The sequence below is a fragment of the Achromobacter sp. 01N37 genome (assembly GCF_056399725.1).
This window is the reverse complement of sequence record NZ_JBFTRX010000002.1, coordinates 279,940-393,982: the sequence shown is the minus strand read 5'-3', so window position 1 is coordinate 393,982 and position 114,043 is coordinate 279,940. Positions and strand designations below refer to the sequence as shown.

At 64.8% G+C, this 114,043-nt stretch carries 102 protein-coding genes and 4 tRNA genes (1 of these 106 cut by a window edge); 61 read left to right on the top strand and 45 right to left on the bottom strand.

Going from position 1 to position 114,043, the window contains the following annotated elements:
• Positions 1–210 precede the first annotated feature (210 nt).
• The 11 genes from AC1DSJ_RS05030 to AC1DSJ_RS04980 all read left to right on the top strand — a co-directional run bounded on the left by AC1DSJ_RS05030 (position 211) and on the right by AC1DSJ_RS04980 (position 20,542).
• Entirely contained in the window at positions 211–882 is a 672-nt protein-coding gene (locus tag AC1DSJ_RS05030; protein ID WP_054426537.1) for a TetR/AcrR family transcriptional regulator, read from the top strand.
• Positions 883–954: 72 nt separating this feature from the next.
• On the top strand, positions 955–3,303 hold the full coding sequence (locus AC1DSJ_RS05025) for an acyl-CoA dehydrogenase (protein ID WP_441371504.1): 2,349 nt from the start codon (positions 955–957) through the stop codon (positions 3,301–3,303).
• Positions 3,304–3,315: 12 nt separating this feature from the next.
• Positions 3,316–4,611 (top strand): acetyl-CoA C-acetyltransferase, encoded by a 1,296-nt coding sequence (locus AC1DSJ_RS05020; RefSeq protein ID WP_441371503.1) that lies wholly within the window; start codon positions 3,316–3,318, stop codon positions 4,609–4,611.
• Positions 4,608–6,542, top strand: a complete 1,935-nt coding sequence (locus AC1DSJ_RS05015; RefSeq protein WP_441371502.1) for a 3-hydroxyacyl-CoA dehydrogenase NAD-binding domain-containing protein — start codon at positions 4,608–4,610, stop codon at positions 6,540–6,542. The genes AC1DSJ_RS05020 and AC1DSJ_RS05015 overlap by 4 nt, the downstream gene beginning before the upstream one ends.
• Positions 6,543–6,684: 142 nt before the next feature.
• Positions 6,685–8,007 (top strand): OmpP1/FadL family transporter, encoded by a 1,323-nt coding sequence (locus tag AC1DSJ_RS05010; protein ID WP_054426541.1) that lies wholly within the window; start codon positions 6,685–6,687, stop codon positions 8,005–8,007.
• A gap of 54 nt (positions 8,008–8,061) precedes the next feature.
• Positions 8,062–10,452, top strand: coding sequence for a 3-hydroxyacyl-CoA dehydrogenase/enoyl-CoA hydratase family protein (locus tag AC1DSJ_RS05005; RefSeq protein ID WP_441371501.1), 2,391 nt, complete (start codon positions 8,062–8,064; stop codon positions 10,450–10,452).
• A 10-nt stretch (positions 10,453–10,462) separates the two neighbouring features.
• Positions 10,463–11,662, top strand: coding sequence for an acetyl-CoA C-acyltransferase (locus tag AC1DSJ_RS05000; protein ID WP_054426543.1), 1,200 nt, complete (start codon positions 10,463–10,465; stop codon positions 11,660–11,662).
• Positions 11,663–11,712: 50 nt separating this feature from the next.
• Entirely contained in the window at positions 11,713–12,258 is a 546-nt protein-coding gene (locus AC1DSJ_RS04995; protein WP_441371500.1) for a DUF4442 domain-containing protein, read from the top strand.
• Entirely contained in the window at positions 12,222–12,812 is a 591-nt protein-coding gene (locus AC1DSJ_RS04990; protein WP_175171382.1) for a chalcone isomerase family protein, read from the top strand. Before AC1DSJ_RS04995 ends, AC1DSJ_RS04990 begins: the two co-directional genes overlap by 37 nt.
• A 16-nt stretch (positions 12,813–12,828) precedes the next feature.
• Positions 12,829–14,532 carry an AMP-binding protein gene (locus tag AC1DSJ_RS04985; RefSeq protein WP_441371499.1) on the top strand — a complete coding sequence of 568 codons (1,704 nt, stop codon included), beginning with the start codon at positions 12,829–12,831 and terminating at the stop codon, positions 14,530–14,532.
• Positions 14,533–14,587: 55 nt separating this feature from the next.
• Positions 14,588–20,542, top strand: a complete 5,955-nt coding sequence (locus AC1DSJ_RS04980; protein WP_441371498.1) for an autotransporter domain-containing protein — start codon at positions 14,588–14,590, stop codon at positions 20,540–20,542.
• A gap of 51 nt (positions 20,543–20,593) precedes the next feature.
• Here AC1DSJ_RS04980 and AC1DSJ_RS04975 read toward each other — a convergent pair whose 3' ends face one another.
• On the bottom strand, positions 20,594–22,162 hold the full coding sequence (locus AC1DSJ_RS04975) for a sulfatase-like hydrolase/transferase (protein WP_441371497.1): 1,569 nt from the start codon (positions 22,160–22,162) through the stop codon (positions 20,594–20,596).
• Positions 22,163–22,173: 11 nt separating this feature from the next.
• Positions 22,174–23,136 (bottom strand): Bug family tripartite tricarboxylate transporter substrate binding protein, encoded by a 963-nt coding sequence (locus AC1DSJ_RS04970; RefSeq protein ID WP_425286154.1) that lies wholly within the window; start codon positions 23,134–23,136, stop codon positions 22,174–22,176.
• A gap of 190 nt (positions 23,137–23,326) precedes the next feature.
• Here AC1DSJ_RS04970 and AC1DSJ_RS04965 point away from each other — a divergent pair, with 190 nt between their 5' ends.
• The 6 genes from AC1DSJ_RS04965 to AC1DSJ_RS04940 all read left to right on the top strand — a co-directional run bounded on the left by AC1DSJ_RS04965 (position 23,327) and on the right by AC1DSJ_RS04940 (position 30,574).
• Positions 23,327–23,863, top strand: coding sequence for a MarR family winged helix-turn-helix transcriptional regulator (locus tag AC1DSJ_RS04965; protein WP_441371496.1), 537 nt, complete (start codon positions 23,327–23,329; stop codon positions 23,861–23,863).
• 275 nt (positions 23,864–24,138) lie between these two features.
• Positions 24,139–26,223: a TonB-dependent siderophore receptor gene (locus AC1DSJ_RS04960; protein ID WP_441371578.1), complete on the top strand. Its 2,085-nt coding sequence runs from the start codon at positions 24,139–24,141 to the stop codon at positions 26,221–26,223.
• Between the two features lie 184 nt (positions 26,224–26,407).
• Entirely contained in the window at positions 26,408–27,397 is a 990-nt protein-coding gene (locus AC1DSJ_RS04955) for a 2-keto-3-deoxygluconate permease (RefSeq protein WP_054426746.1), read from the top strand.
• Complete coding sequence (dtnK, locus tag AC1DSJ_RS04950; RefSeq protein ID WP_476760270.1) at positions 27,394–28,611, top strand: D-threonate kinase; 1,218 nt, start codon at positions 27,394–27,396, stop codon at positions 28,609–28,611. Before AC1DSJ_RS04955 ends, dtnK begins: the two co-directional genes overlap by 4 nt.
• Entirely contained in the window at positions 28,608–29,660 is a 1,053-nt protein-coding gene (pdxA, locus tag AC1DSJ_RS04945; protein ID WP_054426552.1) for a 4-hydroxythreonine-4-phosphate dehydrogenase PdxA, read from the top strand. The genes dtnK and pdxA overlap by 4 nt, the downstream gene beginning before the upstream one ends.
• A 5-nt stretch (positions 29,661–29,665) precedes the next feature.
• Positions 29,666–30,574: a GntR family transcriptional regulator gene (locus AC1DSJ_RS04940; protein ID WP_441371494.1), complete on the top strand. Its 909-nt coding sequence runs from the start codon at positions 29,666–29,668 to the stop codon at positions 30,572–30,574.
• A gap of 10 nt (positions 30,575–30,584) precedes the next feature.
• Here the strand turns inward: AC1DSJ_RS04940 and AC1DSJ_RS04935 are convergent, their stop codons facing one another.
• From AC1DSJ_RS04935 to AC1DSJ_RS04915, 5 genes are read right to left on the bottom strand one after another with little or no spacing between them, the layout of a single operon-like run.
• Positions 30,585–32,177, bottom strand: coding sequence for a class I adenylate-forming enzyme family protein (locus AC1DSJ_RS04935; protein ID WP_441371493.1), 1,593 nt, complete (start codon positions 32,175–32,177; stop codon positions 30,585–30,587).
• A 9-nt stretch (positions 32,178–32,186) separates the two neighbouring features.
• Positions 32,187–32,921 carry a CoA-transferase subunit beta gene (locus AC1DSJ_RS04930; RefSeq protein WP_175171390.1) on the bottom strand — a complete coding sequence of 245 codons (735 nt, stop codon included), beginning with the start codon at positions 32,919–32,921 and terminating at the stop codon, positions 32,187–32,189.
• Positions 32,914–33,747 (bottom strand): CoA transferase subunit A, encoded by an 834-nt coding sequence (locus AC1DSJ_RS04925; RefSeq protein WP_054426556.1) that lies wholly within the window; start codon positions 33,745–33,747, stop codon positions 32,914–32,916. The genes AC1DSJ_RS04930 and AC1DSJ_RS04925 overlap by 8 nt, the downstream gene beginning before the upstream one ends.
• Positions 33,748–33,777: 30 nt before the next feature.
• Positions 33,778–34,500: an enoyl-CoA hydratase/isomerase family protein gene (locus AC1DSJ_RS04920; RefSeq protein WP_054426557.1), complete on the bottom strand. Its 723-nt coding sequence runs from the start codon at positions 34,498–34,500 to the stop codon at positions 33,778–33,780.
• Complete coding sequence (locus AC1DSJ_RS04915) at positions 34,497–35,666, bottom strand: CaiB/BaiF CoA transferase family protein (protein WP_441371492.1); 1,170 nt, start codon at positions 35,664–35,666, stop codon at positions 34,497–34,499. Before AC1DSJ_RS04915 ends, AC1DSJ_RS04920 begins: the two co-directional genes overlap by 4 nt.
• Before the next feature lie 312 nt (positions 35,667–35,978).
• Between AC1DSJ_RS04915 and AC1DSJ_RS04910 the strand changes: the two genes are divergently transcribed.
• Both AC1DSJ_RS04910 and AC1DSJ_RS04905 read left to right on the top strand, forming a co-directional pair.
• Positions 35,979–36,944 (top strand): Bug family tripartite tricarboxylate transporter substrate binding protein, encoded by a 966-nt coding sequence (locus AC1DSJ_RS04910; protein ID WP_054426559.1) that lies wholly within the window; start codon positions 35,979–35,981, stop codon positions 36,942–36,944.
• Positions 36,945–36,952: 8 nt separating this feature from the next.
• Positions 36,953–38,581: an FAD/NAD(P)-binding protein gene (locus tag AC1DSJ_RS04905; protein WP_441371491.1), complete on the top strand. Its 1,629-nt coding sequence runs from the start codon at positions 36,953–36,955 to the stop codon at positions 38,579–38,581.
• Here the strand turns inward: AC1DSJ_RS04905 and AC1DSJ_RS04900 are convergent.
• Positions 38,490–39,254: an IclR family transcriptional regulator gene (locus AC1DSJ_RS04900; protein WP_082387195.1), complete on the bottom strand. Its 765-nt coding sequence runs from the start codon at positions 39,252–39,254 to the stop codon at positions 38,490–38,492. The genes AC1DSJ_RS04905 and AC1DSJ_RS04900 overlap by 92 nt on opposite strands.
• A gap of 79 nt (positions 39,255–39,333) precedes the next feature.
• Positions 39,334–39,960 (bottom strand): cysteine dioxygenase family protein, encoded by a 627-nt coding sequence (locus tag AC1DSJ_RS04895; RefSeq protein WP_346550722.1) that lies wholly within the window; start codon positions 39,958–39,960, stop codon positions 39,334–39,336.
• Positions 39,961–40,149: 189 nt separating this feature from the next.
• On the opposite strand from AC1DSJ_RS04895, the gene AC1DSJ_RS04890 reads away from it, so the two are divergent.
• From AC1DSJ_RS04890 to AC1DSJ_RS04880, 3 genes are all read left to right on the top strand, one after another.
• Positions 40,150–40,929, top strand: a complete 780-nt coding sequence (locus tag AC1DSJ_RS04890; RefSeq protein WP_346550724.1) for an SIR2 family NAD-dependent protein deacylase — start codon at positions 40,150–40,152, stop codon at positions 40,927–40,929.
• A 109-nt stretch (positions 40,930–41,038) separates the two neighbouring features.
• On the top strand, positions 41,039–41,635 hold the full coding sequence (locus tag AC1DSJ_RS04885; RefSeq protein WP_175171394.1) for a helix-turn-helix domain-containing protein: 597 nt from the start codon (positions 41,039–41,041) through the stop codon (positions 41,633–41,635).
• A gap of 96 nt (positions 41,636–41,731) precedes the next feature.
• Entirely contained in the window at positions 41,732–41,980 is a 249-nt protein-coding gene (locus AC1DSJ_RS04880) for a hypothetical protein (RefSeq protein WP_175171395.1), read from the top strand.
• Between the two features lie 12 nt (positions 41,981–41,992).
• On the opposite strand, the gene AC1DSJ_RS04875 is transcribed toward AC1DSJ_RS04880, so the two are convergent.
• Positions 41,993–42,877: a LysR family transcriptional regulator gene (locus AC1DSJ_RS04875; RefSeq protein WP_054426565.1), complete on the bottom strand. Its 885-nt coding sequence runs from the start codon at positions 42,875–42,877 to the stop codon at positions 41,993–41,995.
• A gap of 136 nt (positions 42,878–43,013) precedes the next feature.
• Here AC1DSJ_RS04875 and AC1DSJ_RS04870 point away from each other — a divergent pair, with 136 nt between their 5' ends.
• A complete protein-coding gene (locus AC1DSJ_RS04870; RefSeq protein ID WP_427947677.1) occupies positions 43,014–43,610 on the top strand; it encodes a short chain dehydrogenase in 597 nt (198 codons plus the stop codon).
• Positions 43,611–43,772: 162 nt separating this feature from the next.
• On the opposite strand, the gene AC1DSJ_RS04865 is transcribed toward AC1DSJ_RS04870, so the two are convergent.
• From AC1DSJ_RS04865 to AC1DSJ_RS04855, 3 genes are all read right to left on the bottom strand, one after another.
• Positions 43,773–43,849, bottom strand: a tRNA-Arg gene (locus tag AC1DSJ_RS04865).
• A gap of 295 nt (positions 43,850–44,144) precedes the next feature.
• Positions 44,145–44,221, bottom strand: a tRNA-Arg gene (locus tag AC1DSJ_RS04860).
• Positions 44,222–44,357: 136 nt separating this feature from the next.
• Positions 44,358–44,434: transfer RNA gene (locus AC1DSJ_RS04855), tRNA-Arg, on the bottom strand.
• A gap of 306 nt (positions 44,435–44,740) precedes the next feature.
• On the opposite strand from AC1DSJ_RS04855, the gene acpA reads away from it, so the two are divergent.
• Entirely contained in the window at positions 44,741–46,483 is a 1,743-nt protein-coding gene (gene acpA / locus AC1DSJ_RS04850) for an acid phosphatase (protein WP_441371490.1), read from the top strand.
• Positions 46,484–46,530: 47 nt separating this feature from the next.
• Here the strand turns inward: acpA and AC1DSJ_RS04845 are convergent, their stop codons facing one another.
• Both AC1DSJ_RS04845 and AC1DSJ_RS04840 read right to left on the bottom strand, forming a co-directional pair.
• Positions 46,531–46,695: a hypothetical protein gene (locus AC1DSJ_RS04845; protein ID WP_346550729.1), complete on the bottom strand. Its 165-nt coding sequence runs from the start codon at positions 46,693–46,695 to the stop codon at positions 46,531–46,533.
• 15 nt (positions 46,696–46,710) lie between these two features.
• Positions 46,711–47,223 carry a DUF2199 domain-containing protein gene (locus AC1DSJ_RS04840; protein WP_441371489.1) on the bottom strand — a complete coding sequence of 171 codons (513 nt, stop codon included), beginning with the start codon at positions 47,221–47,223 and terminating at the stop codon, positions 46,711–46,713.
• An 87-nt stretch (positions 47,224–47,310) separates the two neighbouring features.
• On the opposite strand from AC1DSJ_RS04840, the gene mnmH reads away from it, so the two are divergent.
• On the top strand, positions 47,311–48,357 hold the full coding sequence (gene mnmH / locus AC1DSJ_RS04835) for a tRNA 2-selenouridine(34) synthase MnmH (protein WP_441371488.1): 1,047 nt from the start codon (positions 47,311–47,313) through the stop codon (positions 48,355–48,357).
• A 75-nt stretch (positions 48,358–48,432) separates the two neighbouring features.
• Here mnmH and AC1DSJ_RS04830 read toward each other — a convergent pair.
• From AC1DSJ_RS04830 to cysS, 6 genes are all read right to left on the bottom strand, one after another.
• Positions 48,433–48,525, bottom strand: a tRNA-Ser gene (locus tag AC1DSJ_RS04830).
• A 91-nt stretch (positions 48,526–48,616) separates the two neighbouring features.
• The gene (locus AC1DSJ_RS04825; protein WP_054426748.1) at positions 48,617–49,882 is read right to left on the bottom strand and encodes an aspartate kinase; all 1,266 of its coding nucleotides are present in this window, start codon (positions 49,880–49,882) and stop codon (positions 48,617–48,619) included.
• A gap of 147 nt (positions 49,883–50,029) precedes the next feature.
• Positions 50,030–51,004: a tRNA lysidine(34) synthetase TilS gene (gene tilS / locus AC1DSJ_RS04820; RefSeq protein ID WP_441371577.1), complete on the bottom strand. Its 975-nt coding sequence runs from the start codon at positions 51,002–51,004 to the stop codon at positions 50,030–50,032.
• A gap of 232 nt (positions 51,005–51,236) precedes the next feature.
• A complete protein-coding gene (locus AC1DSJ_RS04815) occupies positions 51,237–52,202 on the bottom strand; it encodes an acetyl-CoA carboxylase carboxyltransferase subunit alpha (RefSeq protein ID WP_054426570.1) in 966 nt (321 codons plus the stop codon).
• A 36-nt stretch (positions 52,203–52,238) separates the two neighbouring features.
• Positions 52,239–52,883, bottom strand: coding sequence for a DNA-3-methyladenine glycosylase family protein (locus AC1DSJ_RS04810; protein WP_054426750.1), 645 nt, complete (start codon positions 52,881–52,883; stop codon positions 52,239–52,241).
• A gap of 20 nt (positions 52,884–52,903) precedes the next feature.
• A complete protein-coding gene (gene cysS / locus AC1DSJ_RS04805; protein ID WP_346550734.1) occupies positions 52,904–54,358 on the bottom strand; it encodes a cysteine--tRNA ligase in 1,455 nt (484 codons plus the stop codon).
• Positions 54,359–54,674: 316 nt separating this feature from the next.
• On the opposite strand from cysS, the gene AC1DSJ_RS04800 reads away from it, so the two are divergent.
• The 3 genes from AC1DSJ_RS04800 (at position 54,675) to AC1DSJ_RS04790 (ending at position 56,768) form a co-directional block, all read left to right on the top strand.
• Positions 54,675–55,358: a tetratricopeptide repeat protein gene (locus AC1DSJ_RS04800; protein ID WP_054426572.1), complete on the top strand. Its 684-nt coding sequence runs from the start codon at positions 54,675–54,677 to the stop codon at positions 55,356–55,358.
• 134 nt (positions 55,359–55,492) lie between these two features.
• A complete protein-coding gene (locus AC1DSJ_RS04795) occupies positions 55,493–56,002 on the top strand; it encodes a peptidylprolyl isomerase (RefSeq protein WP_054426573.1) in 510 nt (169 codons plus the stop codon).
• Complete coding sequence (locus AC1DSJ_RS04790; protein ID WP_441371487.1) at positions 55,995–56,768, top strand: UDP-2,3-diacylglucosamine diphosphatase; 774 nt, start codon at positions 55,995–55,997, stop codon at positions 56,766–56,768. The genes AC1DSJ_RS04795 and AC1DSJ_RS04790 overlap by 8 nt, the downstream gene beginning before the upstream one ends.
• Positions 56,769–56,902: 134 nt before the next feature.
• Here the strand turns inward: AC1DSJ_RS04790 and AC1DSJ_RS04785 are convergent, their stop codons facing one another.
• The 3 genes from AC1DSJ_RS04785 to AC1DSJ_RS04775 form a co-directional block, all read right to left on the bottom strand.
• A complete protein-coding gene (locus AC1DSJ_RS04785; RefSeq protein WP_054426575.1) occupies positions 56,903–57,766 on the bottom strand; it encodes an undecaprenyl-diphosphate phosphatase in 864 nt (287 codons plus the stop codon).
• A 19-nt stretch (positions 57,767–57,785) separates the two neighbouring features.
• Positions 57,786–59,372 carry a TerC family protein gene (locus tag AC1DSJ_RS04780; protein ID WP_054426576.1) on the bottom strand — a complete coding sequence of 529 codons (1,587 nt, stop codon included), beginning with the start codon at positions 59,370–59,372 and terminating at the stop codon, positions 57,786–57,788.
• Between the two features lie 211 nt (positions 59,373–59,583).
• Positions 59,584–60,369, bottom strand: a complete 786-nt coding sequence (locus tag AC1DSJ_RS04775; protein WP_054426577.1) for an inositol monophosphatase family protein — start codon at positions 60,367–60,369, stop codon at positions 59,584–59,586.
• Between the two features lie 131 nt (positions 60,370–60,500).
• On the opposite strand from AC1DSJ_RS04775, the gene AC1DSJ_RS04770 reads away from it, so the two are divergent.
• Positions 60,501–61,292: an RNA methyltransferase gene (locus tag AC1DSJ_RS04770; RefSeq protein WP_175171765.1), complete on the top strand. Its 792-nt coding sequence runs from the start codon at positions 60,501–60,503 to the stop codon at positions 61,290–61,292.
• A 199-nt stretch (positions 61,293–61,491) separates the two neighbouring features.
• Here the strand turns inward: AC1DSJ_RS04770 and AC1DSJ_RS04765 are convergent, their stop codons facing one another.
• A complete protein-coding gene (locus AC1DSJ_RS04765; RefSeq protein ID WP_054426579.1) occupies positions 61,492–62,481 on the bottom strand; it encodes a Bug family tripartite tricarboxylate transporter substrate binding protein in 990 nt (329 codons plus the stop codon).
• A 160-nt stretch (positions 62,482–62,641) separates the two neighbouring features.
• On the opposite strand from AC1DSJ_RS04765, the gene AC1DSJ_RS04760 reads away from it, so the two are divergent.
• Complete coding sequence (locus AC1DSJ_RS04760; protein ID WP_054426580.1) at positions 62,642–63,403, top strand: IclR family transcriptional regulator; 762 nt, start codon at positions 62,642–62,644, stop codon at positions 63,401–63,403.
• Positions 63,404–63,523: 120 nt separating this feature from the next.
• Here the strand turns inward: AC1DSJ_RS04760 and AC1DSJ_RS04755 are convergent, their stop codons facing one another.
• From AC1DSJ_RS04755 to AC1DSJ_RS04735, 5 genes are all read right to left on the bottom strand, one after another.
• Positions 63,524–64,384 carry a mechanosensitive ion channel family protein gene (locus AC1DSJ_RS04755; RefSeq protein ID WP_054426581.1) on the bottom strand — a complete coding sequence of 287 codons (861 nt, stop codon included), beginning with the start codon at positions 64,382–64,384 and terminating at the stop codon, positions 63,524–63,526.
• 123 nt (positions 64,385–64,507) lie between these two features.
• Positions 64,508–65,620: a DUF1513 domain-containing protein gene (locus AC1DSJ_RS04750; protein WP_441371576.1), complete on the bottom strand. Its 1,113-nt coding sequence runs from the start codon at positions 65,618–65,620 to the stop codon at positions 64,508–64,510.
• Complete coding sequence (locus AC1DSJ_RS04745) at positions 65,610–66,698, bottom strand: imelysin family protein (RefSeq protein ID WP_441371486.1); 1,089 nt, start codon at positions 66,696–66,698, stop codon at positions 65,610–65,612. Before AC1DSJ_RS04745 ends, AC1DSJ_RS04750 begins: the two co-directional genes overlap by 11 nt.
• Positions 66,698–68,215, bottom strand: coding sequence for a di-heme oxidoreductase family protein (locus AC1DSJ_RS04740; protein ID WP_054426584.1), 1,518 nt, complete (start codon positions 68,213–68,215; stop codon positions 66,698–66,700). Before AC1DSJ_RS04740 ends, AC1DSJ_RS04745 begins: the two co-directional genes overlap by 1 nt.
• Positions 68,212–69,510 carry an imelysin family protein gene (locus AC1DSJ_RS04735; protein ID WP_054426585.1) on the bottom strand — a complete coding sequence of 433 codons (1,299 nt, stop codon included), beginning with the start codon at positions 69,508–69,510 and terminating at the stop codon, positions 68,212–68,214. The genes AC1DSJ_RS04740 and AC1DSJ_RS04735 overlap by 4 nt, the downstream gene beginning before the upstream one ends.
• 212 nt (positions 69,511–69,722) lie before the next feature.
• On the opposite strand from AC1DSJ_RS04735, the gene AC1DSJ_RS04730 reads away from it, so the two are divergent.
• The 4 genes from AC1DSJ_RS04730 to AC1DSJ_RS04715 all read left to right on the top strand — a co-directional run bounded on the left by AC1DSJ_RS04730 (position 69,723) and on the right by AC1DSJ_RS04715 (position 73,657).
• Positions 69,723–70,649, top strand: a complete 927-nt coding sequence (locus AC1DSJ_RS04730) for a LysR family transcriptional regulator (protein WP_054426751.1) — start codon at positions 69,723–69,725, stop codon at positions 70,647–70,649.
• 107 nt (positions 70,650–70,756) lie between these two features.
• The gene (locus AC1DSJ_RS04725; RefSeq protein ID WP_342067920.1) at positions 70,757–71,557 is read left to right on the top strand and encodes a class II aldolase/adducin family protein; all 801 of its coding nucleotides are present in this window, start codon (positions 70,757–70,759) and stop codon (positions 71,555–71,557) included.
• Between the two features lie 125 nt (positions 71,558–71,682).
• Positions 71,683–72,642, top strand: coding sequence for a Bug family tripartite tricarboxylate transporter substrate binding protein (locus AC1DSJ_RS04720; protein WP_054426587.1), 960 nt, complete (start codon positions 71,683–71,685; stop codon positions 72,640–72,642).
• A 25-nt stretch (positions 72,643–72,667) separates the two neighbouring features.
• Positions 72,668–73,657: a D-2-hydroxyacid dehydrogenase gene (locus tag AC1DSJ_RS04715; RefSeq protein ID WP_175171771.1), complete on the top strand. Its 990-nt coding sequence runs from the start codon at positions 72,668–72,670 to the stop codon at positions 73,655–73,657.
• Between the two features lie 93 nt (positions 73,658–73,750).
• On the opposite strand, the gene AC1DSJ_RS04710 is transcribed toward AC1DSJ_RS04715, so the two are convergent.
• The 3 genes from AC1DSJ_RS04710 to AC1DSJ_RS04700 form a co-directional block, all read right to left on the bottom strand.
• The gene (locus AC1DSJ_RS04710; RefSeq protein ID WP_175171773.1) at positions 73,751–75,073 is read right to left on the bottom strand and encodes an MFS transporter; all 1,323 of its coding nucleotides are present in this window, start codon (positions 75,071–75,073) and stop codon (positions 73,751–73,753) included.
• A gap of 28 nt (positions 75,074–75,101) precedes the next feature.
• Positions 75,102–75,773, bottom strand: coding sequence for a hypothetical protein (locus AC1DSJ_RS04705; RefSeq protein WP_346550746.1), 672 nt, complete (start codon positions 75,771–75,773; stop codon positions 75,102–75,104).
• Between the two features lie 125 nt (positions 75,774–75,898).
• Positions 75,899–76,810, bottom strand: a complete 912-nt coding sequence (locus tag AC1DSJ_RS04700) for a LysR family transcriptional regulator (protein ID WP_175171777.1) — start codon at positions 76,808–76,810, stop codon at positions 75,899–75,901.
• A 362-nt stretch (positions 76,811–77,172) separates the two neighbouring features.
• On the opposite strand from AC1DSJ_RS04700, the gene AC1DSJ_RS04695 reads away from it, so the two are divergent.
• The 6 genes from AC1DSJ_RS04695 (at position 77,173) to AC1DSJ_RS04670 (ending at position 82,289) form a co-directional block, all read left to right on the top strand.
• Positions 77,173–78,180, top strand: a complete 1,008-nt coding sequence (locus AC1DSJ_RS04695; RefSeq protein ID WP_054426592.1) for an ABC transporter substrate-binding protein — start codon at positions 77,173–77,175, stop codon at positions 78,178–78,180.
• Positions 78,181–78,273: 93 nt separating this feature from the next.
• Positions 78,274–79,080, top strand: coding sequence for an ABC transporter permease (locus AC1DSJ_RS04690; RefSeq protein ID WP_054426593.1), 807 nt, complete (start codon positions 78,274–78,276; stop codon positions 79,078–79,080).
• A complete protein-coding gene (locus AC1DSJ_RS04685; protein WP_054426594.1) occupies positions 79,081–79,902 on the top strand; it encodes an ABC transporter ATP-binding protein in 822 nt (273 codons plus the stop codon).
• Positions 79,903–79,959: 57 nt separating this feature from the next.
• Positions 79,960–80,142 carry a DUF4089 domain-containing protein gene (locus AC1DSJ_RS04680; RefSeq protein WP_054426595.1) on the top strand — a complete coding sequence of 61 codons (183 nt, stop codon included), beginning with the start codon at positions 79,960–79,962 and terminating at the stop codon, positions 80,140–80,142.
• Positions 80,139–81,527 carry an AtzE family amidohydrolase gene (locus tag AC1DSJ_RS04675; RefSeq protein ID WP_441371485.1) on the top strand — a complete coding sequence of 463 codons (1,389 nt, stop codon included), beginning with the start codon at positions 80,139–80,141 and terminating at the stop codon, positions 81,525–81,527. Before AC1DSJ_RS04680 ends, AC1DSJ_RS04675 begins: the two co-directional genes overlap by 4 nt.
• Positions 81,528–81,581: 54 nt before the next feature.
• Complete coding sequence (locus AC1DSJ_RS04670; protein WP_054426597.1) at positions 81,582–82,289, top strand: GntR family transcriptional regulator; 708 nt, start codon at positions 81,582–81,584, stop codon at positions 82,287–82,289.
• A 120-nt stretch (positions 82,290–82,409) separates the two neighbouring features.
• Here the strand turns inward: AC1DSJ_RS04670 and AC1DSJ_RS04665 are convergent, their stop codons facing one another.
• On the bottom strand, positions 82,410–82,952 hold the full coding sequence (locus tag AC1DSJ_RS04665) for an antibiotic biosynthesis monooxygenase (protein WP_054426598.1): 543 nt from the start codon (positions 82,950–82,952) through the stop codon (positions 82,410–82,412).
• Between the two features lie 290 nt (positions 82,953–83,242).
• Between AC1DSJ_RS04665 and hpxZ the strand changes: the two genes are divergently transcribed.
• The 3 genes from hpxZ to AC1DSJ_RS04650 all read left to right on the top strand — a co-directional run bounded on the left by hpxZ (position 83,243) and on the right by AC1DSJ_RS04650 (position 85,014).
• Positions 83,243–83,617 (top strand): oxalurate catabolism protein HpxZ, encoded by a 375-nt coding sequence (gene hpxZ, locus AC1DSJ_RS04660; RefSeq protein ID WP_054426599.1) that lies wholly within the window; start codon positions 83,243–83,245, stop codon positions 83,615–83,617.
• Positions 83,618–83,768: 151 nt separating this feature from the next.
• The gene (locus AC1DSJ_RS04655; protein WP_054426600.1) at positions 83,769–84,323 is read left to right on the top strand and encodes an NADPH-dependent FMN reductase; all 555 of its coding nucleotides are present in this window, start codon (positions 83,769–83,771) and stop codon (positions 84,321–84,323) included.
• A gap of 544 nt (positions 84,324–84,867) precedes the next feature.
• Positions 84,868–85,014, top strand: coding sequence for a hypothetical protein (locus AC1DSJ_RS04650; protein WP_156336903.1), 147 nt, complete (start codon positions 84,868–84,870; stop codon positions 85,012–85,014).
• 639 nt (positions 85,015–85,653) lie between these two features.
• On the opposite strand, the gene AC1DSJ_RS04645 is transcribed toward AC1DSJ_RS04650, so the two are convergent.
• A complete protein-coding gene (locus AC1DSJ_RS04645) occupies positions 85,654–85,869 on the bottom strand; it encodes a dodecin (protein ID WP_054426601.1) in 216 nt (71 codons plus the stop codon).
• A gap of 186 nt (positions 85,870–86,055) precedes the next feature.
• On the opposite strand from AC1DSJ_RS04645, the gene AC1DSJ_RS04640 reads away from it, so the two are divergent.
• On the top strand, positions 86,056–86,577 hold the full coding sequence (locus tag AC1DSJ_RS04640; protein ID WP_441371484.1) for a DUF6496 domain-containing protein: 522 nt from the start codon (positions 86,056–86,058) through the stop codon (positions 86,575–86,577).
• A 148-nt stretch (positions 86,578–86,725) separates the two neighbouring features.
• Here AC1DSJ_RS04640 and AC1DSJ_RS04635 read toward each other — a convergent pair whose 3' ends face one another.
• Positions 86,726–87,628, bottom strand: coding sequence for a LysR family transcriptional regulator (locus AC1DSJ_RS04635; protein WP_346550756.1), 903 nt, complete (start codon positions 87,626–87,628; stop codon positions 86,726–86,728).
• Positions 87,629–87,741: 113 nt separating this feature from the next.
• On the opposite strand from AC1DSJ_RS04635, the gene AC1DSJ_RS04630 reads away from it, so the two are divergent.
• From AC1DSJ_RS04630 to AC1DSJ_RS04615, 4 genes are all read left to right on the top strand, one after another.
• Positions 87,742–88,536, top strand: a complete 795-nt coding sequence (locus tag AC1DSJ_RS04630) for an SDR family NAD(P)-dependent oxidoreductase (RefSeq protein WP_441371483.1) — start codon at positions 87,742–87,744, stop codon at positions 88,534–88,536.
• A 36-nt stretch (positions 88,537–88,572) separates the two neighbouring features.
• On the top strand, positions 88,573–89,586 hold the full coding sequence (locus AC1DSJ_RS04625; RefSeq protein ID WP_175171784.1) for a zinc-binding alcohol dehydrogenase family protein: 1,014 nt from the start codon (positions 88,573–88,575) through the stop codon (positions 89,584–89,586).
• 249 nt (positions 89,587–89,835) lie between these two features.
• On the top strand, positions 89,836–90,081 hold the full coding sequence (locus AC1DSJ_RS04620) for a hypothetical protein (protein WP_054426605.1): 246 nt from the start codon (positions 89,836–89,838) through the stop codon (positions 90,079–90,081).
• A gap of 191 nt (positions 90,082–90,272) precedes the next feature.
• Positions 90,273–91,235: a tripartite tricarboxylate transporter substrate binding protein gene (locus AC1DSJ_RS04615; protein ID WP_054426606.1), complete on the top strand. Its 963-nt coding sequence runs from the start codon at positions 90,273–90,275 to the stop codon at positions 91,233–91,235.
• A gap of 79 nt (positions 91,236–91,314) precedes the next feature.
• On the opposite strand, the gene AC1DSJ_RS04610 is transcribed toward AC1DSJ_RS04615, so the two are convergent.
• Both AC1DSJ_RS04610 and AC1DSJ_RS04605 read right to left on the bottom strand, forming a co-directional pair.
• Positions 91,315–92,112, bottom strand: a complete 798-nt coding sequence (locus tag AC1DSJ_RS04610) for a flavin reductase family protein (protein WP_441371481.1) — start codon at positions 92,110–92,112, stop codon at positions 91,315–91,317.
• Between the two features lie 11 nt (positions 92,113–92,123).
• Positions 92,124–93,188 carry an LLM class flavin-dependent oxidoreductase gene (locus tag AC1DSJ_RS04605; protein WP_441371480.1) on the bottom strand — a complete coding sequence of 355 codons (1,065 nt, stop codon included), beginning with the start codon at positions 93,186–93,188 and terminating at the stop codon, positions 92,124–92,126.
• 107 nt (positions 93,189–93,295) lie between these two features.
• Between AC1DSJ_RS04605 and AC1DSJ_RS04600 the strand changes: the two genes are divergently transcribed.
• The gene (locus tag AC1DSJ_RS04600) at positions 93,296–94,243 is read left to right on the top strand and encodes a LysR family transcriptional regulator (protein WP_054426609.1); all 948 of its coding nucleotides are present in this window, start codon (positions 93,296–93,298) and stop codon (positions 94,241–94,243) included.
• 13 nt (positions 94,244–94,256) lie between these two features.
• Here AC1DSJ_RS04600 and AC1DSJ_RS04595 read toward each other — a convergent pair whose 3' ends face one another.
• The gene (locus AC1DSJ_RS04595; protein WP_441371479.1) at positions 94,257–95,135 is read right to left on the bottom strand and encodes an SMP-30/gluconolactonase/LRE family protein; all 879 of its coding nucleotides are present in this window, start codon (positions 95,133–95,135) and stop codon (positions 94,257–94,259) included.
• A gap of 290 nt (positions 95,136–95,425) precedes the next feature.
• Here AC1DSJ_RS04595 and AC1DSJ_RS04590 point away from each other — a divergent pair, with 290 nt between their 5' ends.
• The 7 genes from AC1DSJ_RS04590 to AC1DSJ_RS04560 are packed head-to-tail and all read left to right on the top strand — an operon-like array spanning position 95,426 to position 103,184.
• Positions 95,426–96,196: an enoyl-CoA hydratase/isomerase family protein gene (locus AC1DSJ_RS04590; RefSeq protein WP_427951360.1), complete on the top strand. Its 771-nt coding sequence runs from the start codon at positions 95,426–95,428 to the stop codon at positions 96,194–96,196.
• A gap of 1 nt (position 96,197) precedes the next feature.
• Positions 96,198–98,336, top strand: coding sequence for an acetate--CoA ligase family protein (locus AC1DSJ_RS04585; RefSeq protein WP_441371478.1), 2,139 nt, complete (start codon positions 96,198–96,200; stop codon positions 98,334–98,336).
• A gap of 9 nt (positions 98,337–98,345) precedes the next feature.
• Positions 98,346–99,551: an acyl-CoA dehydrogenase family protein gene (locus tag AC1DSJ_RS04580; RefSeq protein WP_441371477.1), complete on the top strand. Its 1,206-nt coding sequence runs from the start codon at positions 98,346–98,348 to the stop codon at positions 99,549–99,551.
• Complete coding sequence (locus AC1DSJ_RS04575) at positions 99,548–100,492, top strand: acyl-CoA dehydrogenase family protein (RefSeq protein WP_441371476.1); 945 nt, start codon at positions 99,548–99,550, stop codon at positions 100,490–100,492. Before AC1DSJ_RS04580 ends, AC1DSJ_RS04575 begins: the two co-directional genes overlap by 4 nt.
• 9 nt (positions 100,493–100,501) lie before the next feature.
• The gene (locus AC1DSJ_RS04570) at positions 100,502–101,260 is read left to right on the top strand and encodes an SDR family NAD(P)-dependent oxidoreductase (protein WP_441371475.1); all 759 of its coding nucleotides are present in this window, start codon (positions 100,502–100,504) and stop codon (positions 101,258–101,260) included.
• Entirely contained in the window at positions 101,260–102,444 is a 1,185-nt protein-coding gene (locus tag AC1DSJ_RS04565) for an SDR family NAD(P)-dependent oxidoreductase (RefSeq protein ID WP_441371474.1), read from the top strand. Before AC1DSJ_RS04570 ends, AC1DSJ_RS04565 begins: the two co-directional genes overlap by 1 nt.
• Positions 102,432–103,184: a carboxymuconolactone decarboxylase family protein gene (locus AC1DSJ_RS04560; RefSeq protein WP_441371473.1), complete on the top strand. Its 753-nt coding sequence runs from the start codon at positions 102,432–102,434 to the stop codon at positions 103,182–103,184. Before AC1DSJ_RS04565 ends, AC1DSJ_RS04560 begins: the two co-directional genes overlap by 13 nt.
• Before the next feature lie 4 nt (positions 103,185–103,188).
• On the opposite strand, the gene AC1DSJ_RS04555 is transcribed toward AC1DSJ_RS04560, so the two are convergent.
• Both AC1DSJ_RS04555 and AC1DSJ_RS04550 read right to left on the bottom strand, forming a co-directional pair.
• Entirely contained in the window at positions 103,189–103,545 is a 357-nt protein-coding gene (locus tag AC1DSJ_RS04555; RefSeq protein ID WP_054426618.1) for a hypothetical protein, read from the bottom strand.
• Positions 103,546–103,680: 135 nt separating this feature from the next.
• Entirely contained in the window at positions 103,681–104,586 is a 906-nt protein-coding gene (locus AC1DSJ_RS04550) for an aldose epimerase family protein (protein WP_175171799.1), read from the bottom strand.
• Positions 104,587–104,765: 179 nt separating this feature from the next.
• Between AC1DSJ_RS04550 and AC1DSJ_RS04545 the strand changes: the two genes are divergently transcribed.
• From AC1DSJ_RS04545 to AC1DSJ_RS04530, 4 genes are all read left to right on the top strand, one after another.
• Positions 104,766–105,539, top strand: coding sequence for a hypothetical protein (locus tag AC1DSJ_RS04545; protein WP_441371472.1), 774 nt, complete (start codon positions 104,766–104,768; stop codon positions 105,537–105,539).
• Between the two features lie 119 nt (positions 105,540–105,658).
• On the top strand, positions 105,659–108,313 hold the full coding sequence (mutS, locus tag AC1DSJ_RS04540; RefSeq protein WP_254600769.1) for a DNA mismatch repair protein MutS: 2,655 nt from the start codon (positions 105,659–105,661) through the stop codon (positions 108,311–108,313).
• On the top strand, positions 108,310–109,503 hold the full coding sequence (locus tag AC1DSJ_RS04535) for a ribosomal protein uL16 3-hydroxylase (protein ID WP_441371471.1): 1,194 nt from the start codon (positions 108,310–108,312) through the stop codon (positions 109,501–109,503). Before mutS ends, AC1DSJ_RS04535 begins: the two co-directional genes overlap by 4 nt.
• 217 nt (positions 109,504–109,720) lie before the next feature.
• On the top strand, positions 109,721–109,948 hold the full coding sequence (locus AC1DSJ_RS04530; protein ID WP_082387197.1) for an endopeptidase: 228 nt from the start codon (positions 109,721–109,723) through the stop codon (positions 109,946–109,948).
• A gap of 123 nt (positions 109,949–110,071) precedes the next feature.
• On the opposite strand, the gene bamC is transcribed toward AC1DSJ_RS04530, so the two are convergent.
• The 4 genes from bamC to AC1DSJ_RS04510 form a co-directional block, all read right to left on the bottom strand.
• Complete coding sequence (gene bamC, locus AC1DSJ_RS04525) at positions 110,072–111,196, bottom strand: outer membrane protein assembly factor BamC (RefSeq protein WP_054426624.1); 1,125 nt, start codon at positions 111,194–111,196, stop codon at positions 110,072–110,074.
• 17 nt (positions 111,197–111,213) lie between these two features.
• Entirely contained in the window at positions 111,214–112,119 is a 906-nt protein-coding gene (dapA, locus tag AC1DSJ_RS04520; RefSeq protein WP_175171806.1) for a 4-hydroxy-tetrahydrodipicolinate synthase, read from the bottom strand.
• A gap of 87 nt (positions 112,120–112,206) precedes the next feature.
• Positions 112,207–112,854 carry a site-2 protease family protein gene (locus AC1DSJ_RS04515; RefSeq protein WP_054426626.1) on the bottom strand — a complete coding sequence of 216 codons (648 nt, stop codon included), beginning with the start codon at positions 112,852–112,854 and terminating at the stop codon, positions 112,207–112,209.
• 72 nt (positions 112,855–112,926) lie between these two features.
• Entirely contained in the window at positions 112,927–113,553 is a 627-nt protein-coding gene (locus AC1DSJ_RS04510; RefSeq protein WP_054426627.1) for an L-threonylcarbamoyladenylate synthase, read from the bottom strand.
• Between the two features lie 86 nt (positions 113,554–113,639).
• On the opposite strand from AC1DSJ_RS04510, the gene ypfJ reads away from it, so the two are divergent.
• Positions 113,640–114,043: the start of a KPN_02809 family neutral zinc metallopeptidase gene (ypfJ, locus tag AC1DSJ_RS04505; protein ID WP_054426628.1), read on the top strand. The gene runs 451 nt beyond the window's last position; only the first 404 of its 855 coding nucleotides appear in the window; its start codon is at positions 113,640–113,642; its stop codon lies off the right edge, out of view.

The following is a 114,043-nucleotide window of genomic DNA, read 5'->3' as shown; positions in this document are numbered from 1 at the left end:
CCCCCCTGTGACCGACGTCCGGCTCGTCCGACCGCGCGAGCCGCCTCATCCATCTGAGCTAACTGTCCCGGTGCGTCAGTACCTGAAGGGTGCACATCGTGGAACCACGCAGGAACGTTAGGGGTAAACCCTATTGGGGATAGCCGAGGCTCGCGTCTCCTTCATCCCTCACGCATAATGATTTTTAAACGAACGTTTGAATTCAACCATATGCAAGAAATCAGAACACCCAACACTCGCGAAACCATCCTCGACACGGCCGAAGCCCTGTTTGCGCAACAAGGTCATGACGGCACGTCGATGCGTCAAATCACCGGCGCGGCAGGCGTCAACCTGGCTTCGGTGAACTACCACTTCGGCTCGAAGGAGTCACTCGTGCAGGCGGTGCTCAAACGCCGCCTGGAAGTCCTGAATCACGAGCGCCTGCGCCTGTTGGACGAACTTGAGGCGCAATCCGGCGGCAAGCCCTTGAAGCCGTCGCAAATCGTCGACGCCTTCTTCGGCACCCTCTTGCGCCTGGCCGCCGATCCAGCCCAGGCAGGCAGCACGTTCCTGCCCCTGCTGGAACGCACCATGACCGACCCGTCTGACTTCATCCGCGCGCTATTCGCCGAGGAATACGCGGATGTGCTCGAGCGCTACCGCAACGCCCTCTTTGCCGCGCTGCCCGATGTGCCCAAGGCGGAAATCATGTGGCGCTTTCAATTCATGTTGGGCGCGACGTCCTACGCCATCATCGGCACCGACCTGCTGCGCTCCGTAACGGGAATGACGGTTGATGAATCCGAACAGCCCAACAACCCCGAACTGCTGCTGCCGCGCCTGATGAGCTTCCTGCTGGGCGGCCTGCGCGCGCCGTTGCCGCCGGTGGCGGGCACCTAGCCACGCCGCCCGGGCGGCGGCAAGGACAGCGGCAAAGACAGAACAAGACAGAACCCCTACGGAGACAAAGAAATGAACGCAGTCATCCTCGCGCTGGTCGTCATCGCGCTCCTTGCCGTCATCGTGTTGGCCGTGCGGCCCGTGCGCCGCGCACTGCTGTCGGCGCCGATCTTCAATCTGTACCGCAAGGTGCTGCCGCAGATGTCCGACACCGAGCGCGATGCGCTGGAAGCCGGCACCGTGTGGTGGGAAGGGGAACTGTTCCGCGGCCGGCCCGACTGGAGCCGCCTGCTGGCCTATCCACGTCCGCAGCTGACTGCCGAAGAACAGCACTTTCTGGACAATCAGGCCGAAGAGGCCTGCCGCATGGTCAACGACTGGAGCGTCACGCAGGAACGCTACGATCTGCCGGCCGACGTCTGGAACTATCTGAAGACCCAGGGCTTTCTGGGCATGATCATCCCCAAGGAATACGGCGGCCTGGCGTTCTCGGCCTATGCCCACTCCGAAATCGTGACCAAGTTGTCCACGCGCTCGTCCGCGCTGGCCGTCTCGGTGATGGTGCCCAACTCGCTCGGCCCGGCCGAGCTGCTGCTGCACTACGGCACCGAAGAACAAAAGAACCACTACCTGCCGCGTCTGGCGCGCGGTGAAGACGTACCCGCCTTCGCGCTGACCAGCCCCTGGGCCGGGTCGGACGCCGCCGCCATTCCCGACAGCGGCATTATTTGCAAAGGCGAATGGCAAGGCCGCGAAGTGCTCGGCATGCGCGTCACCTGGGACAAGCGCTACATCACGCTGGCGCCCGTCTGCACGTTGCTGGGGCTGGCGTTTCGCCTGTACGACCCCGACGGCCTGTTGGGCGGCAAGAAAGACCTGGGCATCACGTGCGCGCTGGTGCCGCACGACCACCCTGGCGTGGACACCGGCCGCCGCCACTTCCCGCTGAACGCCATGTTCATGAACGGGCCGACCCGCGGCGATGACGTCTTCATGCCGCTGGACTTCATCATCGGCGGCCCCGCCATGGCCGGCCAAGGCTGGCGCATGCTGATGGAATGCCTGGCCGCCGGCCGCTCGATTTCGCTGCCCTCTTCCAACACCGGCATGTCCAAGCTGACGGCGCGCGCCGTGGGCGGCTACGCCCGCGTGCGCAGCCAGTTCCGCATGCCGGTTGGCAAGTTCGAAGGCGTGGAAGAAGCGCTGGCCCGCATCGGCGGCAACACCTACATGATGGACGCCGCGCGCAGCATGACGGCGGGCGCGGTGGACCTGGGCGAGAAGCCTTCGGTGGTATCGGCCATCGTCAAATATCACGTCACCGAACGCGCGCGCCAAGTCGTCAATGACGGCATGGACGTGATTGGCGGCAAGGGCATCTGCCTGGGCCCCAACAACTTCCTGGGCCGCGCGTATCAGCAGATTCCCATCGGCATCACGGTCGAAGGCGCAAACATCCTGACGCGCAGCCTGATCATCTTTGGCCAGGGCGCCATCCGCTGCCATCCGTACGTGCTGGCGGAAATGCGCGCCGCGCAATCGCCGGATCGCAAGCAAGGCCTGACCGATTTCGACATCGCCTTCTGGGGCCACGTGGGCTTTGTCGTGCGCAACAAGCTGCGCGCGTTGGGCACCGCACTGACCGGCGCGCGGTTCGTCACCGTGAACGCCGATGTCGCACCCGACATGAAGCGCTACTACCAACTGCTTAGCCGCTATTCCGCCGCGTTCGCGCTGCTGGCCGATACGTCGATGCTGGTGCTGGGCGGCAGCCTGAAGCGTCGCGAGCGGCTGTCGGCGCGCTTAGGCGACGTGCTGTCGCAGATGTACCTGGTGAGCGCCACGCTCAAGCGCTATGAAGATGAAGGCCGCCAAGCTGCCGATGCGCCGCTTGCGCACTGGTCCATTCAAGACGCGCTGTACAAGTTGCAGGAAGCCATTAATGGCGTGCTGGAAAACTATCCCAACCGATTCGTGGCCTGGGGCCTTGCCCGCATCATCTTCCCGTGGGGCCGTATACAGATGCTGCCTTCTGACCAGTTGGGCCAGGATGTGGCGCGGCTCTTGATCCACCCCTGCGACACGCGAGACCGCCTGACCGCCGGCTGCCATTTGCCCGCCACCGAAGACGAACCCGTGGGCGCGATCGAACAGGCGCTGGCCGCAACGCTGGACGCCGAACCCATCGAAGCCAAGATCCGCGAACTGGAAAAGCGAGGCGCGCTGGAAGGCAACCCCCAAGCCAACGTGCGCGATATTGCCGATGCCGCGTTCGCCATGGGCGGCATCACGGCGGAAGAATATACGGTTGTAAAACGCCGCAACCGCTTGCGCGATGCCGTCGTGAAAGTGGATGATTTCCCCTTTGATCTTGGCGCATCGGACGCAATCAAGCCTGCGGCCGAACGCAAGGTCGCTTAAGGGAGGGTACGGATGGCATTCAAACCGGTTTACGTCGTTGACGGCGCCCGCACTCCATTCCTGAAAGCCCGCACCGGGCCAGGGCCCTTTTCCGCCGGCGACCTGGCGGTGCAGGCGGGCCGCGGCCTGCTGCTGCGCCAGCCCTATGCGCCCACCGACCTGGACGAGGTCATCATCGGCTGCGCGGCCCCCTCGCCCGATGAAGTCAACATCGGCCGTGTGATCGCGCTGCGCCTGGGTTGCGGCAACAAAGTGCCCGGCTGGACGGTGATGCGCAACTGCGCGTCCGGCATGCAGGCATTGGACTCCGGCATCGCCAACATCCAGTCCGGCCGCTCGCAATTGGTGCTGGCCGGCGGCACCGACGCGCTGTCGCGTGCGCCGCTGTTGTTCTCAGACGACATGGTGCGCTGGCTCGCGGGCTGGTACGCGGCGCGCGGCATGGGCGCAAAATTGGCGGCGCTGCGCGGCTTCAGGTTGAAAAATCTGGCGCCCGTCATCGGTCTGCTCAAAGGCTTGACGGACCCCGTCGTAGGCCTGTCGATGGGGCAGACCGCCGAGAACGTCGCGACCCGCTTCGGCATCGACCGCGCCGCCATGGACGCCTACGCGGCCAGCAGCCACCGCCGTGCGCTGACCGCCCGCGCCGCCGGCGCCATGACCGAAATTACCCCGCTGATCGACACACAAGGCAAGCTCTACCCCGACGATGACGGCGTGCGCGAAGATTCAACGCCAGAAAAATTGGCCAAGCTCAAGCCCGTGTTCGACAAGCCCTGGGGCAACATCACCGCCGGCAACAGCTCGCAAGTGACCGACGGCGCAGCCATGCTCGTGCTGGCCTCCGAAGAAGCCGTCGCCAAATGGAACCTGCGCCCCATCGGCCGCATTGTCGACAGCCAGTGGGCCGGCCTGGACCCGGCGCAGATGGGGCTGGGCCCGGTGCATGCCGCCACGCCCATCCTGCAACGCCACGGCCTGGGCTTGAACGACCTGGACTTGTGGGAAATCAACGAGGCGTTCGCCGCCCAAGTGCTAGGCTGCCTGGCAGCATGGCAAGACGACGCCTATTGCCAAGAACACTTCGGTACGCCAGCATGGGGGCCACTCGACCCCGACAAACTCAACGTGGACGGCGGCGCCATTGCGATCGGGCACCCCGTGGGCGCCTCCGGCGCCCGCATCGTGCTGCACTTGCTTGACGCCCTGAAGCGCCGAGGCGCCAAGCGCGGCATGGCCGCCATCTGCATCGGCGGCGGACAAGGCGGTGCGATGCTGGTTGAAACCCTGGACGAGGACCGCCCATGACGACACTGGACACGCTTTCCCACTGGCGCCTGGACCGCGACCCTGACGGCCTGGCCTGGCTGACGTTTGACCGCGCGGGCAGCGCCGTCAACGCGCTGTCGGCCGACACCATGACCGAGCTTGGCATCGTGCTGGACGCGCTGGACGCCGCGCCGCCCCCGGGCCTGATCATTCAATCCGGCAAGTCCACGGGCTTCATCGTGGGCGCCGACGTCAACGAATTCGCCAGCCTGGATACCCCCGAACAAGCGCGCGCGCTGGTGGCTCGCGGCTGGAATCTGTTCAAGCGGCTGGCCGCCGTGCGCTACCCCACGCTGGCGCTGATCCAGGGCCACTGCCTAGGCGGCGGACTGGAACTGGCGCTGGCCTGCCGCTACCGGCTGGTGGCGGACCAACCCGGCACTTCCCTCGCGTTGCCCGAAGTGATGCTGGGCATCTTCCCCGGCTGGGGCGGCATGCTGCGGCTGCCGCAGGTGATTGGCGCGCCCGCCGCGCTGGACATGATGCTGACCGGCCGCGGTGCGGATGCGCGCCGCGCGGCCGCATTGGGCTTGGCCGATGCGCGCGTGCCGCCGCGTTTGCTGCTCGCGGCCGCCCGCCAGACGGTGCTGTCAAAAAAGCCGCCGCGCCGCGCACGCAGCTTCGGTGCGCTGGCCAATCTCTGGCCGTTGAAATTGCTCGTCGCCAACCGCGCCCGCAAGCAGATTGCCGCCAAGGACCCCTTGGGCCACTACCCCGCCGCGCCCGCCATCGTGACGCTGTGGGAAAAGCATGGCGGCAATGCGCTGCAAGCACCGGAACTTATCGACGGCATCATCTCGTCCGACACCGCCCGCAATCTGCTGCGCGTGTTCCGCCTCCAAGAACGCCTGAAGGCGAACGGCAAACAACCGGGCGTGACGCCTGCACGGCACGTGCATGTGGTGGGCGCGGGCGTGATGGGCGGCGACATCGCTGCGTGGTGCGCGCTCAAGGGCATGACCGTCACGTTGCAAGACCAGGACATGGCGCGCATTGCGCCCGCCATCAAGCGCGCGGCCACGCTGTATGCGCGCCGGTTGAAAGACCCGCGTCTGGCGCGCGCCGCGTTTGACCGGCTGATCCCCGACCCTGCTGGCGGCGGCGTGCCGCTGGCCGACATCATCATCGAAGCCATCAGCGAACAGCCCGAAGCCAAGCGCGCGCTGTACGCCTCGCTGGAACCGCGCATGAAGGCCGGCGCGCTGCTGGCCACCAACACGTCCAGCCTGTCACTCGAAACGCTGCGCACGGGACTCACCCGCCCCGAGCGTCTGGTCGGCATTCATTTCTTCAACCCGGTGGCGAAGATGCCGTTGGTGGAAGTCGTGCATGCCGAGGGCGATGCCGGCGACGCCACGGCACGTGCCTGCGCGTTCGTCGGCCAGATCGACAAGCTTGCGCTGCCCGTCAAGAGCGCGCCCGGCTTTCTGGTCAACGCGGTGCTGGCGCCCTACATGCTGCAAGCCATGCGCAGCGTGGATGAAGGCATCGCGCCCGAAACCATCGACGCCGCCATGGTGGCCTTTGGCATGCCGATGGGGCCATTGGAATTGGCCGACACGGTGGGCCTGGACATCGCGCGCGCCGCAGGCGAAGAACTGGCCGGCGGCGCCGAACCTCCGCGATGCCTGGCCGAACGGCTGGCGCGCGGCGATCTCGGCAAAAAAAGCGGCAAGGGCTTCTACACATGGCGCGACGGCAAGCCGGTCAAGCAAGGCGGAGCCAGCCCCGCCGCCGCGCCCGCAGGTTTGGCGGAGCGCCTGATTCAGCCCCTGGTGGACGCCACCCGTCAGCGCGTGCAAGCCGGCGTCGTCGCCGATGCCGATCTGGCCGACGCCGGTGTGATTTTCGGAACAGGGTTCGCGCCATTCACGGGCGGCCCCTTGCATTACCAAGGCAGCAATGCGTAGTACCACGGCAAAACCCGCGGCAAAAGCCCACGGCAGAATCCGCGGCAAAAACCCGCAGCAAAACGGCTCACGCCGATTAGACCGGCCAGCATGCAGACCGGCAGTGGAATAGAGACATCATCCAACTCGAGGAGGCAGTACCATGCGCAGACGTTCATTGTCCCTGAGCACCTTGTCGGCCCTAGTGGTCGGCCTGGGCGCATCCGCAACGTCCTACGCTGCCGGCTTTCAGCTTTTAGAGCAGAACGCCAGTGGACTGGGCAACGCTTATGCAGGCTCGGCGGCAAATCCGGAAAACGCCAGCATCATCTACTACAACCCGGCAGGCATGACGTACTTGCCCGGCGTGAACTTTTCGGGCGGGGTCAACCTGATCAAACCGTCCTTCAAGTTCAAGGACAACGGCGACAGCCGCAACCCCAGCGTGCCCGGCCTGCCCGGCTCGGGCCTGAACGGCTCGGTTCCCACGGGCGGCAATGGCGGTGACGCGGGCAACCTGGGCGTGGTTCCGAACCTGTACGCCTCCTGGCAGTTGAACGAACAGTGGTATCTGGGCCTGGGCGTGGGCGCTCCCTTCGGCCTGATGACCGAATACGACGATGGCTGGGTCGGCCAATACCATTCCAACAAATTCGAGATCAAGACGATCAACGTCAACCCGTCGATCGCCTACAAGGTCAACGAAAAGTTCTCGATGGGCTTCGGCGTGAACTGGCAGCACATCGACGCCAACTACAAGAAGAAAACGGTGGTGCCGATTGCCGGCCTGCCGGTCGCCACCAACGGCGACGCCGACTTGAATCTGAAGGGCGACGCCTGGGGCTGGAACGTCGGCTTCATGCTGCAACCCACGGAAGACACGCGCATCGGCCTGTCGTACCGCTCGAAGATCAAGCACACCGCCAAGGGCGACACCGAGATCACCAGCATCGGCCCCACCAAGCAGTCGGTGTCGTTTGACGCCAAGGCCTCGGTGGACCTGCCCGACACGCTGATTCTCAGTGCCGCGCACCAGCTGAACGAACGCTGGGAACTGCTGGGCGACGTATCGTGGACGGGCTGGAGCAGCATTCCCGACCTGAAGATCCGCAACTCCGGCGCAGGCGCGCGCGATGACGACCTGCCGCTGAACTTCCGCGACACGTGGCGCGTGGCAGTGGGCGCGAACTACAAGTTCGCCCCGGACTGGAAGTGGAAGTTCGGTCTGGCCTACGACCAATCACCCGTCCACAAGGAAGCCGACCGCCCGACCTCGCTGCCCGACAACGACCGCTATTGGTTCTCGACGGGCGTGCAGTGGCAAGCCACCAAGAGCACCACGCTGGACCTGGGCTACACCTATCTGTACCTGCGCAAGACGGACATCGACACGACGTCCGGCAATCAGCTGACCAAGGGCCGCGTGGCGGGCACCTATGACAGCAGCGGCCACATTCTCGGCCTGCAACTGTCGTCCCGCTTCTAGCCTATGCGCGGGCGGCCGGCCACGCGCCGCCGCCCGCTTTTTCAGGAGAATCCCTTGAGCAAGTTCGTCGTCAAACACGTTGCCGTGCTGGGTGCCGGCGTCATGGGCGCGCAGATCGCCGCCCACCTGGCCAATGCCGGCGTGCCCGTCACGCTGTTCGATCTGGCCGCGGCCGAAGGCGACCGCAACGGCATCGTCAACAAGGCGCTGGCCGGCCTGAAAAAGCTGGAACCCGCGCCGCTGGCGGGCGCCGCCCGCATCGCGCTGATCACCCCCGCCAATTACGACGACCATCTGGACGCGCTACGCGGCTGCGATCTGGTCATCGAGGCCATTGCCGAACGCATGGACTGGAAGACGGCGCTGTATGAGCGCATCGCCCCGCATGTGTCGCCCGGCGCCATCATTGCGTCGAACACGTCCGGCCTGTCGATCGACGCGCTGGCCAACGCGCTGCCGGCAAGCCTGCGCAACCGCTTCTGCGGCATCCACTTTTTTAATCCGCCCCGCTACATGCGGCTGGTGGAAATCATCGCCACGTCGCACACGCAGCCGGCCGTGCTGGATCAGTTGGAAACCTGGCTGACGTCCACGCTGGGCAAAGGCGTGATCCGCGCACTGGACACGCCCAACTTCGTGGCCAACCGCATCGGCGTGTTCTCCATTCTGGCCGCCATGCACCATACCGCGCGCCTGGGTTTGGGCTTTGACGAAGTCGACGCGCTGACCGGCCCGAAGATCGGCCGCCCCAAGAGCGCCACGTATCGCACGGCGGATGTGGTCGGCCTGGACACGCTGGCCCATGTGGTTGGCACGATGGAAAAGAATCTGCCGAACGACCCGTGGCACCGCCACTTCGCGCTGCCTGCGTGGTTGTCTGCACTGATCCAAAAAGGCGCGCTGGGCCAGAAGACGGGCGCAGGCGTCTACCGCAAGCAAGGCCGCGACATCCTGGTGCTGGACCTGAAGGCGCAAGACTACGTGCCCAGCGCCGGCAAGCTGGCTGACGAAGTCGCCGCACTGCTGAAAGAACGCAACCCCGCCAAGCGGTTCGCCGCCTTGCGCGCAAGCGAACACCCGCAGGCCCAGTTCCTGTGGAGCCTGTTCCGCGACATCTTCCACTACAGCGCCGTGCAGCTTGAGCACGTGGCCGATAACGCCCGCGACCTGGACCTGGCCATGCGCTGGGGCTTTGGCTGGTCGCAAGGCCCGTTCGAAACCTGGCAGGCTGCGGGCTGGCAAGACATCGCCGCTGCGGTGGCCGAGGACATCGCAGCAGGCCGCGCCATGAGCGATGCGCCGCTGCCCGCCTGGGTTCAGGAGCCCGATCGCCAGGGCGTGCACACGCCCGAAGGCTCGTATTCTGCGCGCACCGGCACGCTGCACCCGCGTTCGTCGCTGCCGGTCTACCAGCGCCAGCTGTTTCCGGAACGCGTCTTTGGCGAAGGCGCCGACGACCGTGGCGTCACCGTCTGGGAAAACGAAGGCGTGCGCCTGTGGAACCTGCCCGACGTGGATGCCGGCATCGCCATTCTGTCGGTCACGTCGAAGAACCACACGCTGGGCGGCGAAGTGCTGGAAGGCGTGCTGCAAGCCGTGGCCCGTGCGGAACGCGAATTCGATGGCCTGGTCATCTGGCACGAACCGCCGTTTGCCGTGGGCGCCAACTTGCAGCAAGTGGTCGAAGCCTGCGCCGCCGGCCAGTTCGACATGCTGGAAGCCATGGTCGAAAAATTCCAGCGCGCATCCCAGTCGTTCAAGTACGCGCAGATTCCTACCGTAGCCGCCGTGCAGGGCATGGCGCTGGGCGGTGGCTGCGAATTCCTGATGCACGCCTCGCACCGCGTCCTGGCGCTGGAAAGCTATATCGGCTTGGTCGAAGCGGGCGTCGGCCTGATTCCAGCGGGCGGCGGCAGCAAGGAATTTGCGGGCCGCGCCGCTGCATTGGCGGCCAAAACCGCAACCCCCGGCGAAGTCTTCCCCTATCTGCAACCCGTGTTCCAGACCATCGCCATGGCGCAGGTGGCCAAGAGCGGCCTGGAAGCCATCGACGCCGGCTTTGCACGCGAGCACGACATCGTGCTGTTCCATCCCGACGAGCTGCTCTTTGTGGCCATCGGCCAGGCGCGCGCCGCCGCCCAGGCCGGTTACACGCCGCCCCCGCGCCTGTCGAACGTGCCGGTCGCAGGCCGCAACGGCATCGCCAACTTTGAAATGGTGCTGGTCAATATGCGCGAAGGCGGCATGATCAGCGCGCACGACTACCGCGTGGCCCGCAGCGCCGCCGTGGCGTTGTGCGGTGGCGAAATCGAAACCGGCACCAAGGTGGACGAGGAATGGCTGCTGGCCGTGGAACGAAAGGAATTCGTTGCGCTCTTGCGCACGCCTGAAACCCAGGCCCGCATTCGCCACACGCTGGAAACCGGCAAGCCCTTGCGCAACTGAGGAAACGATCATGACGAAGCAGATTCAAGACGCCTACATCGTCGCCGCCACGCGCTTGCCGGTGGGCAAGCGCAACGGCGCCTACATCACCACCCGCCCCGACGACATGCTGGCCGCCGCGCTGAACGGCGCGCTGGCGCAAGTGCCAGGGCTGGACACCGCGCGCATCGAAGACGTCATCGCCGGCTGCGCCATGCCGGAAGCCGAGCAAGGCATGAACGTGGCGCGCATCGGCCTGCTGCTGGCGGGCCTGCCGCAAAGCGTGGCGGGCGTGACCGTCAACCGCTTCTGCGCATCGGGCCTGCAAGCGGTGGCGGACGCCGCCGCCCGCATCCGCACGGGCGAAGCCGACATCATGATCGGCGCAGGCACCGAGTCCATGAGCGCCATGCCGCAGATCATGGGCAACAAGGTGTCGATGAACCCCGCCATCTTCGCGCACGAGGAAAACATTGGCATGGCGTTCGGCATGGGCCTGACCGGTGAAAAGGTGGCCGAGCGCTGGAAGGTCTCGCGCGAAGATCAGGACGCCTTTGCGCTCGCCTCGCACCAGAAGGCCTGCGCCGCCATTGCTGCGGGCCATTTCCGCGCCGAGACCACGCCGTTTGAAGTGGTGCAACATCTGCCTGACGGCGCAAGCGGCGCGGTGCGCGTCGTGCGCCGGCTGGTGGAAGTGGACGAAGGCCCGCGCCCGGACAGCAGCGCCGAAGCGCTGGCCCGCCTGCGCCCCGTGTTCTCGACGCGCGGCAGCGTCACCGCCGGCAACAGCTCGCAGATGTCCGACGGCGCGGCCGCCATCGTGCTCGTGTCCGACCGCATCCTGCGCGAATTCAACCTGAGCCCGCTGGCGCGCTTCGTCAGTTTCGCGGTGGCCGGCGTGCCGCCCGAAGTGATGGGCATCGGCCCGGTGGCCGCCATTCCCAAGGTCCTGGAACGCGCGGGCATCACGCAAGACGCGCTGGACTGGATCGAACTGAACGAGGCGTTCGCCGCGCAATCGCTTGCTGTGATCCGGGAGCTGAAGCTGGACCCCGCCAAGGTCAACCCGCTGGGCGGCGCCATCGCGTTGGGCCACCCGCTGGGCGCCACCGGCGCCATCCGCACCGCCACCATCACGCACGGCTTGCGCCGCACGGGGGGCAAGTATGGTCTGGTCACCATGTGCATTGGCACGGGCATGGGCGCGGCCGGCTTGTTCGAAGCCTTGTGATTCCGGCCCCGTGATCCCCGCCCCATGATGCTCACCCAAACGGACCCCGCGTGAAGCCTTATTGGTTCAAGAACCTGTCGCCAGAATGGCGCGCGCGCCTGATGCGGGTGGGCTTCAACCTGCATCCCGCGTTTCGCGCCACCGGCGGCCGGGTGTTGCACGTGTCGCCGGACTTTCAGCACATCCGCATCAAGCTGCCGCTCTTGCGGCGCACGCGCAATATTGTTGGGTCGATGTACGGCGGGTCGTTGTTTGCGGTGACGGACGGCGCCCATCCCACAATGCTGATGTCCGCGTTGGGCGCGGATCACATCGTGTGGGACAAGGCGGCGTCCATCCGCTACCGCAAGCCCGCCTACACGACGTTGTATGTCGACTTCCGGTTGCCGCCCGGAGAAATCGCGGCCATCCGCGAGATCCTTGCGCGCGACCATGAAACCACCCGCACGTACTCGGTGGAATTGAAGGACAAGGACGGCGTGGTGTATGCCGTCGTGGAACGCACGATCTATATCGCAGACAAGAAGTTCTACAAGCGAAAAAACACTGGAGGAGACACATGCAACGCATCTCTGGAGGGCGATCCGCCGCCCTGAGCCTCATCCTTGCCGCCAGCCTGGCGGCCGCCCCCGCGTTCGCCGCCGACATCGAGGTTGCCGGCAAACGCGTCCCCGAACAATTGTCCGACGGCAGCCATGCGCTGGTATTGAATGGCGCGGGCGTGCGCACCAAATTCGTCGTGAAGGTCTACGTGGCCGCCTTGTACGTCACCGCTAAAAGCAGTGACGCAGCCACCGTGATCAACAGCACCGAGCCCCGCCGCATCCGGCTGCAATTGCTGCGCGAGGTCGATAGCCAGAGCCTGAACGAAGCGCTGCAGGAAGGTTTGCGCGACAATACGCCCAAGCAGGAACTGGCCGCGCTGAAGGCGGCTGCGGATCGTTTGTCGCAAATGATGGCCGAGATCGGCAACGCCAAAGAGGGCGATGTGGTCGATCTGGACTTTGACGCCCGCGGCGTCACGTTCACCGGCAACGGCAAGCAACGGGGCCGCATCGACAACCCTGCATTCGCGCGCGCCTTGCTGCGCGTCTGGCTGGGCGACAAGCCGGCACAGACCTCCCTGAAGAAAGCCCTCTTGGGCAACTAGGCGGAACCTCACCACGATGGAACGAATCTGGCATAAGAGCTATCCCTCTGGCGTCCCCGCAGAGATCGCGATGGACGGCGTCACCACGCTGGTCTCGGTTGTGCGGGACAGCTGCCGCCGCTACGCCGACAAGACGGCGTACATCAGCATGGGCAAGTCCATCCGCTACGCCGAGCTGGACGCGCTGACCCGCGACTTCGCCGCCTGGTTGCACGCCAATGGGCTGGGCAAGGGCGACCGCATCGCGCTCATGATGCCCAACCTGCTGCAATACCCCGTCTGCCTGTTCGGCGCGCTGCGCGCCGGCTGCATCGTGGTCAATTGCAACCCGCTCTACACCGCGCACGAGCTTGAACATCAATTGGCTGATTCCGGCGCGCGCGCCATCGTCGTCGCCGACAACTTCGCCGCCACGCTGCAAAAGGCCTTGCCGAAGACGGCAGTCGAACACGTGCTGGTAACGTCCATCGGTGAAATGCTCGGCCCCGTCAAAGGCCGGCTGGTGGACTTCGTGATTCGCCGCGTCAAGCGCATGGTGCCGGCGTGGTCGCTGCCACGCGCCATTCGCTTGGGCGACGCGCTGCGCGAGGGGCGCAAAGCGCCTTTCACCGAAGTGCCGCTGGACCAGCGCGACCTGGCCTGCCTGCAATACACGGGCGGCACCACGGGCGTGGCCAAGGCTGCAATGCTGTCGCACGGCAATCTGGTGGCCAACCTGAGCCAGGCGCATGCGTGGATCAAACCACTGGTGAAAGAAGGCGAAGAATGCGTCGTGACGGCGCTGCCGCTGTATCACATCTTCGCGCTCACAGCGAACTGCCTGACCTTTATGAAGATCGGCGCCAGCAACCTGCTGATCATCAACCCGCGCGACATTCCCGGCCTGATCAAGGAAATGAGCAAGGTGCCGTTCTCGGCGTTCACGGGCGTGAACACGCTGTTCAACGCGCTCCTCAACCATCCCGATTTCGCCAAGCTGGATTTCTCGCGCCTGCGCTTGACCATGGGCGGCGGCATGGCGGTGCAACGCGCGGTTGCCGACCGCTGGCGCGCCGTCACCGGCAAGTCGCTGGCGCAGGCCTACGGGCTGACCGAGACCTCGCCCGCCGTTACCGTCAACCCGCTGGACGTCAAGGTGTTCACGGGCTCGATCGGGCTGCCGGTGCCATCTACCGAGATCTCCATCCGCAACGATGACGGCGAAGAACAAGGCATCGGCGAAAGCGGAGAAATCTGCGTGCGCGGGCCACAGGTCACGCAAGGCTACTGGAACCGCCCCGACGAAACCGCGCTGGTCATGTACCCCGACGGCTTTCTGCGCACGGGCGACATCGGCTACGTGGACCAGGATGGCTACGTGTTCCTGATCGACCGCAAGAAAGACATGATTCTGGTGTCGGGCTTCAACGTGTATCCCAACGAGGTCGAAGACGCCGCCGCGCTGCATCCCGGCGTGCGCGAAGTGGCGGCCGTCGGCGTGCCAGACGAACGCTCGGGCGAAGCGGTAAAGCTGTACGTGATCCGCAAAGACCCGGGGCTGGATGCCGAAACGCTGATCGCCCACTGCCGCACGCAACTGACGGGGTACAAGGTGCCGCGGTACGTGGAGTTTCGCGATGATCTGCCGCGCACCAACGTGGGCAAGATTCTGCGTCGGGAGTTGAAGCCGGAAGCGCAAGACGCGGCCCTGGAAAAAGCCGAGGCACGGTTTACAACTTAACACATATAGTATTTACTCCCCCCTTTTCGACTCACGCGAATTCGGAAAGGGAAGAATGAAAAATAAGAATCTAGAGACTCGCAATCGCGGAAACGGGCCGCGATTGCACCCCCTGGCTGCAGCGTTGATTGCAGCGTTTTCCGCGCTGCATGTGGCAGCGCCTGCTCAAGCGCAATCGATTGTGGTGACGGGCGACGTCTCGCCGGGAATGCCCAGCCCTACAGCAACGAATTGGGTCGTGGACGGCGGTCTGTCCGTCGGCATGAACGGCGTCGGCACCATGCGCATCTCGAATGGCGCTACGGTATCCAGCGACAGTGGACATCTTGGTTCTTTTCCATCCGGTAATGCGACAGTAGACGTGTCAGGAATAGGTTCGACCTGGGCGAACGCTGGTGTTCTTTCAGTTGGGGTGATGGGGACGGCATCGCTCACCGTACAGGACGGCGGAACGGTTTCCGCCAGATCGGTCCTTGTCGGAGGAGCCACGCCGGGTTACCAGAGCAGCGGGGCATTGCGGGTGTCAGGGAGCGGATCGCAACTCCTTAGCGGCGGCATATACATTGGTGGAGACCTGCCCGCCAACATACGCATAGAAGATGGCGGCGCCGTCAACAGTGCCTCCAGCACTCTGGGCTCCTCGCGCAACGAGGTTGGTATCGCCACAGTCACCGGTGAGAACTCTAGATGGTCACTGTCCGGAACCCTCCATGTAGGCCTATCTGGTGCCGGCACCCTGATCCTGGAAAAAGGCGGTAGGGTCGACGCGAACAGTATTTCCCTAGCTTCGAACAACAGCGCGGCTGGAACGCTTAATTTGTTCGGCGACGCCTTGCACGGACGTGGAGTCCTTGCCACAGGGCAACTCATGAAGGGATCTGGCCTTGCCTCCCTGAATCTAAACGGTGGCATCCTCGAAGCCACCGAGCAACAGCACAATTATTTCTACGGTTTCGACTCCCTAGCGGTCGGTGCTGAAGGCGCTTGGTTCAACACCAACGGTCATGACATCGCCTTTGGCACCCGCTTGTCATCCGCCACGCAAAGCAGCTTGAACAAGCTTGGGGCGGGGACGCTGAGCCTGCGCGGCGACAGCTCGGGTTTCCTGGGCGATACGAACGTGGAAGCGGGTACGCTCCTGCTCGCAGGAGGCAAGTTCGCCAGCGTCAACGGCTACATCGGCACGCGCAGCGGGAAGTCGGGTTCTGTGATGATCGTCGACCCGACATCGAGTTGGATTAACACAGGGGAACTTGTCGTCGGGCAAGAGACAGGCAGCGAGGGCGCCGTCACGCTTAGGAACAGGGGCAGTCTTACGGTGGGCGGTGGCGCCGGCACGGTGACCTTGGCGCGTGCGGCAAACTCCGTGGCGAACCTCAATATCGGCGCGGACGCCACGCAAGCCAACGCCGCTACGGGCGCAGGCAGACTCGAGGCTGCCAACGTCGTGTTCGGTGCGGGCCGCGGTTCAGTGAATTTCAACCACGAGGACCTGAATTTCGATTTCGGAGCATCGCTGAGCAGTCTGGGCTCGGGCACTCACCAATTGAATCAATACGCAGGCCATAGCCGGTTGACGGGTGATAGCTCGGCCTTCCAAGGGCTAACGTCGGTCCATGGCGGCGTCTTGACCGTGTCCAGCGCGCTAGGCGGGTCCGCAGCCGTCATGGGGGGCCGCATGCAAGTGGACGGTCGGTTCAACGGCCCCGTTTCTGTCGCACAAAGCGGCTTGCTAACGGGGCACGGCACGATCTCCGGCAATGTCGATCTAATCGGCGGCGAATTATCCGGCGTGCAGGGACAGACGTTGAAAATCGCCGGCGATTTGGTCATGGATCCCTCCAGCCGCGTCAACGTCCAGCTCGGCGGGACGGCGGCCAACACGCTTTTCGATGTCCAAGGCAACCTGGCCTTGAATGGAACGCTCAACCTGGAAAGTCCCGGCGGATTTGGCTCCGGTGTGTACCGCCTGTTCAACTACGGCGGCACACTCAGCGGCAATGGATTGACGATTGGCAACGTTCCCTTTGGACTAGACGCTCGGAAGCTCTCGGTCCAGACGGCAATCGGCGGCCAAGTCAACCTTGCCTCGACTAACGACGCTAATGTCGTCTACTGGGACGGCGGGGATACGTCCAAGCACGACAACGGCGTGATCGATGGGGGCTCTGGTAGCTGGGGGCTCGGTGGCCGAAACTGGACCAACGCCGATGGCACGGTAAACGGTTTCTTGCCTTCAGACCCCGTATTTGTGGTGTTCCAGGGCGCTGCCGGATACGTATGGAGCAACAGCTTCGACGACGACTTCGGCATGGCTGGCATGCAGATCGCCACTGATGGCTATCACATCCAGGGTATCCCTATTGCCCTAAAGGGCAAGGGAGGCGAAACGATTATTCGCGTTGGCACTGGACTGGCCGACAGTGGAAATACAACGGGTACCATCAGCGCGACGCTGATCGGCGCCAGCAAACTGGTCAAATCGGATTTCGGCACGCTGGTGCTGACGGCGTACAACCGCTACACCGGCGACACGGAAATTCGCGGCGGCGTATTGTCCGTGAACCTGGACGCCAATCTGGGCGAAGGCGGTGGAATCATATTGAATGGCGGCACGCTGCGAACAACAGAGAGCATCCAAAGCAACCGCAGCGTCATCGTGGCCAAAGCAAGCAGCATTGATGTCCCAGATCTTTACGACTGGACGGTCTTCAGGGGCAACGTTTCCGGCCCTGCAGATCTGACCAAACTCGGAGCGGGAACGCTCGAGCTGGCCGGGACAAACAGCTATGGCAACACACGCGTGGAGGCCGGCACGCTGATTGGCAATACGGCGTCAATTCGTGGGAACGTGCTGAACAACAGCATGGTCCGCTTCGATCAACTCGTCGACGCCAGCTTTGCCGGCCAGATCACAGGCATGGGCACGATGACCAAGCAGGGCATAGGGACGCTGACACTCAATGGAGCCAGCAGCCCGCGTTGGGATGTGCTTGCGGGCACGCTGGTGAGCAGCGCGAATCGCTATGCAAGCGATTCATTCATCAACGGGAACAGCACATTGCGACTGGACGACGCATCAAGCGCAACCTACGCAGGGCTGATGTGGGGAGCCGGCACCTTCGTCAAAACAGGCGCGGGCCGTCTGCAACTGACCAATGATAATCCTGCCTTTTTCGGCAAGACGCTGGTCAATGAGGGCACGCTTTGGATTTCCGGCACACATGGCGGCGATATCATTGCGACCCACGCCAACCTGCAAGTTGACGGTCTGCATGAAAGCTCCGCGACCATTCTCGGTGGCACGTTGTCCGGATCAGGCAAGATCGCAGGGCCCACCCAGATCCAAGGCGGTATTCTCGCTGGCGAACAAGGGCAGACGCTGAAACTGAGCGGCGGATTGACTTTGGACAGCGCCAGCCAGGTCAATGTCGCGTTAGGCAAAGCGCCGACAGCCGCCCTTTTCGATGTTGGAAGCAACCTGACCCTGAACGGCACGCTCAACATCAAGGACCAGGGCGGCTTTGGCGTTGGTATTTACCGGCTGTTCGATTACCAGGGGATGTTGACCGGCAACGGACTAACAATAGGAACCACGCCGTCCGGCATCGCTTCCGCCGATCTTTCCATCCAGACCGCAGTCCCCGGCCAGGTCAATCTGGCCTCGACGGGCGGTGCGACCCTGGCCTTCTGGGATGGCGGCAATGTCTTGCTGCACGACAACGGACAGGTCAACGGCGGCGTTGGCGTATGGAGCGTCGGCGGCCGCAACTGGACGGATGCCAATGGCGCCGTCAACGGTCCCTTGCAGCCGGCTCCCACCTTCGCCGTGTTCCAAGGCGCCGCAGGCACGGTCACCGTCGATGACTCTGCCGGCCCAATCGGCGTGACCGGCATGCAGATCGCCAGCAACGGCTACCGCATCCAGGGCGCCCCCATCGCGCTGCAAGGCGCGGGCGGTGAAAGCATCATCCGCGTGGGCACAGGTGCAGCGGACAGCGCCGGCATAACCGGCACCATCGCGTCAACGTTGACCGGCGCGGGCAAATTGGTGAAAGCGGACTATGGCACGCTGGTACTGGCCGGCGACAACCGCTACAACGGCGGCACCGAAATCCGGTCGGGCATCTTGTCGATATCGTCCGATGCAAATCTGGGCGCGGCCGGGGGTGGCCTGGAATTGAACGGCGGCACCCTGGCCACTATCGCAAGCTTCGTCACGGGCCGCGCCATCAACGTCACCCAGGACAGCAGTATCGACGTGTCGGCCGCCACGTCGCTCGGACTGACCGGCAGCCTTTCGGGCAACGCCAGCCTGACCAAGCGTGGAGCAGGTACGTTGGTGTTTTCGGGCGACGGCAGCGCCTATACCGGACGCACCGTGGTCCAGTCGGGCGCGCTGAACGTCGCTGCGCAGAGCGTGCTTGCTGGCCCCGTCACCGTCGCCAATGGCGCCGTGCTGCAAGGCGCGGGGCAGGTGGGAACGACCACGTTGGAAAGCGGCGCAATACTTGCCCCAGGCCACATCAACGGCGCGCTGCGCGTCGCGGGTGACCTGGCGTTCATGCCTGGCTCGCTGTTTCAGGTGTCGGCCAACCCGGACTCGTCCTCCAGCGCGCGTGTCACGGTCAGCGGCACGGCCAGCCTGGCGGGATCTGTGGTGCACGTCGGCCCCGACGGCGGTTTCGGCACCACGCGCCAATACACCATCCTGACCGCCGATTCGGTGCAGGGGCAATTCAGCTCGGTCAGCTCCAACTATGCCTATGTGACTCCCGAGCTACGCTACGGCACCCAAGATGTCACGCTGCAACTGGAACGCAAGCAAGCGTCCGTCGACCCGGGCGTCCCGACACGTCCTATCTCGTTTGCCGACAAGGCCCAAAATTCCAACCAGCGCGCCGTGGCCAACGCTTTGGACAGCCTGCCAGCCGGCAATGCATTGCACGAGTACATTCTGACCCTGCCAGAAGGCACGCCCCCGGACGCGTTTAACAGTCTGTCGGGCGAAGCGCATGCCAGCGTAACGTCGGGCCTGGTCAACGCCGGGGCCACAACACGCACGCTGCCCCTGTCGCATCTGCGTGCCAATCTGGGCGCTGGAATGCGCCCTGGCGCGCCCACTGCGCAGGCTGGCGGCGATCTGCTTGCCTCGTCCTTGCCCACTTCCAATGCCCAGCCTGCATGGGCCGAACTGGTGGGCAACTGGCAGACCCAGCAAGGCAATGGCAACGCGGCCCAGGTCAAGCAACACACCGGTGGCGTTTTCGTCGGCGCAGACCATGCCGTGGGCGGCGGCTGGCGTCTGGGCGGCGCGTTGGGCTACACCGACGGCAAGATCCGCGTCGATGACCGCTCATCCAAGGCGGATGTCTCCAGCTACAGCGCCGCGCTCTATGGCGGAAAATCGTTCCAGGCTGGCGCAGGCAAGCTGAACCTGATGGCGGGTGCGTCCTACACCTGGCACGACATCGGCACCGAGCGCCGTGTCGCCATCGCAGGCACGCAGCAGGAGCTGACCGCTGATTACGGAGCCAGCACGACGCAGCTGTTCACGGAACTGGGTTACGCGATGCCGCTATCGGAACGCGCCAGCATCGAGCCCTTTGCGGGCCTGGCCTGGAGCGATTTGCGCAGCCGCGCCTTTGCGGAGTCGGGCGGCCTGGCTGCACTGCGCGGCCAAAGCAGCAGCGACAAACAGACCAGCAGCACCTTGGGCGTACGCGCGCAAACGGACTTCACGCTCGGCCAAGCCGAAGGCCGTCTGCAAGCCACCCTGGGATGGCGCCATGCCTTTGGGGATGTCGTCCCGCAGTCGACGATGGCGTTTGACGGCGGGCAGGCCTTTACCGTCACCGGCACGCCCATCGCTCGCAACGCGGCACTGGCCGAACTGGGCGTGGATGTCGCTGTATCGCGCTCGGCCACGCTGGGCCTGAACTACAGCGGCCAGTATGGCGGCGGCAATCGTGAGCACGCGGGCGCGCTCAGCGTGCGCTGGCGCTACTGATCCAGCGACACGAAGCGGCGGCTCCGGATTTCTCTTGAGCCGCCCCCGCCCCTACCACTGCCCGAAAAACACCCCCGCCCGCTTGTGCGCGTTCGTGGCTTTTTCAATGGCTTCGTCGCTGATGGTGGTTCGGCGTTTGCCGCGCAGCATCCAGTCCAGCAGGCGTTCGCGCAATGCTGCGCGGACGTCTGCATGCGCGGTGCTTCTGCCCAGGTCCTGGAACTCATCGGGGTCGGCGTGCAAATCAAAAAGCTGCTCGGGTTCGTCCAGCCAATGCACGTAGCGCCAGCGGTCGGTGCGCACTGACCATGCGCGTGCGTTCTGCGGCGTTTTGCCGCGCAGGATGCGCGCTTGGCGGAAGCTGTAGTCAAGTTCCGAAAACACGCAGTCGCGCCAGGGCGTGGCGGCATCCCGGCCGTGCAGCAGCGTTTGCAGTTCGCGGCCTTCCAGCCGATGCGCAGGCCCCGGTGTGCCTAATGCGCGCAGCACGGTTGGCACGACGTCCACGCTTTCGACCATATCGTCCAGCGCCCGGCCGCGCGTGGCGTTGGCGGCGGCGGACGGGTCCATCACGATGAACGGCACGCGTTGCACGGTGTCGTAGAACAGTTCCTTTTCGCCCAGCCAGTGGTCGCCCAGGAAGTCGCCGTGATCGGCCGTGAAGACGATCAGCGTGTTCTGCATCAGGCCCGCGCCTTCCATGTAGTCGAACAGACGGCCAAGGTGATCGTCCAGTTGCCGGATCAAGCCTTGATACGCAGGGCGCACGACGCGCACGCATTCGTCCGTGGAAAAGCTGATGCTTTCTTCCTGCTGCCGATAGGCGGCCACAACGGGATGCGCGTCGCGCAGCTCTTCCTGGTTGCGGCGCACCGGCAGGCATTGATCGGCGGTATAGCGCTGGTGGTAGGGCGCAGGCGCCATGTAAGGCCAGTGCGGCTTCACGTAGCTTAAGTGCAGCACCCAGGGCTGGCTGCCGCGGCGCTTCATGAAATCCAGCGCCTGGTCCGTCATGTAGGCGGTTTCGGAATGCGGCTCGGCCACGCGGGACGGCAGATGCACGTTGCGCATGTTCCAGCCGCTGACGACCTGGCCGCTGGCGTCCACGCCCGCGATGACGTAGTCGGTCCAGGGGTCTGCGCTGTCGTAACCGTGGCGGCGCAGGAAGGCGGGGTAGCCGCTTTCCTGACCGGGGGTGTGGTGGCCGTCGTAGCGGTCCAGTTCGGTGAAGCCGCCCTGGCTGAGCAAAACGCCCAATTCCGACGCGCCATCGATGGCCAGGCGTTCCATGCCGGCGCGGTCAGGGATGATGTGGGTTTTGCCAGCCAGGGCCAATTCCCGCCCCTGCCCCGCCAGATATTCGCCCAGCGTGATCTCGTTGACGGACAGCGGCACGCGGTTCCACGTTGCGCCATGACGCGACGGATAGCGGCCGGTGTAGTAGCTCATGCGTGACGGCCCGCACACGCCGGAATTCACGAAGGCGCGATCAAAGCGCACGCCGCGCGCGGCCAGCGCGTCCAGGCTGGGGGTCTGCAAGTACGGATGGCCATAACAGCTGAGGTGGTCGGCACGCAGCTGGTCGGCCATGATGAACAACACATTTTGTACAGTGCTCATTGCGGCGCCCCTTATTGTGTGGCCGTGAAGCCGGAGGCCCGCACCACGGGTTCCCACTGCTTGCGGTAGGCGGCCAGCGCGTCAGCCGTGGCGGCGGCGTCCAACGACACCGGCTCCAGGAACACGCCGCGCACGGCCTCCTGCATGGCGGGTTCGCGCAAGATGGCGGCAATGTCGGCGCCCAAGCGGTCGATCTTTGCTTGCGGCATTGCTGCCGGGGCGAAGAAGGCGTTCCAGCCGTCGGCGGCCAAATCCACGCCGCTTTCCTTGAAGGTGGGCACGTCTTTCAGATCAGCGTCGCGCGTGTCGCCGGAGGTTGCCAGGATGCGGATCTTGCCCGCGCGGTGTTGCGGCAGCAGCGTGTCCAGCGTGTCGATGCCTTGCGGCAGGATGCCGCCGATCAGTTCCGAGATCAGCGGGGCCGAGCCGCGGTAGCCAATCACTTCCGGCTCCTGCTTGATTTCACGGCCCAGCATCAGCGCGAAAAAGTGCGGCAAGCTGCCGGTGGCCGGCACGCCGACGGTGAACTGTTTGGGGTTGGCGCGCAGCCACTGGCGCAGTGCCGGCACATCTTGAATCGGCGAACTGGCCGGCACAGCCAAGGCGAACTTGTAGCGGCTGGCCAGCGACACGGGTTTGAAGTCCTGTTGAGCGTCGTACCCCGGTTGTGCATACACCAGCGGCGCCACCACCATGACCGCCGGGTTGGCCAGCATCAGCACATTCTGATTGGCGGGCGCGGCGTGCAGGCCCTGCGCCGCGATGCGGCCGCCCGCGCCCGTCTTGTTCTCGACCACGACGGGCACGCCGACCCGGTCTTTCAGACGGTCAGCAACCAGCCGCGCAATGCGGTCGGAACTGCCGCCCGGCGGATAGCCAACCACAATCGTCAGCGCGCCGTCCAGCGCCGGTTGCTGCGCACCGGCCAGCGGCGCCAGCCCCGTCAACGCGGTCGCCGCCAGGGCGCTCGCCATCCATTTCCGCATCGTCTTCTCCTGGAGACAGTGGCCTGCTGTCGGTTATGGTTATTGATGCCTGGCCGATACCCAAATAAGCAAATTGAATGTAGCAACGGGGCCATTGCTTGATCTAATCCAGCACTATCCATAACGATATGAAGAACGCGATGCGCGCTACACGCCATCCGACCCGGAAAGAGACGCCATGCCTGAATTGCCCGCCCCCGCCCCCGCGCCCGACCCCCGCCATCTGGCCGACATGCTGATGTACCGGCTGTACCAGGCCTGGTCGCAGTCCAATCCTGTTTTCGTGCGGCTGTGCGAAGGGCGCTTTGGCATCACGCGGCGCGAATGGCGCATCCTGGCCTGTGCCGTGGAAGGCGGCATCATGAATTCGGCCGAACTGGCCGCGGCCGCCAAGCTGGACCTGGCCCGCACCTCGCGCACCTTGGGCGCGCTGTGCGAAAAAGGCTGGCTGCGCCGCTTGCACGACAGCGCTGACCGGCGCGTGGTGCGCGTCGAAGCCACCGCCGAAGGCCTGGCCCGCTATCACGCCCTGCTGCCGGAAGTTGCGGGCTTGAATGACCTGCTGGTGCAAGACCTGAGCGATAGCGAAATCGCGGTCTTGCGTGACCTGTTGGGCCGCATCGAACAACGCGGCCGCCGCATGGCGGAAGACAACATCGTGTCGGAAAAAGCCAGCCGCCGCGAAGGCGGCACGCGGCGGGCGCAGTACGCCTGAGGCGATGGTTGTCGCGTGCGGCCAACAACGCGATCATTGGCCCATCGCCACAAAGAACTGCGCCAAACCCCTGAAAAATAGGCCTATTTTTCTATCTGCCCTGCCCGCCAACGTGGCTTGCAGGGCTTTTTTACATCTGCGTTGGGCGCAAATCCCGGTGATCCCATAAACATTAATTAATAATAATTATCGTTGCTATTCCTATATGTAATCGGCGGCCGACGGGCCGCGAGGGGACTCTCTTGAAACGCCACCTAGTCCATGCCGCCCACCGCGTGCGGCCTCAACCGCTATTGCCCATCGCCGCCGCGCTGGCGGCTTGCTTAAGCGCCGCCACGCATGCCCAGACGGCCGAACCCACCACCGTCCTGCCCGCGGTGCAGGTGACCGGCACGGGTGAAACCGCGACGGGGCCGGTTGATGGCTACGTCGCCACGCGCAGCGCCACCGGCACCAAGACCGATACGCCGTTATCGGAAACGCCGCAGGCCATCACCGTGATTCCGCGTGGCCAGATCGTGGACCAGGGTTCGCAGAACGTGCAGGACGCCATGAACTACGCGGCCGGCGTGCGCCCCAACGCGTATGGCGTGGACAACCGCGGCGACTATGTGCGCATCCGTGGCGTGGAGCCCGCCCAGTACCTGGACGGCCTGCGCCAGTACTTCAACTACAACAACCCGCGCACCGAGATCTACGGCATGGAACGCGTGGAAGTGCTGCGCGGCCCGTCGTCCATGCTGTACGGACAGGGCAGCACCGGCGGCATCGTGAACCTGGTCAGCAAGCGCCCGCAGGCCGAAGCCCAACGCGAGATCGGCGTGGTGCTGGGCAACGATCACCGCCGCGAAATCCAGGCCGACCTGACCGGCCCGGTGACGGAAGACGGCCAATGGCTGTACCGCGTGGTGGCGGTGGGCCGGGACAGCGACACGCAGGTGCAGCACGCCCCCGACGACCGCCTGATGCTGGCGCCGTCCCTGACCTGGCGACCCAGCGCCGCCACGTCGCTGACGTTGCAGGCCTTGTGGCAAAAGGACAAGGCCGGCACGACGCAATCGTTCCTGCCCTGGAGCGGGTCGGTGCAAGAGAACCCCAATGGCCGCATTCCCACCCGCCGCTTCGTCAGCGAACCGGGTTGGGACGCCTACGACACTGAACAGTTCAGTGTGGGCTGGCTGTTCGAACACCAGTTCAACGACACCTGGAAATTCCGCCAGAACTTCCGCAACACGGTCAGCCGCGTCGACTATCAATCGCTGTACCCGAACGTGTATGGCGAGCGCCGCGGCAATTCCTACATCGACCCGGACCAAACCACCACCGACCGCTTCTTCTACGTCAACAAGCCGCGCATGCGCACGCTGCTGGCCGACCAGAACATCGAAGGCAAACTGAACTGGGGCCGCACCGAACACACCGTGATCGTCGGCATGGACTATTCGCATTACCGCGAAACCAGCCAGACGGCCAGCGGCCTGGGCGCGCCGCTGAACCTGTACCACCCCGTGTACGGCAACATCCCGGAATACGAGCTGTCAGACACCCCCAAGCAAAAGCAGCAGCAACTGGGCTTTTACGCGCAGGACCAGATCAAGTTCGACAAGAACTGGATCTTCCTGGCGGGCATCCGCCGCGACCGCGCCGACAACCGCATCGATGGCCAGGACAAGGAAACCGATTACGCCACCACCAAGCGCTTCGGCCTGATGTACGCGGCCGACAACGGCTGGTCGCCGTACCTGAGCTACAGCGAATCATTCACGCCGATCGCCGGATCGAACTTCTACAACGAGCGCTACAAGCCGATGCGCGGCAAGCAGGTCGAGGCCGGCATCAAGTACATGCCGAAGGACGCCGACATCGAATTCACCGCCGCCGCCTACGACCTGCGGGAAAAGAACCGGCAGACGAACGACCCCGAAAACCCCAACAACCAGCTCCAGGCCGGCAAGACGCGCACGCGCGGGGTGGAACTGGAACTGCGCGGCCGCGCCACCAAAGACGTGGACGTGATCGCCAACTACATCTACACCGACCCGGACCCGCAGCTGGAAGGCCTGCCCAAACACATGGCGTCGTTGTGGGGCAAGTACCGCTTCGCGCTGGCCGGCCAGCCCGGCTTTGCCGTGGGCGCGGGCGTGCGCTACCTGAGCGCATTCCGCGATGGCGGCGCGCCGCAAACGCCCGCCGTCACCTTGTTTGACGCCATGGTCAGCTACGACAACGGGCCGTGGCGCTATGCGCTGAACGTCAACAACATTGCCGACCGCACGTATGAAGTGGTTTGCCTGGATCGGGGCGACTGCTTCTACGGCGCGCGCCGCACGGTGATGCTGAGCGGGGCCTACCGCTTCTAGGCGGCATCGCGCACTCCAGGACGGGTTAACCTGTACGTACAGCTAGTACGTACAGGTGTACACTACGCGTTTTCAACCCCCATTGACAGACGCGTCAACGAACGTCTGCAACCCACCAGAACCGTCCTGGAGACTTACGCAAGTGTCGACCGCTGCCTCTTCCCGTTCGCCTTTTTTTGGCACCATGCAGAAAATCCCTGGTGGATTGATGCTTGTGCCGCTGATCCTGGGTTCCCTGATCGGCACCTTCGCCCCTGATGCGCTGGCCATCGGCGGCTTCACCACCGCCCTCTTCAAGAACAGCGCCCTGCCACTGATTGCCCTGCTGATCTTCGCGACCGGCACGCAAGTCAACACCCGCACCGGCGGCCCCATCCTGGCTACCGCCGGCACCATTCTGTTGATGAAGACGCTGGTACCCGCCACGCTGATCATCATTCTGGGCAGCTACGTCGGCCTGGACGGCGTGCTGGGCGTGTCGATCCTGGCCATGCTGGCCGCGTTCGACAACAGCAACGGCGGCCTGTGGCTGGCCTATACCGGCCAGTACGGCGACGCCCGCGACCGTGGCGCCTATGTCGCCAGCGCGGTCAACGATGGCCCCTTCTTCAGCCTGCTGTTCCTGGGCGCGTCGGGCCTGGCCGATATTCCGATGATTGCCCTGGTGGCGGCCCTGGTGCCGTTCCTGTTGGGCGTCGTGGTCGGCAACCTGGACCCGAAGTGGCGCGACGTGCTCAAGCCCGTGCCGAACATCGTCATCCCGTTCTTCGCCTTTGCGCTGGGCACCGGCATCAACCTGGGCGCGGTCGTCAGCGGCGGCATGAGCGGCCTGATCCTGGGCCTGATCATCAGCCCCATCACCGGCGGCCTGGTCTACCTGGGCTATCGTATGATCCTGCGCCGTGGCGGCAAGAGCGGCCTGGGTTTTGCAGCGGGCACGACGGCCGGTAACGCCATCGCCACGCCCGCCGTGGTGGCGGCAGCCGACCCGAACTTCCAGCAGTACGTCGCGACCGCCACCGCGCAGGTCGCCGCGTGCGTGCTGATCAGCTCGATCCTGGCGCCGATTTTGGCTTCGTACTTCCTGAAGCGCGCGGGTGAACTCAAGTCCGAAGATGCGGACACAACCAGCGGCACGCCCACCTTGGGCGAGGCGCGCGGAGAGGCGCTTTGACTCCCACCATCGCCATCGTCGCTGATGATCTGACCGGTTCCGGTGACACCGCGGTGCAGTTTGTGCGCGCCGGCTGGAGCACGCACCTGTCCATCGGCGACGCCGACGAAGCGTTGTCCGGCCCCGCTACAGCCGGCGTCGAAGTGCTGGCCGTCACCACCAACAGCCGTGCCCTGCCCGCCGCCGACGCCGCCCGCGTCATCCAGCAAAACGTGCAGCAGCTGCGCGCGGCCGGCGTGTCGCGCCTGTACAAGAAGGTGGACTCCACCTTGCGCGGCGCGTTCAAGGCCGAGATCGATGCGGCGCGCGAGGCCTGGGGCCCGAACACGGTGGCGGTGATCTGCCCCGCGTTCCCGGCCACCGGCCGCACCGTCGAGCAAGGCATTCTCTACGTGAACGRCAAGCCGGTCACCGAGACCTCGGCTGCAACCGACCCCGTCACGCCCGTGACCGAAAGCCATATCCCCACGCTGCTGGGCTGCGCCCACGTGGCCGCGCAAGACGGCGATACGCCGGAAACGCTGGCCCAGCGCATCCGCCAGGCCGGCAACACCGTGGTGGTGGACGCCGCCTCGGACGCTGACCTGGAGCGTCTGGCGCGCGCCATCGGCCTGCTGGGCGAACACGCGCTGCCCGTAGGCGCGGGCGGCCTGGCCGTGCCGCTGGCCCGCGTGTGGGCGGGTGCGGATCAGACGGCGCCCGTCGTGGTCGTCGTTACGTCGCAGCACAGCGCGGCGCGTGCACAAGCGGCCGCGCTGCAAGCGTCGGGCGCCGACACCTGGACGCCGTCGCTGGCGCAACTGGCCGACGACGCCGCGTGGCAGGCCTGGAGCCAGCCGCTGCTGCAATCGCACGCGCAAGCCCCCGCCGAGGCGGGCACGGTGCTGCTGCTGGCGCCCGAAGGCCAACTCGACGGCCTGGATTCTGAAAAAGTCGCTGACAGGCTGGGCAGCCTGGCGGCGCAATTGATCACCACCTCGCGAGCCGCGGGCGTGGTCGCCACCGGTGGCGACGGCGCACGCAGCGTGCTGGTGGCGCTGGCCGCGCGCGGCATTGCGCTGGTGGATGAAGTGATGGGCGGCGTGCCTTTGGGCACGCTGACCGGGGGCACGGCCGCGGGCCTGCCCGTGGTGACCAAGGCCGGCGGCTTTGGCACCGAAGACGTACTGGTTCGCGCAGTGCGCGCGATCCGCGACAGGAGATTCAAGCGATGACACAACCCCAACCCAACAAGCTGCCTTTGCTGGCCGTCACCCTGGGCGACGTGGCGGGCATCGGGCCGGAAATCACGGCCAAGATGCTGATGGGCCACGACGAACTGCGCCAGAAGGCCCGCCTGCTGGTGGTCGGCGACGTGGACGTCATGGTCAACGCCGTGCGCAGCCTGGGCGGCGACCCCGCCATTGTGAAGAAGCTGGACCGTCCGGCTGACTGCACCAACACGCCCGGCACGATTGAAGTGCTGCAAGCCGGCCCGTCGCTGGCCCACGTCAAGCTGGGTGAAATCAGCGCCGATGCAGGCGACGGCTCGGTCCGTTTCGTGACCACGGCTTGCGCCCTGGCCCGCGCCGGTGAAGTCGACGGCATCGTCACCGCGCCGCTGAACAAGGCGGCCATGCACGCCGCTGGCCACAAGTGGCCCGGCCATACCGAACTGCTGGCCCACGAGTTCGGCGTCAAGACCTTCTCGCTGGTGCTGTCGGCCGGCGACCTCTACATCTTCCACGCCACCACCCACGTGTCGCTGCGCCAGGCCATCGAAGACCTGACGCCCGTGCGCATGCGCGCGGTGCTGCGCCTGGCGGGTTCGTTCGCCAAGGCGCTGGGCCGTGGCGACCAGCCGGTTGCCGTGTCGGGCCTGAACCCGCACGCCGGCGAAAACGGCATCTTCGGCAGCGAAGACGCCGACATCCTGGCGCCCGCTGTGGCCGAAGCCAACGCGGCCGGCATCCTGGCCGCCGGCCCCATTCCGGCCGACGCGCTGTTCCCGCAAGCCGTGCGCGGCAAATGGCAGTTCGTGATCGCCTGTTACCACGACCAAGGCCACGCGCCCTTCAAGGCCGTGTACGGCGACGACGGCGTCAACATCACGGTCGGCCTGCCGGTTGTGCGCGTGTCCGTGGACCACGGCACCGCCTTCGACATCGCCGGCAAGGGCATCGCCCGAGAAGACAGTCTGATCCTGGCCGCCGAGCGCGCCGCGCATCTGGCCCCGGGCTGGACGCATGTGTGGGAAACTGCGCGGGCACAAACCGGAGGTTGATTTCCATGGCGCCCGCCACGCACGACGCATTGCCCGTTCTTGATCGCTCCGGCGATATCCCGCTGCACGCGCAGGTGGCCACCCTGCTGCGCGGCGTCATCCGAACGAACAAGCTCGCGGCGGGCGCCGTGCTGCCCAGCGAAGCCGCGCTGTGCGAACGCTTTGGCGTGGCGCGCAGCGTGGTGCGCCAGGCCCTGGCGGCGCTGGCCGCCGAAGGCCTGATCCAGCGCGAAACCGGCCGCCCCGCCACCGTGGCGGCGCCGCAAGAGCATCGCCGTCTGGTGCAGCGGTCTACCGGCCTGTACGAACAATTCGCCCAATCGGGCGTGGCCCTGCAAACCCGCGTGCTGGCCTTTGCACGCGCCGAGCCGCCCGCAGACGTGGCGGCATTCTTCGGCACGAATAAGTTATTGATGCTGGAACGGCTGCGCCATGTGGCCGAAGCGCCCTTGGCCTACGTGCGCACCTGGCTGCCCGCTGATGCGGTGCCGGGCCTGCGCGCCGATGATCTGGCGGATGCGTCGCTGCATGGTGTGCTGACCCGCCGTTTTGGTCTGCGCCCTGGGGCGGGCCGCAATCAGATTCGCGCCGTGGCCGCTGACGCCACGCTGGCGGAATTGCTGGATACCCAAACCGGCACGCCCTTACTGATGCTGCAAGGCCAGGGCATGGACCAGCACGACCGGCCGCTGGAATGGTTCACGACCTGGCACCGCGCCGAACAGCTGGTGTTCGATGTGGACGTCAGCATGGGCCACGAAAGCGTGCATCCGCGCTTGCAGGATGCGCCTGCCGCCACTTCGGAAACATCCGCCGTAGCGGCACCGGATGCCGACGCAGACCCGTTGGCCCGCGCCGAAGCGCTGGTGGCGGAACTGTCAGCCGAACTGGCCCGGCTGCGGCGCGCCTCCTGATTCGCTTTGCTCATGCGCTGGCCGCCGCCTTCACCTGCTGCGCCAGCGCCTTGCGGTCCACTTTGCCCACGGCATTCTCCGGCAAGCGTTCAACCCACAGCACATCGCGCGGCACATAGATGCGGCCTAGTCCGGCCAGCACACTGGCCTGGATCTGCGCGCCTTCTTCATCCCGGCCCGCAGCGCCCCCCGTCGCGCCTTCTGATGCATCGCCCTTGCGCTGCACGAAGATCACCGGCACTTCGCCCAAGTCTTCGTCGGGCGCCCCCACTACGCAGCATGCGGCGACAAAGGGCAACCCGGTGACTACGCCTTCGATCAGCGCGGGCGACAGGTTCTCGCCGCCCCGGATGATCACGTCCTTGATGCGGCCGGTGATGCTCAGGTATCCGTCATCGTCAAAGCGCCCAAGGTCGCCCGTGCGCAGCAATTGCAGCGCGCCATCCTCACCGTTGTCTACGCCCAGATAGCCCAGCATCAGGCTGTCGCCCGCGATGCAGATTTCGCCTTCGCCACCGCGCGCGGCTTCGGTGCCATCGGGCAGGCGCAGCGTGACGCTTTGCCCCGCCAGCACCGTCCCCACCGTCCCGACACGGCGCGCCGCAGGCGGGTTCATGGTTGACGTGCATGTCGCTTCCGACAAGCCGTAGGACACCACCAGCGGGCAACCCAGAAAGGCTTCGATGCGCCGATGCAGCGCCTCGGTGATGGGCGCAGACCCGCAGCGGGCAAAGCGCAGGCCCGACAAGCTTTGCGCATCGAACGCCAATTCCAGCATGCGCGCATACATGGTCGGCACGCCGGTGATGATGGTGGGCGCAAACGCGCGCAGCAGCCCTGGCATGTCGTCGGCGCGAAAGCGCCCCGCCAACGCCACGCTTGCGCCCGCCAGCAGCGGCGCGAAAATTTGATTGTTCAGCGCATTGGTGTGATGCAGCGGCATCACGTGCAGCAAGCGGTCGGCAGGCGTCAGGGCCGTATGCGCCAGCACGCCACGCGCATTGTTCGCCAGGCCCCGATGGCTCAGCAACACGCCCTTGGGGTTGCCCGTGCTGCCGGAGGTAAACAGCAGCAGACCCGGGGCGTCAGGGGCCAGTTCCGCACCCGGTTCCGCACCCCGTTCTACACCCAGTTCCGCACCCAAACCCGCACCCGACTCCCACCCCATCCCCGCTTCGCCATCGACGCGCTCCTGCGCCACGCGTGCCGCATCAAGCAGCCGTGCCGAAGCCATTCCGCTCGCCTGCGCCGTGGCCGTGTTGGCGTCGTCGTGCACCATCCACGTCAGCCCCACCGCCGTCACCCGGCGCGCGGTTTCTTCAACCGATAGCCGGGGCTCCAACGGGCAGGGGCACGCCCCCGCCACCATCACGCCCAGAATCGTCAGCACCTGATCGAGCGACCGCTCCATCGCAATCGCCACGTAGCTGCCGGGCGCAACGCCCGCGGCGCGCAAGCCCGCGGCGATTTGCCCGACCCGGCGGTGCAGGCCGGCATACGTCAGCGTCTCGTCCGCCGTCACGATGGCGGGGCGCGCCGCCCATTCGGGCTGACGCCATGCGCGCGAAAACGCCGCCACTAGCGTGGCATCGGCAATCGTCATGGCGGTCTCCTAGCGCAGCGCGACAGCGGCGTCGCGTTCGAACTGCCCGTCCGCGTCCAGCTCGCGCAACGCGCGGGCTTCGGCAGCGGTGGGCGGTTCCGATGGCGCGGCGCCCGTGGCGTCGAACTCAAAGCCCGTGCGCTCGCGCACTTCCGACAGGCTGGACTCCGGATGCCACGATTGCAGCGCCAAGCGCCCGTCGCGCTTCACGAACACGGCGATCGGCGTCACCACCCCGTGGAACCCGCCCCACGACGTCATGAAGTCCAGCTTCGGCACGAAGGTGCGGCGCGAATGTTCCGTGCGCCACGTGCAGGCGCGACGGGCGGTGGGCAGCATCACCGCGCCGCCACCGCCGCCCGGCAAGCGCACCTTGGGTGCATGCCAGTCGCCAATGCAGGAGTTGTTCGCGCAGCCCGCGCCGTCGATCTGCGCCGCGCCCAGAAAGGTCAGGTCCATGCGGCCGCGCGTGCACAGGTCGTAGAAGTCCTCGTTAGAAAAGATCGACGCGGTGTGCTCGGCCAGCACCGGATCAGAGCTTGAAATGGGAATGTGCGATGGGCGCGGGTTCACGCCGCCCGCCACGTTGATGTAGACGAAGTCCCAGTCGTAGGCGCGCTTGGCCAGCAGGCACGCCAACATCGGCATGGTGGAATTCACGCCGCTGAAGGTGATTTCATCCGGGCGGATGAAGCGCGCCAGGTTCGTGACGATGTACGAAAAAGCCGACCATTGCTCAGCCATGATTGCCCCCTTGCGCTTCCGGTGCGGCCGCCAGATGCGCCGCCAGATCGCTGTTCTTGTCCATGTAGGATTCCACCGCCGGATAGTCGATGGCGTAATCGGGCCAGCATGAACCCGGCCACGCACTGCCCGGCGCCACCGCGTAGGCCTGCACCATGAAGTACGGCACCAGCGTGGACTCCGGTTGCGCTTCGAACACGGCGCTGTCCACCACCTTCTCGGCCACCACCAGCACGCTGCCCGCCGCGCGCGACATGATGCGGTCCCAATGCGCCGTGCCGTGCACGCGCACATTGCCCAGCGCATCCACTTCGGACGCCTGGATCACGGCGAAGTCCGGGCGGATGGCCGGCACCACATACGTCTTTTGCCCACTGCCATACGGGTCGTCCAGGCACGCCCAGCCATTCAATTCCGGCAAGCCGCTGCCGTGCAGGCCGCCGCAAGGCTGAAACGGCACGCCGAAGGCCGCCGCCCGCAGCCCCGCCGTCAGGCTGGCGCAGGCGTGTTCTTCCAGTTCGATTTCATGGCGTTCCACGGCGCGCCGATACCACGGCGCCAAACCGAAGTTGCCTTCCATGGCGACGATGCCTGCGCGCACGCGGCGCAACACGCCCGCGCGGCACAGGATGTCTACGTCGTAACCCGGCGATTGCTTGATCAATTCCAGATCGCGCTTGCCCTGGCGAATCAGTTCACGCACGAACGCGAACGGCCCGCGATGCAGAAAGCTGCCGCCCAGCGCAATCGAGGCGCCGTTGGGCACCAACGCCGCCAGTTCCGCCACCGAGCACTGCTTGTTCTTTTGATTGAAACCCGAAGCCATTGTCTTCCTCCCTGCTGTTTGTTCTTGGCGTTAGCGCGCTTGCAGATAGGCGGCCACGCGGTCTTTCAAACCGGGCGCGGCAGCGGACCGCACCAGCCGCGCCAGATCGGCGTCCGGCGATTCCTGCGACAGCGCCGCGTACAACTGCGCACGGCTGGCGTCCGTCAACGCGGCCGCGGTGTCGGCCGCCTGCTGCTCGATCTCCGCCCATTCCTGCGCCACGGCCAGCCGCGTGGCGAAGCCGTCGCGCAAAGCTTCTTCCGCGCTAAAGGTCGCCGCTTGCTCCAGCACCGCGCGCGCGCGCTCGGCGCCCACCAGCGCGGCAAAGCGGCGCGTGCCCAGCACCAATCCGAACTTCAGGCCCGGCATGCGGAACGTAGCGTCCGGTGCGCTGACGCGCCATTTGCAGGCGCCAAACAGATCCACGCCTGCGCCAAAATTACGGCCATGCGCCAGCGCCACCGTCAGGCAGGGTGAGCCCGCCAGACGTTGCAGCAACGTCTCGATGCGCACAAAGCGCAACAGCAAATCGCCTTCGCTTTGCGTTTGCCAGTCGCCAAAATCAAACCCCGCGCTGAAGTTCTTGCCTTCGCCCTTCAGCACGATCAGCTTGGCGCCTTGCGCTTCGGCATCGTCCAGCGCCGAGATCAGCGCTTCCACCAAATCGGCAGACAGCGCGTTCATTTTTTCAGCGCGCGTCAGGGTCAGCACATGGCGCGCGTCTTGCTTGTCGATACGCAGAACGGCGCTCATGCCTGGCCTCCCTGCTTGGCGGCGCGCAATGCGCCCAGCACTTCGTCGTTGTGCTCGCCCAGCGCAGGCGGACGCAGCCGCAGCGCCGTCGTCTGGCCGTCAAAGCGCACGGGCAGGCCGAAGGTGCGGGTCTGCACGCCGTTGGGCAATTCCACCGGCTGCACCCAGCCCATGTGTTCGACTTGCGGGTCGGCCAGCACTTCGGAATACGTGTTGATGGGCGCGCACGGCACGCCTGCCGCGCGAAAGCGCGACAACCAGGTCTGGGCATCATCGCCGGCGAAGATCGCTTCCAGAATTTCCCGCAGCGCTGTCTGGTTGCGCGCACGTGCGCTGGTGTCGGTAAAGCGCGGGTCAGCCAGCAGGTCTTCACGGCCCACCGTGACGCACACGGCCTTCCACAAGGCCTGATTGCCCGCGGCCATGCCGAAGTAACCGCCCTGGCAGCGAAACGCCTGATACGGCGCATTGCGCGGATGCGCGGAACCCAGCTTGACGGGGTCTTTGCCGCTGCCGAAGAACTCTGACGTTTGCAACGCGGCGATGCCCAGCGTGGCGCCCAACATCGGCACGTCGATATGCGTGCCCTGCCCGCTGGCCTGCGCCGCGCGCAAGGCCGAGGCAATGGCGAACGCGCCATACAGGCCCGCTGAAAAATCCGCCACCGGCACGCCGCATTTGACGGGTTCACCGCCGGCTTCGCCCGTCACGCTCATGATGCCGCTCATGGCCTGGATGGTCAGGTCGAAACCGCCTTCCTGCGAGCGCGGGCCGGATTGGCCGTACGCCGAGATCGAGCAGTACACGAGCTTGGGATTGGCTTCGCGCAATTGCGCATAGCCCAGGCCCAGACGGTCCATCACGCCGGGGCGGTTGTTTTCGATCAGCACGTCCACGGTTTGCGCCAGCTCGCGCGCCAGCGCCAGGTCGGCCGGGTCTTTCAGGTTCAGCGTCACCGACTTCTTGTTGCGGTTCAGCGACGCGAAGTTCTCGCTATAGCCATCGGAAATGGGCGGCCAGCTACGCAGCGTGTCGCCGCCTTCCGGGTTTTCAACCTTGATCACGTCGGCGCCCATATCCGCCAACAACATGCCGCAAAACGGTCCCGCCGCGACATTGCAAATTTCCAGCACGGTGATGCCGGTAAGTGCCGAACTGGGTGTCATGTCTGACCTCTCGTTATGAAAATTCAATATTTGGGATGCGAAAAATATTATAAGAGCGCGGCTTTCAGGATGGCATCATGCCCGGCGAGCGGTGGGCCGCCGTGTCTTGCACCGCGTGAATCCTAGTGCAATCCCTAGGTGCCGCGCTTAATTGTTGACCAGCATATCACCGTGTGGAATTCTAGGTAAACCATTTATTGGAATTCGAGTCCTATATTTTAGGATTTATAAAAACGGACCGCAGCCAAGCAAACGCCCGCCAACGCGGCGCCGGCTCGCGCATGACGGCCCGATCACACCAAGGAGACTTTCATGAAGCAGACGTGGCGCATTGCCCTCGCGGGCGCCGTCCTGGCGCTGGCCGCCGGACCCGTATCGGCGCAAGCCTGGCCCGCCAAACCCGTACGCATGGTGGTGCCGTTCCCGCCGGGCGGGGCCACGGATGCCGCGGCCCGCATCTACGCGCAACACCTGGGCGACTTCCTGGGCCAAGGCGTTGTCGTTGAAAACAAGGCGGGCGCGGGCGGTGAGATCGGCGCCGAATACGTGGCCAAGTCTGCGCCCGACGGCTACACGCTGTTGATGGGCGCGGTGGGCAGCCATGCCATCCACGCCGCCATGCCAGACAAGCCCGGCTACGACTTCGCCACCGCGTTCGTGGGCGTGTCCATGGCCACCAGCATGCCCATGGCCGTGGCCGTCAACAGCAAGGTGCCGGCCAACAACGTGCAGGAACTGATTGCGCTGGCCAAGAGCAAACCCGGCACGATCACGTTCGGGTCTGCCGGCCCCGGCACCTCGCAACACATGGCGGGCGAGCTGTTCCAGGTGGTGACGGGCACCAAGCTCATGCACGTGCCGTATCGCGGCAGCGGCCCTGCCATCACCGACTTGCTGGGCGGCCAGATCGACATGGTGATCGAGACCCTGCCCGCGCTGCTGCCGCAAGTGGCCAGCGGCAAGATCCGGCTGCTGGGCGTCACCACCGCCACCCGCGCCACGGCGCTGCCTGATCTGCCCACGCTGATGGAGCAAGGCGTGAAAGACTATTCCGTCGCCACCGCCTACGCGCTGCTGGCACCGGCCGGCACGCCGCCCGCGGTGGTCGACAAATTGTCGGCCGGCATGCAGAAGGCCGCCGCGATGGCGTCGGTGCAGCAGGCCGCGCTGAAGCTGGGCGCGGATGCCGTGGCCACCTCCCCCGCTGACACCAGCCGGGTGCTGAAGCAGGAAGTGGCGCGCTGGGGCGATGTGGTGCGGATGTCGGCTGCGAAATGACGACCGGCATGATGCAACACGCAGACCTAGCCATCGTGGGAGGCGGCTCCGTGGCCGTCAGCTTTCTGTACCAGTTTCTGCTGTCGACGGAATCGGCGGACGCGCGCCGTCCGCTGACGATCGCGCTGTTCGAACCGCAAGCCGAGCCTGGCCCGGGCGGCGCGTATCAAGATGACCTGCCCAGCAATCTGCTCAACATCCCGGCCGGCAATATGTCGGCGCGGGCAGACCAGCGGATGGACTTCGTCGAGTGGCTGCGCGGGCAGGATGCCGAGTGGCTGCGTGGCTATGGCGTTGAAGCCATTGCGCCGTCGGACTTTCTGCCGCGCCCCCTGTTCGGCGCGTACTTGCGCGATGTGTACGCGCGCTGCCAAACGCTGGCGCGGGCGCTGGGCGTGTCGCTTGCGCATGTGCCACAGCGGGTGCAACGCGTGTCGCCCTTGCCTGATGGCTGGATGCGTATCGAGCCGGATCAAGGCGCGCCTTGGCAGGCCCGCTACGCGGTGCTGTGCAACGGCAACCTGCCCTCGCAAGCGTTTCCCCACTTGCAGGATGCGCCGGGGTATTTCAACAGCCCCTATCCCGTCGCGGAATTGGCGCGCGGCATCCAGCCGGATGCCTCCGTGTGCATCGTTGGCACCAGCCTTAGCGCGGTGGACGCCATCGCGGCGTTGACGCGCTCGGGCCATCGTGGCCCGATCCTGTGCGTGTCGCGCAATGGGCGGCTGCCGTCGGTGCGCAGTCCGCACAATCAGCCGCCGGCCGCACTGCGCCACCTAAGCCGCGACGGCGCACGGCAACTGGCGGCAGACCATGGCGGCGCGCTATCGGTGGAAGTGATTTTGCGCGCGTTGCAAGATGAAGTGCGCGCCATGAACGGCGCGCTGGATGCGGACGACGTGTTGGGCTTGGCCGCTGATGCGCACACCGCGCTGGACGACGAGATACGCCGATCATCAGGCGCCGCGCGCCCCTGGCAAGCCGTGGCGGCCGCCACCAACGCGGCGGTGGATCAGATCTGGCATCTGATGCCGGACGCCGAGCGTCATCTGTTCCATTCGCGTTTTCGGTCATTGTGGATGGCGCGGCGCGCTACCTTCCCGATGCGCAACGCGCTCACCCTGCAAGCCTTGTTCAAGAGCGGCCAGCTGCAAGTGCGTGCAGGCTATCGGGATACGCGTTACGACCCGGCCGACGGCCAGTTCCATACGCGGCTGCGTGAGGCGCAAGCAGACACCACCACGCGCAGCCCTTATCTGATCAACGCCACCAGCTTCTCGGTGGATGCCGCGCGCACCGGCGACCCGCTGATCTCCGCCTTGCTGCGCGAGGGCCACGCACGCGCCGACCCATTTGGCGGCATGGCATTGGACTACGACACGGGTTGCGTGAAAACGGCGCATGGCGCCGTGCTGCGTCAGCTATCGGTGCTGGGCAGCCTGGCGGGCGGCACGTACTTCTGGACCACGTCCATGGATGTGAACGCGCGGCTGGCGCAAGATCAGGCGCAGCGCATCGCTGCCGCACTGACGCAGCCCGTGCCGCTTATTGATCCAGATAGCCGCGCCGATATCCCATCCCCTGAGAGATGGACTGCGCACAGGCCGATACATCCGGCGCCAGCTGCTTCATCCTAGCGGCGCTCAGGCGGTCAAGCGGGCCAGAGATGCCCACGGCCGCCACGGGCTGGTCCAGGCTGTTGAACAGCGTCACGGCCAGCCCGCCCACGCCCTCGCGCCATTCGCCGCGATTCACGGCGTAACCGGCGCGGGCAATCTTGCGCAGTTCATCTTTCAGCAAGGGCATGGAAACGATCGTGGACGGCGTGTGGCGCACCAGCTGCTCGGCGTAACGCTCGACATAGCCTTCAGGCTGATAGGCCAGCAGCGCCTTGCCGGTGGCCACCGCATACGCCGGCGCGCGCCCGCCCACCATCGAGTACGCGCGGATGGGCTGCGGGCTGTCGATCTTGTCCACGTAGACCACATCAAACCCATCCAGCACTGACAAGTGCACGGTCTCGCCCGTTTGATCGGCCAGCGTGCGCATGAAGGGCGCGGCCAGCTTGCGCACGTCCAGCTGCGCCAACTGGCGGGCGGCCAATTCAAACAGACGCACCGCGCCGCGATAGCCGCCGCCGTCGTCGTCTTTGATGACGTAGCCCGCGTGGATCAGCGTCTGCAACGTGCGATGCGTGTTGCTGCGCGTGAGCCCGACCCGGGCGGCCAGCGCATCGATGGTGCGCGGCGGATTGTCCACATCGGTCACCGCCTCCAAAACCATCAATCCCTTAAGCAGCGTCTTGTCCATCTTGATTTTCCTAATATTTAGGACGGGAACATAGCACGAGACGCGCCCGGGCGGACAGCGCTTTCGGGCGCCGCGGCGCTCAGGCCTTCAGGCCGGGAATGGTGGCGCGCACAGCCGCCGAACGATCCCACAGGTTCGGCAGGCTGGGCGACGAATAGCCCGACACAAACGGTTTGGGCTGGCCGGTTTCGGGGTCATACACATGGCGCGACACCGCGCCGATGTTGCCGCCATACAGATGCACGCTGATCGACACGCGGTCGGCAAAGGCATTGGAAACGCGGTGGATGTCACCCTCTTGCGGCGACAAGCGCTCGACGTCACCGGGCTGCAAGGTGGTGGGCTCGCCCGCCGCCGTCAACCGGCCATCCGCATGGCGCACGTAGCGCTGATTGATTTCGGCGCCACGCAACATGCCCACGTAGCCCCAGACCTCGTGGTCATGCACCGGCGTGAATTGGCCCGGCCCCCACACGAAGCTCACCAGCGAAAAGCGCTCCAGCGGATCGCAATGCAGCAGGTATTGCTGGTAGTACTGCGGATGCGGTGCGGTACAGGCCTCGGGCAGCCAGTCGTCGTGGCGCACCAGATCGGCAAACGCGGCTTGCAGCGCGGGCGTCTGCGCCAAGGCGTCTGGTGCCGCCAAGCGAGTCGCCGTCGCGATGAAACGGCGAAGCCGGTCCAGGCCGGTAACGGAATCGGGCATTGCGGGTCTCCAGATCGATGGGAATATCCCAGATGAGAAAAGCAGTATCCACCATTCGGGACGCCCATGCACGGGTGAGCCTGACGCGAGTGTGGTGATCACGCCGATACCAGCGCACGCCACGTCACGCCAGGCTTGACAGGCCGGCGCCCCAGCGCGCAGCGTATCGGACTGTCTTGAAGGTTGGAAATGAAAAACCCGCATCACGATATTCCGCCCGCGTTGGCGGACGCATTACGCGGCGCGCAGCGCGTCGTGATCTTCACTGGCGCCGGCGTCTCCGCCGAAAGCGGCATCGCCACGTTTCGCGATGCGCTGACGGGTTTGTGGTCGCGCTTTGACGCGCAAGCCTTGGCCACCCCCGAGGCGTTTCGCGCGCAGCCCGACGTGGTCTGGGGCTGGTATGAATGGCGGCGTGCGCAAGTGCTGCGCGCCGCGCCGAACGCCGCGCACCAGGCCATCGCGGCATTGGCGCAGCATGTGCCCGAACTGATCGTCGTCACACAAAACGTGGATGACTTGCACGAACGCGCAGGCAGCAAGCATGTGGTGCATCTGCATGGCAGCCTGCACGCGCCGCGCTGTTCCGTGTGCGCCGCGCCCTATGTCTTTGGCGATGAGATCCCAGTCGAACCCGACGAAGGACGGCGCATCACGCCGCCCGCTTGCACCGCATGCGGCGCGCCGGTGCGGCCCGGCGTCGTGTGGTTTGGCGAAAGCCTGCCGGGCGACGCCTGGAGCACCGCGTTGCGCGCGGCGGAACAATGCGATGTGCTGTTTGCCATCGGCACATCAGCGCTGGTCTATCCCGCCGCGGAATTGCCGCAACGCGCCTTGGCCGCAGGCGCCACAGTCGTGCAGGTGAACCCCGGCGTGACACCGCTGGACCCGCACGCGCATTGCAATCTGCATGGGCTGGCCGCCGACGTGATGCCGCGTGTGCTGGCCGCCGCAAGTGAACATTTGTGAACATCTGCCCATCTGATCTGCGGTAGAAAGAAGCCAGCTGCACCACTCGAGGGGAAACCCCAAATCTCACCGCTTGGCCACCGCGATACAGTGGCGAGTGGTTTTGGCTGTGGAGAGCATCATTCCGTTTTCCTGGAGACTTCCCGACATCTTCGTGCGTTCATCAGACGGTGCCTTGCATCGTGTGGTGCGCCACGCCACGACCACCGAAACCATTGCCAAACTTGAGAGCATTCCCAGCAATTACCACCTGGATTGCGAGTGCAAGCTGGACAACGGTGAAACGCTTTCCTGGATCGGAAATAACCAGTATCGTCAGACTAATGGCGGCGCAATTTATACCGCCGAAACCGACGTCACGACGCCTCGTGGCGATGCCCGCAAAGGCAACGCCAAGCGGAATGCGCCGGAGGCATACCGGGCGGCCCCGCACCAGAAACTGAATGCGGGGCACAGTCCGCTACCACTAGCTGTCATCAATCTAAAAACCGGCAACGATTGGAGTTTGATACGCGCCTGGCGCGAGCACCTCAATATCACCACTGCGGATATGGCGGCTCGTCTGGGAGTAGATCACTCCATCTACATTGAATTGGAACGGCCACGTCCAAGGCCTCGGCAAGTCGTCCTGGACCGCGTGTCGGAGGCGTTAGGCGTGTCACCAGACCAACTCGATGATTCATTGTTAGGAGGGCGGCTTCAATAGCGCCACAGCGGGGGCATCCGCCTTTCCGCTACGCACGTTGAAACGTCCACGTGACTTTGGTGCCGCAAAAAAGACGGCCCGCAGGAGGTACTGAGTATGCTCGGCACCGCAAGACGCTTGACCGATGTGCTTGTCACATCGCCTGATGGCACCCTGTATCGCATCGAACGCTTCGTTGCGGATCTTGATGCGTATTCCGCGCTGGGCACGTCCCGGTTCGACCCCAAGATGCATTGCATCTGCCGCACGAGCTCAGGTGAAAAAGTCACTTGGCTGGGCGGCCAGGCGTATCAGATGCTGAAGAACGGCATCGCGCTGACGGCGGTAGACCGGCGACGGCGCTGAACGCCCCCTTCCCTATCGCGTAAACCGATCCACCAGAAAGTCTACGAAGGTCGTGAGCTTCGGCAGCGCCTGCCTGTCCTTTGGATACAGCAGCGAGATCGGCCGCGCCACGGGCCAGTACGGCTGCAAGATCGGTACGAGCCTGCCTGCGCGCACATCGTCGCCCAGCAGCAGCTCGGGTTGCAGCACGACGCCAAAGCCCGCCAGCGCGGCTTGTCGCAAGGCCTGGCCATTGTTCGACACGAAGCGGCCGGTGGGGTAACCCGCCCGGCTGCCATCGTTGCTGGCCAGTTGCCAGCCCGTGCGGCGGCTCCAGTAGGAAAAATCCAGGCATTGATGACGCATCAGATCATCAGGCGAGGCTGGCGTGCCGTAGCGTTCCAGATACGCGGGCGCGGCGCAGATGATCATCTGGTAGCGCCCGATCGTGCGCGCGACCAGCCCCGAGTCGGCCGGCTCGCCAATACGCACGGCAAGGTCGTAACGCGCGGCGACGATGTCCTCGACCATATCGCTCAGCACCAGTTCAACGCTGACATCGGGATAGACGGACAGGTAATCGGTAATGGCGGGCGTGAGCGAGAACGATCCGAAGGTGACCGTTGACGTGATGCGCAGATGCCCGCGCGGCGTCAGCCGCAAGGCCTCGGCGCCCTGCTCGGCCTCACGGATATCCGACAAGATGGTTTTGCAGCGCGCGAAATACGCCTGCCCCGCTTCGGTCAGACTTTGCCGGCGCGTCGTGCGGTTCATCAGCCGCAGGCCCAGCCGCGCTTCAAGGCCCTTGATGTGCTTGGCCGCCATCGCGGCAGACATCTGATGGCGCGCGGCGGCCGCCGTCAGGCTGCCCAATTCCACAACCGCCACAAAGACTTCCATGCTGAGCAAGCGGTCCATGAATTACGCACCCTGAGTGTGAAGTGTTTCCACCATTCCCGGATTTTTCCATGGAAATCGAACGGCGAGAATGCTTGCATGCCCTGGCGCTTGGCCGGGGCGCCCTTTTACAAACCAGCAAGCTCGGGAGCACTCCATGAAAATCATCCTTATCGGCGCCACCGGCACCATCGGCCGCGCAGTGGCAGAAGCGCTGGGCCAACGCCACGAGATCATCTCCGTCGGCAACACGCGTGGCCAATATCAAGTCGACGTGACGCGCAGCGACAGCATCCGCGCCTTGTTTGAACAGGTCGGCAAGGTTGACGCCATCGTCTCCACCACCGGCGCGCTGCACTTCGGCCCGCTGTCGGAGATGACGGCCGAACAATTCAAGATCGGCTTGCACAACAAGCTGCTGGGCCAAGTGGACCTGGCGCTGATCGGCCAGCACTACGTGAACGCAGGCGGCTCCATCACGCTGACCAGCGGCATCGTCAGCGACGAACCCATCCGCCACGGCGCCAACGCATCCGCCGTGAACTCCGCCATCGACGGCTTCGTGCGCGGCGCAGCAGTTGAACTGCAAGGCATCCGCATCAACTCGGTCAGCCCGACCGTGCTGCAAGAATCGATGGGCAGCTACGGCCCCTTCTTCCCCGGCTTCGAAGCCGCCCCCGCCAGCCGCGTCGCTCTGGCGTATTGCCGCAGCGTGGAAGGCGTGCAAACGGGACGGGTGATCCGGGTTTGGTGATGGGGTTTAGTGATCGTTTTTGGTGATCGGGCTCAGTGACTCCGATCCTGCGATCAGACAAAAGAAAAGCGGCTTGATGGATAACCATCAAGCCGCTTTTTTGTCTTGCTTTGCCTTTCGGCTGAACCGCGATATCAACATCATCGCGAGTTCTGAATAAGGTGGCGCGCCCGGCAGGATTCGAACCTACGACCCCCTGGTTCGTAGCCAGGTACTCTATCCAGCTGAGCTACGGGCGCTCCGAAAGAGGCGTGTTTATAACATGAAAAAGACACATCACGCAAATCGCTTGGGGAAATTCGCGAAGTGCTGTGCGAATTTTCTGCTTAAACGCTTTGCTTGAGCCCTTTGCTTCGGTCCTTTGCTTCGGTCCTTTGCTTAAGCTCTCTGCGTAACTTTCATGCGAAGTATCTTCGCCGCCTGTTGCAGCTTCTGCATCGACATGCATTGGCTGTCACTAAACAAAAAGGCCTTCGATTCAAGATCAAAGGCCTTTCCATTTTTACTGCTGTTGTCTTGCGACATTCTTTGCTTTGGCGCGCCCGGCAGGATTCGAACCTACGACCCCCTGGTTCGTAGCCAGGTACTCTATCCAGCTGAGCTACGGGCGCTCCGACAAAGAGGCAAAATTATATCAGAAAATTTTGCCGCTGTAAGCTTGATGCGGTTGTTTTTTACTTCCGTGTTTTTCGCGGCTTTCGCTGCAATCCACACCCAACACCATCAAACATTCCAGCATTGCAATCTTGGCGCGCCCGGCAGGATTCGAACCTACGACCCCCTGGTTCGTAGCCAGGTACTCTATCCAGCTGAGCTACGGGCGCATCAAAAAGCAAGCCTTGAATAATAGCGTTGTTTCAGAAAACGTGCAAGTCGAGCGATGAAAACATCGCATTGCACACGCACCTTGCGCACGCCCCATTTACTCGCCCTCTACGCCCGCATTCAGCTTCATGCCCTCCGCATTCAGCTTCACAACATTCGCGCTCAGCTTTCCGACAGCGGATGGTCACACCGATTGAACCTTGTCTCTTTAGCCTAGCGGCCGTTAACGATGCCGGCTGTCATCCGGCGATCTCGCAGCGCAATGACAGTGCGCTGCGCCACCCGCTAGCTGAAGAGCCTCTTTCATGTCTGACAAAGAAAAAAATTCCGGCGCGCCGACCGACGCCACGGATAACGCATCCCCCGTGCGCGCCACGCGCCGCGGCTTCCTGACCGGCATCGCCGCACTCGGCGCCAGCGCCGCCGCGATGGGCGCGCTGTCCGGCTGCTCAAGCGATGATGACAATGACAGCACCCCCAGCACGCCCGCGCCCGCACCCACGCCAGACCCCACGCCCACGCCCGCCCCTGACCTGACGAAGCAATTGCGCGACAACGTGAAGACAGTCGTCGTGATCTTTGCCGAGAACCGCAGCTTCAACAATCTGTTCGCCAACTTCCCTGGCGTTGAAAAGCCCTTGTCCGCACTCACCGCCGCCGACACCACGCAGTACGATCGCGACGGCACGCCGCTGTCCGTGCTGCCGCCCGTGTGGAACGGCATGGTGCCCACATCGCAACAGGCCAACCACATCACGTATCAAGTGGATCAGGCCGCGCCCTACATGAACAACCTGGCCAACGCGCCATTTGCGCTGCTGGGTCCGCAAGGCGAACCGCTGCCGCAAGGCGTCGTCACGCGCGACTTGTGGCATGTGTTCTATCAGAACCAGATGCAGATCAACGGCGGCAAGAACGACCGCTTCGTCGCATGGGCAGATTCCGGCGCGCTCGTCATGGGGTACTACAGCGACTCGGCGTACAACCTGCGCCTGTGGAAGCTCGCGCAAGAATTCGTGCTGTGCGACAACTTCTTCCAAGGCGCATTCGGTGGCTCGTTCCTGAACCACCAATACCTGGTCGCGGGCCGGCCGCCGTTCTATCCGGATGCTGCGGACTCGGTCGCCAAGACGCAGATCGCGCAGCTGCAAAGCGCCGACCCCACCGACACGCGCCTGCAACCCAAAGCCACGTCGCCCGCCAGCGCGCTTACCGGCATCCCGCAGTTCGGCGCCAGCGCTTTAACGCCGGACGGCTACGGCGTGAACACGATGGCCCCGCCCTACTGGCCATCATTCAGCCGCGACACCACTGACCCCACGCTTGCCGACGCCACCAGCCCGCAAACGATGGTGCCCCAAGCGCACAACAACATCGGCGACCTGATGACCGCCAAGGGCCTGGACTGGGCCTGGTACGCCGGCGGCTGGCAGGCCGCGGTCGACTCCACCGCCAGCACCGGCTTTCCATCGTCGCCCAACTTCCAGGCGCATCACCAGCCCTTCAACTACTTCAAGAGCACCGCCCCCGGCACCGCCGCGCGCACCGCGCATCTGCGCGATGGCGGCCTGGGCGATCTGTCGTCCACCAACAAATTCCTGGCCGACGCCGAAGCCGGCAAGCTGCCCCCGCTAACGTTCTACAAGCCGCAAGGCAACCTGAACATGCACGCAGGATATGCCGATGTGGATTCGGGCGACCGCCACATCGCGCACATCGTCGACAGCCTGAAGAAGAGCGCGCAGTGGGACAACATGGTGGTCGTGATTACTGTGGATGAAAACGGCGGCTGGTGGGACCACGTGGCCCCGCCGCAAGGCGACCGCTGGGGTCCGGGCACGCGCGTTCCCGCGCTGGTCGTCTCGCCGTTTGCGAAGAAAGGCACCGTGGATCACACCGTGTACGACACGGGTTCCATCCTGCGCCTGGCCACCCGCGTGTTCGACCTGCCGATGCTTGAAGGGCTGAAGGCGCGTGACGACGCGATGACGGCTCGTGGGCAGCAACCCATGGGGGACCTGACGAATACGTTGCAGTTCAGCGCGTAAGGGATAACGACGAAGGCGTGCGCCGCTGCGACGCACGCCTTCGGTGTTCAGTACAACGCCAGCGTCGGCCGCCTGCCTGCGCTGCCGTTCCACGTGACCGGCAATCCGGCCGCTTCAGTCGTGCGAACGATCAGCGCGCCCGCCGCCAGGCACGCACGCACCCGCTCTACATCGCCGCCGCGCGCAGCTTGGAAAATATCGTCAACGTTCAAAAGGGGCTCGCAGAATTAAGCGCCATCGGCGCCATGCACCAGCATCGCGTAAATTTCCGCGACCCGCTCGACGGATATCCCCTCGCGCTGCTCAACGGCAAGCGGATGGCTGGTGGGTTCCAATTCAATCAGCGGCCGGATACCGCCGTCACGCAAATGCACATGCGTCTTCAGACTCAGCGTGTCGGGATAGGGCGATAGCTGCGTATTCAGCCAGCCAAAGAGCGGCGGTGTTTGCGAGCGCTCTGGCGCATCGGACGTACGCACCCAGGTCTCGTAGCTGGCCAGGCTCACCGACACCCACACGCCCCACACAAACGGCTCGGCATGTCCATGAATGGGAAGCTCAATGCAGCCACGCACGAAAAAATGCTGTTCATCGATCACGCAATCATCGCTGCCCAGATCGCCGCGTTGCGGCCGTTCTTCAGGCGCGATGCGGTAATAGCTTTCGGGCGCATCGGCGCCAAAACTCGGCAAGCCGTGGTGAACCTGATTGCAGGTCGCGCAATGAAAAGAGAAATCCATGTCCGGGTTCGAAGGTATGTGTGATGCGGGAAAGCATTATTCTAGTGGCCGTCTCCCACCGCATTCCTCCACGCATCGGCCGTCATCGTGAAACACCTGTTAGTCACCCTGGACAAGCTGCACGACTTCGATGAAATCATCGACGTGCGTTCGCCGCTTGAATACGCCGATGACCATATCCCCGGCGCCATCAACGCGCCCGTGCTCAGCAACGAAGAACGGGTCGTCGTCGGCACGCTGTACCGACAGACCTCGCCCTTCGAGGCCTCACGCACCGGTGCCGCCATCGTGGCGCGCAACATTGCCCAGCACCTGGAAACCACCTTCGCCGATCGGCCGCAAGGCTGGCGCCCGTTGATCTACTGCTGGCGCGGCGGCAAACGATCCGGCTCCATGACGCTGATGTTCAACATGATCGGCTGGCGCGCACGCCAACTGGACGGCGGCTACAAGAGCTACCGCCGCGCCACCCTGGACGCATTGGAAGCCTTGCCTGCGGCGTTGCGCTTTGTGGTGTTGGTTGGCCCCACCGGCAGCGGCAAAACGCGCTTATTGAGCGCGCTATCGCAAGCCGGCGCCCAAACGCTGGACCTGGAACAACTGGCCGCGCATCGCGGCTCATTGCTGGGCGCCTTGCCCGGCATTGCGCAGCCCACGCAAAAGCACTTCGACACGCTGCTCGCAGAACGCCTGCGCACGTTCGACACCACGCAACCCGTCTTCATCGAAGCCGAAAGCCGCAAGATCGGCGCCATCGAAATCCCGCCTGCTTTGCTGCAAGCGATGCACCAAGGCGCGTGCGTCGATGTTGTCTCCACCCGCGAAGCGCGCGCCGCGTTCCTTCAACAGGACTACGCGCAACTGTTCGAAAACCCCGAATGGTTGAAAGCCCAGCTGCAACGCATGCTGGGCCTGCACAGCCGTGATGTGATCAAAGGCTGGCAACAGATGGTGGACGACGGCCGCCGCATCGACCTGGCCCGCGAACTGATCGACCACCACTACGACCCCGCCTACACCCGCAGCAGCAACGCGCAGTACACGCAGCTGCCGCAAGCCACGCCGATGACCTTCAGGCCGAATGATGAGGATGTGGTGGAACAGGCGCAAAAACTGCTATCCGCGCTGCAATGAAAAAAACCCGCAATCGATTTCGCGATTGCGGGTTTTTTAATTCAGCGCTGGGTGTTTAAGCCAGCGCCGAAGATCTGGCGGAGACGGTGGGATTCGAACCCACGATGCAGTTTTTAGCCACATACTCCCTTAGCAGGGGAGCCCCTTCAGCCTCTCGGGCACGTCTCCGAAAAGAGAACGAGATTCTAGCACGAATTTTTTAGGTGTGTCCCGCAAGTGGGGACATCATGCAAAAAAATTCGTGCCGGAGCCGTTGCCTTTATTCCTTGGCGGCCGGCGCCTGGTCCAGGCCGAAGGCCTTGTGCAGTGCGCGCACGCCCAATTCCATGTACTTGTCGTCGATGATGACCGACGTCTTGATTTCGCTGGTGCTGATCATCTGGATGTTGATGCCTTCTTGCGAAAGCGTCTGGAACATCAAGCTGGCGACACCGACGTGCGAACGCATGCCGATACCCACGATCGAGACCTTGGCGACCTTCTCGTCGGTGGACAGTTCACGCGCGCCCACGGCGGGGATGACTTCGCGCTTGAGCAATTCCACGGCGCGCGCAAATTCATTGCGGTTCACGGTGAACGAGAAGTCGGTCGTGCCAGCCACGGACTGGTTTTGCACGATCATGTCGACGTCGATATTGGCGGCGGCGACAGGACCCAGGATGGAGAAAGCGATGCCCGGTTTGTCGGGCACGGCCAGCAGGGTGATTTTGGCTTCGTCGCGGCTGAAGGCGATGCCGGAGACAACGGCGGCTTCCATTTTTTCGTCTTCCTCAAAAGTAATCAGCGTGCCCGAAGTCATTTCTTCGTCGAGCGGGATGAGCGGGTCGGTCAGCGAGGACAGGACCCGGACCGGTACACGATATTTGCCGGCGAATTCAACCGAGCGGATCTGGAGGACCTTGGAACCCAGCGATGCCATTTCCAGCATTTCCTCGAAGGAAACGACGGCCATGCGGCGCGCTTCAGGCACCACGCGCGGATCGGTCGTGTAGACGCCATCCACGTCGGTGTAGATCAGGCATTCGTCGGCCTTGATGGCGGCAGCCACGGCCACGGCCGAGGTATCCGAACCACCACGGCCCAGCGTCGTGATGTGGCCTTCCGGGTCAATGCCCTGGAAGCCGGTCACGATGACCACGCGGCCAGCGTCGAGATCGCCGCGGATGCGGGCGTCGTCGATGGAGCTGATGCGGGCTTTGGTGAACGACGAATCGGTGCGCACGGGCACTTGCCAACCGGCATAGCTACGCGCCGGCACGCCTTCGGCCTGCAACGCAATAGCCAGCAAACCGCTGCTGGCCTGCTCGCCGGTGGCGGCGATCATATCGAGTTCGCGGCCGTCGGGCTGGGGCGAAATTTCGCGCGCCAGGCCTAGCAGGCGATTCGTTTCGCCCGCCATTGCCGACGGCACTACAACAACCTGGTGGCCGGCGGCATGCCACTTCGCGACGCGACGCGCCACGTTTCTGATGCGCTCAACCGAGCCCATCGAAGTACCGCCATATTTGTGAACGATCAGGGACATCTCGTACTCTGGCTGGGAACCCGCCGCGAAAGTGGTGACGGGCAAAACCACACATTCTAGCGCGACGGTAAAAATTTGCTCAATTTGAGGAAATTTATGTTCATTGCGCGGCTATTTTTCTACGGATTCTTTCCGAAACGGCAGTTTTTATCCCCGCGTTTCCACCCAGACACGCCCGCGATGGCAGCGGATGACATGGCCCGACTGCTCGACGCGCAATTGGCGGTCATGCCCCAGGCTATGCAATTCACGCAGCTGGCGCAGCAGGTCGCGCAGGCGCGCATCCGTGGGCATGCGCGCGCCGTTCTGGCTCAGCCAGTGGCGCAGCACCTGCGCCTGACGCGGCGCAGACAACTCGCGCCACGCCTTTAACGAAAAACTGGCGCCGTCATCACTCGGGTCAAGGCGCGCAAAATCTTCGCGGGCAACTTCATCCAGGATCTGCGCCGCTTCGGCCATGTGACCGGCGTGGCGCGCGACGATGGCGCGCCAGCCGGGCCAGCGGCTGTCCAACACCGGCGCCAGCAATTCGCGCAGCGCGGCGCGGGTGTAGTGGGGGTCGGCGTTGGTGGGGTCTTCTACCGGACGCCAGCCGCAGGCCGCTTCGACGGCATCAGCGGCTTGCAAAATAACGGCGCGGTCCTGGCCCAGCCACGGACGCAAATACGTCAGGCCGTCACGCTGGGACACCGGCGCCATCGCCGCCATGCCTGCCAGCCCGGTTCCGCGCAGCAAACGCAGCAACACGGTTTCGGCCTGGTCGTTGCGGTGATGCGCCAGCAGCACGTGGGCCACGCCCTGCGCATGCGCCAACTGCGCCAGCGCGGCGTAGCGGGCGTCGCGCGCGGCGGCCTCGACACCCTTGCCCCCGGCCTGTTCGACCTGCACACGCGCCTGGGCGACTGGCAGGTCCAGCAAGCGGCCCAGCGCGTTGACGTGTTCGCTCCAGGCATCGGCAGCAGCCTGCAAGCCATGGTGCACATGGAACAAGGCCACGCCGACGCCAAGATCGCGCGCAACCGCCGCTGCGTGCACCGCCAGCATGGCCGAGTCAGCGCCGCCACTGAGCGCCACGCCGATGCGCGCGGGACGCTCGGGCAGCGCCAGCAAAGCTTGGCGCAGCGACGTGATCAAAGCGGGAACGAGAGGGAGCCCTGCGGGTGGCGAAGCCGGCAGCGCGTCTGGTGACGCGCCTTCTTCGGCTCGCGGAGCCTGCCCCCCGGCTTGCGGCGCCGAATGCGACACGCCCGACTCGGCCGCAAGGGGCGTGTCGGGCGTGGGCCGGGCAGTCATGCGAGAGGGCGCGGTGGACGCGGCCGTGGCGCTGGCGTGTTCGCCCGCGCCGCTGCCTGCATCAGGCGCGCACTTCCTGGTAGGCGCCGTAGGACAGCAGGCGTTGCACGCGCTGTTCAACGAGCTGTTCGGGCGTCATGCCTTGCAACTGGCGCAGGGCGTCGCCCAGTGCGCGGCGCAGCAGGCGGGCCATGACGCGCGGGTCGCGATGGGCGCCGCCCACCGGTTCGTTGACGACGCGGTCAACCAGCCCCAGGTCTTTCAGGCGCGGCGCAATGATGGCCAGCGCTTCGGCGGCGTCAGGGGCCTTGTCGGCGCTGCGCCACAGAATGGATGCGCAACCTTCGGGCGAGATCACCGCGTAGGTGGCGTATTGCAGCATCAACACGGCGTTGCCCACGGCAATCGCCAAGGCGCCGCCCGAGCCGCCTTCGCCGATGATCGTGCAGATCACGGGAACCTTGAGCTCGGCCATGGCGTACAGGTTGTGGCCGATGGCTTCGGACTGGCCGCGCTCTTCAGCGCCGATGCCGGGGTAGGCGCCCGGGGTGTCCACAAAGGTGAACACGGGGATGCCGAATTTTTCAGCCAGGCGCATCAGGCGCAGGGCCTTGCGATAGCCTTCGGGACGCGGCATGCCGAAATTGCGCGCGGCGCGTTCCTTGGTGTCGCGGCCTTTCTGATGGCCGATGATCATGCAGGGCGTGCCGTTAAAGCGCGCCAGACCGCCGATGATGGACTGGTCGTCGGCGTACATGCGGTCGCCGTGCAGCTCATGGAAGTCGGTGAACATTTCGCGCACGTAGTCCAGCGTGTAGGGACGCTGGGGGTGGCGGGCGACAAGCGCCGTTTGCCACGGCGTGAGCTTGGCGTAGATTTCCTTGGCCAAGGTCTGGCTCTTTTGCTGCAGACGTCCGATCTCGTCGGAGATGTCTACCGCAGAATCGGCCTGCACGTAGCGCAGCTGCTCGATCTTGTTCTCAAGCTCGGCCAGCGGCTGTTCAAATTCCAGAAATGTATTGCGCATGTAGTGTGGTTCCGTAGATGGGCTGCCTGGTGTGCATCAGTATTGAACCGGTGTCGGTTCCAGACTGCGCCACAAGTACCAGGTCGCCACGGTACGCCAGGGTTGCCACGCCAGCGAGACTTCGCGAGCCTCGAAGCGCGAGACAGGCTCGCCACTGAAATAATGTAGCGAGATTGCCTTGAGCAATCCGGGATCATCCAGCGGCAGAACGTCAGGCCGCTGTAGATTGAAAATCAAAAACATCTCCGCCGTCCAGCGCCCAATGCCCCGGATGGCGACTAATTCAGAAATAACGGCCTCGTCGTCCATGGCCGCCCATTTCTCGGGATGCACCCGGCGTTCGCCGAAGTGCACCGCCAGATCCAGCACGTATTCGGCCTTGCGCTGGGACAGGCCGGCTTTGCGCAGCCCGTCCACCCCCACACGCAGCACGGCTACGGGCGTCGGGCGCTTGCCCACCGCTTCGATGAATTTGGTCCAGACCGCGTCGGCCGCCTTGGCGGACACCTGCTGGCCGATGATCGCGCGCGCCAGCGTAATGAATGGCGTGCCGCGCGAAGTCAGCCAGACTTCGGGGTGCTGGGGGATGACTTTTTTCAGGATGCGGTCGCGCCGCATCAGATGGGCGACGGCCGCTTCCCAATACTCAGGCTTGGGAACGTCGATTTCAGCGGTGGACATGTCGGGGGTATCCACTGGGCTCAAGCCCGCCGCCATTGCGTCAAGCCACCCGGCTTGTCGTCGAGTTCGATACCCGCTTCGCGCAGTTCGGCGCGGATGCGGTCGGCTTCGGCGAAGTTGCGGGCTGCCTTGGCGGCAGCGCGCGCGTCGATCAGCGACTGGATGGCGTCGGCGTCGAGCGTGGCGCGCGGGCCTTGCTCGATGGCCGCGGCCGAATAGCGGGTGGGCGACTGGAAGTACGCGGCCGGGTCTTGTTGCAGCAAACCCAGCAACGACGCCAGGGCCTTCATCTGGCCGGCGCTGCGTGCGCTTTTGTTGCGGTTGGCGTCGGACGCCAGTTCGAACAGCGCTGCGATCGCGCCCGAGCTGTTGAAGTCGTCGTCCATGGCGGCCTTGAAGGCCTGGGCCTGCGGCTCGTTCCAGTCGATGCCTTGATCGTCGGCAGGCACGTTCTGCAACGCCTGGTACAGACGGTCCAGCGCGTTTTGCGCGTCGATCAGGTTGTCGGGCGTGTAGTTCTGCGAGCTGCGGTAGTGGTTGCGCACAATGAAGAAGCGCACCATTTCGGCTTCGCGCGGGTTCACGCGGTAGTTGGCGTCGTCAGCGGCCGGGTCACCCAGCGCCACGGTCTGGCGGATGGTGCGGAAGTTGCCCAGCGACTTGGACATCTTGTCCGAATCGACCATGAGCGGGCCGCAGTGCATCCAGATGTTGGCCAGCGTGCCGCCGAAGGCGCCTTCGGTCTGGGCGATTTCGTTTTCGTGGTGCGGGAACTTCAGGTCAGGACCGCCGCCGTGGATATCCAGGGGCAGGCCCAGCAGCGACTTGCTCATCGCCGAGCATTCAATATGCCAGCCGGGGCGGCCCATGCCGTAGGGCGATTCCCACTTGGTGTCGTCGGGTTCGTCGGCCTTGGCCGATTTCCACAAGACGAAGTCCAGCGGGTCGCGCTTGGCCGAGCCCACGGCGACGCGTTCGCCGGCGCGCAGGTCGTCCAGCGTCTTGCCGGAAAGCTTGCCGTAGCCGGCAAAGCCGCGCACGGCGTAGTTCACGTCGCCGTCGTCGGCCTGGTAGGCCAGGCCGTTTTGCTCAAGCTTGCCGATGATGTCCAGCATGTCACCCACGTATTGGGTGGCGCGCGGTTCGCGGTCGGGCGACTGCACGCCCAGCGCGCGTTCGTCGGCGTGCATGGCGGCAATGTAGAACTCGGTGACGTCACCGATGCGGCGGTTGGTTTCAACGGCGCGGCGGATGATCTTGTCATCGATGTCGGTGATGTTGCGCACGTAGTCAACGGCCAGGCCGCTTGCGCGCAGCCAGCGCTGCACGACGTCGAACGACACCAGCATGCGGGCATGGCCCAGATGACAGAAGTCATATACGGTCATGCCACACACGTACATGCGCACCTGACCAGCCTGGGCCGGTTTGAACGGTTCTTTGGTACGCGATAACGTGTTGTAGATTTGCAGCATGGCGCTTATGGATTCGTCTAAATATTCCGTGGCGGATTCGGAAAGTTGCTCGCGAAGGACAATACCTTCGAAGCGTGCCGCCTGCCCCCGATCACGCCCGTGGCATGATCAGCCGGATTCAGCCCTGCTTTCAGGCTCCGCAATCGGCCCGGCGCCGACCCCGGCCTGGTCGCTATACGCGTTGTCACACGAGGTCTCGGACCCAATGCCGAACCAAAAACGCAACCGGGGCTAAAATGGCGGTCGTCAAGTATAGCAAGCGGCCCGGTCGCGCGCGTAAGTGCGGCTCGGCCACGACTTTTAACGGATAACCTACGTGACTATCAAGCCGCGTTTTTGTGTCGCCCTGCTCGCCCTGGCTTTGGCCGGCGCGCCGGTTGCAACCGCCCTTGCCCAGTCCATGGCCGGCGGCTCGGGGGCCAACCCCAACGCCACCCGGACCACGCTGGACCCCATCCCGCCCGAAGGCGGCTGGGAAGGCCTGGCCAACCTGCTGGAAGCCGCCAAGCCGGGTGTCGACACGCGGCTCACGCCGTCGGCCTCGCAAATTACCGGCCGCATTGAAATGCTGTTGAATCGTGGCGACAACGAAGAAGCGCTGGCGATGATTGAAAAGCGCGAAGCGCAGATCAAGGATCAGCGCGGCACCGATGTCCAGCTGATGTTCCAGCACGCGCGCGCGCTGGCCGCCCTGAACCGCACGGGCGAAGCCATCGATATCTATACCGACATGACGACGCGTTTCCCCGAGCTGCCGGAACCTTGGAACAACCTGGCCGCTCTATATGCCAGCCGCGGAGAACTTGAAAAAGCGCAAGATGCCCTGCAAATGGCATTGCGCGCCGACCCGGGTTATGCCGCCGCCCGCGCCAATCTGGGCGATCTGCAACTTCTGCAGGCAATGCAAACCTACAAAAAGGCCGCCCGTGATGGCGTGCCGGGCATGCAGGACAAAGCCCGCGAAGTCGAAACCATGCTGAAGGATAAACAAGGCAAATGATGTCCCGATACTCTCCTTTCCACCTGCTGCGCCTGACGGCGTGCTCGTTCGCGCTGGCCGCATTTGCCCCAGCCCTCGTCAGCGCCGCCCCTGCGGCCACCTCTTCCACCTCCACTTCTGAAGGCACAAAAGCCATGAGCACCAATCCCCGCGTCAAGCTCGTCACGAACCAAGGCGACATGGTCATCACCCTGGACGCCGCCAAGGCGCCCAAGACCGTCGAAAACTTCCTGACCTACGTCAAGGAAGGTTTCTACAACGGCACGGTGTTCCATCGCGTGATCGACGGCTTCATGATCCAAGGCGGCGGCTTCGAACCCGGCATGAAGCAAAAGCAAACCCATGCCCCGATCGAAAACGAAGCCAACAACGGCCTGAAGAACGACAAGTACACCCTGGCGATGGCGCGCACCAGCGACCCGCACTCGGCCACCGCCCAGTTCTTCATCAACGTGTCGAACAACGATTTCCTGAACTTCACGTCGCCCACGCCGAACGGCTGGGGCTACGCTGTGTTTGCCACCGTCACCGAAGGCACCGACGTTGTTGAGAAGATCAAGGGCGTGAAGACCGGCAACAAGGGCTTCCACCAGAACGTGCCGAACGAAGACGTGATCATCGAGAAGGCCGAAGTTCTTGAATAAGATTGCCCTGTCCGGTCCGATCTGGCTGGCGTCCGACCTGCATCTGGGGCCGGCCACGCCGGCTACCTCGGAGGCCTTTCTGGCCTTCTTGCAGGCCGCACAAGAAGACGCTGCCGCCCTGCTGCTGCCGGGCGACATCTTCGATGCCTGGATTGGCGACGACGTGATTCGCGCCGCACCGCCGTGGCTTGCCACGGTGTTGACGGCGCTGCGCGAAACGGCCGCACGCATTCCCGTGTGGCTGGGCCGCGGCAACCGCGACTTCCTGATCGGGCAAGAGCTGGCCGATGCCGTGGGCGCCAAGCTGCTGCCGGAACCCGCCCTGCTGGACACCGATTTCGGCCAGGTGCTGCTGACGCACGGCGACGAATTCTGTACGGACGACGCCGCGTATCAACAGTTCCGCACGATGGTTCGCAATCCGCAGTGGCAGGCCGAATTTCTGGCCAAGACCATTCCGGAACGGCTGGCGATGGCGCAGCAGGCCCGCGGCGAAAGCCAGGCGGCCAACCAGACGAAGTCCATGGAAATCATGGACGTCAACGGCGCAGCAGTTGACGCCATCTTCCGCGAGACCGGCGTGCGCGTGCTGGTGCATGGACACACGCACCGCCCTGCCCGCCACGTGCTGGATATCGACGGCAAGAAGCGCGAACGCTGGGTGCTGCCCGACTGGGACTTCGACCACGTGTCGCCCCCGCGCGGCGGCTGGCTGGTCATCGACCAGGACGGCCTGGAGTTCTACGACCTGGAAACGGAATCGTAAGACGTCAGCCGCAAGCCCCGGCCGTAAGACGTCAGCCTCAAGACCCGGCCGCACGACGGCCTCAGGCCTTGCCGGCACGCCGAAGCAAAAGAGCCTCGCACTGCGAGGCTCTTTTTTCGTTTGGCGTAAAGGACTTAGCGCGTGAAGATCCAGGCCGCGACCACCGCGCCGAACACGATGCGATACCAGGCGAACACGCGGTACGTGTGGTTGGCCACGAAGCGCAGCACCGCGCGCACCACGACCATCGCGCTCAGGAAGGCCGCGATGAAGCCCACGGCAATGCCGGACAGGTCGTGCTGGGTCAGTGCGCCGAAGTTCTTGTACATGTCGAACACGGCCGCGCCCAGCATCGTGGGCATGGCCAGGAAGAACGAGAACTCGGTGGCGGTCTTGCGCTGGATGCCGGCGATCATGCCGCCGATGATGGTGGCGCCCGAACGCGACGTGCCCGGAATCATCGCGAAGCACTGCGCCACGCCTACGCCCAGCGCCTGCTTCCAGGTGATCTGCTCAAGCGTGTAAGCGGACGCCCGTTCGTCCGATGCCGTGTCATCCGCCGCGCCCGGCTGGTCGCCCGGCGTGTGGTGCGTCTTGCGTTCAACGTACAACATGATCAGGCCGCCCAGCACCAGCGTCACCACCACCACGCCGGGGTGATAGAACACCGATTTGATGGTCTTGATGAAGATGGCGCCGATGACGGCCGCCGGCAGGAAGGCGATGATCAGGTTGCGGGCGAAGGCCACTTCGCTGGGCACGCCGGTCAGCGCGCCGCGAATCAGCTGCATCAGCCGCGCGCGGAACACCCACATGACGGCCAGGATGGAACCCAGCTGGATGACGACTTCGAACACCTTGCCGTCGCCGGACTGGAAGTTGATCCAGTCGCCCACCAGGATCAGGTGGCCGGTGCTGGAGACGGGGATGAATTCCGTCAGGCCTTCAAGAATGCCAAGAATGAAAGCCTTGATCAGGTAGAGCGCGTTTTCAGTCACGATGCGTGGGCGGTCCTGGTTAGTCGTTGGCTAAAGAGGCTTCGTCGGACAACATTTCCTGGGGCCGTTTTTCCACGCGCACCAGCGCGATTCGGCGGCCATCCATTTCCAGGACTTCGAAGCGGAAATGCTGATGATGGATTTCGTATTCGCAGACGTCGCCGGGCTTGGGCAGGTGGCCAAAGCGCGACAGCAGGTAGCCGGCCAGCGTCGAGAAGTCTTGCGCTTCGTCGACCAGCCCTTCGGTTTCCAGCACCTGTTCAACGTGGTGCAAGTCCGCTGCGCCGTCGATCTTCCAGGTGTTGTCGCCGTCGGCCACGATGTCGGGCAGTTCGTCTTCGTCGGGGAATTCGCCGGCAATGGCTTCGAACACGTCGATGGGCGTGACCAGGCCTTCGATGGCGCCGAACTCGTCAGCCACCAGCACGAGCTGGCCGCGCGAACGCTTGAGCGTGTCCATCAGGCGCAGGATGCCGATGGACTCGTGCACGATGATCGGGTCGCGCAGGCGGTTGCGGCGCACGCGGCCTTCGGTGATCAGGTCGGCCACCAGGTCCTTGGCGCGGGCAATGCCCAGCACTTCATCCAACGACCCGCGGCAGACCGGGAAAAAGCTGTGCGGGGCTTCGGTCAGCTGGCGGCGGATGAGTTCGGGATCGTCGTCGATGTTGATCCACGACACATCCGTGCGCGGCGTCATGATCGACCGGATGGACCGTTCGGCCAGCGTCAGCACGCCGCTGACCATGTTGCGTTCTTCGACGCCGAAGGCCGGCATGGACGGGCCATCCGCGTTGGGCAGATCGGGTTCATCGCTGGCCGGCGGACGCTTGCCCAGCATGCGCAGCACCGCCGAGGCGGTGCGTTCGCGCATGGGACGGCCACCGTCCAGCTTGAGCAGGTTGCGGCGCGCAACCTGGTTCAACGCTTCGATAGCCACCGAGAAACCGATGGCGGCATACAGGTAGCCCTTGGGCACCTTGAAGCCGAACGCTTCCGCCAACAGCGAGAAGCCGATCATCAGCAGGAAGCCCAGGCACAGCACCACAACGGTGGGGTGCGCGTTGACGAAGCGCGTCAGGGGCTTGGACGCCAGCAGCATGATGCCGATGGCGATGACGACGGCAATCATCATGATGGCCAGGTGGTCGACCATGCCCACTGCGGTGATGACGGAGTCCAGCGAGAACACCGCGTCCAGCACCACGATCTGCGTCACGATGACCCAGAAGCTGGCGTACACGCGCGGGCCTGACGAGCCGGCATGCTGCCCGCCCTCCAGGCGCTCGTGCAGCTCCATGGTGCCCTTGAACAGCAGGAATAGACCGCCCACCATCAGGATCAGGTCACGCCCGGAAGGCGACACGGGTCCGACGGTAAACAAGGGGGTGGTCAAGGTGACGAGCCACGACATGACGGACAACAGGCCCAGGCGCATGATCAGCGCGAGGCTCAGCCCCATGATGCGCGCGCGGTCGCGTTGCGCAGGGGGAAGTTTGTCCGCCAGGATGGCGATGAAAATCAGGTTATCAATGCCCAGGACGATCTCAAGGACGACCAGGGTAAGCAAGCCGACCCACGCTGCGGGGTCTAGCAGCCACTCCATCAGGAGCTCCAGAAGTTACACGACCGGTAATCGTACATGGAAAATTCGTGACATGCCGGTGACACGCCCCCGTCCGTATGCCTGATGGCCATTGGTTTTGCGCCATGTGCAGGGGTTGCATCAAGGTTGCATTGCGCTCCTCGCAACCGTGCGCGCAAAGAAAAACCGGCCCGAAGGCCGGTCTCGCACAACGCCGGATCGGCGCTGGGAATCAGGCAGCCGACGGCGGGTTCAGCGACGTCAGCATCTGCGTGAAGATCTTCGGGCTGGCGGCCAGCACGTTGCCGCTGTCCATCCAGCCTTGTTCGCCGTCGAAGTCGGCGATCAGGCCGCCGGCTTCCAGAACCATCAGGCTGCCAGCCGCCAGGTCCCAGGGCTTCAAGCCCACGCCGCAGAAGCCATCCAGACGGCCGCTGGCCACGTAGGCCAGGTCCAGCACGGTGGAGCCCATGCGGCGCACACCGGTGACGCTTTCAGCCATATGGCGGAAACGCTGCGAACCCTGTTCAAGGTCACCAGCGTTGGGCCAGTGCGCGCCCAGCAGTGCTTCGTGATAGCGGGTGCGGCCCGAGACGCGCACGCGGCGGTCGTTCAGGAACGTGCCGCTGCCACGGCTGGCCGTGAACAGTTCGTTGCGCGAGGGGTCATAGATGACCGCTTGCGTGACCTGGCCGCGCTGCGTCAGCGCGATGGACACGGCGTAGTTGGGCAGGCCGTGGATGAAGTTCGTGGTGCCGTCCAGGGGATCAATGATCCACTGGAATTCAGCCTGGTCGGGACCTTGCAGCCCGAATTCCTCGCCCAGCACGGCATGGTCCGGGTAAGCGGCATGCAGTGTTTCGACGATGGACTCCTCGGCGGCGCGATCGACTTCCGTGACATAATCGCGCGGCCCCTTGCGAGCCACGCTGAGTCGTTCCAAATCCATGCTGGCACGGTTGATAATGGTGCCGGCACGCCGGGCCGCCTTGATGGCGATGTTGAGCATCGGGTGCATAAAATTCCGTACGTATGCGGTGGGTTCGCGTGATGGTTGGCCACTTGCCGCCCCCCGGGTCCGTCGTTGCCCCAACCGGGGAAATCGACCCAAAAAACCAGGAAGGCACTTAGCCAAACGTGCCATTTTAAATGACTCAAGCATTTTCACGTGTTCGCTTCGTTATGGTGAACCCCAGCCACCCCGGAAACGTCGGTTCGGCGGCCCGCGCCATCAAGACGATGGGCTTCTCGGAACTGGTTCTGGTGGAGCCAAAGTTTCCAGATGTAACCAGCCAGCCGGAGGCCGTCGCTCTGGCCAGCGGCGCGCTGGATGTGCTGGAAAATGCCCGCATCTACCCGTCGCTGGAAGACGCGCTGGCGCCCGTCACCATGGCCTTCGCCCTGACCGCCCGCGTGCGCGACCTGGGCCCCCCGCCCTGCGACATCCGCCAGGCGGCCGATCTGGCCTGCGCCCACTTGGCTGAAACGTCCGAGGGCGTGGCAGCCGTGGTGCTGGGCACCGAACGCGCCGGGCTGACGAACGCCCAGATCGCCCTGTGCCATCGCATCTGCCATATCCCGGCCAACCCCGAGTACAGCTCGTTGAACGTCGCCCAGGCCCTGCAATTGGCGGCCTGGGAGCTGCGTTACGCGTTGCTGGTCGATGAGGGTGCGGCGCTGCTGCCGGCATCCACCGCGCAGGAACCCTCGCGCGGCGCCGAACCGGCGTCCAGCGAAGCGGTGCAGGCGTTTCTGGCGCACTGGGAAGAGGCGCTGGTTGGCGTGCAGTTCCTGGACCCCGCCCAYCCCAAGAAGCTGATGCCGCGCATGCGCCACCTGTTTTCCCGCCCGGCCCTGACGCGCGACGAAGTCGACATGATGCGCGGCGTGTGCACCGCCATGCTGGCCACCGCGCGGCGCAACGGCGGCGCAAAAAAATAAGGACAGGCCTCATCGCCCGAAAAGTCAGGACAGTCCTCACTGCCTGAGACTTCAGGACAGCCCTCACCGCCCGAGACGTCAGGACCGGCCTCAGCACCCGTCCTGGCGATAAAAAAAGGACAGGCCTCAGCCTGTCCTTTTTTTGAACTCGCCCCCGGCGGCAAGCCGGCCCGGAGGGCGTGCCCGTCTTCTGCGACGATCAGTCCACCTTGGCGCCCGAGGCCTTCACCACCGGGGCCCAGCCGTCCACTTCCGACTTGATGAACGCGCCGAATTCGGCCGGCGTGGTCTTCACGCCGACTGCGCCCAGCTTTTCATAGCTGGTCTGAACCGAGGCCTTGTCCAGCGCTTTCTGCATGGCGGCGTTCAGCTTGTTGATCACTTCCGGCGGCGTGCCGGCCGGGGCCAACAGGCCAAACCACGACGACACGTCGAAGTCGGTAAAGCCCGATTCCTTCATCGTGGGCAGGTCCGGCGCGCTCTTGGAGCGTTCGCTGGTGGTAACGGCCAAGGCGCGCAGCTTGCCCGATTGGGCGTGCGGCCATGCCGAAGGCATGTTGTCGAACATGAATTGCACCTGGCCGCCGATCAGGTCAGTCATGGCCGGCGCGCTGCCCTTGTACGGCACGTGCAGGACGTCAATGCCCGCCTTCATCTTGAACAGCTCGCCCGCCATGTGAATGGAGGTGCCGCTGCCCGACGATGCGAACGCCAGCTTGCCCGGGTTCTTCTTGGCGTAGTCGACCAGTTCCTGGACCGACTTCACCGGCACTTGCGGGTTCACGACCAGGATGTTCGGCACCTTGGCGCCCAGCGCCACCGGAGCAAAGTCTTTGGTCAGATCGAATGTGACGTTCTTGTACAGCGATTGGTTGATGGCGCTGGTGACCGCCACGAACAGCAGCGTGTAGCCATCGGGCGCGGCGCGTTGCACCTGGTCGGTGGCGATGTTGCTGCCGGCGCCCGGCTTGTTTTCAACCACGAACGATTGGCCCAGGCTCTCGGTGAGTTCCTTGGCCATGATGCGGGCGATTACGTCGGTGGTGCCACCGGCGGAAAAACCGACCACGATGCGGACAGGTTTGTCAGGGTAGGCGGCATGGGCGGAACCCATGGCGAATGCGCTTGCGGCGGTGGCCAGAAGGGTGGCGGCAAAACGCCGCAGTCCAGGCTTGTGACCTGTAGTCATAGTGTCTCCGTGCAGGTACTGTCCATTGAGTGGACGATTTGAATTATTGGATGACGCATTTTGAGCTATACACGGCGGGGGCATCAAGGTAGAGTCCACGCTACGGACAATGGTTTTCCCTTGACCGTTCCGGAATAACCCAAAGTTTTCAGAGATTTGCATGCAAGACAGTGATGCCGCGGCCGCAGGCCCACGCACGTTGCGGCGGGGCCTGGCCGTTCTGGCCGCCCTGCGCGATCAAGGGCCCGATGGCCTCAGCGTGACGGATATTGCCCGCCTGACGGGCATACAGCGCCCCACCATCTACCGATTGCTGGCCGCCCTGCTCGACGCCGGTCTGGTGTTGCCGGTGACGGGCACCAAGAAATACCGCGCGCAACTGGCGGTGGACCCGGACACGCGTTCGCGCGATCCGCGTGTGCGCCAACTGCTGCCCGTGCTGCGCCGCCTGGCCGACCGCACCGGTGACGCCGTCTTCCTGGTGGTGCGCGACGAGGACGACTCGATCAGCCTGCATCGCGAAATCGGCAGCTACCCCGTGCAGATTTTGGCCACTTACGCCGGCAAGCGTCAGCCGCTGGGCGTGGGTTCCGGCGGCATGGCGCTGCTGGCGGCGCTGCCGGATGACATCGCGCGCAGCATCGTCGAACGCAACTCCGGACGGCTGGACGAATACGGCGGCATGACGCCGCAGGAAATGTACCGGCTGATTGAAAACACCCGTGCGCGTGGCTATTCGGTGGTGGGCAACCACGCCGTGCGCGGCGCGCTGGGCGTGGGTTGCGCGCTGCTGGATACGCAGGGCCAGCCGCTGCTGGCAGTCAGCGTCACCGCCATCATCGACCGCATGCCGGCCCAGCGCCAACGCGAGATCGCGGGCTGGATCAAGTCGGAACTGGCGCGGCTGGCTGTGCAGGCCTGATCGAAATGGCTGCGCTGCCTGGCCTGTGAGGCGACGGGCATAAGACAGCGAACATAAGACAACGGGCGCCCGAATAAGGGCGCCCGTTGTCTTGTTGGCGATAGGCGATACCTGCAAGGATCAGGTTGCCGCCCCACCCGAGGCCGCATCGGCCTTGCCTGCCACCTTGGGGTTTTGAATTTCGCGCACCGGGATCGGCGGCTGGAAGCCGGCCGCTTCCAGCGACGTGCGAATCTGCTGGTACAGGCCCCAACGCAGGTCCCAGTACTTGCCCGCTTCGGCCCACACGCGCACGTTCACGATGACGCCGTTTTCCTTGTACTCAAACACCTTCACCTGCGGCTCGGGGTCCTTCAGCGCATCGGGACGCGACGCCACGATTTCCTTCAGCTTGGTCAACACCAGTTCCAGGTCATCGCCATAGCGCACCGGTACCGGGATATCCAGACGACGCGTCGGGTTGCGGCTGTAGTTGGTGATGGTGGCGTTCCACACGGTGCTGTTGGGCAGCGTCAGATGGATGCCATCGCCCTGCACCAATCGCGTCAGGAACAAGCCCACTTCGGCCACCGTGCCGTCCGCGCCCGAGCTCAGCGCGATGTACTCGCCCGCGCGAATGGGGCGCAGCATCAGCAGCATGATGCCCGCCGCAATGTTTTGCAGCGTGCCTTGCAAGGCCAGGCCCACGGCCAGACCGGCGGCGCCCAGCACGGCAATCAGGCTGGCCGTTTGCACGCCAAAGCGCGCCAGCACGGCAATGATCGTAAAGATGCGCACTGCCCAGACGACCGTGGTGTAGAACATCGGCACGATGGTCGGATCGATCTTGCTGGAGCGCGTAGACGCCCGTCGAACCCAACTGCCCAGCAGTGACGATATCCACCAACCCGCGATCAGGATAAGCAGGGCAACCAACAAATTGATGCCCATATCCACGAACCTGGGAGCCCAGGCGTTAAATTCCCTCAAGGCGTCTTCCATGGAATCTCCTGCGAAAAATGACAACCGAAAACTCTATCAGATGAAGAAGTCGCAAAGGGCCGCAATGCGGCCCTGGTATGTCAAGCTTTGTAAGAATACGCCCGATGCACGGGCCTGCGGGGATCAGGCGGGAACGATGCGGAAGTGATTGTCCCAGGACACCTCGCGCGACGGCGGCAGCACCGGCGTTTCGTGGCCGGCGGCATCGGTGCGCAGCATCGCGCCCAAACCGCTGCTGACCAGAAAGCCCGCCTCGGGCGCAGGCGCCACGCCGCAGCCGTCGGCAAGCGCCGTCGTGCCCAGGCACCGGCCGCTGGCGGTGTCCCAATAGATCACCTGCCCACCCACGGGGCTGGACGTCGCGACGATGCCGCCCGAGGCATCCACCGTGACCGAGCCCACGTAGTTGCGCATGTTGCGCAGCGTCTCGGCAGGCCCTTCAAACAATTCCAGTTGCGCGCCGCGCCGATGCCGCCCGACCAGCGCGGGGCGGTCGGCCACCGGCCCCATGTACTGGCAGCCGAACCACACGCTGCCATCGCCCGCCAGCGCCAGATGCCGGATCGACAGGCGATGCAGATCAGGGGCAAGCTCCACCTTTTCCAGCAACTGCCCGCTGGCCGCATCGATGTAGGCCAGTGACGGCCGCATCGTGTCCAGGTTCAGCTCCAGCTTGCCGTAATCGGGATGCGTCAGGATGCCGCCGTTGGCCACGCAGAGCGTCTTGCCGTCGGGCATCAGCACCACTTCGTGCGGGCCGATGCCGCGCGTGTCGAACTCGCCCACCCGCCGCCACGCACCGCCCGGCGAGGCATCGTAAATGCCCAGCACGCCGCGCCCCGCTTCAAAATCGTTTTCGGTGGCGGCCAGCAGCCGCCCCTGTTCCATGAACGCACCGTGGCCGAAGAAATGACGCTCGTCCGGCATGGGCAATGCCTGCGGCTCGCCCCCATCGCGCAAGGAAAAAGCTACGGCAAAAAAGCCGGGCTGACGGCCGAACACCACGGCGCGCTGGCTCGATGCGTCGATCGCAAAACTGTGCCCGCGCGCGGGCATGGGCACCACCAACTTGTCGTGGCCCGCGTCGTCCAGCAACACCGCTTCATCGCGCCCGCCGCGCTTGCGCGCGCTCAGGTACAGCGGGCCGCCATCCGCGGGCAACACGGCAAGCGCCGCCCCGGGCGACAAGCCCAGCGCCGCGGCCAAGGTCAGAAAGCGGCGGCGGTCAATCACCATCGAGCGCATTGAATCCGATGGTGACGCCCAGTGCCGGGGCCAGGTCCTGGTCGACGATCGCCTTGGCATTCTTGATAGTCAAGGACGCCAGCTCCAACTGGCGGCGGCCGTCTTCCTCTTTCAGCGCGGCCTCAAGCGGTGCCGGCACATCCAGCAAGGTCTGCGCGGCGCTTTGCAGCTCGCCTTGCACCGACACGTCCATCCAGTCGCCGCCTGCCGGCAGCGGATACGCGCCGGCTTGGTAGAACGCCTTCAGGCTGCTCAGGTTCGCCGCCAGCAAACGCGTAGACAAATCACTGCGCCAGAACGCCGCGCGCTTGGGGCGCGCCGCATCCGGCGTTGCGCCCAGCACGGGCAGAATCTTCACATCGCGCGCGAATTGCAGGCCGGTGGACAACGCCTTCATCGCTTCCGCCGCCACTTCCTGCGGATCGCGGTACAGGTCGTTGGCGGCTTGCGGCTTGGCGAACTGCCGGCCGAATTCGCCTTGGGCGCTCCAGGCCTGCGCCACATCGCGCGAGATTCCCGTGACGTTCGCCGTCACCGCGCGGGCATAGCCGCAAGCGTAGGCAAACGTGGGTTCGCCCGTGTTCTTCAGCAGCGCCGGTTCGCCGTAAAGCACGTATTCCAGCGCGGGCAGGCCCTGCACCGCCACGCTGCGGCCGGCAAGCGCCCCCGGCGCGAGCAGCGCGTCGTCCTTTGCGGCGATCAGCTGCTGCACCTGCCGGGGCATCACGCCGCGGGTGTCGGGCCAGAACGCCAGCCGCTCAAAACGGTTGGCTTGCACCAGCGGGCCGAAGCGCAGAATCTCGACGCCGGACCAAGCCAACGCCAGATTCGTGAACGCGTCACCAACACGCGTAGCGCCCGCGGCATCCGGCTTGGCGCACCAGCTGCCCAACGCGCCATCCAACGCCGCCGCGGCATCCACCATCTTGCTGACGGCGGGCCGCGCATAATCTCGCGCCAGGCGTTCGCCCAGGTCGGCGGGCAATTGGGCCTGCGCCGCCAGCGGGGCTGCGGCCAGCAGCACGGCCGCCAACGCGGGTTTGAACACAGGCGGGAAGGATCGGGCCATCACAGCGACTCCAGGAAACGAATGAGGTCTGCGCGTTCGTCAGGCGTCATCGCCACCACGCGGTCACGCGCAGGCTTGCCCGCGCCGCCGTGCCACAGCACGGCTTCCAGCAAGGTGCGGGCGCGCCCGTCGTGCAGCCAGGTGGCGTTGGGATTCACGGTCTTGGTCAGGCCGATGCCCCACAGCGGCGGCGTGCGCCATTCGCGGCCGTTGGCCTGGCCGTCGGACACGCCATCGGCCAGGTCGTCGCCCATGTCATGCACCAGCATGTCGGTGTAGGGCCAGATCAACTGGAAGCGGTGCTCGGGCTGCTTGGCGTTGCGGCTCGTCACGTACTTGGGCACATGGCAGGCCACGCAATTGGCTTCGTAGAACAGCTTCTTGCCCGCCAGCACGCGCGCGTCGTCAGCATCGCGCCGTGCCGGTACCGCCAGATTGGTGGAATAGATGGTGACGAAGTCCATCAACTTCGCCGGGACTTCTTCCGGGCCGAAGCGCGGCTGTGCGCCGTGCGGCATGTCCAGGCATTGCTTTTGCGCGGGCGTGCAGTCGCCCGAATGCTTCGGGAACATCGGCGTCGACAGACCCATGTCGTTCGAGAACGCGGCGGCGCTTTGCTGCTCAACCGTGGGCTGACCGGCCTTCAGGTTGAAGCGGCCCAGCGCGCGCGCGCCGGTGCGCGCATCGGTCACCCAGTTGGGTTTGCCTTTGATGCCATCGCGGGTGTCGGCGCCCACGTTGGCCAGGATGTCGGCTTCGTGAATGGATTCCAGCAGGCCCAGGCCGATCATTGGCGGCGCCAGACGCGGCGAAATCTGCGTGTCGGCGCGCATCGGGCCATAGCCCAGGTTCTCGATGCGGTACGTGGGCTTCATCAGCGTGGCGGTCTCGCCACCGTTTAGCGCCACGGGTATCGGTTCGTACTCGATCTCCATGCGGCCTTCGGCCGGCAGGCCCGCCACCGCAAAGTTCTGCAACTGCACGCCGTAAATGGGTTCGGGCAGCTCGGCGATTTCACCTGCGGCAAGCTTGGGATGCCCACGGTCAGGGCCATGCGGCACGGCCAGACGCAGCAGCAGCGCCACGGCATCCGTGCGTTCCAAAGGATCGAAACCCGGCACCGTGCCGCGTCCGTCCTTGGTATGACAGGCCTGGCACGACCGGGCGTTAAATAGCGGCCCCAGGCCGTCGGACGCTTGCGTGGAGGCAGGCGCCGACACCCAGTCCTTGCGGAACAGGCCGTTGCCGACCTGGAATTCCTGGCGCCCCTCGAAGCTCATGTTCGCCGACGGCTGCGAAAAGATATCGGCGTTGATGAGCTTGTTGGTGGTCGCCGCGCCCGCCTGCATGGACTCAAAGGTTTCGACCTTCGAGAAATCGCGCGTGGGCGCGGTGATGGCGGTGACGCGTTTTTGATCTTCGGGCGTAAGGTCATCACGCCCGGCTGGCACTTCAGGTGCGGCGGCGGCGCCGGCGTGAGCCGACGCCGCCAGTACGGCGGCTAATACGAGTTTCACTTGAATACGGCGTCGGGTTTATCCAGGCTGTCGGAACCTTCGATGGCGACCTTGCCCAGGTCCAGCAGCGTGATCACGCGCTCCAGGCTGCGGGTCTGATCCACCAGGCGGTCGATGGCGGCCTGCACCACCGCGTTGCCTTCCTTGTTGCCGTCGGCAATCATCTGGTCATAGGTTTCGACCGTTTCGGCGCGCGTCTTCATGGCTTGCATGGCCGCCACGGTGGCGTCCAGCTTGGCGCGCACTTCAGCGTCCAGCTTCGGGTCCTTGGCCTTGACCAATTCCGACAGGCTGGCGCCCTTGACTTCCTTGCCGTCGATGCGCGTGTAGGCGCCCACGTACACGTTGCGGATGCCGATCTGGTCGTAGTAGTGCGAGTTGTGCGTGTTGTCCGAGAAGCAGTCGTGCTCTTCTTCGGGATCGTGCAGCATCAGGCCGAGCTTCATGCGCTCACCGGCCAGCTCGCCGTACGACAGGCTGCCCAGACCGGTCAGCATGGCGATCAAGCCCGCCTTGGGATCTTCTTCGACGGCCTTGCGCGCCGCGCCTTCCTTCTTCCAGTTGCCCACCATTTCTTCCAGATCCGTGACCAGCAAATCCGTCACGGCCTTCAGGAATTCAACGCGGCGTTCGCAGTGACCGCCCGTGCATTGCTTGGTGTCGAAATCCGTGTGCGGGCGGTTGCCCGAGTGGCGCTCTTGCGGCGTGCCCTTGCGGTCAGCCGGCGCCGGGCCGGTGCCGTTCAGGTCCTGGCCCCAGAGCAGGAATTCGATGGCGTGGTAGCCCGTGGCCACGTTGGCTTCGTTGCCGTCGGCTTCGTGCAGCACTTCAGACAGCAGCTGCGGCGTGATCTTGCTGACATCCACCGTCTTGCCGCCCACCGAAATCTTGGAATTGGCGATGACGTTGACGGCGTAGTACGCGTTCTCGTCGTTGTCGGTGCCGTACGAGGCGTCTACATAATCAATCAGGCCTTCGTCCAGCGGCCAGGCGTTAACGCGGCCTTCCCAGTCGTCAACGATGGGGTTGCCAAAGCGGTAGGCTTCCGTCTGCTGGTACGGCACGCGAGCGGCCAGCCAGGCTTCGCGGGCGGCTTTCAGTGTGTCGGGGCTGGGCTTGGCGATCAGTGCGTTGATGGCGGTGCGCAGCGTCTTGGCGGCGGTCAGCGAGTCTTCATAGCCCGCCAGCGCCAGATCCGAATAGGTGGCGACGACGGCCTTGGGTTCCACTGCGGCGTGTGCCGTTCCCCCGAATACCGCGGCTGCCAGCACCGCTCCCAAAAGCAACTTGCGCATCAACGTTCTCCCGTAACTTCGAACGGCGACCACCCCCGCGGCGGGCCGTTACGACTTTAATTTGCGGATGAGAGTGTAAACAATTTTCGTTTGATGTTCAGCGATAAGTCAGCTACCTGACGCTTTTTTGAACGTAAAACTTGAGCAATTCCGCGCAACTCCCGTGGCTGGCCCGCTACTATCCCGCTATTGCCGTCCCCGTTTTGAAGCCCATGGAACTCCGTCAACTCCGCTACTTCGTGCGTGTCGCTGAACTTGGCAGCATCGGCCGCGCCGCGCGCGATCTGGGCGTGGTGGCGTCTGCGCTCAGCCAGCAGATCAGCCGCCTGGAAAGCGAGCTGGCGACGCGGTTGCTGATGCGCACGCACACGGGGGTGGTGCCCACGGCCGCCGGCACCGCCTTTTTGCGGCAAGCCCGCTTGACGTTGCGGCACGCGGAAAACGCCGTGGCGGCGGCGCGCGAGGCGCGTTTGTCCGGCATGGTCAGCGTGGGTTTCGCCCCCACCACGGCATCGGTGCTGGCCAAGCCGTTCTATGCGGCCATGGCTGAACGCTATCCCAACGTGCGGCTGCATCTGGTCGAAGGGCTGTCGGGCAATCTGGGCGAACAGCTCAGCAACCGGCGGCTGGATCTGGCGGTGCTGTTCCAGAATGACAGCAGCCAGGGGCGCAGCGCCATTCCCGTGCTGGACGAAAAACTATTCCTGCTGGCGCAGCGCGGCATGTTCGCCTTGCCTGACGGCGAACCCGTCACCATTGCCGAACTGGCGAGCCTGCCGCTGGCGGTCACCAGCAAAGCGCACGGCCTGCGCGCCTGGGTGGAAGCCGCCTTCGAACGCGCCGGCATCGAGCCCTGGGTGGCCGTCGAAGTGGATGGCCTGACGACCTTGATGGACCTGGTGCAGGCCAACGCCATCGCCACCATCCAGCCGGGCGCCGCCGTGGCGCGGGCCGAGGCCGGGCTGCTGAACATGCACCCCATCAACGACCCCTTTCTGTACCGCCGCAACGCCGTCTATTGCATCAACGATGAAGAACTATCGCCCGCGGCGCTGGCGGCGCGCGTCGTGCTGGTGGACGTGATGCGCGCGCAAGTGCGCCACGGCGGCTGGCCGGGCGCCACCCTTCTCGATTCGTGATGCCCCCATGCCGGGCGCATGGCTAGGCCCGAGGAAGTCCCACGGATACATTGCATTCGTGAACGCTGCGGCAATGGTGCCGGGGCGACGGACCTACTCGAACGCTGATGACGACTGACTCCCGACGCCCGGGCACGCTACCCATCCCCTCCATGCGCCCGCTCTGTTCCGAGCAGGAATGGCAGGCCCGTGTCGACCTTGCCGCCTGTTATCGGCTGGTTGAGCTCTACGGCATGGCCGACATGATGGCCAACCACATCTCGGCCCGCGTGCCGGGCGAAGACAACGCCTTCCTCATCAACCCCTACGGCATGATGTACGAAGAGATCACGGCGTCCAGCCTGATCAAGGTGGACCTGGACGGCACCATCCTGGCCAAACCCGATTTCGGCGACATGGACTACGGCATCAACAAAGCCGGCTATGTGATTCACAGCGCGGTGCACGCGGCGCGCCATGAGGTCGACTGCGTGATCCACACGCACAGCTGGGCGTCGATGGCGGTGGCGTCGCTGGATTGCGGCTTGCTGCCGCTCACGCAGACGGCCATGCGCTTTCTGAAGATTGGGTATCACGATTACCAAGGCGTGGTGCTGGACCTGCAAGAGCAGGAGTCGCTGTTGAAGGATCTTGGCCAGGGCGAAGCGCTGATCCTGCGCAACCACGGCGCGCTGACCGTCGGCCGCACCGTGGGCGAGGCCTTCAACTGGATGCACCGGCTGGAGCTTGCCTGCCGCGCCCAGCTGGCCGCCATGGCCACCGGCTCGCCGTTGCGGCAGGTCAGCCCGGCCGTGCTGGAAGAAACCTGGAACAACTACCAGCCCGGCACCCGGCGCCCGTACGGCGTCATGGAGTGGCCGGCCCTGCTGCGCAAACTGGACCGCATGGACCCCGGGTTCCGGGACTGAAGTGTCGGACTGAAGTGTCGGACTAAAACCCCGGACTGAAACCCGGGGACTGAACTCCAAAGCGCCGGCCGACGTGGCGGCACGGCGCTCGCAAGCCCAAACGACAACCACGAACGGAGACAACAATGAACACTGCCCGAGCCCTGCTCGCCGCCGCAGCGGCGGCCTGCGCCTGTACCGTACCGCCCGCAATGGCGGCGGACTATCCCGACAAGCCCGTCAAAGTGATCGTGGCGTTCACCGCCGGCGGCACCACCGACACGCTGACGCGCAGCATGTCCAATGCGCTGGCGAAGAAGCTCGATCAGCCCTTCGTCGTGGAAAACAAGCCCGGCGCGGGCGGCAACATTGGCACCGAATACGTGGTGCGCGCCGCGCCCGACGGGCACACCTTGATCGTGAATTCCGTCGGCCCCATTGCGGTTAACGCGTCGCTGGCCAAGCTGTCGTTCGACCCGCTGACCGACCTGGTGCCCATGGTGCAAATCGCCACCGTGCCAAACGTGCTGGTCGTGCCGCCGTCGTCCCCCGCGAAGGACATCAAGAGTTTTCTGGCGTACGTGAAAACGGCGAAGCACCTGAACTACAGCTCGACCGGCGTGGGCACGTCGTCGCATCTGTCCAGCTACATGCTGATGGATGAGCTGGGCGTGCAAGCCACGCATGTGCCATACAAAGGCGCCGACGCGGTCAACGACCTGCTGGCCGGGCGCATCGACTTCATGTTTGCGACCATCCCATCCGTGATCGGGCAAATTCGCGCGGGCAAGCTGCGCCCGCTGGCCGTCAGCACCCTGCAACGGTCGGCAACGCTGCCCGAGCTGCCCACCATCGCCGAGTCCGGCTATCCGGGCTTTGATGCGGGTTCGTGGTTTGGCTTCTTCGGCCCCAAAGGCACGCCGCCCGCCGTGGTGGACGTGATCAACCGCGAAGTGAATGCCGCCCTGCCCTCGCTGAAATCGCAGATGCTGCACGAAGGCGCGGAACCGGTTGGCGGCACGCCCGCGCAGTTCTCGACGTTCATTCGCAGCGAACACGACAAATGGGCCGCGCTGGTGCGCAAGTTCCAACCCAATCCCAACTGAAGCCCGCCGCGGGCAGTTAACCCTAATGACGCAACACGACGACATCCGCATCCTCTGCTCGCCCGCCGCCGCTGACACGCTGCGGCAGGCGCTGCCCCATGATGGCCGGCGCTATACCCTGCGCCATCCCGAGCCCGGACAAGCCTGCGATGCGCAAGTGGCCTTTGTGTCGCGCGACATCACGGGCGCATCCACCAAGTTCAGCATCACGCCCGACACGGCGCGCTACTACGAGGCGATGCGCCACGCGCCGGCGCTGCGCTGGGTGCATGTGCATTCGGCGGGCGCCGACCGCGAGATCTATCAAAGCCTGCATGCGCGCGGCGTCACCATCACCACGTCCCAAGGCGCCACGGATGCCGTCGTGGCGCAAACCGCCATCGGCGGCGTGCTGGCGCTGGCGCGCCGGTTTCCGCTGCTGGCGGCTGACCAGCGTGACCGTGCCTGGCGTCCGCTGCTGGGCGCCCGCACGCCGCGCGACCTGTCTGGCCAGCATGCGGTGCTGGTCGGCTGGGGCGGCATCGGGCAGCGCATCGGCGCGCTGCTGATGGCGCTGGGGTTGACGCTGACCGTCGTCCGGCATTCGGCTACCGCTGTGCCACAAGCGCGCCGCACGGCGGCCTATGGCGACCTGCCGGGCCTGCTGCATGATGCCGACTGGCTGGTGCTGGCATGCCCGTTGACACCGGCCACGCGCGAACTGGTCAGCCGCGACGCCCTGGCCGCCCTGCCCGCCCACGCCATGGTGGTCAACGTGGCGCGCGGCCATGTCATCGACGAGCCCGCGCTGATCGATGCGCTTGCCCATGGCCGTCTGGGCGGCGCGTTTCTGGACGTGTTCCAGCAGGAACCGCTGCCACCGGACTCCCCGCTATGGGGGCTGGACAATGTCATCGTCACGCCGCACAGCGCGGGCTTCTCGGACGGCAACGCGGCGCGAGTGCGCGAATTGTTCCTGAATAATCTGCGCCGCTGGGCGCAAGGTGAACCGCTGATCAATCCCCTGATCGGCTGACATCGGCTGACATCGGCAAACTTCAGCTGACGCCGCTCGAAGCAAAAAAGCCCGGACCAACGTCCGGGCTTTTTGCTGTTTGCGTCGCGGCGATCAGCGTTGCAACGGCGCCTTGGCCGTTTCCTTCGCCGCCAGCAGCGCCACCGCCGTCACGGCCAACGCAGCCGCCACGTACAGCGAAATAGCCAGCGTTGAATTCCACGACTTGTACAGGCTGGCGATGATCAGCGGCGCAAACCCGCCGCCCACAATGCCCGCCAGCGTGTACGCCAACGACGACCCGGCGTAGCGCACCCGGCCCGGGAACTGTTCGGTGATGAATGCGGCTTGCGGGCCGTACATCAGAGCGTGAATCAACAGGCCCACCACCACCGCCGCGCAAATGGCGATGGGGTGCGCCGTGTCCATCAGCACAAAGAACACGAACGCCCAGATCATGCCCAGCACCGCGCCCAACAGATACACCGGACGGCGGCCGATCTTGTCGGACAGCGCGCCGCACAGCGGCACCGCGATGGCGTTGAGCGCCGCGCCCAGCATCGTCGCCGTCAGCGCCATGGGCCGCGACAAGTGCAGCACCGTCGTCACGTAGGTCAGCGTGAAAACGACCACCAGCGCATACAAGACGTCGGAGCCAATGCGCGAACCGCCCGCGATCAGCAACTGGCGCCAGTGCTGGCCCAGCACTTCCTTGATGGGCGTGCTGGCGGTTTCCCGCTTTTCTTCCATCTCCCGAAACACCGGCGTTTCTTCGACGCCGCGGCGCAGCCACAAGCCGAACATCACCAGCGCCACGCTGGAGACGAACGGCACGCGCCAGCCCCACGACTGAAAATCTTCCGCGCTGAGAAATGCGGTGACGATGGCGATGAAGCCCGTGCCGATCAGCGTGCCGCACGACGGCCCAACCTGCGTGAACGAGGCGTTGCGGCCACGTTGGTGCGGCTTGCCATGTTCCATCGACAACAGCACCGCGCCCGCCCATTCGCCGCCCAAGGCCACGCCCTGCACGAAGCGCAACGCCACCAGCGCCACTGGCGCCCAGACGCCCCACGAGGCATAGGTGGGCAGCAGCCCCATCAGCCCGGTCGAAATGCCCATGATGACCAGGGTGGCAACCAGCACGAACTTGCGGCCCAGGCGGTCGCCCAGATGGCCGAAGACGAAGCCGCCCAGCGGCCGCGACACATAGCCCACCGCGTACGTCGAGAAGGCCAGGATGGTGCCCGTCAGCGGATCGAACGACGGGAAGAAGATCGAGTTGAAGACCAGCGCCGCCATCAGGTTGTAGATGGTGAAGTCGTACCACTCCAGTGTGGTGCCGACCGAGCTGGCCATTGCCAGCCGGCGCATCTTGTTGGGCGCACCGGCGGTGTCGGCCGCGGCCGACGCCGCGGGCAAGGTGTGTTCAGCCATGAGGTTCCCCTTGTTTTGTGATTCAGTGTTAGCGCAGATCGGACGCGTTCAGCTTCCAGCCCAGCTCAAGCAGCCAGGCTTGGGACGCGTCGGTCTTGAAGGCGGCGGCGGCCTGGTCACGCAAGGCCAATGCGCCCGCTTCGGTGCTGGCTTCCACGATGAAGATCGGCGCCAGCTGGCGCTGCTCGGTGGATTCACGCGGCAGCGGCGTGCTGAGCACCGGGTCAGGCACCAGCAGGTACGACTGCACGAAGCCATCCGCGCCTGACAACATCAGGCCCAGCTCGCGCGCCTGCACGATCAAGGCTTCGGCGGTATCCGTCATCGGCAAGGGCAGCACCACCAGTTGGCTGCCGCTGCCCGCGCCGATGACGGCTTCGACCGCGCACACGCGGCGCATCGGGTCGCGCATGCGGTCCAGGTTGGCCACCGACCACGGCGTCTGGCGTTCGAACGCGGCGCGGTAGTCGGCGGTGGTGAAGGCGCCCAGCGATTCGGTGCGGTACAGGCCCAGGTACTTGCGCCCGCCGTGGCGCGACACATAGCGTGCGCCAGACAGAAAGCCGGGAATGCGCACGCGTTCTTCCACGTGTTCGCGGTCGTACCAGCGGTTGAAATCGGGTTCGTCGGCGGCGGCCACGTCAGAAGCGACGAACAGCAGGCCATTGGGAAGCGAGGCAGAGGCGGCGGAATAGCTCATAAGCGGAAGACCAGGGTTCCAACAATTTCGGAAGGCCCAATCTTCGTCCGCCAGGCGGGGCGGCGACAAACGAGTAATTCTTCCTCACGGCAACAGAATTACTGAGCGCCACCCTAGGGATAACACTATTGCGCAGACCCGAAACGCGGCGCCACCACCGATGTCGTGAACTGGTCAGACGCGCGGCTGGCCAGCTCCGCCACCAGCCGGATGGCGTCCGACCCGGCGCTTTCCAGATAGCTCACCACCAGCAATTGCGGCGGCACGGGCACGTCACTGCGGATGACCTGCACTTCGCCGCGCGCCACGTATTCATACATGGGCGGCAGCGGCACCAGCGCCCGGCCAAAGCCGCTTTTCACCAGCCGCGCCAACGCCGACATCGAGCTCACGCAGTGCACCTTGCCTTGCGGCATGCCCGCTTCGCGATACAGCGCCTTCAAGGCCTCATGCGGTTGCGAACCCGGGCTCATCGTCAACACCGGCTCGCTCAGCAGTTGCTGCACGGTCAGCGATGGCTCGTCGCCCGCCGGCCCCACCCAGCCCATTTCCATCGGCAGGCAGGCGGTGCTGATGATGCCCGTGTCGCTGAGCAAATCGGTTTGCAGGGCGATGTCCAGCGTGCCTTCGCGCAAGCCGCGATGTAGTGCGCGCGTGGTTTCGGATGTCAGCTGCACCTCGATGCCGGGATACGTGGACTTCAGGTTCGTCAGGAAACCGATCAGCCACGTGTGCACCACGGTTTCGATCGCGCCAATGCGGACCAGGCCGAACACTTCGTCGCCGCGCTTGCCCAGCGACAGGATCTGCTGGCGGATTTCCAGCAGCCGTTCGCCGTAGTCCAGCAGCCGCGTGCCCACGGCAGTCAAACGCAATTCCTTGGCGTCGCGCTCGAACAGCCGCGCGCCGATATCTTCTTCCAGCGAGGCGATGCGATTGGCCACGGCGGCCTGGGTGATGTGGAGACGGTCGCTGGCGGCCCGGAAACTGCCCAGGCGCGCCGACCAGAGAAAGGCTTCGACGAAACGCGTATTCATGATCCATGCGCCGCGTGACGGCGCTCAACTCTTTTGCAAGCTCCGCGGCGGCGGGCCACGGCATGGCGACCATGCTACCGCCTTCCAGGCCGCTGCGCCGTGGCTGCTGCGGCCTGGAAGGCGCTAGCGGCTGCTTCTGGCGGACTGCCGCCGCGTTATGTCCCCTTCTATGGTGCGGCATGCACCAATGTGGCGCGCGCAAGGCACCAGCCCGATGCCCCGCGCCCCCGCGCCCCAGGGCGGAGCCGGCTTGCGCAAACCTGGCACGCGTTTTGCTTGATGACTGGTATGCAAGCTTGTCTACAAGACAGGCAACCGATCACTGCAACCCAGAACTCACCCCGCGCCCTTCAGGAGCCCTCATGATCAACCGCAATGCGCCCTTCGCTTTCAACGCCACCCGCCGCCGCCTGATCCAAGGCGCCGCAATGGGCGCCGCGACGCTGGCCGCGCCCGCCCTGGTGCGCGCGCAATCGGGCCCGGTGATCCGCATCGGCTTTTGGCCGGTTGCCGCCGGCCTGCCGTTCTACGCCGCGGTTGAGAAAGGCTATTTCAAGGAAGCGGGCCTGAACGTCGAACCGCTGAAGTTCGCCGGCGCGCAGCAGGTCATGGAAGCCATGCTGGCGGGCCGCGCAGACGGCAGCGCCAACGGCACGGGCTCGGCCAACCTGGCCATTGGCGAAATCGCGTCGCCGGGCTTGTTCAAGATTTTTGCGTCCAACCCCAGCAACGCCAAGAACGTGCTGGATGAGTTCATCGTCGCGAAAGACAGTCCCATCAAATCCATAGCAGACCTCAAGGGGAAAAAGGTCGGATCTGGACCCGGCATCCAGAACGCCACGCTGGCCAAAGCAGTACTGGAGCGCGCCGGCGCAACCGGGGCAACCGTGGTCGAGTTGGCAATCAGCCAGCACGTCGCCGCGGTTGCCGCCGGCCAGTTGGATGCGTGCTACACGCTGGAGCCCACGGGCACGGTGGGCCGGTTGAACGGCACCACGCGCGTGCTGGAAACGGGCGTCATCGCCAAGTACGTATTGGGCGATCCGATGGCGCCGTGGTTCGGCGGATCGGCTTCGCTGACCACCGCCTTCCTGAAGAAGCACCCCGAGGAAAGCAAGAAATTCATCGCCGCCTATGCGCGCGGCATCGAACTGATCCGCACCAAGCCGGCCGAAGCGCGCCCCTTCATGAAGGGCTACACCGCCATCGAAGGCCCCATGACCGAAGAAGTGCCGCTGGCCGCCTACACGCTCTACAACGAGTTCACGGCAAGCGACATCCAGTACTTCCAGAAATTCTTCGACCTGTTCACCGACAAGGGCATCTTTGCGCAAAAGGTCGACGTGTCGAGCATGCTTTACAAGGGCTGACCCATGCCAGCAACGACCGCAACTTCCGCAGCGGCAGCGGCAACGGGAAGCACCGTGGCCGTGGCCGTCGCACCAACGAAGGCATCGAGCGCCATGACATCCCCCTCCGCCACGAGCGCTGCGCCCGCCAAGCAGCCGCCTCGCAAATTCAACGGGACGCGGTTTCTACCGCTGATCGGCCCTCTGGCGCTGTTCATCGTGTGGGATCTGGTGGTGCGCCTGCAACTCGTCAGCCCCGTGCTGCTGCCCACGCCCAGCGCCACCATCGTCGCGCTGGTCAAGGGCCTGGCGGGCGGCCCGCTGCTGTGGGACTTCCTGGCGTCCTTGAACCGCACGTTGCAGGCGTTCGTGATTGCCGGCGTGATCGGCGTGCCGCTGGGCGTGCTGTTGGGCAGTAATGAAAAGGCGTATCGCAGCGTTGAGTTCCTGGTGGATTTCTTCCGCTCGACGCCGTCGTCTGCGCTGATCCCGTTGTTCCTGATGATCTTCGGCGTGACCGACATGAACAAGATTGCCATCGCCGCGTTTGCGGCCGTGCTGGTGATTCTGTTCAACAGCGCCTACGGCGTCATCAATGCGCGCAAGCAGCGCGTGATGGCGGCGCGGGTGATGGGCGCCTCGCGTTGGCAGATCTTCAAAGACGTGCTGATCTGGGAAAGCCTGCAACCCACGTTCGTAGGCCTGCGCAGCGGGGTGTCGATGGCGCTGGTGATCGTGATCGTGGCCGAGATGTTCATCGGCTCCGACAGCGGCCTGGGCAATCGCATCATCAATGCCCAGCAGGTGTTGAACGTGCGCGAGATGTACGCGGCTATCTTGGCCGCGGGCGCCTTGGGCTATGTGCTGAACATCCTTTTTCTTGTGCTGGAAAAGCGCGTGGTCCATTGGAGCGGCCGATAAATGTCCACCGTCATCAACCCCATCATCGCCCCCGGCCCTGCCGCCGCGCCCTTTGCGCCCGGCCCGCTGGGCACGCACATCACCATCCGCGGCCTGACCAAGTATTTCGCGGGCTGGCCGCTGTATGAAGACTTCAACCTGGACATCCCCAAGGGCAAGATCGTCTCGGTGTTCGGCCCCAACGGCTGCGGAAAATCCACGCTGATCAACATGATCGCGGGGCTGATTCCCATCGACGCAGGCGAGATCCTGTTCGACGGCAAGTCGCTGGCGCAGACGAAGATCGGCTACGTGTTCCAGAACTATCGCGAGGCCATGTTCCCGTGGCTGCGCACCATCGACAACATCGCGTACCCGCTGCGTCTGGAAGGCCGCAGCAAGGCCGAAGTGGATGCGCGCGTGGAAGAGCTGGTGGCGTCGTTTGACGTCAAGTTCGACCTGAAGCGGTATCCCTATGAATTGTCGGGCGGGCAGCAGCAGACGGCGTCCATCATGCGGGCGCTGGCCCCCGGCCCAGAAGTGCTGTTCCTGGACGAGCCGTTCTCGGCGCTGGACTTCGAGATGACGCTGTTCATCCGCGAAAAACTGCAAGAAGTGTTCTTGCAGACGGGCACGACCATGCTGCTGGTGTCGCACGACCTGGAAGAGGCTGTGTACCTGGCGGACCAGGTGCTGCTCTTGACCAAGCGGCCCACGCGCGTGGCCGAGATTCTGGACTACACCGACGCCCGCCCCCGCACCGTGGAAACCTTGTCGGAACCCAGCTTCATCCAGATGAAGAAACTGAGCCTGGAGATTTTCCAGCGCGAAGTGCGCAAGTGATTTTGAGTACGCTTTAACCCCCAGCAGCAACCATCCAGTCTATCGGGAGCATCCGCCATGACCCAGGAAACCATCGATCAATACGTGCGTAGCGCCTTGGCGTTATCGGGCTACGCGTTGCGCGAATCCACCACGGCGGAAGTCGTGCAGCAGTTCTCGCGCATCCACGACATTGCGGCCAGCTTCGTTGACGAGCCGCTGCCGGTGGAACTGGAATCGGCTTCGGTGTTCCGTCCGTGAGCGGCCCCGCCATCGACATCGCCCGCCAGGTCGCCAGCGGCGAACGCACCGCCGTTGCGGTGCTGGACGCCACGCTGGCCGGCGTGCGCGCGCGCGATCCCCACTACAACAGCTTCACGCTGGTCACCGAAACCCGCGCGCGCCAGGAAGCCGCCGCCATCGACGCGCGCCGCGCTCGCGGCGAGGCCTTGCCGCCGCTGGCGGGCGTGCCGTACGCCGTCAAGAATCTGTTCGACATCGCCGGCGAAGTGACGCTGGCGGGCGGAAAGGTCAACGCGTCCAATCCCCCTGCCCGCCACGATGCCCGCCTGGTCACGCGTCTGCGCGACGCGGGCGCCGTGCTGATCGGCGCGCTGAACATGGACGAGCACGCCTACGGCTTCACCACGGAAAACTCACACTACGGCGCCTGCCACAACCCGCATGACGTGACCCGCATTGCGGGCGGTTCGTCCGGCGGCAGCGCGGCCGCCGTCGCGGGCGGACTGGTGCCGCTGGCGCTGGGGTCGGATACCAATGGCTCCATCCGCGTGCCGGCGTCGCTGTGCGGCATCTTCGGCCTGAAGCCCACCTATGGCCGCCTGCCGCGCACGGGGTCGTTTCCCTTTGTGGGCAGCCTGGATCATCTGGGCCCCTTCGCGGCCAGCGCCAGCGACCTGGCCGCTGCCTATGACGCACTGCAAGGGCCGGACGCGGATGACGCCGCGTGCGCGCAACGCGCGGCTGAGCCCGTGCTGCCGACGCTTGCCCACGGCGCGCGCAAGCTGCGCGTGGCGGTGCTGGGCGGCTACTTCCATGACTGGGCCGGCCCGCAAGCCCGCCGCGCCGTCGAGATCGCCGCGCGTGCGTTGGACGCCACCGCCATCGTCGAACTGCCCGGCGCCACGCAAGCCCGCGCCGCCGCGTTCATCATCACGGCAGCCGAAGGCGGCGCCTTGCATCGCGGCAAGCTCATCTCGCACTACGACGACTACGAACCCAATTCGCGCGACCGCCTGGTGGCTGGCAGCCTGGTGCCTGCGGCCTGGGTGCAGCAGGCGCAACGCATCCGCTACCGCGTCTATCGCGAGGCGCTGGCGCTGTTCGACCAGTACGACGTACTGATCGCGCCTGCCACACCCGTGTCGGCCACGCCCATCGGCACCGACTGGCTGACGCTGGCCGGCAAGGAACTGCCCGCGCGCGCCAGCATGGGCTTGTTGACGCAGCCCATCTCGTGCATCGGCCTGCCTGTCTGCACCGCGCCCACCTGGCCGGAAACGGAACAGGATGGCCACTTGCCGTTAGGCGTGCAACTGATCGGCGCGCCCTGGCGCGAGGCCGATTGCCTGAGCGCCGCCTATGCGCTGGAACAAGCCGGCGCCGCACGCGTGCGGCCCGTCTGACCGATCAGCCACTTCGCCACGTTCTCACGCTCGATTCGCACCCAAGGCCACGCAATGGAAACCGCTTTCGCCGCCATCGACATGCCGCGCACCCTGGCCGATTCGGCCTATAGCGCGCTGAAACGCGACATCCTTGATTTCCGGCTAGCGCCGGGCGACCGCTTCACCGAAACCGAAATCGCCGACCGCTTGCAGGTCAGCCGCACGCCGGTGCGCGAAGCCTTGTTCCGGCTCGAGCGCGAAGGCTATCTGGAAGTGCGCCAGCGCAACGGCTGGCTGGTGAAGCCGCTGGACTTCAACACGCTGGATCACTTCTACGAATTGCGCAGCGTGCTGGAAACCGCCGCGGTGCACGCGTTGTGCGCGCCCGGCCAGGGGCCAGACCCGCTACGCGCGCTGCAATCGCTGGCGGACGTCTGGCTGGTCGATGAGAGCGGCCATTCGAGCGACGGCGAATGGCTGGCCGACCTGGACGAACGCTTCCATATCGACCTGGTGGCGGCGGCCGGCAACCCCGAGATCTCGCGCGTGCATCGCGCGGCCACGGAACGTATCCGCATTGTGCGCAGGCTGGACTTCACGCAGCAGGACCGCATCCACAAGACATATGAGGAACACGGCGCGATTCTGCGCGCCGTGCTGGCTCGCGATGCGGCCAGCGCCGTGCCGCTGCTGCAAGCGCATATCCAGGACAGTCAGAACGCCGTGCGCAAGATCACCTTGCACCGGCTGTATTCCACGCGCCATGCGAAGGCGGCATGACGCGCGGAGCACGCTGCGTGTTTCCCCGCAGAACGCGCGCAACACGCTGAGTGTTTCGCCGCATAACGCGCGCAGCACGCTGAGTGTTTCGCCGCATAACGCCCCGCATCACGCCCCGAATCACCCCGCGCGCAGCCAGCGTTGCAGCACGCGCGAGATGACGGGGATGCAGATGAACACCATGATCGGCGTCAGGATCACGCTTGTGATCAGCACGCGCCAGAACACCGGCAGGATGCTCAAGTGCTCGCTGACCAGAATCGAGAACACCAGCAGCACCGGAAAGTAAGCCAGCCAGATGCTGACGGCTTGCTTCCAGCGCGGCGGCGCGCTGGCGGCGGTGGGCGCGAACCAGCTGTCCGTGCCGCTGACCTTGCGTTCATGGCTGGCGCGTACCAGCTTCGCGCCGCGTTCCAGCCACATGCGCCGCGGCAGCGACTTTTCCCAACGGTTCAGGCTCGCCTCATCCGTGAAGCGCAGCACGATCTGATATTGGTCGCCGCCTTCGGGCGGTTGCAGCACGCCCGAGCCCAGAAAGCCGGGAAAGCCCGCCGCCAGAATTTCGCCCTGGCGCATCCAGGACAGAAAATCGCTATAGCGTTCAGGCGCAATATGGCGGGTGACCAGCATGGTGACCGGGGCGGAAACAGCGGAACTGGACATGATGGAACTCCTGGGCAGCGGGTGTAGCTTGTTATGTCGTGCGGTGCAGTGCGGACATCGTGCGGACGCAGTGCAAATGCAGTCTGAATGCAGTGCGCAAAATGCAGTCTGAATGCGTACGAATGCAGTAGTAACCCTAGCAAGCTGCGTGCCAGGTATTCGGCATCGCTTTTTCCCCCGGGGCGAGTGCGTATCAACGGAGCCCGTTGGAATTGACGCACCGCAGCAGACACCATATTGGTGATTACCCCTACAACTCGCACTGTTTTGGTGCAACCGGAGTCTTACGCATGGATATCAATTTGCCCGACGTCGTGGCTGAAGTGACAGCCGCATTTGAGCAGTATGAAACGGCGCTGGTCGCGAACGACGTCGAGGTGCTGGACACGCTGTTCTGGAACAGCCCGCATACGCTGCGCTACGGCGCCAGCGAAAACCTGTATGGCTACGATGCCATCCGCGCATTTCGCGCCGGACGTTCGCCGCAAGGCCTGGCCCGCCGCGTGCTGCGCACCGCCATCACCACCTACGGCACCGACTTCGCCACCGCCAACCTGGAATTCCAGCGCGACGGCAGTGACCGCATTGGCCGTCAGAGCCAGACATGGATGCGCACACCGCAAGGCTGGCGCGTGGTGTCCGCGCATGTCAGCCTGATGAGCTGAAGCGTTGGCCGGACCGCGCAGGGCACGGCATAACACTGAAGCGTTGGCCGCACCGCGCTAAACGCGGCATAACAATATGTGCAATCAGGATTGAGCACGTCACCGTCCAGGTCTACACTGGACTTTCCCTTTTCCGTTGGAGCCCCCACCCATGAGCACATACAAGATTGCGGTTTTCGTCGGAAGCCTGCGTGCCGCATCGATCAATCTGCGACTGGCGCGTGCGCTGGAAAAGCTGGTCCCTGCCGACTTCAAGTTTGAGTATGTGAGCCTGGGCGACATCCCGCTCTACAACCAGGACAACGAGAACAACCTGCCCGCGCCGGCCGCCAAGCTGAAGCAACAGATCGCCGATGCGCAAGGCATCCTTTTCGTCTCCCCCGAACACAACCGTTCGCTGCCCGCCGCACTGAAAAACGCCATTGACTGGGGCTCGCGCCCGTGGGGCCAGAACTCGTGGCCGGGCAAAGCCGTGGGCATTGTCGGCGCCTCGCCCAGCGCTGCGGGTACCGCGATGATGCAGCAGCACCTGCGCAACATCCTGGCCGCCGAAGGCGCCAACGCGCTCACCACACCGGAAGTGTTCTTGCAGTACGCAGAAGGCCTGGTCGATGATCAGTTCACCATCACCAACGAAGGCACGCGCAAATTCCTGCAAGGCTGGATCGACCGCTACGTCGACTGGGTCAAGAAACAGAACGCCTGATCGCCGCCGCTGCCGGCAGCGCGCAAGCCTGCCGGCGCCGATCGCCCGATCTACCTCCGGGCGATCAAGCCCCCCGATACGTCGGGGGGCTTTTTTTTATAGGACGAATCCGTCACTGCACGCCACGCGTACGGCCGAGCCACTGACTATCATTCAAGGGTTCAGTGGCTTGCCATGCATTTTGGCGGAGGAGTGATGGTCATCCCGTTCTTGATACTCAGCCCACTTGCGATGATGTGGCTGTTGGCGCTCTGGCATCACCCGCCTGCACGACGGCAAGTCCGCGTTGTGTGGCACATTTTCTTGCACGCCCTGACAAAGCCCGTAGGAAAACAGCGGGATGCCTTTGCACACTTCTTCGCTGGCATCGCGATTGCAAGCGGGGTGGGCGCCACCTCCGTCGCATTTGAGACCCACCCGGAACTAACGGCGTGGACATGGTATTTAAAACTCGCCGCGCTGATTGTGGTGCTGATTGTGGCGTTGTCGCTAGCCAGCCTTTGCTACATCAGGCACCACCCTCGCAGGCATCAAGGAGACAAACATGGTGTTCGGTACCCTCGTTATGGTGGGCTTGTGCGCCGCCCTGATCGTCTTCGGCTTGTACGTCGGCACCAACATCATCAAGGCTGACCGCAAGGCGCGGCTCCAGGAATTGCGGCGCCGCCGGCAATGGCGCCGGCCTGTATAACCGGCGCGATAAGCCGTGCCCAGCGGATAGGCTCCACACTTATCCCCGCCAACTGTGGAGAAGGTTGAGGACAGTCTTGGGGTAGAGTCAAAATTCCCTGCCCTGCCAAGCACTTGCAAGGGCTGATCAAACACTGCGCAATCCTCCTTTTGGATGAGTTTTGGCGTGTTTATTCACAAAAAGCCTGGATGTCCGTCCAGGCTTTTTTCATACCTGCTTTCACCTGTGCATTTGTCCCAGCATTCTGTGGACAAGCATGAGGACAGTCTGAGGGCAGGTCGGAAATAGCCTGTGATATCAATGTCCTGCAAGGGGTGGTCAAGAAAGGCCCATTGCCGCGTTTTGACGCCCCGGGTTGTCCCCGCCAAATGTGGATAAGCCTGAGGACAGTATGCCGGTACTCGCGAAAAACCTTTGCACACCAACGACTTGCAAGATGCGGGCAAGAAACGCTCAACAGCGCATCATCGCCGCCCTGCCCGCCAGACCCTCGCCGCACTCGCCATCCGCTGGGGATAACGGCATAGGCTTGTCCCCATGGAATGTGGACAAGCCTATGAACAGTCGGATAACAAGCCTGAAAAGTCCTTACCCGACAAGCACTTGGAAGGCGTGATCAAAAAAGACGCAGCGACGGAATTACTTGTCGCCTTCCAGACGCATGCCGATCTTCAAACCGACCTGCCAGTGCGCCACTTTGCCGTCCTTGATGTGGCCACGCACTTCGGTGACCTCGAACCAATCCAGATTGCGCAGCGTTTCCGAAGCACGCTCGATCGCTTTCGCGATGGCGTCGTCGGTGGACTTGGTGGAAGAACCCACCAATTCTATTTGCTTGTACACATGATTCGACATAGCTCGTCTCCGCTAAGGGGGGTGAGTTGTGAATCGCCGGCGTGCGGCCATGTTCCGGTGCTTACGACCGGCAATTCATTCGAACACACAGCATACGCCCGCAGCGCTATCGTGGTGTTACGAGTTCCGTCGCACGGTCTCGACTCGCGACGCACTCTGTTTTTTCAACTCGGCAAGGAGACCACCATGCCAGAAAGAAAAACACTGGAACGGGCCAAGCGCGACAAGCGCGAGGGCAAGTCGGCATCCACGCAGGCCGGCGAATTCGTGCGTGAAGAAATTGACCATGTGCGCGAAGGCAAGCACGGCGTGCGGTCCAGCAAGCAGGCGATTGCGATCGGGCTGTCCAAGGCGCGGCGGGCAGGGGTGAAGCTCCCGGCGTCTAAAAGCGCCAGCCCCGCCACGAAGCGCAAGGCCGAGCAGGATTCCCATGCGGCCAAGGACGGCCACGCCAAATCCACGACACGGTCACGCGCCACCACCACCGCCTTGAAGAAGGAAAGCGCCAAGCCGGCATCACGTGCCGCGTTGTCGCGGCAGGCCAGCAAGACCGCCAGCCGTCGCACTGCGGCTGACCGGTCTGCCGCGGCGAAAAAGGCGGCCGCCACGAAGGGCGCTGCCGGCCGGTCGGCGGCGGCGAAGAAGGCGGCCCACACGCGTGCAATGAACAAGCGGGCGGCAAGCGGCCATCAACGCGCGGCGCATTGAACGGTGGACGATCGCCCGATGCGCAGCAGCCGCGACCTGTATCAGCCGCAAGACGCGTCGATCCGATACGCATATGTCCGATGCGCATCTGTCCGATGCGCGTCTGTCTGAAACGCGTCTGTCTGAAACGCGCCCGCTCCGATGCCCCCTAGCCCGCGTCGAACTGCCTGAAGCGTTCCTGCAAAAACTCGCGCATGCGTTTGACGGCGGGTGACAGCAGCATGCGATGCACGCACAGCAGGTAGAGCGGCGACGGCTCGGTGACGTAGTCGGGCAGCAGTTCAACCAGCCGGCCCGCGCGCAGGTCGGACAGCACGTCGTAACGCGACTTGTAGGCGATGCCGTGGCCGGCCAGCGCCCAGCGGCGCACCAGGTCGCCATCGTCGCCGACGCGGTCGCCCTTGATGGGCACGGTGGTACTGGTGCCGTCGCGTTCGAACGTCCAGCGGTCGTGCAGGGTTTCGCCCAGCACGAAGGACAGGCAATTGTGGCGGCGCAGGTCAGCCGGTGCTTGCGGCACGCCATGGCGCGCCAGATACGCGGGTGATGCACACACCACGCGGCGGTTGTGTTCGGCCAGCGGCAAGGCCACCAGCGCGGAATCGTTGGGCGTGCCGTAGCGGATGGCGATGTCGACCGGCTGGCGGTACAGATCCGCAAGCCGGTCGCTGATGCGCACCTGGAAGCTCACGCGTGAATGCTGCTGCTGAAAGTCATCCAACCACGGCAACAGCACATTGCGCCCCAGGTCAGACGGTATGGAAACGGACAGCGTGCCGGAGATGGCGGTCTTGTCGCGCGCCATGGCGTTCTTGCCTGCTTCCAGCGTCGAAATCGCCGAGCGCGCGTACTCCAGGTAACGCTCGCCGTCGCCGGTCAGGCGCAGGCTGCGTGTCGAGCGCACGAACAATCGGGTCTCAAGCGTCAGTTCCAGGCGTTTGAGCGCAGCACTGGCGACGGCGGGCGTCAGATCCAGTTCCCGCGCGGCGGCCGAAAAACTGCCGTGGTCGGCCGCCGCCACAAAGATCCTCAAGTCCTCGAACCGGACCATGATTGCCCCATTTTCAAAAAATTATTGAAACTGAGTGCGATGCTAGCCGGTTTTTCATCGCTGCAGAGTGGGTAATCATGGACCCGTTCCCCCACATTCCTGGAGTCACCGCAATGAAGATCGAACTGAACGGCAAGAAGGCCCTGGTCACCGGATCGTCCGGCGGCATCGGGCTGGCCATCGCTTTCGGGCTGGCTGAAGCAGGCGCAGAAGTCGTGCTGCACGGGCGCAGCGCCGACAAGCTGGCGCATGCAGCCGCCGCCATCACGCAGAAATTTCCGAACGCCAAGATCGGCACCGTGCAAGCCGACCTGGCCACCGCCGACGGCGCGGCTTCGCTGTCCGCCGCGCATCCCGACGTGGACATCCTGGTCAACAACGCCGGATTCTTCGCGCCCAAGTCCTTTACCGAAATCACCGACGACGACTGGCAGCAGATGCTGGACACCAACGTCATGAGCGGCATCCGGCTGTCGCGCTACTACCTGCCGCGCATGATGGCGGCCAACTGGGGCCGCATTGTCTTCATCTCTAGCGAATCCGGCGTGCAGATTCCCGCCGAGATGATCCATTACGGCGTCAGCAAAACCGCGCTGCTGGGCGTGTCGCGCGGCTTGGCCGAACTCACGGCCGGCACCGGCGTCACGGTCAACGCCGTGTTGCCCGGCCCCACGCGTTCCGAAGGCGTGTCGGATTTCTTCGCCGAAATGGCCAAGGAGCAAGGCGTGTCGCAAGACGAGATGGAACGCGACTTCATCGCCCAGCATCGCCCGACGTCGTTGCTGCGCCGCCTGGCCACGGTGGACGAAGTGGCCAACATGGTCGTCTACACCTGCTCCACCCAGGCCGCCGCCACCAATGGCGCGGCGCTGCGCGTCGATGGCGGCGTGGTCCGCTCCATCCTCTAAGCAATCGCCCCTAACTCTCAAACGAGCCGCATCCCCATGAAAGCCATCGCCTATTTCAAGAACCTGCCCGCGGACAACGCCGACGCACTGCAAGACATCACCCTTGACGCCCCCACCCCCGGCGACCACGACCTGCTGGTCGACGTACACGCCATTTCCGTCAACCCCGTGGACGTGAAGATCCGCGCCAACCGCGCCCCCAAAGACGGCAAGCCCGAAGTCATCGGGTGGGATGTCGCAGGGGTGGTGCGTGCAGTGGGCGCCAAGACCAGCCTGTTCAAGCCGGGCGACCGCGTCTGGTACGCCGGCGCGCTGAACCGGCCGGGGGCCAACAGCGAGCAGCACGTGGTGGACGAACGCATCGTCGGCCGCATGCCCGAGAGCCTGGACTTCGCTCAGGCCGCGGCGCTGCCGCTCACCACCATCACCGCCTGGGAACTGCTGTTTGACCGGTTGCGCGTGCTGGACAACAACGCCCCCAGCCAGCGCACCCTGCTCATCATCGGCGCAGCCGGGGGGGTGGGATCGATCCTGACGCAACTGGCCCGTCAACTGACCGGCCTGACGGTGATCGGCACCGCCTCGCGCCCCGAGACTCAGGCGTGGGTGCGCGAACTGGGCGCGCACCACGTGATCGACCACAGCAAGCCGATCACGGATGAACTCAAACGCATCGGCGTGAACCAGGTGGATTTCATTGCCGGCCTGACCCACACCGACAAGCACTTCCCGCAGCTGGCGGAGGCGATTGCGCCGCAGGGCAAGATCGCGCTGATTGACGACCCCGCCGCCATCGACGTGCGCCTGCTGAAGGGCAAGTCTGCGTCGCTGCACTGGGAGTTCATGTTCGCGCGGCCGCTGCACAATACGCCCGACATGATCGCTCAGCACGAACTGCTGAACCAGGCCGCCCGCCTGATCGACAACGGCACGCTGCGCACGACGCTGGGCGAGCACTACGGCACGATCAACGCGGCCAACCTGCGCCGCGCACACGCCTTCATCGAAAGCGGCAAGGCGCAAGGCAAAGTGGTGCTGGAAGGGTTCTGACCCCGAAAGCCTGGCGAGACCTCCGGGCGGGGTTACGCCCGGGTGTAGTCCCGGGTGTAGTCCCGGGTCCAGTCCGGGGCTTAGCCCAAGGATTTCACCCGGCGGTTTCGCCCCGGTTTCGCCAAACCCTCTCGCCAGCGCCGCCCGAAAGCAGTACAACCTCGTTCGACCCTGCCCCACGCACCTTGAACGGAGTTTCCCCTGCTTGCCCATCTCATAGACCAGACGCTGGAACCGGTCCTCTGGGCCATGGTCGCGTTCACGTTGCTGATGCTCCGGCTCTTTCCACTGCAAGGGTGGAAGGCCATCATCGTCGCAGGGTTTTCGGCGGGGCTGGTGTTCGACACCATTCAATTCCGCGTCGGGCCGCCGCGGCTCTGGGACGCGCAGGTGCTKGCGTCGGTTCTGGCCGCCCTGGCCGTCGCCACCGTACTGGGAACTGCCTTCCACCTGCTGCAACGCGCCCGCGCCGCGCGGCTGCCTGCCAGCCGATAAGCGCGGCCTTCGCAGAACTGTTCTGCGTAACGGTGGGGTAATCGGCAAGTCCGATAAAAATTATCATCGACGACAGTGACAACCCAAGGCTGGCGAACTAGCGCCAGCCGCCCCAGCTGCCCATGACAAGACGCAAAGCCGGCCCGCAGAAGGCTCGGACAGGCATGGCGGCGGGAACAAGGAGACAGACAATGTTCAAGCTCACGCGCCGCGGCTTCATCGCGGCCGGCACCCTCATGATGCTTAGCCCGGCACTGCGCGCCGCCCCCAAGCCCGTGACCCTGATCGTGCCTTACGCCGCGGGCGGCCCCAATGACAACTTCGCGCGGCTGCTGGCCGAAGGCATGAGCGCGCAGTTGGGCGTGCCGTTCATTGTCGAGAACAAGCCTGGCGCCAACGGCATCATCGGCGCTGCCCTGGTTGCGCGTGCGCCCGCCGACGGCAACATGCTGCTGATGGGCGGCTCCGGCCCCGTGTCGCTGAACGTGCTGCTGCGCCCCAGCCTGCAATACCGCTTCGACAGCTTCGATTCGGTGGCCATGATGTTCGATGGGCCATTGACCATCACCGTGCCCGCCACCATTGGCGTGAATTCCATCGCCGACCTGGTCGCCTATGCCAAGAAAGAAAACCGCGCGCTGACCTATGGTTCCTTGGGGCCGGGCAGCGTCACCGATCTGTACGGGCTGATCCTGTCGAAGACGCTGGGCATCCCGCTGACCGCCGTGCCATACAAGAGCACGCCGACGAGCCTCATCGACCTGATCACCGGCCGCAACGACTTGTCTTACATGACGCCCATCGCGCTGGCCGATCACCAAAAGGCCGGCGCCGTGAAGATCCTGGCCTTGACGACCGATCAACGCGACCCTGCCCTGCCCGATGTGCCATCGGTGGCCGAGCTGGGCTATCCGCAATTGAAGGCCAGCTACTGGACGGGCCTGCACGCTCCCAAAGGCACGCCCGCCAATGTGATCCAGGCCTATTCCGCCGCCGCCATCAAGACAGTTCAATCCGAGAGCTTCCGCCAATTGCTCGTCACCAACGGGCAGACCGAGAAAGCCGGCGGCCCGCAAGCCCTGGACGCCCAACTGGACGCCGACCGCCAATACTGGGGCAAGGTCATCCAGGAAAACCACATCGTTCTGGACTGAACGACAGGTTTCCGCCCGCAAACAAAGCCCGCCAAATCTGGCGGGCTTTTTCATGCCTGCAGGCGACCACCTGCCACGGCTATTGCAGCCGCACCGGCGCAATCCGATGGGTCGCGGAATTGAAATTGATAACAGGCTGCGCGGCGCGGCACGCCGTCTTGCGGATCTTGCCCACGATCAAATCATGCGTGCCCAGCACTTCGGTGCAGACGATATCGCACTCGATACTGGCCAGCGCATCCGGCAACACCGGCGTGCCTTGCTCGTTCATCACCCAACCGCCTTGCGCAAACCGCGCCATGCCCTGCGGCTGGCCCAGAAACGCCTGCATGACGGCTTCGTGCCCTTCGCCCAGCACGTTGGCCACGAAGCGGCCGTGGCGCAGCAAGGGCTCGCGCGCCGATGACGTTTGCTGAACGAAGAAGCCGACCATCGGCGGGTCCGCCGAAATCGACGTCAGGCTCGACACGATCATGCCGGACACGTGCTCGCCATCTCCCGTGGTGACGGCGCTGATGCCGGCCGGCAGCGACCGCATCGCCGCCTTGAAGTCATCCACCGACACTACCTCGTCATGCTCGTTGACCACCATGTGCGCGCGGATGTCGCCACGTTCGTCCACCCATCCGTGACGCGCCGCATAGTCCACCATCGCGGAAAAATCCGCTTCCCACTTCGGGTCGCCCGCGTGTTGCGACAAGAAGCGCAGCACCGAGGGCGACAAGCGCACATGGCGCTCGTCTTCGCGCCGCCCCACCCGGGCAATCGCGTGCTCAAGCCGTTCGCGCGGCTGCGGATCGGCCAGTACATCCAGCCGCCGGAAGTCCGCGGGATGGCGCAGCGTGATGGCGCCCGCGTTGCTCAGATAGATCTGCATGGTGCGCTCCTTTACGCAATGGCTGCGGTACTGCCGACTTCCTTGCGGATGGCCGGAATGATCTTGTCGCCCCACAGTTCGATCTGCTTGAGCATCGTCTTCTGATCGAAGTCGCCCAGCTGCGTCTGCAAGGCAATGTGCTTGGGGCGCAGGATGCTGATCTCTTCCAGCATCTTGTCGATGACTTCATTGACGGAGCCCACCGGCAGGTTCTTGCGCAGCTGCTCGAACGTGGGGTCATTTTCTGACGGCACTTCCTTGACCATGTAGCCGTCGTCGCTTTGCGCACGGCGGAACTTCAGGCTTTCGGAAATGCGGCGCTGAAAGCGCGCGCAATCCAGATACGCGTCGATCTCTGCCTTGTTGTCCGACGCGTATCCGCAGCGCAGGAAGCCGAACTTTACGTCGCGATCAAGATCGCGGCCATTGTCTTGCGCAACCTTTTCCAGGCGGCCGCGCAGCTCGGCAATCGCATCGTTGCCCTTGAGCAGCGCGGTGACGAACAGGTTGTGGTTCTCGCGCACGCCCCGGCCCAGCGTCACCGGATTGCCTGAGGTGATCCACAGCGGCGGCATCGGGTCTTGCAGGCAGCGCACCGCAATCGAGCTGGGCGGAATCTTCAGGAACTGGCCGTCGTGCTCGAAGATCTTCTGCGTCAGCCCCTTGCGGATGACGTCCAGAAATTCGTTGAAGATCGCCCCCGATTCCGCGATCTGCACGCCAAAGCGTTCGAACTCGAATTCCTGGTAGCCCGATCCCACGCCCAAGTCCAGACGGCCATTGGACACCGTGTCCACGAAACCGACTTCGGCCAGGAACCGCGCGGGGTGATACAGGGGCAGAATGCACACGGCGGTGCCCAGGCGGATGCGGTGCGTTTTGGCCGCGGCGTGCGCCACCGTCATCAACGGCGACGGCGACAACGAGTAGTTGTTGAAGTGGTGCTCGGCGTACCAGGCGGCGTCGAAACCGGCCTGCTCAGCCACCACGGTTTGCTCGATGGAGTTGTTGATGACTTGCTTTGAGGACTGGTGGTAACCTCGCTGCTGCGCCAGAATGAACACGCCGAATTCCATAATGTCTCCTCGTTGATTGCTTGACGTCTGAGGAAATTCTAGAGGCCGGCAGTCATCGGCTGAATACAAGAAAAGCGGCGTTCTGTGCTGCATAAAGTGGAGGAATGATGGACAGACTGCGCGCGATGGAGCTCTTTCTGTCGATCTCGAAAACCGAGAGTTTCTCTGAAACCGCGCGGCAGTTCGGCGTGTCGGCAACGTCGGTATCACGCATGATCACCGAGTTTGAAAACGAGTTGAACGTCAAGCTGCTGCTGCGTTCAACCCGCCAGGTCGTGCTGACCGAAGCCGGCCAGGAATATGCGCAACAGCTTGAATCCATCCTCTGGAACATCAACGAGGCGCATCGCAACATCACCGAAATCCGCGCGGCGCCCAAAGGCATTCTGCGCGTGCATTCGCGCATGATGTTCGGCCTGGGCGTGTTGCCCCCACTGGTGGCGGCATTTCGCCAGCAGTACCCCGACATCCACATTGAGCTGGTGCTGTCGGAAGCCAAGACGGACTTGCGCCGCAACAACTTCGATATCGATTTCCGCATTTCGCCGCCCGTGGAAGCGGGCCTGAAGCGGCGCATCCTGTTTAAAAGCGAACGCTTTCTGGTGGCCTCACCCGCGTATCTGGCGAAGCATGCCCCGCCCGGGAAACCCGCCGATATCGCGCAGCACGATTGCCTGGCCTATCTGCTGCCGGGCGATCAAACCTGCTGGCGCTTCAAGCAGGGCGAAGCCATCGAGGAAGTGCTGATCAAGCCTCGCCACGTGACGAACAACGGCGTGGCGCTGCTTGAGCTTGCGCTGCTGGGCGAAGGGGTGGCGCTGCTTGACGACTACACCGTGCACAACGATATTTCGCGCGGCACGCTGGTGCGCTTGTTCCCCGATTACCACGTCACGAACACGACCTTTGAAGAAGGCATGTACGCCACCATTCTGGACACGGCGATGATCCCGGTGAAGATCCGGCTGTTCCTGGATTTCGTGGCATCGCACGTGTCGGGTTCCGCGCTGCGGTTCACGGCGTACAACAAGATGGCGGCCGCCGAAAGCCCCTGATCAGGGGCGATGATCAAGGGTGAATGCGGCATTGCCCGCGCGGCGCGCCCACAGCGCCTGCGCCCCGGATGCGCAGCAACGCGCCGTCCAGCGGGCCCTTGGCCGACAAGCGGCCGCTGTCGCTGATCGTGGTCACGAAAAGTTCCGACAGATCAGGCCCGCCGAAACACAGTGACGCAGGATGCGCCACCGGCAATTCGATGCGGCGGTCGAGCTTGCCGTGCGCATCGAACCGCGCAATGGCCGCGGCATGCACCAGCGCCGTCCACAAGCCGCCCTCCTGATCAAAGCAGCAGCCGTCAGGCGCGGACCCCAGCGCGTCCGTGTCCACGAAGACTTCAGGGGATGACAACTGCCCTTGCGCATCCATGCGATAGCGGAAGATCTTGCGCTGCGCACTGTCGCAAACATGGAAGTGCATGCCGTCGGGATGCATGGCGGGGCCATTCACCACGCCCAGGCCTTGGGCGATCCGGCTCACCTTGCCTTGCAGGTCCACGCGGTACAAACCGCCCAGCGGGGCCTCGCCCGCTTGCCGGTGGATGTGCATGGTGCCCGCCACAAAGCTGCCGTCCGGCAACGGTGCGCCATCGTTCAGCCGTAGATGCGGATGGCTGTCTCCGATGTGCCCCAAAGAATGCATCGCCCCATCTGACAACCGGTACAGGGCAAACGTGTCTTTCAACGCCACGATGATGTCGTCGTCGCCATTGAACGCAAACGAACCCACCGGGGCGGGCAACTGCCAATCTTGCGTGGCCCCGGTGTCGGGGTCCACCTGCATCAGTTGCCCGCTGCGGCAATCCAGCATCCACAACGTGTTCCTGGCCGCGTCCCACACCGGGCATTCGCCCAGCGCCGCGCGAACCGTGCCGATACGCTCGATCTGCATCTGCCGACCGCCTCTGTTTTGCTCGTCCGGCGGACGATTTCCCATCCCATGGTATCGGCTTGCAGGCCCCTGGAATATGGCGTTTTCATGCAGAACACAACCAACAATTTTGGCCTGAATCCGCAGCAATACCCGTCCATATAATCCAAAAAAAGCCGGCGCCCCCGGGCAGCAATGCAGGGCGAGACCGGTCCATCCGACTCTAGGAGACACGCGATGCAGCATGCCACCGGCGCCCTGCGCCCCTCTGCTTTTTCCCCCGCATTTTCTACCGCCAACAAGGTGACGGCATGAGCGAATCCACCGTCACGCTGGACGTTAATGAGGGCGTTGCGCTCGTCACGCTGAACAGCCCGCCCGTCAATGCGCTGAACCGCGCCATGCGCCGCCGCATGGTGGCGATCTTCGATGAAATCTCCGAACGCGACGACATCCGCTGCGCCGTACTGACCGGCCATGGCAAGGTCTTCTGCGCGGGGGCCGACTTGAAAGACCGCCCCAACGCCGACATCGCGGGAGACTTTCTTGAACACAACCGCATCACGCGCGAAACCGGCAACGCCATCAAGGAATGCGCCAAACCGGTAATTGCCGCCGTCAACGGTGCGGCGCTCGGCGCGGGACTGGGCCTGATGGCGGCGTGCGACATCATGTACGCGTCCGACAACGCCACCTTCGGCATGCCCGAAATCAATGTCGGCCTGGCGGGCGGCGCGTCCATGTTGCGCACGCTGGTAGGCCGGTCGACCCTGCGCCGCATGTTCTTCACCGGCCAGCGTCTGAGCGCCCACGATCTTCTGCGCCGCAACGTGCTGGAAGAAGTGCTGCCGCCCGACCAACTGCTGCCTGCCGCGCTGGCGTTGGCGCATGAGATCGCATCCAAAGCGCCGCTGGCCGTGCTGTACGCCAAGCGTGCGGCCAATATGGTCGACCTGATGCCCCAGCGCGATGCCTACCGCTTCGAGCAGGACTTCACCATGGCGCTCGCCAAGACGGAAGACGCCCGGGAAGCGCGCATGGCTTTCCTGGAAAAGCGCCAGCCGCAGTTCAAGGGGCGCTGAGATGGCGGCACTGGCACAAGCACTTCCCGCCGGCGCGGGGCTGTCGCCGTTTTTCAAGGCGGCGAGCATCGCCATCGTGGGCGCTTCGGATGACATCACCAAGATCGGCGGCCGGCCGGTGCATATGCTGATCAAGCACGGCTATGCCGGCGCGGTCTATCCCATCAACCCCAAGGGCGGCATCATTCAAGGGCTGCCTGCCTACGCTTCCGTGCGCGACACACCCGCCGCGCCCGAGCTCGCAATTCTGGCCGTGCCCGCCAGCGCCACGCCCGCCGCATTGCGCGACTGCGCGGCACGCGGCACCAAAGCGGCCATTGTGCTGTCGGCAGGCTTCACGGAAGCGGGCCCGGCGGGCGCCGCGCTGCAAGCCGAGCTGGTGGCTATCGCCCGCGAACACGGCATGCGCGTGCTGGGGCCGAACTGCCTGGGCGCGGTCAATGTGGCCGACCGCTTGATTGGCTCGTTTTCCATCGCGCTGGAAGAACACATGCCGCCCGCCGGCCATGCGGGCATCGTGTCGCAGTCGGGCAATGTGGGCAGCCACACCATGCAAAGCGTGGCGCGGCGCGGCATGGGCGTCAGCCGTTTCATTGCCACCGGCAACGAGGCCGACGTCGACGTGGCCGACGGTATCGCCGCGCTGGCCGAAGACCCGGACACGCGCATCATCTTGTGCTGCATGGAAACCTGCCGCGACGCCGCCAAGCTGATCAGCGCCCTGCAACGCGCGCGCGAACTCGGCAAGCCCGTCATCGTGTTGAAAATCGGCTCCACCGAAAAAGGCCAGCAGGCGGCCGCCTCCCACACCGGTGCGCTGACGGGTTCGGATGCCGTGATCGACGCCGTCTTCCGCCGCCACGGCGTGTTGCGCGTGCGCTCGGTGGAAGCGCTGATCGACATCGGCCACGCCGCGTCCTTGCTCATGCCGACCCGCTTGCCGCACAACAATGCCGTGACGCTGGTCGCAGCGTCTGGCGGCTTCGGCATCATGATGGCCGACGCCATGAGCGAAGCCGGCCTGGCCCTGCCCGCTTTGGCGCCGCTGACGCAACAACGCATCCTGGATGCCGTGCCCACCGCCAGCACCGGCAACCCGGTCGACGCGTCGGCGCAAATGTCGAGCCGGCCAGACATTTTGCTGAAGATGCTGACCGCCTTGCTGGACGACCCGTCCGACAGCGCGCTGGTGCTGTTCATGTCGCTGTCGCTGTACAACACGCGCTTGCGCGGCATCTATCTGGAAGCGCTGGCGCAGGTTCGCGCGAGCCATCCCGGCCGCCTGCTGATGATCATCAGCCAGGGGCCGGCCGACGCCATCGAGCAGATCAACGCGCTGGGTATTCCGGTGTTCTCCAGCATCGACGCCGCGGCGACGGGCCTGGCGGGCCTGGCACGGCTTGGGCAATTGCGTGCGGCCAACGCGCCCCAACGCGCGCTGCCCGCCGCCGAACCCGTCGACCCCATCGTCTTCCAGAACGAATTCCACGCCAAGCAGGCGCTGGGCAAGGTGGGCATTGATGTGCCGCACGAAGTGATCGCGGGCGATGCCGACGCCGCCGTGCGCGCCGCCGACGCCATCGGCTACCCCGTTGTGTTGAAGATTGCGTCGGAAGATGTGGCGCACAAGACCGAGGCCGGCGGCGTGATGCTGAACGTGGCCAACGCCCAAGCCGTGCGCGACGCGCATGCACGCATCCTGGCCAACGTGGCGCGGCATGCCCCCACCGCCCGCATCGATGGCGTGCTGGTGGCGCCGATGCTGCAAGGCGGCACGGAGATGATCGCGGGCGTGTCGCAAGACCCGGTCTTTGGGCCAATCGTCATGGTGGGCATGGGCGGCATCTATGCCGAAGTGCTGAACGACGTGGCGGTGCAAGCCGCCCCCGTCACCGAAGACGAGGCGCTGACGATGATCCGGTCGCTGAAGATGTTCCCGATTCTGGACGGCGCACGCGGACAGGCCAAGGCCGATATCGCGGCGGCGGCGCGCAGCGTGGCGCGCTTGTCGGAGTTTGCGTTTCGGCATCGCGACGACGTATCCGACATCGACATGAATCCCATTCTGGTGCGGCCGCAAGGCCAAGGCGTGGTCGTGCTCGACGCGCTGATGATCCCGCGCGCCGCGCCCGCTCTGTAAGGACCAAGCATGCAATTCGAACAACAGGTGGCGGTCCCAGACCCGTCCGCCGGGCCAGCGGCCTATCGTCAACATGCGCGCACCTGGCTGCGCGCCAATCTGCCCGACTTCATGCGCGCCGACAGCCTGAACTGGCGCGCCGCCACGCTGGCCGAAAGCAGCACGTGGGAAGCGGCGATGCACCAGGCGGGGTTGGCAGGCATGACCTGGCCCAAGGCCTATGGCGGCCACGGCCTGACGCTGCGCGAACATCTGGCGGTGAACAAAGAAATCGGCGCACTGCCCATGCCCGAAAGCGTGAGCTCGATCGGCAAAGAGCTCGCCGGCCCCATCATCATGGCCGTGGGCGACGAGACGCAGAAGCAAACGTTTCTGCCCGACATCCTGACGATGCGGCAGTACTGGTGCCAGGGTTTTTCGGAACCCGACGCGGGCTCGGACCTGGCGCGTCTGCGCACCAAGGCCGTGCAGGAAGGCGAACACTGGCGCATCAACGGCCAGAAGATCTGGACCAGCGGCGCGGCCAAGGCGCACTACTGCCTGCTGCTGACGCGCACCGGCACCGTTGCCGACAAGCACCGTGGCCTGCTGATGTTTGCCGTGCCCATGGATACGCCGGGCATCCGCGTGGTGCCAATCAAATCCATCGACGGCAAGGAATCGTTTGCCGAAGTGTTCTTCGACGACGTCGTCGTGCCTGACAGTGCGCGCCTGGGTGCGCCGGACGAAGGCTGGAACGCCGCCATCCGGGTGCTGTCGATCGAGCGCGCCACCAACCGCATGTACCGCCCGTGGCGCTTCGAATGCGAACTGCGCCAGCTGATCGCGGCGTGCAAATCCGACTCCCAGCTGGCCCCCTCGCTGGACGACGGCTACGTGCAACGCCGCGTGGGCGATCTGGTGAGCGAGATCGACGGTTTGAAGGGCCTGGTCGAACTCACGGTGGAACGCATGCTGCGCGGCGAATCACTCGGCGCGCGCGGCTCGCTGACGAAGCTGTATTGGTCGGAATGCCACCAGGCCTTCGCCAGCCTGGCGCTATCGATGTTGTCGCCCGTGGGCCCGCACTCCAGCCCCTTGGCGCAGCGTGCGCACAAGGCCTTTACCAACGCGTATCTGTTCTCGCGCGCTGAAACGATTTACGCCGGCACGACCGAGGTGCAGCTGGACGTGATCGCGCAGCGCGTCATGAATCTTCCCAAGGACCTGACATGAGTAGCGAAGAACTGCGGCCGGAAGAATTCGCACAGGCCGCCGACGCGGCCATTACCGATGCGCTATCGCACAACGAGCCGCACGATCAGGCGGCCGTGCTGGCCCAAGCCGGTCTGTGCGGCGTGATGGCGGATGAGGCCGATGGCGGCCTGGGACTGGACCTGGCCTTTGCCTTGCCCATCGCGCATGCCGCGGGCCGATTGCAATTGCCCTTGCCGTTGGCCGAACAGATGCTGCTGGCCCGGGCTTTTGCCGGCACGCCGCAAGCCGCGGCATTGGCGGCCGGCGAACGGCTCGCTGGCATTGCCTGGCAAGGCACGCTGCAATCAGGCAGCGTCCGTTTGGACCACGGCCCGGCCGACTGGGTGCTGGTGGCCGATGACCACGGCGCGGCGCTGGTGGACGTGAGCGCGGCAACGTGCGATGCGCAGGCCTCGCTTGACCCCGACCATCCGCAACGCTGGCTGACGCTGGAAGGCGCGCCGGTGCTGGCCCGGCTGGACGCGGCGGCTTTTGAAGCGGTTCGGCGGCAGGCGCAGCTGTTGCTGGCCGAGTTCGCTAACGGCGCGGCCGAAGGTGCGCTGCAAATGGCGGCCAGCTATATGGCGACGCGCGTGCAGTTTGGGCGGCCGCTGTCGGCCAAGCAGGCGGTGCGCCACTTGCTCGCACGCATGCGCTTGCTGCAAGACGTGTCCAGCGCCGCCATCCGCCGCGCCATGCACGCGGACGAATTCGGGGCGCCACGCGACACCCGCCCCGCGCTGACGGGCGCTATCGCCCATGCCGCCTTCGTCATCGAAAAGGCCGTCCATCTGCACGGCGGCATGGGCTTCACCTGGGAGCTGCCCTTGCACCCTGCGCTGCGCGCGGTGCGCAAGCTGGATGCGGCGTTCAACGGCTTGTCGCGCCAGACCGGCCGCGATTTCATTCAATCGGTGTAGGAAGAAACCATGCAACAAGATCTGGCTGGGCGCGTTGCGCTCGTCACGGGCGCCGGGGCCGGCATCGGCCGCGCCACGGTCCGCGCACTTGCCGCGCGCGGCGCCATCGTCGGCGTGAATGATTTGAAGCAGGAACTGGTGGACGCCACCGTCGCCGACATCACGGCATCGGGCGGCAAAGCGTTTGCAGTGGTGCAGAACGTGGCGTCGCGTGAAGGCATCGCGCAAGCGGTGCGCCAGGCCGCCGAACACGGCTCGCGCTTTGACATCCTGGTCAACAACGCGGCGTGGGTCCGCTACCAAAGCGCGGCCGAGATTCAGGCAGACACCATGGACCGCATGCTGGACATCGGCTTCAAGGCGGTGATCTGGGGCATCCAGGCCGCCGCCGAAGCGATGGACCCCGAACGTGGCGGCGCCATCGTCAACGTGGCCTCCACCGCCGCGTTGAAATCCGCGCCCAGTTCGATGGTGTATTCGGGCATCAAGGCGGGCGTGCTGGGCATCACACGCGCGGCCGCAGCCGAGCTGGGCGGGCGTGGCATCCGCGTGAATGCCGTGTGCCCATCGGCCGTACCCACGGAAGGCACGCAGCGCAACCGCAACGCCGAGCGCGATGCGCGCCGTATCGCCAGCACGCCGATGGGGCGGCTGGGCACCGTGGAAGACGTGGCCAGCGGCATCGCTTTCCTGGCCAGCGACGAAGCGCGCTTTATCACCGCGCAGGCGCTGGTGGTGGATGGCGGCATCACGTTCACCACGCTCTGATGGACACCGTCCTGCTGACAGGCGCCGCCAGCGGCATCGGCCGCGCCACGGCCTGGCGGCTGGCCCGTGAAGGCCAGCGCTGCGTGCTGGTGGATCGCAATGCCGCGGCGCTTGACGCGCTGCTGACGGCGCTGCGGTCGGAAGGCGCGGCCGTGGATCATCTTGCCCGCGTGGCGGACTTGACTGATCCTGACCAGATTCACGCGCTGGCCGATGGCCTGCCCCCGCTTGACGCCATCATCAACAACGCGGGCATGACGGACGCCAGCAATTTGCCTGCCGTCGCACAAGCCGATGACAACTGGCAGCGGCTGCTGGACCTGAACCTGCACGCGCCGGCACGGCTGCTGCGCGCCCTGCACGGACGGCTGACGCGGCATGCGCGCATCGTCAATGTGGCCTCCGGCGCGGGGCTGCGTGCCATTCCCATGCGCGGCGCGTACAGCCCCAGCAAGGCCGGACTGATCGCGCAGACTCAAGCCTTGGCGCGGGCGCACCCGGAACTGCGCGTCAGCGTGCTGTGTCCGGGATTCGTGCAGACAGAGCTGGTCGACGGATTGATCGCATCCGGCCGCCTGGACCCCGTGCGCGCGGTCGCCAAGATTCCGTTGGGCCGGTTGGCCGCCCCCGAGGAAATCGCCTGCGCGCTGGCGTTTCTGGCCAGCGACCACGCGGCGCTTGTCTCGGGCGGCCGCTTGTCCATCGATGGCGGATCGTCGGTGTTCGGGGGCAGCCAGGCCTATGCCCCCAGCGTCATCGCCCCAGCGTCCTGTGGTACGCCGTTGTCGTTGACCGTGCATGGCCACTGGCCGGCGCTACGCAGTACGCAGGTGACCGACGGCTACCCCGCTGTCATTGACGTCACGGTGCTGAATAGCCCGCCCGGCGCGCGCCTGGCCACCACATTGGCCGCCGCCCGCCGCCATGGCTCCGGCGATGCGCCCGGCAGCCTGACGTTGCTCTTGCCGCGCGCCGCCGATACCGATTGGGAACACGCGGGGGACGACGCCGCCGCACGCATGCTGATCGCCACGCTTGCCTGCGAATGGGGCGCGCGCGCGCGCCGCATCAACGCCGTCGAAGTAGCTTCGGCGGAGCCGAACGCTGCGCTATCGCCGCTGCTGCGATTCGTGTCGGGCGCCCAAGCGCAATATCTGACCGGGCAAACGCTATGCACGCGCTAGAGGATCTAGACGCCATCAAATCGCGCTTCATCGCCGCACGGGGCTATTGGCGGCCGTGGACCGAAGCACTGCTGCACGCCAACCCTGCGTTTCTGTCGCGCTACGCGGACTACGCGGGGTATCCGGCGCAAACCGGCCCGTTGACTCCCCGCATGGTCGAGCTGGTTTATGTGGCGCTGGACGCCTCGGCCACGCATCTGTACGAGCCCGGTCTGACGACCCATCTGCGCATGGCGCGCGAGGCCGGCGCCAGCGAAGCCGATGTGTTCGACGTGCTGCATTGCGTGACCGTGCAAGGCCTGAGCGCCGTCCTGCAAGCGGCCGACGTGCTGCATGACGCGGCCGCGCCATCGCCTTTGGCTGCGGAAGATCCGTTACGCGATCGCATCCACGCGCTATGGCCGGAACAGGCGCCAAGCCTGCTGCGTCTGGCGGCGCAAGACCCCGGCTATGTCTCGGTGCTGTTGGACTTTGTTGAAGGCGGCGCGCCAGCCGGTGGCTTGACACCCGCCGAGCGGCTGTTGGTGCGCATCGCGCTGCACGCCTGCTTCACGCAGGCAGACGGGCAGACGTTGCACACGCTGATCCCGCATGCGCTGGCCCAAGGTGTGGCGCGTGCCGAGATCCTGCAAGTGATTCAGCTGGGCGCGCATCTGGCGGTGCATGGCGCGTCATTGGGCGCGACGGCTTACGCAAAAATGGCCGGTAGCGTTGCGCCACCGGCGGGCCGCCCCGCTTGACCCGTCAGGCCTGCCCTTCGCGCTTGGCGCGAGCGTGCGGGTCGTTGATTTCGGTTTCCAGTTCGGCGATGAGCCAATCGAACCACCCCTTTTCGGTACGGGCGTACACCACGGCGGCCGGCGTCTTGCCATCGCGCCAGCCGGCCTGATGCGTATCCATCCACGACGCCAGGCTCTTGTGCGGGGCAAGCAAGCCCGACAACCACGTCCACAGATACTCCGGCACATTGCGCCGAAAACCCTTTGCGCTGGCGTAGAGCGTGGGCTCCAGCGGCAGGCTGCCCGAGCGGGCCAGCTTCGTCTGCACCCGGCGCAGCGTTTCAGCCGCGGCCTGCAATTGTTCGGTGCTGAGCTTTTTCACGTGAGGACTCCTGGATTGGGGTTGCCGGATTATCGCCGGAGGAAGCCGGCCTTTCAAAGCGCCGCGTTCAGCCATGTCAGCCGCTTCGGCCGTTCAGCCATTCCGCCATGCAGCGGCTTCGGCCTTTCAGTCGCTTCAGCGTTTGGCCCGAGGCGGCGTCAGCGCCATCAAGGCCGTTGCCGCAAAGCGCGCCCCCGGTTCCAGCACCTGCATCCCCGTGCGTGTCTCACCCGCCGCCGCCAAATTGAACGCGTCCGCCACGTTGGTGACCGGCTCCACGCACAGAAAATCCGACCCCGGCGCCGTATAGATCACAACGTGCGCAAACGCCGGGTCCGCGTGCAGCGCCAGCTCGTGGCCGTCGGCCCAAGAGAGCGTGGCGCGCCCTTCCCATTGCGACAGATAGGTATCGCAGCCTTCGGCCGACCGGCGCACTTCGCGCACATGCTTGACCTTGCTGCCCGTGGGCAACCCGTTCGCGTCCGCCGGCCACAGGCGGCGCGCATTCAGCGCCACGCGCTCGGCGGTGAAGTAGGGATGAATGCCCAGCCCGCAAGGCATGGGTGAATCGCCCTGGTTGATCAGGCTGAGCGACAGGCTCAAACCGCGCGCATCCAGCCGATAGCGCTGCACGCACTCAAACGGCCAGGGCCAGCCCAACACGCCCGCCGGCTGGCTCAGCACTAGGTCGACACTGTCCGCCGTGTGATTGCGCACCTGCCAGGGCTGAAACAGCCCCGAGCCATGAATGGCCTGCGGCCGGCCCGGCACGGACTGAAGCTCATGGCGCGCGCCATTGAACGTGAACACGCCGTCGCGAATCCGGTTGGAATACGGCGCCAGCGGGTAAGACCCCGCGCGCGGCCACTTGCCGGCCGGCCACTCCGTGGCGGTCAACGGCACAATCCAATCATGCGACCCCGTCGACAATCGGGTCAGCCGCCCCCCGCCCCCCGGCGCAAATTCCGCCTGGTGCGCCCCGCTGGCAATGGTTAAGCGCTCGACCGCATTGACGGGGTCGGCGAAAGGAAATTCCGGCATCTGCTGCTCCCGCGGCCAACACGGGGCCGCGTCGTGCGATTGTGCCGGTAAAGTAAAACCCTTGCATAATTTGACCCACGCTTTCCCCCGTCCGTTGCCCACCGTCCGTTGCCCACCGTCCGTTGCCCACCGTCCGTTGCCCACCGTCCGTTGCCCCCTATCCCCGACCGCGCATGCCAATGACCGTTGACGACATTTACCTGATCACCCCTAAGTTGTCGCTCGCTCGCCCCGGCGATGTCGACGCCTTGAAACCCTGGCTGGGCGCCGACCTGCCCGGTGGCTACGCCCGCTTCGTCACCTTGCTCGGGCAAGGCACGTACTGCGGACGGTTGATGGTGTGGATGCCGGCGCAGATCCTTGCCGATTGCGAATCTGAACGCGAGTTCATCCGTGAGTACTTCGACGATTTCTGGGGGGATGACGGCACGATCACTATGGAAGAAGCGGCGCGGGGCGTCCCGTTTGCCAGCACGGTCGATGGCGACAAGGTCTTATACAGCGTCGAACGCCGGCAGGTCTTCGTGCTTCCCCGGCACGGCCAGGAGGTGATCTGGATGCCGCAGGGCGCGGACGATCCGCGGGATTGGGGGTTGCGCAACCGCGAAGATAAACACGCCGAAAGCGAATGGCGATACTTCGATTCGCACGTGGATCGCGGCATCATCGAGCTTTTCTCGTCCGGCAGCTTCGCGATCCACGATATGGCGGAACGGATCGCCGCGCGTTTTCCCCCCGCGCACCAGATCGATGCCCCGTGGGGCGCCCGTCTATTCCTGCCCGGCATCCATGGCATGGCCCAACTGACACAAGCCCCCGGCGACAAGCGCGTTGGCGTGCGGCTGGAGTTTGACCTCGCAGCGGCTGCCCAATTGCAACCCTTGTTGGGCGAACTGGCGAACCTGGGTTTCCGGGAGACCTGGCGCTTCCCGTCGCTTAAGGGTCACGATTAGGCGAAGAAAGGGGGACCGGGCTCACTGATAGCGGCCGCGCTCAGTGAAATGATCAACAAGCGCCAAAACCATCCCGCCCTGCCCCGCACGCCCCCGCCCGCCCCGATACAATCACGGGCATGAATTCAGCAACACAACCCACCGCCGCCGACGCCCACGCGGGCCATACCCCGATGATGCAGCAGTACCTCCGCTTAAAAGCGGAGGCTGGCCCCTTGCTGCTCTTCTACCGCATGGGTGACTTCTATGAAATGTTCTATGAAGACGCGGAACGCGGCGCGCGTCTGCTCAACCTGACGCTGACCAAGCGCGGTTCGTCCAACGGCATCCCGATTCCGATGGCCGGCCTGCCCGTGCACGCCATGGAGCAGTACCTGGCCCGGCTGGTCGCGCTGGGCGAATCCATTGCCATCTGCGAGCAGATTGGCGACCCGGCCACGTCCAAGGGGCCGGTCGAACGCCGTATCGTGCGTATCGTGACGCCTGGCACCCTGACCGACGACGCCCTGCTGCCGGCCAAGGCCGACCGCGCGCTTGCCGCCGTGTTCGTCTCGGGCAACGCCCGTGCGCCGCGCGCCGGACTGGCCTGGCTGAACTTGGCCAGCGGCGAATTCCGCGTCACCGAATGCGCGCCGGCTCAATTGGAATCGGAACTGCATCGCGTCGCGCCGGCCGAGATCATCTGCGCCGACAGCGCCGAATTTGATTTCCCGTTCGACGGCGCCCGCGCCCGGGTGCCTGATTGGCACTTCGAAAGCGATGGCGCACGTGCGCACCTGCTGGCCCACTTCAAGACCGACACGCTGGCCGGCTTCGACATCGAAGACATGCCGGCGGGCATCTGCGCGGCGGGCGCGCTGCTGCGCTACGCAGCGCGCACCCAGTCGCAGGCCTTGGCCCACGTGCAAAGCCTGTCGGCCGAGCGCCCGGGGCAGTACGTGCTGCTGGACCCGGTCACCCGCCGCAACCTTGAACTGACGCAAACGCTGGCCGGCGAAGATTCGCCAACGCTGTTTTCGTTGCTGGACGGTTGCCGCACGCCGATGGGCAGCCGCCTGTTGCGCCGCTGGCTGCATCACCCCTTGCGTGAAAACGATCAAGCGCTGGCGCGCCAGCAAGCCATTTCGGCCCTGCTGGCTGGCCGCATGGATGTCGAGCAGACGTTTGGCTCTGCCGGTCTGCTGGAAGCGCTGCGCAGCGCCCTGAACGCGTTCCCCGACATCGAACGCATCGCCGCCCGTCTGGCGTTGCGTTCAGTGCGCCCGCGTGAACTGGCCAGCCTGCGCGATGCGCTGGAATCCCTGCCGGCCTTGCGCGATCTGCTCGAACCCATGGCCGCATCGCCGCGTCTGGGCGAGCTGATCTCGCATCTGTCGGTGGACCCGGCGCTGGCCGCGCTGCTGATGCGCGCGATTGCGCCGGAGCCCGCCGTGGCCATCCGCGACGGCGGCGTGCTGGCCGCAGGGTTTGACGCCGAGCTCGACGAGCTGCGCGGCCTGGCCGCCGACGGCGGCGACTTCCTGCTGCAACTGGAAGCCCGCGAACGCGAACGCACCGGCATCAGCAACCTGCGCGTGGAATTCAACCGCGTGCACGGGTTCTATATCGAAGTCAGCAAGGGCCAGACGGCCAAGGTGCCGGAAGACTACCGCCGCCGCCAGACGCTGAAGAACGCCGAACGCTACATCACGCCCGAGCTCAAGACCTGGGAAGACAAGGTGCTGTCGGCGCAAGACCGTTCGCTGGCCCGCGAAAAATGGCTGTTTGAACAGTTGCTGGATGTGCTGGCCGAACACGTGCGCCCGCTGTCAGATTGCGCGGCTGCCCTTGCCGAGCTGGACACGCTGGCCGCCCTGGCCGATCACGCGCGCCGCCACGACTGGATCGCGCCTGACTTGTCGGAACAGGCCGACATCGACATCGACGCCGGCCGCCATCCCGTCGTGGAACATGCCATCGAACGCTTCACGCCCAACGGCTGCCGGCTGGACCCGGCGCGCCGCATGCTGCTGATCACCGGCCCGAACATGGGCGGTAAATCGACGTACATGCGGCAGGTGGCGCTGATTGTGCTGCTGGCGCGCATCGGCAGCTTTGTGCCGGCGGCGCGTGCGCGCATTGGCAAGATCGACCGCATCTTCACCCGCATCGGTGCGGCCGACGATCTGGCCGGCGGGCGCTCGACCTTCATGATGGAAATGACGGAAGCCGCCGCCATCCTGTCGGCCAGCACGCCCAACAGCCTGGTGCTAATGGACGAAATCGGCCGTGGCACGTCCACCTACGACGGCCTGGCGCTGGCCTGGGCCATTGCCTGCCGCCTGCTGGCGCACAACCGCGCGCTGACGCTGTTCGCCACCCACTATTTCGAACTGACCCGCCTGCCGGCCGAACAACCGGCATCCGCCAACGTGCATCTGGCCGCGGCGGAATCCGCCAGCGGCATCGTGTTCCTGCACGAAGTGCGCGAAGGCCCCGCCAGCCGCAGCTACGGGATTCAGGTGGCGCAACGCGCGGGCGTGCCTGCCGCCGTCATCCGCCAGGCCACGCGTGAACTCGAACGGCTGGAAGCGCAGGGCGCGCCCACGCCGCAGCTGGGCCTGTTCTCTGCTGCGGCCGATGCCGATGCGCAAGCCTACGCCGAGGCCGAACGTTCCGACGCCATCGACGCGCTGGACGCCTTGCGCGAAGCACTCGCCACCATCGACCCCGACAGCCTCACCCCGCGCGAAGCGCTGGATGCCCTTTACCGTTTGAAGAAACACGTTCAATGAACCTCGATCACGCGTTGCCGCTCTTGGGCAATCAAAGCCCCAACGACTTCATGCGCCGCTATTGGCAGCGCAAGCCGCTGTTGATCCGCCAGGCCATCCCTGACTTCAAGCCGCCGCTTACCATCGCCGCCATCAAGAAGCTGGCGCGCCGCGACGACGTGGAGTCGCGCCTGATCTGGCGCGAGAACGGCGAATGGCAAATGGAGAACGGCCCGTTCGCGCGTCTGCCCAAAGACAACGAAGGCGACTGGACGCTGCTGGTGCAAAGCGTGGACCTGCTCAGCGACGCCGCGTCCGAACTCATGGGGCTATTCCGTTTCATTCCCGACGCGCGCCTGGACGACGTGATGATCAGCATCGCCAGCCACGGCGGCGGCGTGGGCCCCCACTTCGACAGCTATGACGTGTTCCTGCTGCAAGCCGCAGGGGAACGCGAATGGCGTTACGGTCGTCAGAAAGATCTGTCGCTTGCGCCCGACCTGCCACTGAAGATCCTCAGCAACTTTCAGCCGGAAGAAAAAGCCGTGCTGGCGCCGGGCGACATGCTGTACCTGCCGCCGCAGGCCGCGCATGACGGCATTGCGGTCGGCGACGGCTGCATGACGATTTCGATAGGTTTCCGCGCCCCCACGCAAGCCACGCTGGCGCGCGGGCTGCTTGAGGCGGCGGCTGACCAGGTGATGGCCCGCGTGGGTTTGCTGGGCGGCCCTTACGGCGAACCCGCGCTGCCCGGCCCGAAGTTGTCTGCGGTGTACCGTGACCCCGGCCAGCCGGCGGTGGACACGCCTGCGGCCCTGCCCGATGCGTTGGTCGCCGCCACGCTGGAAACGGTTGAAAAGATGCGCTTTGATGATGCGCTGGCCTCGCGTTTCCTGGGCTGCTGGCTGACCGAACCGCACAACCAGAGCGTGTTCGACGCGCCCGAAGACATGGACGTGGATCTCGAAGAAGACTGGCCTGCCGCCGGCCGGCTGGTGCTGGATCGCCGCAGCCGCATGCTGTATCGCGGCAAGCAGCTCTTCATCAACGGCGAAACCGCCATGACGCCCGCGGATGCCGCCTTGCGCCAGCTTGCGGATGCCCGCAGCCTGGATTGCACGAACCCAGCCTGCGCGAAGCTGTCGCCAGAGGCCCGTTCATGCCTGGCGGATTGGCTGGATTCGGGGTGGATTCACTACGTGGCATCGTAGTATCCAGACACGTGCGCGTATCTTTCTCGAACAGAACGCAATCAGGTCTGATCGCAGGGACACATAAAGAAAGAGATAACACGAAGCTGAAAGGTTTGTTGCCGTTGGGATGCCACCTATTTAACTTTCACACGCGATCGGACCGTGGGTTCCTGTAGCCTGGATTCTGGTTTCCCCTAAGGGGGTTTCAAGAGTCGTCATCTACAGGAGTCCAAAAATGATGAGCAAAACCTTGATTATTGCTTCGGTGCTGGCCGTCGCGCTCAGCGCTTGCAACAAGAAGGAAGATGCCCCGGCGCCCGCGACCAACCCCACTCCGGGTGCAAGCACGCCCGCACCCACCACCACGCCGCCGGCCACCTCGCCGGCTCCGGCCCCCACTCCTAACACCACGCCGGGTGGCGGTTCGACCACCCCGGGCGGCTCGACCACGCCCGCGTCTTAATAAAAACAGAGACGAACCCCCGCTCTGAAGACGTAAAAAAGCCCCGGCAATTCAATTGCCGGGGCTTTTTTGCGTCCTTTGAAAGCGGACAGGCCGGCATTTTAATGCCGGCCGTTTTCAGCTTTACATCTTGTCCTTCAGCACGCTCAGCAGACGCTGGGCGGTAGCGCTGCTGTCGCGCGCGCCGTTGGCGTCCAGCACCGTCACCGTGGTCTGGTCGCCCGTGGCGGCCAGGTGGATGCGGTACTGCGGCGCTTGAGCCGCCTTGTCGCCCGAGAACATGCGGCTGAAGAAGCCCGGTTGCTCGTTCTTTTCACCGGTGTCGGTATCCACGTAGCGAACGAAGTAGTCGCCAGCGGAACGGTCGCGGTCTTCAACGGCGAAACCACCGCCGTCCAGCGCCACGCCGACGCGGCGCCATGCGCGGTCGAACGATTCGGCCACCAGCAGCGTTGCGCCTTGCGCACGGACGTCTTCCTGCACGGCAGGCTTCTGCGGCGCGGCTTCCGCCTGCTGCACCAGCTTGCGGGCGTTGTCGACGTCGGAACCCAGGTAGACCATCATGCGGGCGAGCATGGCGGCGTTCAGGCCCGGATCTTCCTTGCCGTTTTGCCACTGCACTTGGCCGCCGTCGCTGCCGACGCGCTTTTCAAGCATCTGGCGATGGCTGACGAACACTTCGGTGTGACCGTTGACGCGCTCGACGCGGGTGCGGAATTTCTCGCGCTCGCCGCTATCCCAGGCCGATTCCAGCACGGCGCCCAAGGCTTGGCGCAACCAGCTTTCCGGAATCTTGGCGCGGTTTTCCGCCCAGTCGGTTTCGATCAAACCCGCACCGGGGTTGTTGCTGGCCACCGTGAAGCCGCTCTCGGTCCAGAAGTCGACCAGACGCGGGAACACGTCTTCCGGGGCACGATCAATGACGAGCCAGCGCAGGTCGCCATCACGCTCGACGCGCATGTCTTGGCGGCCGGGAAGCACATTGCTGGTCTTCGGGGCGGTGGCTTGCGCCTGGCCCTGCTGTTGGAACTGCGAATACGTCGTCGAGCCCGAGGCCGGCGCGCGGTAACGCGGATCACTGTTTGCCTGAGTCAGATCCGGCGGGATGCTCAGAGGCTCTCCACGCTGGGTGACGGCGCTCTTGTAGTTGACGGATTCTTCATTGCCCAGGAATTGATTGACCTCGCTGCAGCCGGCCAATAACACCAGAGACATCAATGCCGACAAACCGGCATGACGCTTGTTCATACGTATCCTCACGATATTTAGAGCAGACCCGTTTCCTGGAGCGCACGACGCACGATTTCGTGGTTCTGCGTTCCCAGTTCAACCAGCGGGAGCCGGTAGCCCAGTGCGCTGCGGCCCATTTCGGCCAACGCCCACTTGACGGGGATGGGATTGGCTTCAACAAACAAAGCCTTGTTCAGACGCGCCAGGTACGCATTAAGTTCACGCACCTTCGGCACATTGCCGGCCAGCGCCGCGGCGCACAGCTCATGCATGAGCTTGGGCGCCACGTTGGCGGTAACCGAGATGTTGCCACGCGCGCCCAACAGGATCAGGGCGGCGGCGGTGGGGTCATCACCGCTGAAAACCTGGAAGCTGGCAGGCGCTTCGCGCAGCAGCAAGCCACCGCGGGCGATGTCGCCGGTGGCATCCTTGATGCCGATGATGCCCGGCACCTGCGCCAGGCGCAGAACCGTTTCGTTGCTCATATCGGCAACGGTGCGGCCCGGCACGTTGTACAGGATGGTGGGCAGATCGACGGCTTCCGCGATGGTGCGGAAGTGACGGTACAAGCCTTCTTGCGACGGCTTGTTGTAATAGGGAACGACCGACAGGCCGGCCTGCGCGCCCACTGCCTTGGCGTGACGCGTCAGGTGGATGGCTTCGTCGGTGGAGTTGGCGCCCACGCCAGCGATGACCGGGATACGGCCAGCGGCATGTTCGACCGCAACACGGATCAGTTCCGCGTGCTCTTCCATGGAGACCGTGGGAGATTCCCCAGTGGTGCCCACCACCACCAGCGCATCGGTTCCTTCCTGAACGTGCCAGTCGATCAATGACCGGTAGGCAGCGTAGTCCAAGGTGCCATCGGGCTGCATGGGGGTGACCAGGGCCACCAAGCTGCCCTGGAAATTAACGCCTGCGGCGGTTGCAGGGGATGCCATAAATGTAGGGCTCCAACGCCCCACGGCAGGATGCCCCAGGGCCAGAATCAATGAAACCGCTGAGTTTAACGGATATTGGCCGAAATCCTACAGAAACCACTGGACGATAGTCGTTCCAAATTCGTACACCGGGCGCATCAAAAGCCAGAGCACATCGGTAACCAGCAGGACGATGACAATCACCAGACCGTAGGGCTCAATCTTCGAGTACTGCCAGGCCAGGCGGTTGGGCAGCAGGCTGAACAGGATGCGTCCCCCATCCAGCGGCAGGATCGGCAGCAGATTCAGCGCCATCAGCACCAGATTGATATTCACGCCCGCCACGCCCATCTGGAACCAGAACGATTCCTGCATGCCGGATTCCAGCATCAGACGCAGCGAAAAGGCCCACAGAATTGCCATGAACAGGTTCGCCGCCGGCCCCGCCAGCGCCACCCAGAGCATGTCGCGCTTGGGGCGGCGCAGACGGCCGAAGTCCACCGGCACCGGTTTGGCCCAGCCGAACAGCATGCCCGGGCTACCCAGCAGCTTGGACGCAAGCAGGATGGCGACTGGCACCAGCAGCGTGCCAATCGGGTCGATATGGCGCGCCGGATTCAGGCTGATGCGGCCAGCCTCATACGCGGTGGGGTCGCCGAACATGCGCGCAACGTAGCCGTGCGCGGCTTCGTGCAGGGTGATGGCGAAAATTACCGGTATCGCGTAAACCGCAATGGTTTGGATGATGTCATTCATGGCGAACCGGATTGTAGATGAGCCGCGTGCCGGCGGGAGCCGGCACGCAAGGTAAAACGCAAGAGGGAAAAATCAGACAAGGCCAAGCGTGGCGGGATCGCCCCGGCCTACGCGAACCACGACGGGGTCGTCGCTGGTGAGGTCGATGACGGTGGTCGGCGATTGCGGGCAGGCGCCCGCGTCGATGATGGCCGCCAAGTCGTGGTCGTAGCGATCGCGGATGGCTTCAGCGTCGTTCAACGCTTCCGTTTCGTCTTTGGGAATCAGGGTCGTGGACAGCAACGGCGCCCCCACCTGTTCCAGCAATCCCAGCATGACGACGTTGTCCGGCACGCGAATGCCGATGGTCTTGCGCGACGGGTGGGACACACGCCGCGGCACTTCCTTGGTGGCTTCAAGAATGAAGGTCCACGGACCCGGCGTTGCGGCTTTCAACAAGCGGTATTGCTTGTTGTCGACGCGCGCGAAATGGCCAATTTCAGCCAGATCGCGGCACAGCAAAGTGAGGTGATGTCTTTCGTCCAGGCCGCGTAGCCGGCGCAAGCCGTCCGCAGCGTCCTTATCGTCCAGCCGCGCGACTACGGCATAGCTGGAATCGGTGGGTACGGCCACAAGGCCCCCATCGTTCAGCCATTGGGCTGCCTGCTTCAGCAGGCGAGGTTGAGGATTCGCAGGATGAATAGATAAATGCAGAGCCATGGGTTTATCCTAACACTCTTGAATGCCGCCCAGCATGGCGCGGCGATGCAAAATGGCGGGAACGCCGACCCGCCCGGAGAAACAGTATGCGCCTCGATGACTCGCGCGAAAGCGACAATGTGGAAGACCGACGTGCCAGCGGTCCCCGAATCGGCGGCCGGGGAACCATCGGCATCGGTACGATAGTACTTGCCTTGGTGGCCATGTACTTTGGCGTGGACCCCAACGTGGTCTTGCAGATGGCCGAAGGCCCGCCTGAAACACAGCAGCAAGCGCCCGCCACGCGCCCGCCCGTGAACGATCCGCAAGCGCGCTTCGTGGCCAAAGTGCTGGGCGAAACCGAAGACACCTGGAGCGCCATTTTTCAGAAAGATCTGAACCGGCAATACGTCGCGCCCAAGCTCGTGCTGTTTCGCGGCGCGACGCCCACGGCCTGCGGCACCGGCCAGACGGCGATGGGCCCCTTCTACTGCCCCGGCGACAGCAAGGT

Coding starts and splice junctions, on each gene's coding strand:
- AC1DSJ_RS04515 (WP_054426626.1), bottom strand. CDS start 112,854: ATGAATGACATCATCCAAACCATTGCGGTTTACGCGATACCGGTAATT.
- AC1DSJ_RS04795 (WP_054426573.1), top strand. CDS start 55,493: ATGAGCACCAATCCCCGCGTCAAGCTCGTCACGAACCAAGGCGACATG.
- AC1DSJ_RS04980 (WP_441371498.1), top strand. CDS start 14,588: ATGAAAAATAAGAATCTAGAGACTCGCAATCGCGGAAACGGGCCGCGA.
- AC1DSJ_RS05020 (WP_441371503.1), top strand. CDS start 3,316: ATGGCATTCAAACCGGTTTACGTCGTTGACGGCGCCCGCACTCCATTC.
- AC1DSJ_RS04600 (WP_054426609.1), top strand. CDS start 93,296: ATGGACAGACTGCGCGCGATGGAGCTCTTTCTGTCGATCTCGAAAACC.
- pdxA (WP_054426552.1), top strand. CDS start 28,608: ATGACACAACCCCAACCCAACAAGCTGCCTTTGCTGGCCGTCACCCTG.
- AC1DSJ_RS04975 (WP_441371497.1), bottom strand. CDS start 22,162: ATGAGCACTGTACAAAATGTGTTGTTCATCATGGCCGACCAGCTGCGT.
- AC1DSJ_RS04570 (WP_441371475.1), top strand. CDS start 100,502: ATGCAACAAGATCTGGCTGGGCGCGTTGCGCTCGTCACGGGCGCCGGG.
- AC1DSJ_RS04695 (WP_054426592.1), top strand. CDS start 77,173: ATGATCAACCGCAATGCGCCCTTCGCTTTCAACGCCACCCGCCGCCGC.
- AC1DSJ_RS05000 (WP_054426543.1), top strand. CDS start 10,463: ATGACGAAGCAGATTCAAGACGCCTACATCGTCGCCGCCACGCGCTTG.
- AC1DSJ_RS04930 (WP_175171390.1), bottom strand. CDS start 32,921: ATGGCTGAGCAATGGTCGGCTTTTTCGTACATCGTCACGAACCTGGCG.
- AC1DSJ_RS04750 (WP_441371576.1), bottom strand. CDS start 65,620: ATGGTGATTGACCGCCGCCGCTTTCTGACCTTGGCCGCGGCGCTGGGC.
- AC1DSJ_RS04955 (WP_054426746.1), top strand. CDS start 26,408: ATGCAGAAAATCCCTGGTGGATTGATGCTTGTGCCGCTGATCCTGGGT.
- dapA (WP_175171806.1), bottom strand. CDS start 112,119: ATGGCATCCCCTGCAACCGCCGCAGGCGTTAATTTCCAGGGCAGCTTG.
- AC1DSJ_RS04585 (WP_441371478.1), top strand. CDS start 96,198: ATGGCGGCACTGGCACAAGCACTTCCCGCCGGCGCGGGGCTGTCGCCG.
- AC1DSJ_RS04990 (WP_175171382.1), top strand. CDS start 12,222: ATGCAACGCATCTCTGGAGGGCGATCCGCCGCCCTGAGCCTCATCCTT.
- AC1DSJ_RS04970 (WP_425286154.1), bottom strand. CDS start 23,136: ATGGCGAGCGCCCTGGCGGCGACCGCGTTGACGGGGCTGGCGCCGCTG.
- AC1DSJ_RS04665 (WP_054426598.1), bottom strand. CDS start 82,952: ATGTCCAGTTCCGCTGTTTCCGCCCCGGTCACCATGCTGGTCACCCGC.
- AC1DSJ_RS04700 (WP_175171777.1), bottom strand. CDS start 76,810: ATGAATACGCGTTTCGTCGAAGCCTTTCTCTGGTCGGCGCGCCTGGGC.
- AC1DSJ_RS04910 (WP_054426559.1), top strand. CDS start 35,979: ATGAAGCAGACGTGGCGCATTGCCCTCGCGGGCGCCGTCCTGGCGCTG.
- AC1DSJ_RS04720 (WP_054426587.1), top strand. CDS start 71,683: ATGAACACTGCCCGAGCCCTGCTCGCCGCCGCAGCGGCGGCCTGCGCC.
- AC1DSJ_RS04880 (WP_175171395.1), top strand. CDS start 41,732: ATGCTCGGCACCGCAAGACGCTTGACCGATGTGCTTGTCACATCGCCT.
- mutS (WP_254600769.1), top strand. CDS start 105,659: ATGAATTCAGCAACACAACCCACCGCCGCCGACGCCCACGCGGGCCAT.
- AC1DSJ_RS04705 (WP_346550746.1), bottom strand. CDS start 75,773: ATGAGCTATTCCGCCGCCTCTGCCTCGCTTCCCAATGGCCTGCTGTTC.
- AC1DSJ_RS04760 (WP_054426580.1), top strand. CDS start 62,642: ATGCAAGACAGTGATGCCGCGGCCGCAGGCCCACGCACGTTGCGGCGG.
- AC1DSJ_RS04630 (WP_441371483.1), top strand. CDS start 87,742: ATGAAGATCGAACTGAACGGCAAGAAGGCCCTGGTCACCGGATCGTCC.
- AC1DSJ_RS04895 (WP_346550722.1), bottom strand. CDS start 39,960: ATGCCCGATTCCGTTACCGGCCTGGACCGGCTTCGCCGTTTCATCGCG.
- AC1DSJ_RS04560 (WP_441371473.1), top strand. CDS start 102,432: ATGCACGCGCTAGAGGATCTAGACGCCATCAAATCGCGCTTCATCGCC.
- AC1DSJ_RS04625 (WP_175171784.1), top strand. CDS start 88,573: ATGAAAGCCATCGCCTATTTCAAGAACCTGCCCGCGGACAACGCCGAC.
- AC1DSJ_RS04810 (WP_054426750.1), bottom strand. CDS start 52,883: ATGTCCACCGCTGAAATCGACGTTCCCAAGCCTGAGTATTGGGAAGCG.
- AC1DSJ_RS05010 (WP_054426541.1), top strand. CDS start 6,685: ATGCGCAGACGTTCATTGTCCCTGAGCACCTTGTCGGCCCTAGTGGTC.
- AC1DSJ_RS04715 (WP_175171771.1), top strand. CDS start 72,668: ATGACGCAACACGACGACATCCGCATCCTCTGCTCGCCCGCCGCCGCT.
- AC1DSJ_RS04745 (WP_441371486.1), bottom strand. CDS start 66,698: ATGGCCCGATCCTTCCCGCCTGTGTTCAAACCCGCGTTGGCGGCCGTG.
- AC1DSJ_RS04780 (WP_054426576.1), bottom strand. CDS start 59,372: ATGGAGTGGCTGCTAGACCCCGCAGCGTGGGTCGGCTTGCTTACCCTG.
- AC1DSJ_RS04575 (WP_441371476.1), top strand. CDS start 99,548: ATGAGTAGCGAAGAACTGCGGCCGGAAGAATTCGCACAGGCCGCCGAC.
- AC1DSJ_RS04965 (WP_441371496.1), top strand. CDS start 23,327: ATGCCTGAATTGCCCGCCCCCGCCCCCGCGCCCGACCCCCGCCATCTG.
- AC1DSJ_RS04645 (WP_054426601.1), bottom strand. CDS start 85,869: ATGTCGAATCATGTGTACAAGCAAATAGAATTGGTGGGTTCTTCCACC.
- AC1DSJ_RS04510 (WP_054426627.1), bottom strand. CDS start 113,553: ATGGCTCTGCATTTATCTATTCATCCTGCGAATCCTCAACCTCGCCTG.
- AC1DSJ_RS04765 (WP_054426579.1), bottom strand. CDS start 62,481: ATGACTACAGGTCACAAGCCTGGACTGCGGCGTTTTGCCGCCACCCTT.
- AC1DSJ_RS04690 (WP_054426593.1), top strand. CDS start 78,274: ATGACATCCCCCTCCGCCACGAGCGCTGCGCCCGCCAAGCAGCCGCCT.
- AC1DSJ_RS04635 (WP_346550756.1), bottom strand. CDS start 87,628: ATGGTCCGGTTCGAGGACTTGAGGATCTTTGTGGCGGCGGCCGACCAC.
- AC1DSJ_RS04890 (WP_346550724.1), top strand. CDS start 40,150: ATGAAAAACCCGCATCACGATATTCCGCCCGCGTTGGCGGACGCATTA.
- AC1DSJ_RS04870 (WP_427947677.1), top strand. CDS start 43,014: ATGAAAATCATCCTTATCGGCGCCACCGGCACCATCGGCCGCGCAGTG.
- AC1DSJ_RS04735 (WP_054426585.1), bottom strand. CDS start 69,510: ATGCGCAAGTTGCTTTTGGGAGCGGTGCTGGCAGCCGCGGTATTCGGG.
- AC1DSJ_RS04920 (WP_054426557.1), bottom strand. CDS start 34,500: ATGAGCGCCGTTCTGCGTATCGACAAGCAAGACGCGCGCCATGTGCTG.
- AC1DSJ_RS05025 (WP_441371504.1), top strand. CDS start 955: ATGAACGCAGTCATCCTCGCGCTGGTCGTCATCGCGCTCCTTGCCGTC.
- AC1DSJ_RS04535 (WP_441371471.1), top strand. CDS start 108,310: ATGAACCTCGATCACGCGTTGCCGCTCTTGGGCAATCAAAGCCCCAAC.
- AC1DSJ_RS04915 (WP_441371492.1), bottom strand. CDS start 35,666: ATGACACCCAGTTCGGCACTTACCGGCATCACCGTGCTGGAAATTTGC.
- AC1DSJ_RS04905 (WP_441371491.1), top strand. CDS start 36,953: ATGATGCAACACGCAGACCTAGCCATCGTGGGAGGCGGCTCCGTGGCC.
- AC1DSJ_RS04530 (WP_082387197.1), top strand. CDS start 109,721: ATGATGAGCAAAACCTTGATTATTGCTTCGGTGCTGGCCGTCGCGCTC.
- cysS (WP_346550734.1), bottom strand. CDS start 54,358: ATGCTGCAAATCTACAACACGTTATCGCGTACCAAAGAACCGTTCAAA.
- AC1DSJ_RS04670 (WP_054426597.1), top strand. CDS start 81,582: ATGGAAACCGCTTTCGCCGCCATCGACATGCCGCGCACCCTGGCCGAT.
- acpA (WP_441371490.1), top strand. CDS start 44,741: ATGTCTGACAAAGAAAAAAATTCCGGCGCGCCGACCGACGCCACGGAT.
- AC1DSJ_RS04935 (WP_441371493.1), bottom strand. CDS start 32,177: ATGACGATTGCCGATGCCACGCTAGTGGCGGCGTTTTCGCGCGCATGG.
- AC1DSJ_RS04655 (WP_054426600.1), top strand. CDS start 83,769: ATGAGCACATACAAGATTGCGGTTTTCGTCGGAAGCCTGCGTGCCGCA.
- bamC (WP_054426624.1), bottom strand. CDS start 111,196: ATGAACAAGCGTCATGCCGGTTTGTCGGCATTGATGTCTCTGGTGTTA.
- AC1DSJ_RS04755 (WP_054426581.1), bottom strand. CDS start 64,384: ATGGAAGACGCCTTGAGGGAATTTAACGCCTGGGCTCCCAGGTTCGTG.
- AC1DSJ_RS04725 (WP_342067920.1), top strand. CDS start 70,757: ATGACGACTGACTCCCGACGCCCGGGCACGCTACCCATCCCCTCCATG.
- AC1DSJ_RS04595 (WP_441371479.1), bottom strand. CDS start 95,135: ATGCAGATCGAGCGTATCGGCACGGTTCGCGCGGCGCTGGGCGAATGC.
- AC1DSJ_RS05030 (WP_054426537.1), top strand. CDS start 211: ATGCAAGAAATCAGAACACCCAACACTCGCGAAACCATCCTCGACACG.
- AC1DSJ_RS04940 (WP_441371494.1), top strand. CDS start 29,666: ATGGCGCCCGCCACGCACGACGCATTGCCCGTTCTTGATCGCTCCGGC.
- AC1DSJ_RS04685 (WP_054426594.1), top strand. CDS start 79,081: ATGTCCACCGTCATCAACCCCATCATCGCCCCCGGCCCTGCCGCCGCG.
- AC1DSJ_RS04825 (WP_054426748.1), bottom strand. CDS start 49,882: ATGTCCCTGATCGTTCACAAATATGGCGGTACTTCGATGGGCTCGGTT.
- AC1DSJ_RS04580 (WP_441371477.1), top strand. CDS start 98,346: ATGCAATTCGAACAACAGGTGGCGGTCCCAGACCCGTCCGCCGGGCCA.
- AC1DSJ_RS04590 (WP_427951360.1), top strand. CDS start 95,426: ATGAGCGAATCCACCGTCACGCTGGACGTTAATGAGGGCGTTGCGCTC.
- AC1DSJ_RS04730 (WP_054426751.1), top strand. CDS start 69,723: ATGGAACTCCGTCAACTCCGCTACTTCGTGCGTGTCGCTGAACTTGGC.
- AC1DSJ_RS04815 (WP_054426570.1), bottom strand. CDS start 52,202: ATGCGCAATACATTTCTGGAATTTGAACAGCCGCTGGCCGAGCTTGAG.
- hpxZ (WP_054426599.1), top strand. CDS start 83,243: ATGGATATCAATTTGCCCGACGTCGTGGCTGAAGTGACAGCCGCATTT.
- AC1DSJ_RS04565 (WP_441371474.1), top strand. CDS start 101,260: ATGGACACCGTCCTGCTGACAGGCGCCGCCAGCGGCATCGGCCGCGCC.
- AC1DSJ_RS04775 (WP_054426577.1), bottom strand. CDS start 60,369: ATGCACCCGATGCTCAACATCGCCATCAAGGCGGCCCGGCGTGCCGGC.
- AC1DSJ_RS04650 (WP_156336903.1), top strand. CDS start 84,868: ATGGTGTTCGGTACCCTCGTTATGGTGGGCTTGTGCGCCGCCCTGATC.
- AC1DSJ_RS04640 (WP_441371484.1), top strand. CDS start 86,056: ATGCCAGAAAGAAAAACACTGGAACGGGCCAAGCGCGACAAGCGCGAG.
- AC1DSJ_RS04900 (WP_082387195.1), bottom strand. CDS start 39,254: ATGGACAAGACGCTGCTTAAGGGATTGATGGTTTTGGAGGCGGTGACC.
- AC1DSJ_RS04985 (WP_441371499.1), top strand. CDS start 12,829: ATGGAACGAATCTGGCATAAGAGCTATCCCTCTGGCGTCCCCGCAGAG.
- AC1DSJ_RS04550 (WP_175171799.1), bottom strand. CDS start 104,586: ATGCCGGAATTTCCTTTCGCCGACCCCGTCAATGCGGTCGAGCGCTTA.
- AC1DSJ_RS05015 (WP_441371502.1), top strand. CDS start 4,608: ATGACGACACTGGACACGCTTTCCCACTGGCGCCTGGACCGCGACCCT.
- AC1DSJ_RS04925 (WP_054426556.1), bottom strand. CDS start 33,747: ATGGCTTCGGGTTTCAATCAAAAGAACAAGCAGTGCTCGGTGGCGGAA.
- AC1DSJ_RS04605 (WP_441371480.1), bottom strand. CDS start 93,188: ATGGAATTCGGCGTGTTCATTCTGGCGCAGCAGCGAGGTTACCACCAG.
- AC1DSJ_RS04875 (WP_054426565.1), bottom strand. CDS start 42,877: ATGGACCGCTTGCTCAGCATGGAAGTCTTTGTGGCGGTTGTGGAATTG.
- AC1DSJ_RS04610 (WP_441371481.1), bottom strand. CDS start 92,112: ATGCAGATCTATCTGAGCAACGCGGGCGCCATCACGCTGCGCCATCCC.
- AC1DSJ_RS04615 (WP_054426606.1), top strand. CDS start 90,273: ATGTTCAAGCTCACGCGCCGCGGCTTCATCGCGGCCGGCACCCTCATG.
- AC1DSJ_RS04840 (WP_441371489.1), bottom strand. CDS start 47,223: ATGGATTTCTCTTTTCATTGCGCGACCTGCAATCAGGTTCACCACGGC.
- AC1DSJ_RS04710 (WP_175171773.1), bottom strand. CDS start 75,073: ATGGCTGAACACACCTTGCCCGCGGCGTCGGCCGCGGCCGACACCGCC.
- AC1DSJ_RS04545 (WP_441371472.1), top strand. CDS start 104,766: ATGACCGTTGACGACATTTACCTGATCACCCCTAAGTTGTCGCTCGCT.
- AC1DSJ_RS04680 (WP_054426595.1), top strand. CDS start 79,960: ATGACCCAGGAAACCATCGATCAATACGTGCGTAGCGCCTTGGCGTTA.